The 115343-nt window shown below is 72.0% G+C and carries 109 protein-coding genes and 1 pseudogene (2 of these 110 only partly in view); 36 read left to right on the forward strand and 74 right to left on the reverse strand.

The features are described from left to right. A protein-coding gene (fmt, locus tag ACFE7W_RS12270; RefSeq protein ID WP_375425077.1) for a methionyl-tRNA formyltransferase crosses the window boundary here: on the reverse strand, positions 1-39 show its beginning. 885 nt of this gene lie to the left of the window's left edge; the window shows 39 of its 924 coding nt (coding positions 1-39); its start codon is at positions 37-39; the stop codon falls past the left edge of the window. Between the two features lie 105 nt (positions 40-144). On the opposite strand from fmt, the gene ACFE7W_RS12275 reads away from it, so the two are divergent. From ACFE7W_RS12275 to ACFE7W_RS12285, 3 genes are read left to right on the forward strand one after another with little or no spacing between them, the layout of a single operon-like run. Beyond that, positions 145-1485 (forward strand): PepSY-associated TM helix domain-containing protein, encoded by a 1341-nt coding sequence (locus ACFE7W_RS12275; RefSeq protein WP_375425078.1) that lies wholly within the window; start codon positions 145-147, stop codon positions 1483-1485. After that, positions 1482-1835 carry a hypothetical protein gene (locus ACFE7W_RS12280; protein ID WP_375425079.1) on the forward strand — a complete coding sequence of 118 codons (354 nt, stop codon included), beginning with the start codon at positions 1482-1484 and terminating at the stop codon, positions 1833-1835. Before ACFE7W_RS12275 ends, ACFE7W_RS12280 begins: the two co-directional genes overlap by 4 nt. Before the next feature lie 34 nt (positions 1836-1869). Further along, entirely contained in the window at positions 1870-2355 is a 486-nt protein-coding gene (locus tag ACFE7W_RS12285) for a hypothetical protein (protein ID WP_375425080.1), read from the forward strand. Here the strand turns inward: ACFE7W_RS12285 and ACFE7W_RS12290 are convergent. Beyond that, positions 2269-2979: a siderophore-interacting protein gene (locus ACFE7W_RS12290; RefSeq protein ID WP_375425081.1), complete on the reverse strand. Its 711-nt coding sequence runs from the start codon at positions 2977-2979 to the stop codon at positions 2269-2271. The genes ACFE7W_RS12285 and ACFE7W_RS12290 overlap by 87 nt on opposite strands. Next, positions 2976-4265 (reverse strand): MFS transporter, encoded by a 1290-nt coding sequence (locus tag ACFE7W_RS12295; protein ID WP_375425082.1) that lies wholly within the window; start codon positions 4263-4265, stop codon positions 2976-2978. Before ACFE7W_RS12295 ends, ACFE7W_RS12290 begins: the two co-directional genes overlap by 4 nt. A gap of 70 nt (positions 4266-4335) precedes the next feature. Between ACFE7W_RS12295 and ACFE7W_RS12300 the strand changes: the two genes are divergently transcribed. Continuing rightward, complete coding sequence (locus ACFE7W_RS12300; protein ID WP_375425083.1) at positions 4336-5004, forward strand: TetR/AcrR family transcriptional regulator; 669 nt, start codon at positions 4336-4338, stop codon at positions 5002-5004. Between the two features lie 13 nt (positions 5005-5017). On the opposite strand, the gene ACFE7W_RS12305 is transcribed toward ACFE7W_RS12300, so the two are convergent. Continuing rightward, on the reverse strand, positions 5018-7072 hold the full coding sequence (locus ACFE7W_RS12305) for a primosomal protein N' (RefSeq protein ID WP_375425084.1): 2055 nt from the start codon (positions 7070-7072) through the stop codon (positions 5018-5020). 44 nt (positions 7073-7116) lie between these two features. Between ACFE7W_RS12305 and ACFE7W_RS12310 the strand changes: the two genes are divergently transcribed. Next, complete coding sequence (locus tag ACFE7W_RS12310) at positions 7117-8355, forward strand: threonine/serine exporter ThrE family protein (protein ID WP_375425085.1); 1239 nt, start codon at positions 7117-7119, stop codon at positions 8353-8355. A gap of 12 nt (positions 8356-8367) precedes the next feature. On the opposite strand, the gene metK is transcribed toward ACFE7W_RS12310, so the two are convergent. The 9 genes from metK to carA form a co-directional block, all read right to left on the reverse strand. Beyond that, complete coding sequence (gene metK, locus ACFE7W_RS12315; protein WP_375425086.1) at positions 8368-9561, reverse strand: methionine adenosyltransferase; 1194 nt, start codon at positions 9559-9561, stop codon at positions 8368-8370. Positions 9562-9615: 54 nt separating this feature from the next. Beyond that, entirely contained in the window at positions 9616-10839 is a 1224-nt protein-coding gene (coaBC, locus tag ACFE7W_RS12320; protein WP_375425249.1) for a bifunctional phosphopantothenoylcysteine decarboxylase/phosphopantothenate--cysteine ligase CoaBC, read from the reverse strand. Continuing rightward, positions 10836-11153 carry a DNA-directed RNA polymerase subunit omega gene (rpoZ, locus tag ACFE7W_RS12325; protein WP_375425087.1) on the reverse strand — a complete coding sequence of 106 codons (318 nt, stop codon included), beginning with the start codon at positions 11151-11153 and terminating at the stop codon, positions 10836-10838. The genes coaBC and rpoZ overlap by 4 nt, the downstream gene beginning before the upstream one ends. A gap of 36 nt (positions 11154-11189) precedes the next feature. Then, positions 11190-11762: a guanylate kinase gene (gene gmk, locus ACFE7W_RS12330; protein ID WP_375425088.1), complete on the reverse strand. Its 573-nt coding sequence runs from the start codon at positions 11760-11762 to the stop codon at positions 11190-11192. Next, the gene (gene mihF / locus ACFE7W_RS12335; protein WP_375425089.1) at positions 11759-12100 is read right to left on the reverse strand and encodes an integration host factor, actinobacterial type; all 342 of its coding nucleotides are present in this window, start codon (positions 12098-12100) and stop codon (positions 11759-11761) included. Before mihF ends, gmk begins: the two co-directional genes overlap by 4 nt. An 82-nt stretch (positions 12101-12182) precedes the next feature. Further along, positions 12183-13019 (reverse strand): orotidine-5'-phosphate decarboxylase, encoded by an 837-nt coding sequence (pyrF, locus tag ACFE7W_RS12340; RefSeq protein ID WP_375425090.1) that lies wholly within the window; start codon positions 13017-13019, stop codon positions 12183-12185. Then, positions 13009-14109, reverse strand: coding sequence for a quinone-dependent dihydroorotate dehydrogenase (locus ACFE7W_RS12345; RefSeq protein WP_375425091.1), 1101 nt, complete (start codon positions 14107-14109; stop codon positions 13009-13011). Before ACFE7W_RS12345 ends, pyrF begins: the two co-directional genes overlap by 11 nt. Continuing rightward, positions 14091-17417 (reverse strand): carbamoyl-phosphate synthase large subunit, encoded by a 3327-nt coding sequence (gene carB / locus ACFE7W_RS12350; protein ID WP_375425092.1) that lies wholly within the window; start codon positions 17415-17417, stop codon positions 14091-14093. Before carB ends, ACFE7W_RS12345 begins: the two co-directional genes overlap by 19 nt. After that, positions 17417-18586 carry a glutamine-hydrolyzing carbamoyl-phosphate synthase small subunit gene (gene carA, locus ACFE7W_RS12355; RefSeq protein ID WP_375425093.1) on the reverse strand — a complete coding sequence of 390 codons (1170 nt, stop codon included), beginning with the start codon at positions 18584-18586 and terminating at the stop codon, positions 17417-17419. The genes carB and carA overlap by 1 nt, the downstream gene beginning before the upstream one ends. A gap of 188 nt (positions 18587-18774) precedes the next feature. Here carA and ACFE7W_RS12360 point away from each other — a divergent pair, with 188 nt between their 5' ends. Continuing rightward, positions 18775-19272, forward strand: coding sequence for a MarR family winged helix-turn-helix transcriptional regulator (locus ACFE7W_RS12360; protein WP_375425094.1), 498 nt, complete (start codon positions 18775-18777; stop codon positions 19270-19272). Beyond that, on the forward strand, positions 19269-21227 hold the full coding sequence (locus ACFE7W_RS12365) for an MFS transporter (protein ID WP_375425095.1): 1959 nt from the start codon (positions 19269-19271) through the stop codon (positions 21225-21227). Before ACFE7W_RS12360 ends, ACFE7W_RS12365 begins: the two co-directional genes overlap by 4 nt. Before the next feature lie 80 nt (positions 21228-21307). On the opposite strand, the gene nusB is transcribed toward ACFE7W_RS12365, so the two are convergent. From nusB to ACFE7W_RS12380, 3 genes are all read right to left on the reverse strand, one after another. Further along, a complete protein-coding gene (gene nusB / locus ACFE7W_RS12370) occupies positions 21308-21772 on the reverse strand; it encodes a transcription antitermination factor NusB (protein ID WP_375425096.1) in 465 nt (154 codons plus the stop codon). Between the two features lie 3 nt (positions 21773-21775). After that, positions 21776-22336, reverse strand: coding sequence for an elongation factor P (gene efp, locus ACFE7W_RS12375; protein WP_375425097.1), 561 nt, complete (start codon positions 22334-22336; stop codon positions 21776-21778). Between the two features lie 89 nt (positions 22337-22425). After that, a complete protein-coding gene (locus ACFE7W_RS12380; RefSeq protein WP_375425098.1) occupies positions 22426-23043 on the reverse strand; it encodes a maleylpyruvate isomerase family mycothiol-dependent enzyme in 618 nt (205 codons plus the stop codon). 100 nt (positions 23044-23143) lie between these two features. Between ACFE7W_RS12380 and ACFE7W_RS12385 the strand changes: the two genes are divergently transcribed. Together ACFE7W_RS12385 and ACFE7W_RS12390 are read left to right on the forward strand one after the other, a co-directional pair. Beyond that, a complete protein-coding gene (locus tag ACFE7W_RS12385) occupies positions 23144-23701 on the forward strand; it encodes a hypothetical protein (RefSeq protein ID WP_375425099.1) in 558 nt (185 codons plus the stop codon). 452 nt (positions 23702-24153) lie between these two features. Next, complete coding sequence (locus ACFE7W_RS12390) at positions 24154-24570, forward strand: hypothetical protein (RefSeq protein WP_375425100.1); 417 nt, start codon at positions 24154-24156, stop codon at positions 24568-24570. A gap of 40 nt (positions 24571-24610) precedes the next feature. On the opposite strand, the gene aroB is transcribed toward ACFE7W_RS12390, so the two are convergent. The 9 genes from aroB to ACFE7W_RS12435 are packed head-to-tail and all read right to left on the reverse strand — an operon-like array spanning position 24611 to position 33230. Further along, a complete protein-coding gene (gene aroB / locus ACFE7W_RS12395; protein WP_375425101.1) occupies positions 24611-25708 on the reverse strand; it encodes a 3-dehydroquinate synthase in 1098 nt (365 codons plus the stop codon). Beyond that, positions 25701-26207, reverse strand: coding sequence for a shikimate kinase (locus ACFE7W_RS12400; RefSeq protein WP_375425102.1), 507 nt, complete (start codon positions 26205-26207; stop codon positions 25701-25703). Before ACFE7W_RS12400 ends, aroB begins: the two co-directional genes overlap by 8 nt. Continuing rightward, complete coding sequence (gene aroC, locus ACFE7W_RS12405) at positions 26204-27415, reverse strand: chorismate synthase (RefSeq protein WP_375425103.1); 1212 nt, start codon at positions 27413-27415, stop codon at positions 26204-26206. The genes ACFE7W_RS12400 and aroC overlap by 4 nt, the downstream gene beginning before the upstream one ends. 5 nt (positions 27416-27420) lie before the next feature. Then, the gene (locus ACFE7W_RS12410) at positions 27421-28260 is read right to left on the reverse strand and encodes a shikimate dehydrogenase (protein WP_375425104.1); all 840 of its coding nucleotides are present in this window, start codon (positions 28258-28260) and stop codon (positions 27421-27423) included. Then, a complete protein-coding gene (mltG, locus tag ACFE7W_RS12415) occupies positions 28250-29362 on the reverse strand; it encodes an endolytic transglycosylase MltG (protein WP_375425250.1) in 1113 nt (370 codons plus the stop codon). The genes ACFE7W_RS12410 and mltG overlap by 11 nt, the downstream gene beginning before the upstream one ends. A gap of 5 nt (positions 29363-29367) precedes the next feature. Beyond that, positions 29368-29886, reverse strand: a complete 519-nt coding sequence (gene ruvX / locus ACFE7W_RS12420) for a Holliday junction resolvase RuvX (protein ID WP_375425105.1) — start codon at positions 29884-29886, stop codon at positions 29368-29370. After that, positions 29883-32552, reverse strand: coding sequence for an alanine--tRNA ligase (gene alaS, locus ACFE7W_RS12425; RefSeq protein WP_375425106.1), 2670 nt, complete (start codon positions 32550-32552; stop codon positions 29883-29885). The genes ruvX and alaS overlap by 4 nt, the downstream gene beginning before the upstream one ends. 19 nt (positions 32553-32571) lie before the next feature. Next, on the reverse strand, positions 32572-32817 hold the full coding sequence (locus ACFE7W_RS12430; RefSeq protein ID WP_375425107.1) for a DUF6167 family protein: 246 nt from the start codon (positions 32815-32817) through the stop codon (positions 32572-32574). Next, complete coding sequence (locus ACFE7W_RS12435; protein WP_375425108.1) at positions 32814-33230, reverse strand: DUF948 domain-containing protein; 417 nt, start codon at positions 33228-33230, stop codon at positions 32814-32816. Before ACFE7W_RS12435 ends, ACFE7W_RS12430 begins: the two co-directional genes overlap by 4 nt. 115 nt (positions 33231-33345) lie before the next feature. On the opposite strand from ACFE7W_RS12435, the gene ACFE7W_RS12440 reads away from it, so the two are divergent. Further along, a complete protein-coding gene (locus tag ACFE7W_RS12440) occupies positions 33346-33867 on the forward strand; it encodes a DUF3253 domain-containing protein (protein ID WP_375425109.1) in 522 nt (173 codons plus the stop codon). 65 nt (positions 33868-33932) lie between these two features. Here the strand turns inward: ACFE7W_RS12440 and ACFE7W_RS12445 are convergent, their stop codons facing one another. The 3 genes from ACFE7W_RS12445 to aspS form a co-directional block, all read right to left on the reverse strand. Next, complete coding sequence (locus ACFE7W_RS12445) at positions 33933-35312, reverse strand: replication-associated recombination protein A (protein ID WP_375425110.1); 1380 nt, start codon at positions 35310-35312, stop codon at positions 33933-33935. Between the two features lie 48 nt (positions 35313-35360). Continuing rightward, positions 35361-35786 carry a WhiB family transcriptional regulator gene (locus ACFE7W_RS12450; RefSeq protein WP_375425111.1) on the reverse strand — a complete coding sequence of 142 codons (426 nt, stop codon included), beginning with the start codon at positions 35784-35786 and terminating at the stop codon, positions 35361-35363. A gap of 186 nt (positions 35787-35972) precedes the next feature. Further along, on the reverse strand, positions 35973-37748 hold the full coding sequence (gene aspS / locus ACFE7W_RS12455) for an aspartate--tRNA ligase (protein ID WP_375425112.1): 1776 nt from the start codon (positions 37746-37748) through the stop codon (positions 35973-35975). A 56-nt stretch (positions 37749-37804) separates the two neighbouring features. Here aspS and ACFE7W_RS12460 point away from each other — a divergent pair, with 56 nt between their 5' ends. Beyond that, positions 37805-39688 carry a CDP-glycerol glycerophosphotransferase family protein gene (locus ACFE7W_RS12460; protein ID WP_375425113.1) on the forward strand — a complete coding sequence of 628 codons (1884 nt, stop codon included), beginning with the start codon at positions 37805-37807 and terminating at the stop codon, positions 39686-39688. Here ACFE7W_RS12460 and ACFE7W_RS12465 read toward each other — a convergent pair. From ACFE7W_RS12465 to ACFE7W_RS12475, 3 genes are read right to left on the reverse strand one after another with little or no spacing between them, the layout of a single operon-like run. After that, positions 39632-41083, reverse strand: a complete 1452-nt coding sequence (locus ACFE7W_RS12465; RefSeq protein ID WP_375425114.1) for a DUF2252 domain-containing protein — start codon at positions 41081-41083, stop codon at positions 39632-39634. The genes ACFE7W_RS12460 and ACFE7W_RS12465 overlap by 57 nt on opposite strands. Next, positions 41080-42423: a histidine--tRNA ligase gene (gene hisS, locus ACFE7W_RS12470; RefSeq protein WP_375425115.1), complete on the reverse strand. Its 1344-nt coding sequence runs from the start codon at positions 42421-42423 to the stop codon at positions 41080-41082. Before hisS ends, ACFE7W_RS12465 begins: the two co-directional genes overlap by 4 nt. After that, positions 42420-43130, reverse strand: a complete 711-nt coding sequence (locus tag ACFE7W_RS12475; protein WP_375425116.1) for an MBL fold metallo-hydrolase — start codon at positions 43128-43130, stop codon at positions 42420-42422. Before ACFE7W_RS12475 ends, hisS begins: the two co-directional genes overlap by 4 nt. On the opposite strand from ACFE7W_RS12475, the pseudogene ACFE7W_RS12480 reads away from it, so the two are divergent. After that, positions 43123-44426 (forward strand): annotated as a pseudogene (locus ACFE7W_RS12480) (DUF349 domain-containing protein). The gene ACFE7W_RS12475 and the pseudogene ACFE7W_RS12480 overlap by 8 nt on opposite strands. A 176-nt stretch (positions 44427-44602) precedes the next feature. Here the strand turns inward: ACFE7W_RS12480 and ACFE7W_RS12485 are convergent. The 20 genes from ACFE7W_RS12485 to hisD all read right to left on the reverse strand — a co-directional run bounded on the left by ACFE7W_RS12485 (position 44603) and on the right by hisD (position 66519). After that, positions 44603-46951 (reverse strand): RelA/SpoT family protein, encoded by a 2349-nt coding sequence (locus ACFE7W_RS12485; protein WP_375425117.1) that lies wholly within the window; start codon positions 46949-46951, stop codon positions 44603-44605. 35 nt (positions 46952-46986) lie between these two features. After that, positions 46987-48078 carry a potassium channel family protein gene (locus tag ACFE7W_RS12490; RefSeq protein ID WP_375425118.1) on the reverse strand — a complete coding sequence of 364 codons (1092 nt, stop codon included), beginning with the start codon at positions 48076-48078 and terminating at the stop codon, positions 46987-46989. Then, positions 48075-48623 (reverse strand): adenine phosphoribosyltransferase, encoded by a 549-nt coding sequence (locus ACFE7W_RS12495; RefSeq protein WP_375425119.1) that lies wholly within the window; start codon positions 48621-48623, stop codon positions 48075-48077. The genes ACFE7W_RS12490 and ACFE7W_RS12495 overlap by 4 nt, the downstream gene beginning before the upstream one ends. 9 nt (positions 48624-48632) lie before the next feature. Then, positions 48633-49883, reverse strand: a complete 1251-nt coding sequence (gene secF, locus ACFE7W_RS12500; RefSeq protein ID WP_375425120.1) for a protein translocase subunit SecF — start codon at positions 49881-49883, stop codon at positions 48633-48635. Then, a complete protein-coding gene (gene secD, locus ACFE7W_RS12505) occupies positions 49883-51607 on the reverse strand; it encodes a protein translocase subunit SecD (RefSeq protein WP_375425121.1) in 1725 nt (574 codons plus the stop codon). The genes secF and secD overlap by 1 nt, the downstream gene beginning before the upstream one ends. Positions 51608-51664: 57 nt before the next feature. Further along, complete coding sequence (gene yajC / locus ACFE7W_RS12510) at positions 51665-52081, reverse strand: preprotein translocase subunit YajC (RefSeq protein WP_375425122.1); 417 nt, start codon at positions 52079-52081, stop codon at positions 51665-51667. Positions 52082-52192: 111 nt separating this feature from the next. Beyond that, positions 52193-53251 carry a Holliday junction branch migration DNA helicase RuvB gene (ruvB, locus tag ACFE7W_RS12515; RefSeq protein ID WP_375425123.1) on the reverse strand — a complete coding sequence of 353 codons (1059 nt, stop codon included), beginning with the start codon at positions 53249-53251 and terminating at the stop codon, positions 52193-52195. Positions 53252-53264: 13 nt separating this feature from the next. Continuing rightward, positions 53265-53870 (reverse strand): Holliday junction branch migration protein RuvA, encoded by a 606-nt coding sequence (ruvA, locus tag ACFE7W_RS12520; protein ID WP_375425124.1) that lies wholly within the window; start codon positions 53868-53870, stop codon positions 53265-53267. Further along, positions 53867-54439, reverse strand: a complete 573-nt coding sequence (gene ruvC, locus ACFE7W_RS12525) for a crossover junction endodeoxyribonuclease RuvC (protein WP_375425125.1) — start codon at positions 54437-54439, stop codon at positions 53867-53869. The genes ruvA and ruvC overlap by 4 nt, the downstream gene beginning before the upstream one ends. A gap of 131 nt (positions 54440-54570) precedes the next feature. After that, on the reverse strand, positions 54571-55332 hold the full coding sequence (locus ACFE7W_RS12530) for a YebC/PmpR family DNA-binding transcriptional regulator (protein WP_375425126.1): 762 nt from the start codon (positions 55330-55332) through the stop codon (positions 54571-54573). Between the two features lie 23 nt (positions 55333-55355). Then, positions 55356-57665 (reverse strand): HAD-IB family hydrolase, encoded by a 2310-nt coding sequence (locus tag ACFE7W_RS12535; RefSeq protein ID WP_375425127.1) that lies wholly within the window; start codon positions 57663-57665, stop codon positions 55356-55358. Further along, on the reverse strand, positions 57662-58414 hold the full coding sequence (gene priA / locus ACFE7W_RS12540) for a bifunctional 1-(5-phosphoribosyl)-5-((5-phosphoribosylamino)methylideneamino)imidazole-4-carboxamide isomerase/phosphoribosylanthranilate isomerase PriA (RefSeq protein ID WP_375425128.1): 753 nt from the start codon (positions 58412-58414) through the stop codon (positions 57662-57664). Before priA ends, ACFE7W_RS12535 begins: the two co-directional genes overlap by 4 nt. A gap of 60 nt (positions 58415-58474) precedes the next feature. Further along, the gene (locus ACFE7W_RS12545; protein ID WP_375425129.1) at positions 58475-59533 is read right to left on the reverse strand and encodes a hypothetical protein; all 1059 of its coding nucleotides are present in this window, start codon (positions 59531-59533) and stop codon (positions 58475-58477) included. 1 nt (position 59534) lies between these two features. After that, positions 59535-60485, reverse strand: coding sequence for an N-acetylneuraminate synthase family protein (locus ACFE7W_RS12550; RefSeq protein WP_375425130.1), 951 nt, complete (start codon positions 60483-60485; stop codon positions 59535-59537). Positions 60486-60537: 52 nt separating this feature from the next. Further along, the gene (locus tag ACFE7W_RS12555; RefSeq protein WP_375425131.1) at positions 60538-61821 is read right to left on the reverse strand and encodes a DUF6716 putative glycosyltransferase; all 1284 of its coding nucleotides are present in this window, start codon (positions 61819-61821) and stop codon (positions 60538-60540) included. Between the two features lie 106 nt (positions 61822-61927). Further along, positions 61928-62956 carry an HAD-IA family hydrolase gene (locus tag ACFE7W_RS12560; RefSeq protein ID WP_375425132.1) on the reverse strand — a complete coding sequence of 343 codons (1029 nt, stop codon included), beginning with the start codon at positions 62954-62956 and terminating at the stop codon, positions 61928-61930. Next, positions 62878-63507, reverse strand: a complete 630-nt coding sequence (hisH, locus tag ACFE7W_RS12565) for an imidazole glycerol phosphate synthase subunit HisH (RefSeq protein WP_375425133.1) — start codon at positions 63505-63507, stop codon at positions 62878-62880. Before hisH ends, ACFE7W_RS12560 begins: the two co-directional genes overlap by 79 nt. Continuing rightward, complete coding sequence (gene hisB, locus ACFE7W_RS12570) at positions 63504-64115, reverse strand: imidazoleglycerol-phosphate dehydratase HisB (protein ID WP_375425134.1); 612 nt, start codon at positions 64113-64115, stop codon at positions 63504-63506. Before hisB ends, hisH begins: the two co-directional genes overlap by 4 nt. Then, on the reverse strand, positions 64112-65209 hold the full coding sequence (locus tag ACFE7W_RS12575) for a histidinol-phosphate transaminase (RefSeq protein WP_375425135.1): 1098 nt from the start codon (positions 65207-65209) through the stop codon (positions 64112-64114). The genes hisB and ACFE7W_RS12575 overlap by 4 nt, the downstream gene beginning before the upstream one ends. After that, positions 65206-66519 carry a histidinol dehydrogenase gene (hisD, locus tag ACFE7W_RS12580; RefSeq protein ID WP_375425136.1) on the reverse strand — a complete coding sequence of 438 codons (1314 nt, stop codon included), beginning with the start codon at positions 66517-66519 and terminating at the stop codon, positions 65206-65208. Before hisD ends, ACFE7W_RS12575 begins: the two co-directional genes overlap by 4 nt. A gap of 79 nt (positions 66520-66598) precedes the next feature. Between hisD and ACFE7W_RS12585 the strand changes: the two genes are divergently transcribed. The 5 genes from ACFE7W_RS12585 to ACFE7W_RS12605 are packed head-to-tail and all read left to right on the forward strand — an operon-like array spanning position 66599 to position 69203. Continuing rightward, on the forward strand, positions 66599-67354 hold the full coding sequence (locus ACFE7W_RS12585; protein ID WP_375425137.1) for a DUF554 domain-containing protein: 756 nt from the start codon (positions 66599-66601) through the stop codon (positions 67352-67354). Continuing rightward, a complete protein-coding gene (locus ACFE7W_RS12590) occupies positions 67351-68046 on the forward strand; it encodes an AzlC family ABC transporter permease (RefSeq protein WP_375425138.1) in 696 nt (231 codons plus the stop codon). The genes ACFE7W_RS12585 and ACFE7W_RS12590 overlap by 4 nt, the downstream gene beginning before the upstream one ends. Next, positions 68043-68354 (forward strand): AzlD domain-containing protein, encoded by a 312-nt coding sequence (locus tag ACFE7W_RS12595; RefSeq protein ID WP_375425139.1) that lies wholly within the window; start codon positions 68043-68045, stop codon positions 68352-68354. Before ACFE7W_RS12590 ends, ACFE7W_RS12595 begins: the two co-directional genes overlap by 4 nt. Positions 68355-68395: 41 nt before the next feature. Continuing rightward, on the forward strand, positions 68396-68815 hold the full coding sequence (locus ACFE7W_RS12600; protein WP_375425140.1) for a hypothetical protein: 420 nt from the start codon (positions 68396-68398) through the stop codon (positions 68813-68815). Positions 68816-68855: 40 nt separating this feature from the next. Further along, a complete protein-coding gene (locus ACFE7W_RS12605; RefSeq protein WP_375425141.1) occupies positions 68856-69203 on the forward strand; it encodes a transcriptional regulator in 348 nt (115 codons plus the stop codon). Here ACFE7W_RS12605 and ACFE7W_RS12610 read toward each other — a convergent pair. Together ACFE7W_RS12610 and ACFE7W_RS12615 are read right to left on the reverse strand one after the other, a co-directional pair. Next, complete coding sequence (locus tag ACFE7W_RS12610) at positions 69106-70488, reverse strand: ATP-binding protein (RefSeq protein WP_375425142.1); 1383 nt, start codon at positions 70486-70488, stop codon at positions 69106-69108. The genes ACFE7W_RS12605 and ACFE7W_RS12610 overlap by 98 nt on opposite strands. Beyond that, positions 70485-71156 (reverse strand): response regulator transcription factor, encoded by a 672-nt coding sequence (locus ACFE7W_RS12615; protein ID WP_375425143.1) that lies wholly within the window; start codon positions 71154-71156, stop codon positions 70485-70487. Before ACFE7W_RS12615 ends, ACFE7W_RS12610 begins: the two co-directional genes overlap by 4 nt. An 81-nt stretch (positions 71157-71237) precedes the next feature. On the opposite strand from ACFE7W_RS12615, the gene ybaK reads away from it, so the two are divergent. After that, positions 71238-71723 (forward strand): Cys-tRNA(Pro) deacylase, encoded by a 486-nt coding sequence (gene ybaK, locus ACFE7W_RS12620; protein WP_375425144.1) that lies wholly within the window; start codon positions 71238-71240, stop codon positions 71721-71723. Here the strand turns inward: ybaK and ACFE7W_RS12625 are convergent. Then, a complete protein-coding gene (locus tag ACFE7W_RS12625; RefSeq protein ID WP_375425145.1) occupies positions 71700-72332 on the reverse strand; it encodes a hypothetical protein in 633 nt (210 codons plus the stop codon). The genes ybaK and ACFE7W_RS12625 overlap by 24 nt on opposite strands. Positions 72333-72363: 31 nt before the next feature. Next, positions 72364-75927, reverse strand: coding sequence for a DNA polymerase III subunit alpha (gene dnaE / locus ACFE7W_RS12630; protein ID WP_375425146.1), 3564 nt, complete (start codon positions 75925-75927; stop codon positions 72364-72366). Positions 75928-76012: 85 nt separating this feature from the next. Between dnaE and ACFE7W_RS12635 the strand changes: the two genes are divergently transcribed. Genes ACFE7W_RS12635 through ACFE7W_RS12650 form a run of 4 tightly spaced genes read left to right on the forward strand, consistent with a single transcriptional unit; the run spans position 76013 to position 80431 of the window. Further along, positions 76013-76810 carry a type 1 glutamine amidotransferase gene (locus ACFE7W_RS12635; protein ID WP_375425147.1) on the forward strand — a complete coding sequence of 266 codons (798 nt, stop codon included), beginning with the start codon at positions 76013-76015 and terminating at the stop codon, positions 76808-76810. Further along, positions 76807-78180 carry an alkaline phosphatase family protein gene (locus ACFE7W_RS12640; RefSeq protein WP_375425148.1) on the forward strand — a complete coding sequence of 458 codons (1374 nt, stop codon included), beginning with the start codon at positions 76807-76809 and terminating at the stop codon, positions 78178-78180. The genes ACFE7W_RS12635 and ACFE7W_RS12640 overlap by 4 nt, the downstream gene beginning before the upstream one ends. A gap of 38 nt (positions 78181-78218) precedes the next feature. After that, entirely contained in the window at positions 78219-79469 is a 1251-nt protein-coding gene (locus ACFE7W_RS12645) for an MFS transporter (RefSeq protein ID WP_375425149.1), read from the forward strand. Beyond that, positions 79466-80431, forward strand: a complete 966-nt coding sequence (locus tag ACFE7W_RS12650; protein WP_375425150.1) for a hypothetical protein — start codon at positions 79466-79468, stop codon at positions 80429-80431. Before ACFE7W_RS12645 ends, ACFE7W_RS12650 begins: the two co-directional genes overlap by 4 nt. Positions 80432-80494: 63 nt before the next feature. Here ACFE7W_RS12650 and ACFE7W_RS12655 read toward each other — a convergent pair whose 3' ends face one another. Next, entirely contained in the window at positions 80495-81937 is a 1443-nt protein-coding gene (locus tag ACFE7W_RS12655) for a YcaO-like family protein (protein ID WP_375425151.1), read from the reverse strand. Positions 81938-81964: 27 nt separating this feature from the next. Then, complete coding sequence (locus ACFE7W_RS12660; RefSeq protein WP_375425152.1) at positions 81965-83464, reverse strand: DUF222 domain-containing protein; 1500 nt, start codon at positions 83462-83464, stop codon at positions 81965-81967. 192 nt (positions 83465-83656) lie between these two features. Here ACFE7W_RS12660 and ACFE7W_RS12665 point away from each other — a divergent pair, with 192 nt between their 5' ends. Both ACFE7W_RS12665 and ACFE7W_RS12670 read left to right on the forward strand, forming a co-directional pair. Beyond that, a complete protein-coding gene (locus ACFE7W_RS12665) occupies positions 83657-84472 on the forward strand; it encodes a hypothetical protein (RefSeq protein ID WP_375425153.1) in 816 nt (271 codons plus the stop codon). 14 nt (positions 84473-84486) lie between these two features. After that, a complete protein-coding gene (locus ACFE7W_RS12670; RefSeq protein ID WP_375425154.1) occupies positions 84487-85305 on the forward strand; it encodes a MerR family transcriptional regulator in 819 nt (272 codons plus the stop codon). A 69-nt stretch (positions 85306-85374) separates the two neighbouring features. Here the strand turns inward: ACFE7W_RS12670 and ACFE7W_RS12675 are convergent, their stop codons facing one another. The 3 genes from ACFE7W_RS12675 to ACFE7W_RS12685 form a co-directional block, all read right to left on the reverse strand. Continuing rightward, complete coding sequence (locus ACFE7W_RS12675) at positions 85375-86112, reverse strand: aspartate/glutamate racemase family protein (protein WP_375425155.1); 738 nt, start codon at positions 86110-86112, stop codon at positions 85375-85377. 2 nt (positions 86113-86114) lie between these two features. After that, positions 86115-87683, reverse strand: a complete 1569-nt coding sequence (locus tag ACFE7W_RS12680) for an NCS1 family nucleobase:cation symporter-1 (RefSeq protein WP_375425156.1) — start codon at positions 87681-87683, stop codon at positions 86115-86117. A gap of 123 nt (positions 87684-87806) precedes the next feature. Beyond that, entirely contained in the window at positions 87807-88334 is a 528-nt protein-coding gene (locus ACFE7W_RS12685) for a DUF1697 domain-containing protein (RefSeq protein ID WP_375425157.1), read from the reverse strand. A 34-nt stretch (positions 88335-88368) separates the two neighbouring features. Here ACFE7W_RS12685 and ACFE7W_RS12690 point away from each other — a divergent pair, with 34 nt between their 5' ends. After that, a complete protein-coding gene (locus ACFE7W_RS12690; protein WP_375425158.1) occupies positions 88369-88770 on the forward strand; it encodes a VOC family protein in 402 nt (133 codons plus the stop codon). A 31-nt stretch (positions 88771-88801) separates the two neighbouring features. On the opposite strand, the gene ACFE7W_RS12695 is transcribed toward ACFE7W_RS12690, so the two are convergent. Then, entirely contained in the window at positions 88802-89377 is a 576-nt protein-coding gene (locus tag ACFE7W_RS12695; RefSeq protein WP_375425159.1) for an AAA family ATPase, read from the reverse strand. Positions 89378-89507: 130 nt separating this feature from the next. On the opposite strand from ACFE7W_RS12695, the gene ACFE7W_RS12700 reads away from it, so the two are divergent. The 3 genes from ACFE7W_RS12700 to ACFE7W_RS12710 all read left to right on the forward strand — a co-directional run bounded on the left by ACFE7W_RS12700 (position 89508) and on the right by ACFE7W_RS12710 (position 92220). Continuing rightward, positions 89508-90527, forward strand: coding sequence for a hypothetical protein (locus ACFE7W_RS12700; RefSeq protein WP_375425160.1), 1020 nt, complete (start codon positions 89508-89510; stop codon positions 90525-90527). Between the two features lie 26 nt (positions 90528-90553). Beyond that, on the forward strand, positions 90554-91573 hold the full coding sequence (locus tag ACFE7W_RS12705) for a GNAT family N-acetyltransferase (protein ID WP_375425161.1): 1020 nt from the start codon (positions 90554-90556) through the stop codon (positions 91571-91573). 68 nt (positions 91574-91641) lie between these two features. Further along, a complete protein-coding gene (locus tag ACFE7W_RS12710) occupies positions 91642-92220 on the forward strand; it encodes a DUF664 domain-containing protein (protein WP_375425162.1) in 579 nt (192 codons plus the stop codon). A gap of 12 nt (positions 92221-92232) precedes the next feature. Here the strand turns inward: ACFE7W_RS12710 and ACFE7W_RS12715 are convergent, their stop codons facing one another. The 6 genes from ACFE7W_RS12715 to ACFE7W_RS12740 form a co-directional block, all read right to left on the reverse strand. Further along, positions 92233-93723, reverse strand: coding sequence for an exo-alpha-sialidase (locus tag ACFE7W_RS12715; RefSeq protein ID WP_375425163.1), 1491 nt, complete (start codon positions 93721-93723; stop codon positions 92233-92235). 41 nt (positions 93724-93764) lie between these two features. Further along, entirely contained in the window at positions 93765-95009 is a 1245-nt protein-coding gene (locus ACFE7W_RS12720) for an FAD-binding domain-containing protein (protein ID WP_375425164.1), read from the reverse strand. A gap of 429 nt (positions 95010-95438) precedes the next feature. Then, positions 95439-96815 carry a nitrate/nitrite transporter gene (locus ACFE7W_RS12725; protein WP_375425165.1) on the reverse strand — a complete coding sequence of 459 codons (1377 nt, stop codon included), beginning with the start codon at positions 96813-96815 and terminating at the stop codon, positions 95439-95441. A 29-nt stretch (positions 96816-96844) separates the two neighbouring features. Next, complete coding sequence (locus ACFE7W_RS12730) at positions 96845-97195, reverse strand: Rieske (2Fe-2S) protein (RefSeq protein WP_375425166.1); 351 nt, start codon at positions 97193-97195, stop codon at positions 96845-96847. Further along, positions 97192-99702, reverse strand: coding sequence for a nitrite reductase large subunit NirB (nirB, locus tag ACFE7W_RS12735; RefSeq protein WP_375425167.1), 2511 nt, complete (start codon positions 99700-99702; stop codon positions 97192-97194). The genes ACFE7W_RS12730 and nirB overlap by 4 nt, the downstream gene beginning before the upstream one ends. Beyond that, on the reverse strand, positions 99702-102305 hold the full coding sequence (locus ACFE7W_RS12740; RefSeq protein ID WP_375425168.1) for a molybdopterin oxidoreductase family protein: 2604 nt from the start codon (positions 102303-102305) through the stop codon (positions 99702-99704). Before ACFE7W_RS12740 ends, nirB begins: the two co-directional genes overlap by 1 nt. Positions 102306-102555: 250 nt before the next feature. Between ACFE7W_RS12740 and cobA the strand changes: the two genes are divergently transcribed. Both cobA and ACFE7W_RS12750 read left to right on the forward strand, forming a co-directional pair. Next, the gene (gene cobA / locus ACFE7W_RS12745; protein WP_375425169.1) at positions 102556-103662 is read left to right on the forward strand and encodes a uroporphyrinogen-III C-methyltransferase; all 1107 of its coding nucleotides are present in this window, start codon (positions 102556-102558) and stop codon (positions 103660-103662) included. After that, entirely contained in the window at positions 103659-104837 is a 1179-nt protein-coding gene (locus tag ACFE7W_RS12750) for a uroporphyrinogen-III synthase (RefSeq protein ID WP_375425170.1), read from the forward strand. Before cobA ends, ACFE7W_RS12750 begins: the two co-directional genes overlap by 4 nt. Here ACFE7W_RS12750 and ACFE7W_RS12755 read toward each other — a convergent pair. The 3 genes from ACFE7W_RS12755 to ACFE7W_RS12765 all read right to left on the reverse strand — a co-directional run bounded on the left by ACFE7W_RS12755 (position 104818) and on the right by ACFE7W_RS12765 (position 107626). Next, entirely contained in the window at positions 104818-105654 is an 837-nt protein-coding gene (locus ACFE7W_RS12755; RefSeq protein WP_375425171.1) for an ABC transporter substrate-binding protein, read from the reverse strand. The two genes, ACFE7W_RS12750 and ACFE7W_RS12755, sit on opposite strands and share 20 nt — an antisense overlap. Beyond that, positions 105632-106618: an ABC transporter substrate-binding protein gene (locus ACFE7W_RS12760; RefSeq protein ID WP_375425172.1), complete on the reverse strand. Its 987-nt coding sequence runs from the start codon at positions 106616-106618 to the stop codon at positions 105632-105634. The genes ACFE7W_RS12755 and ACFE7W_RS12760 overlap by 23 nt, the downstream gene beginning before the upstream one ends. A 66-nt stretch (positions 106619-106684) precedes the next feature. After that, positions 106685-107626 carry a phytanoyl-CoA dioxygenase family protein gene (locus ACFE7W_RS12765; RefSeq protein WP_375425173.1) on the reverse strand — a complete coding sequence of 314 codons (942 nt, stop codon included), beginning with the start codon at positions 107624-107626 and terminating at the stop codon, positions 106685-106687. A gap of 92 nt (positions 107627-107718) precedes the next feature. Between ACFE7W_RS12765 and ACFE7W_RS12770 the strand changes: the two genes are divergently transcribed. Continuing rightward, positions 107719-108639, forward strand: coding sequence for a helix-turn-helix transcriptional regulator (locus ACFE7W_RS12770; protein WP_375425174.1), 921 nt, complete (start codon positions 107719-107721; stop codon positions 108637-108639). Positions 108640-108663: 24 nt separating this feature from the next. Here the strand turns inward: ACFE7W_RS12770 and ACFE7W_RS12775 are convergent, their stop codons facing one another. Continuing rightward, positions 108664-109380, reverse strand: coding sequence for a TetR/AcrR family transcriptional regulator (locus tag ACFE7W_RS12775; protein ID WP_375425175.1), 717 nt, complete (start codon positions 109378-109380; stop codon positions 108664-108666). An 83-nt stretch (positions 109381-109463) separates the two neighbouring features. On the opposite strand from ACFE7W_RS12775, the gene ACFE7W_RS12780 reads away from it, so the two are divergent. The 5 genes from ACFE7W_RS12780 to ACFE7W_RS12800 are packed head-to-tail and all read left to right on the forward strand — an operon-like array spanning position 109464 to position 112967. After that, entirely contained in the window at positions 109464-109910 is a 447-nt protein-coding gene (locus ACFE7W_RS12780) for an NAD(P)H-binding protein (protein ID WP_375425176.1), read from the forward strand. 32 nt (positions 109911-109942) lie between these two features. After that, the gene (locus ACFE7W_RS12785) at positions 109943-110299 is read left to right on the forward strand and encodes a hypothetical protein (RefSeq protein ID WP_375425177.1); all 357 of its coding nucleotides are present in this window, start codon (positions 109943-109945) and stop codon (positions 110297-110299) included. Positions 110300-110339: 40 nt separating this feature from the next. After that, the gene (locus ACFE7W_RS12790; RefSeq protein WP_375425178.1) at positions 110340-111344 is read left to right on the forward strand and encodes an ATP-binding cassette domain-containing protein; all 1005 of its coding nucleotides are present in this window, start codon (positions 110340-110342) and stop codon (positions 111342-111344) included. Continuing rightward, positions 111341-112177, forward strand: coding sequence for an ABC transporter permease (locus ACFE7W_RS12795; protein ID WP_375425179.1), 837 nt, complete (start codon positions 111341-111343; stop codon positions 112175-112177). Before ACFE7W_RS12790 ends, ACFE7W_RS12795 begins: the two co-directional genes overlap by 4 nt. Before the next feature lies 1 nt (position 112178). Next, complete coding sequence (locus ACFE7W_RS12800; protein WP_375425180.1) at positions 112179-112967, forward strand: ABC transporter permease; 789 nt, start codon at positions 112179-112181, stop codon at positions 112965-112967. Positions 112968-112975: 8 nt separating this feature from the next. Here the strand turns inward: ACFE7W_RS12800 and ACFE7W_RS12805 are convergent, their stop codons facing one another. The 3 genes from ACFE7W_RS12805 to ACFE7W_RS12815 all read right to left on the reverse strand — a co-directional run. Then, complete coding sequence (locus tag ACFE7W_RS12805; RefSeq protein WP_375425181.1) at positions 112976-114727, reverse strand: bifunctional metallophosphatase/5'-nucleotidase; 1752 nt, start codon at positions 114725-114727, stop codon at positions 112976-112978. 149 nt (positions 114728-114876) lie between these two features. Next, positions 114877-115320 carry a VOC family protein gene (locus tag ACFE7W_RS12810; RefSeq protein ID WP_375425182.1) on the reverse strand — a complete coding sequence of 148 codons (444 nt, stop codon included), beginning with the start codon at positions 115318-115320 and terminating at the stop codon, positions 114877-114879. A gap of 14 nt (positions 115321-115334) precedes the next feature. Further along, positions 115335-115343 carry the final stretch of a glutamate synthase subunit beta gene (locus ACFE7W_RS12815; protein WP_375425183.1) on the reverse strand. It continues 1458 nt past the right edge of the window, so only the last 9 of its 1467 coding nucleotides appear in the window; its start codon lies beyond the right edge, outside the window; it ends in the stop codon at positions 115335-115337.

Genomic DNA, 115343 nt, shown 5'->3' on the forward strand with positions numbered 1-115343 from the left:
CAGCGCCACCTCGGGCGTGCCGGCGAAGACGATGCGCACCGGCGAAGTCTAGGGCGTCCAGCGGCGACGCAGCCCAGTTGACCCAGCCGCCTCCGCCCCCTACGTTCTCTTGCTATTAGGTAAGGCTCACCTTAGGGAGTTCGCTTGGCCACCACGACGTCGACCGTGACGCCGGAGCAGCAGGAGCGGAGGCTGCCGCGGGTTCGGCGTCGTCCGTGGTGGCGCCGGCGCCCCGTCCACCGCGCCCTGGTGGTCAGCCACCGCTGGACCTCGCTGGTCCTCGGCCTGGTGCTGATCGCCATCACCACCTCGGGGGCGGCGGTCCTCTACGAGCCCGAGTGGCAGACCTGGGCCCACCCCGCGCTCTACACCGCTACCCCGAGCGACCAGCCGATGTCGCTGGGAGCCGCGTACGAGCTGGTGCAGCGCGAGCACCCCGACTTCTCCCCGGGAACGGTGAACGCCTTCCACGGGATCTATGAGGTGCTGTCCACCGACGGCGAGGCGCATCCCGGGGCATGGCTGGTGGATCCGGGTCGGGCCGCTGTCACCGGGTTCGTCAACCCGCAGCACGGCGTGATGGGCTTCTTCGTCAACCTGCACGAGTGCGCCCTGACCTGCGGGGGCTACACCGGCTACGTGCCCTTCCTGGGTCATGAGGTGCCCGGCCTGGCCACGCTGTTGCCGGGCGCGACCTGGGGCACCCTGATCCTCGCGTTGATGGGGGTGCTGCTGGTGTTCCTCGCCATCAGCGGGCTGGTCCTGTGGTGGCCGGGCCTGAAGCGCTGGAGCCACGGCTTCCGGGTCCGGTGGCGCCAGAGCCGCTACACCCGCGACTTCGACCTGCACCAGCTCGCCGGCCTGGTGGCCGTCCCCTTCCTGCTGATGTGGGGGATCACCGGCTCCAGCTTCGAGCTGCCCCTGGACAACGCCTGGTTCGCCGTGACCGGCGCGACGCCGACGCCGGAGGACCAGTACGACTTCACCTCGAACAAGCCGCCCGAGGGCGCCACCGACATCGGGCTGGACGCCGCGATCGCCGCCGCCGCGCGTACGACGTCGGGCACTCCGGTCTACGCCAGCGTCCCCAGCGAGGACGGCACGGACGGCAGCTACGGCATCTACCTCTCGGCGGGCGTCGACCCCTACGCCTACGGCCACTACCCCGGCCAGGTGCTGGTCGACGTCGATCGCTATGACGCGAGCCACGTCAAGCAGGTGTCGGAGGCCCGCTACAGCTCGCTCTCCCACCAGATCTGGGACAACTGGCGCTCCGGCCTGCTGCACTACGGCTACGCGGTCAACGGCTGGTGGCGGCTGATCTGGTTCGCCTTCGGGCTGGCGCCGCTGATGCTCGCCTGGACCGGTGTGTCGACGTGGCTCTACAAGCGAGGGGTGGCCCGGCGCCGGGCGCAGGCCCGTCGGGCGCGCGCGGCCGACCCGACCACCACCGAGGAGGCGAACAGCCTCATCCCGACCCCGTGAACGGGATCGCCGAAGCCACCACCGGGTACGCGATCCTGGTCGGCCTGGGCTGCCTGGCCTGCTGCCTGGTCGGGCGGCCGCGGCCCCGGGTGCTGGACGGAGCGCTGGTCGTCGCGGGTCTGGGCGCGGCGGGCACGGCGGCTGCGGCGGTCGCCGGCCTGCTGAGCGGCATCCGACCGGCCGAGCTGGGAACGCACCTGGGCTACCTGGTCACCGCACCGCTGCTGCTTCCGGTGACCGCCGGGGTGGTCGGCGGTGACCGGGGGCGCTGGGGCTCGGCCGCCTTCAGCACCGGCTGCCTGGTGCTGGCGGTCGTGGTGGTGCGGCTGGTCGCGACGGCCCGTGCCTGAGGGCGGGAGGCGGCCACCGGTCGGGCCGGGGCGGGTGCTCGCCCTCGCGTACGGCTTCTTCACCCTCGCGGCGGGCGCGCGCAGCACGGTGCAGCTGGCGGCCCACCCCGACCGGGCGCTCACCGCGTACGTCCTCTCGGCGGTCTCGGCCGCCATCTACCTGTCGGGCATGGTGCTGGTCGCGCAGGCGGACCGGGGTCGGTGGCAGCGGGCCGCCGTCGTCGTCTGCCTGGCCGAGGTCCTCGGCGTCGTCGGGGTCGGCACGTTGAGCCTCACCCGACCTGACCTGTTTCCCGACGCCAGCGTCTGGTCGGGTTACGGCTCCGGGTACGGCTACGTCCCCGCCGTGCTGCCGTTGCTCGCCTTGGCCTGGCTGCACCGGCTGCCCGGGCGGGCGGGCCCCTCGGCGGAGGTCGCGTCCCGGGCGGAGGGGTCACAGTCCCTGCCGGCCGGTCGACCAGTGTGCCTTGAGGCTGACGGCCCGCCGGCTCAGGCCGAGGGCCAGCAGCCGGCCCCGTAGCCGCTGCATCGTCGGGACGTGACCGGCCAGGCAGGCGGCCACCTCGTCGGGCCGATGGGGTGGGTGCTCGCCGAGCCAGTCGAGGAGAGCGACGCCGGGTTCGGCCTGCCTGGTCAGCACCGTCAGTCCCGGAACGAGGGCCGCGGCCGCGTCCTCGTCCCCGGCTGCCACCTCGACGGCCCCGTCGTACCTGCTTGCTGCTCGGTCCCGAAGCAGCGCGGCGAAGAGGCCGAGGGTGGTCGCGTCGCCCAGCAGCAGCTGCTGGGGCCGCGGGCGACGGCGCAGGCCACCTCCCGGCCCCATCATCGCCACGTCGTCGCCGGCCGCGAGTCCCTGCACCCAGCGGGTGCCCGGACCGTCGGCGTCGAGGCTGAACACGATCTCCAGCCGGCCGGTGGCGGGGTCGACCACGGCGGGCGTGTAGTGCCGGAAGGCCCGGGCGTCGACGCGGAACTCGACCTCCTGACCGGGGCTCCAGGGCCGGTTCCGCAGGTGGTCCACGACGAGCTCGACCTGCAGCAGGCCGGCGGTGAGCGGTAGCACGTCGAGCACCCGGCCCGGGTGGCCGAACCAGCGCTCGGCCCGTTGGGCGAGCGCGACAGAAGGAAGGGTCGGCACGGTCACCCCACCGCCGGCTCGACCTCGGAGCGGCCCGCCACCGCGTCACCGGACCCGGCCTCCCCGGCCGCGGGACCGGCGCGGTCGGCGAAGGTCAGCGCCACCGCGACCAGGGCGCCGCCGAGCAGGACGGCGGCCGCCACCAGGGTCGTCGAGTACCCCACCGCACCCGCCACGTTGAGCGCGAGGGCGCCGGCGGCGAGTGAGGCGACGAACGAGACGGTGGTCAACAGGGTGAAGTCGCTCCCGGCGTTCGTCGGCCGGCAGAAGTCCATGTTGATCGTGTAGACGACGGTCGACATCGCGGCGTAGGCCGCATTCATCGCGCAGACCGCGACGGTGGCGACGAGGTCGGAGGGCCGCCCGCCGGCCAGCGGCAGCAGGGCGAGCACCGCCAGCACCTGCACGGAGCCGAGGACGAGCATCATCGGCTTGCGGCCGAAGCGTCGGACGAGCAGCCCGCTGCCGAGCGCTGCGAGCAACGCGCCGCTGCCGGCGAGGATCGTGGTCGTCAACCCGATCCGGCTCAGCGACCAGCCGGCGTCCACGAGCATCGGGGTGACCAGCGCGTACGACCCGCCGACCCCGAGCCACAGGACGGGCAGCAGCACCAGGCTCCAACGGACGACCCCCGGCTGCCGGAAGACGGTGAGCAGGTCGCGGTAACCCGGCCGACTGGTCGGCTCGTCGGTCCGGAGGGGCTCGCGGTAGCGGAGCACCAGCCAGGTCGGCAGCAGCGTCAGCACCACCAGCGTGCCGATCGCCGCGGCCCAGCCCCAGGTGTCGTACACCACCAGGACCGCGCCGCCGCCGAGGATGGTGCCGAGGTAGCCGCCGCCCACCTGGATACCGTTGCCGATCCCGCGGTCGGTCGGGGCCAGGATGCGGACGGCGAGGGCGTCCGCCGCGATGTCCTGGGTGGCCGAGAACAGCACGACCAGCGCCGCGAGGGCCATCATCGGCCCGAAGTCGCCTACCGGGTCGAGGCCGATCATGGCCAGCAGGGACACCGCGATCAGCGGCTGCAGGACGAGCAGCCAGCCGCGGTAGTGACCGCGTCTCCGGCTGCCGTACCGGTCGAGCAGCGGCGCCCAGAACACCTTGACGGCCCAGACCAGCCCGAGGGCCTGGATGGTGGAGAGCTGCTCCAGAGAGGCACCGCGGTCGCGGAGGATGGCCACCAGCGCGGTGAAGAAGAAGCCCACACCGAGGAACTGCGAGACGTAGAGCCCGGACAGCAGGGTGAAGGTGCGACGGCGGCTCAGGGCCGGAGCTGCGTACGTTGTACTCATAAGGGTAGCCTTACCTCAGCGAGCCCGGGTGTCAAGCGTCCGGACACCGTACTTCTGAGACGATGACCAGATGAGTGAACCGGCGCCGCGTCCAGTGCCCGCGGCCCGACGCAGGCTCGACCGGTCCGCCGTCCTCGCTGCGGCGACCGGTCTGGCTCGCTCCGGCGGCCTCGACGAACTGACCATGCGCCGCCTGGCGGCGGAGCTGGGCACCGCGCCGATGTCGCTCTACCGCCACGTCGCCGACCGGCAGGACCTGCTCCAGGGAATGCTCGACGCCGTGGCGCAGGGCATCGTGCTGCCGTCCGCGCACGACGACCCGCGCAGCGAGCTGACCGCCGTCCTGACCGCGGCCCACGAGGCGTTCCGCCGCGACCCGTGGGTGGTCCCGTTGATCGCGGTCGACGGACTCGCCAGTCCGGAGATCCTGCCGACGGTCGAGCGGGTGCTGGCCGCACTGAGCCGCTCGGGACTACCCGACGACGAGCTCATCGGGGCCTACGTGCTGCTCTGGCAGTACCTCTACGGGGAGAACCTGGCCTCCCGCGGCGCCGGAGCCGACAACGAGGCCCGGCGGGTGGCCCGACTCGCTTCGGAGGAGGCCTTTCCCGTCCTGCGACGGCTGGTCGCCCGGTCGGGACCGGCGGCGGCGACCGACTTCTTCGAGCTCAACCTGCAGCGGGTGCTCGACGCGATTCTCAGCTCCCCTAGCCAGCTCCCCCTAGCCAGCTCCCCCTAGCCAACAACGACCCCTAGCCAACAACGATCGGGTCGACCCGGATGCGCAGCCCCCCCTCGCTCTTCCGGGCGCTGCGGATGGCGGTGACCTCCTTGACGGCCCGGACGAGTGCGGCCGCCTCGCCGGGCGGGGCGCGCAGGGTCAACCGGTGCAGCGACGTCTCCACGCCTCGTTCGGCGGGCAGCACCACCGGACCGAGCACCTCGGCGTGCCGCGGCGGGCGCAGCAGCTCGAGGAGCTCGGCCAGCGACTCGGCTCGTCCCTCGACGGTGACCAGCTTGGCGGCCGGGGGGAAGTGGGCCTCGGTGCGCTCGAGCAGCTCGCGGGCCGCGAAGCCGGCCGGGTCGACCCGGACCAGCGCCTGCAACGCCCGGCCGGCGCTGTCCCCCACGGCCACCACCGAGCCGCCGTCGCTCCCGCCGCGGACCAACGCCACCACGTTCAACCAGCGCCGCAGTGCCTCCTCCGACGCCCGTAGGTCGGCCCGCAGCAGCAGCAGCGGCGTGTCCAGCAACACCGCCGCGGCGTACCCGCCCTCAGCCCGGGGCTCGGCTCCCGGCGTGGCGACGACGATCGCCGGGACGGCCGGCACCGTGTCGCTCACCTGCCCGGCCCCGGACTGCCGAACCGGCGTCTGGGGGAACGCGCGCCCCAGCTCCTCGGCCGTCCGCTCGGCCCCCACGACCGGTGCCCGGAAGCGGGACGAGCCGCAGATCGGGCACTCCCAGCCCTCCTGGTCGCGCCCGCACCAGCGGCAGCCGGCCAGCACCCCGCCGCGCTGGCCCCAGCCGCCGGCCACCGCCACCTTCGTGGGTCCGCCGCAGTGCCGGCAGCGGACCGGTTCGCGGCAGTCCTGGCAGACCAGCGCCACCAGGTAGCCGGCTCGCGGCACCTGCACCAGGACGGGTCCCTGGGGCAGGGCGGACCGCATGGTCTCGAACACCTCGTGCGGCAGTCGCGCGGCCCGCGCGGCCGGATCCCGTTCCAGCGACCGGTCGCTGTCGGCGGTGACGCGGACCCGGGGGGCGGTGTGCCGGGCGACCGCCCGCGGCTGGGCCAGGTCCCGCAGCCACCCGCGCTCGACCAGCGCCTGCACCTCGGTGGTGCGCTGGTAGCCGGCGAACAGCACCGCGGCCCCGGCGTCGGTGGCGCGCAGCGCCAGCACCTCGCGGGAGTGCGGGTACGGCGCCCGCGGCTCGGACAGCAGGTCGTCGCCGTCGTCCCAGAGGGCGACCAGCCCGAGGTCGCGGACCGGCGCGTACGCCGCCGCCCGGTTGCCGACCACCACCCGCACCTCCCCCCGCAGCGCCCGCAGGAAGGCCCGGTAGCGGGCGGCCGGCCCCGACTCGGCCACCAGGAGGGCGAAGCCCGCCTTGCCCATCGCGTCGCGGAGGGCCGCCTGCAGGCGCTCCCGGTCGCGCTGGTCCGGCACCACCAGCACCGCGCCCCGGCCGGACTCGGCGGTGGCGCGCGCCGCCGCGGCCAGTCCCGTGGCCCACTCCCCGCTGGGATCGCTGCTCGGCGTGACCTGCCACGCGGCCCGGGGGCTGTCCCCGCGACGCAGCGCGGCCACGAACTCCGGCCCCGTCGGGTAGCTCTCGAGCGCGTGCCCCGGAACGGGTGGCAGCTCGAGCGGGCCGGGCAGCGACGCCGCCTTCTCGGTGGCGGCGTGCCGCGGCGGGACGGCCAGCCGGACGACGTCGGAGAAGATCCCGGCGTAGTGGTCGGCCACCCGGCGGACCAGCCGGGCGACCTCGGCGGTGAGCACCGGCTCGCTCGACACGACCTTGCCCAGCCAGGTCAGCTCGCCGTCGTGCTCACTGCGCGCCCGCCGGTCCAGCAGGAAGCCGTCGCGCTGCCGGCCAGCGAAGCGCACCCGCACCCGGGCCCCGGGAACCGCGTCCTCGTGCTGGGCGGCGGAGACGGCGTAGTCGAAGGACCGGTCGAGGTGGCTGAGCCCGACGTCCAGCAGCACCCGGGCCACCGGGTTGCTCGGCGCAGGAAGCAGGGTGTCCGGCGGTCGACCACGCCCGGCGGTCAGGCCGGGTGACGCGGTCGGGTTCGGCACACCCGATGATAGGCAGAGCCCACTGACAGACCTACGGTTCTCGGGTGACGTCCACCGCCGACCCCGACCTGCAGGTGCGCCGGCTGCTGGTCCATCTGGGTGCAGCCATGGTGGCGACCGGGCAGCCGGTCTCCGACATCGAGGAGGACGTGCGGGAGGTGGCGGCCGGGCTCGGCCACCCGGACGTGCAGATCGCCGCGGGGCCGACCGGGGTGCACGTCAACCTGAGCAGTGGGGAGCCCTCGACCTTCGAGGCGGTGCAGGGCTCGCTGCGGCTCGACCAGGCCGCGGAGGTCCGCACGATCCGCCACCATCTCGTCCAGGGCTCGATCTCGCTCGACCAGGCCATCGACCAGTTGCTGGCCCTCAGCTCCCGACCGCCCCGCTACCCGGTCTGGCTGGCGAATCTCGGCTGGGTGGGGATCACCGTGGGGATCGCGCTGATCCTGCAGCCGGGACGTGCGAACGTCGGCTTCGCGGCGGTCGGTGCGGTGCTCGTGGTGGCCCTGGTCCGGCTGTCCACCCGGGTACGGCTGGTCGCCACCCTGCTGCCCACGCTGGCCGCGTTCGCGGTCGCCTGTCTCGTCTTCGCCGGCTCGCAGGCCTGCTGGCTGGACGGTCCGCTCCGGACCCTGCTGCCCCCGCTGGCGGTGCTGCTGCCCGGCGCGCTGCTGGTCACGGCGATGTCGGAGCTCGCCACCGGGCACATGGTGGCCGGTGCGTCCCGGCTGACCTTCGGCGTCGTCCAGCTGCTGCTGTTCACCCTCGGCATCGCCGTCGCTGCGCGGCTGTTCGCCGTGCCGCCGGCCGAGCTAGCCAACCTGCGCGTCGACGACCTGGGCTGGTGGGCCGCCCCGCTGGGGCTGGGGCTGATCACCGTCGGCATCGGGCTGCTCGAGAGCCCGTCGCTGACGCTGCTGCCCTGGATCGGGCTGGTGCTGGTGCTCGCCTTCGGTGCCCAGACCCTCGGCCAGGCCCTCTCGGGGCCGGTGCTCGGCAGCTTCGCCGGTGCGCTGGCGGCAAGCCTCGGTGCGTCCGCGGTCGAGGGCCTCCGTCCCGACCTGCCCCGGCTGGTGGTCTTCCTGCCGGCCTTCTGGCTGCTGGTCCCGGGCAGCCTCGGCCTGGTCTCCACCACCCAGCTGGCGGTCTCGACCGGGGTCTCGGCCAGCACGCTGACGGGCGTCCTCGGCGTGGTCAGCGGCATCGCCCTCGGCCTCCTGGTGGGTGCCGCGCTCGCCCAGTCCCTCCGTCGTGGACTCCGCCGCGCCCGCCACGCCCGCTGAGGACCGAGGGGCTCAGCCCTTGACCGCTGCGGCGAGAGCCTCGGCGCGGTCGGCGACCTCCCAGGTGACGCCGGGCAGGGTGCGACCGAAGTGCCCGTACGCCGCCGTCGGCACGTAGATGGGGCGCTTGAGGTCCAGGTCGGCGATGATCGCCGCCGGCCGCAGGTCGAACGTCGCCAGCACGGCGTCGGCGATCTGGTCGGTGGGCACCTGCTCGGTGCCGAACGTCTCCACGTAGAAGCCGACCGGGTGCGCCTTCCCGATGGCGTAGGCGACCTGGACCTCACAACGCCGGGCCAGACCGGCCGCGACGACGTTCTTGGCCACCCAGCGCATCGCGTAGGCGCCGGAGCGGTCGACCTTCGAGGGGTCCTTGCCGGAGAAGGCGCCGCCGCCGTGCCGGGCCATCCCGCCGTAGGTGTCGACGATGATCTTGCGGCCGGTGAGGCCCGCGTCGCCCATCGGGCCGCCGATCTCGAAGCGTCCGGTCGGGTTGACCAGCAGCCGGTAGTCGCTCGAGTCGATCTCGAAGCGCTCGAGCACCGGCTCCACGACGTGCTTGCGGACGTCGGGAGCCAGCAGCGCGTCCAGGTCGATGTCCGCGGCGTGCTGGCTGGACAGGACCACCGTGTCCAGCCGGACCGGGCGGTCGCCGTCGTACTCCACGGTGACCTGGGTCTTGCCGTCGGGACGCAGGTACGGCATGGTCCCGTCCTTGCGGACCAGGGAGAGCTGCTCGGCGAGCCGGTGCGCGAGGTCGATGGGCAGCGGCATGAGCGACTCGGTCTCGTCGCACGCGTAGCCGAACATCAGGCCCTGGTCGCCGGCGCCCTGGGCGTCCAGCGCGTCGACCGACGCACCGGTGCGCGACTCGACGGCGGTGTCGACCCCCTGGGCGATGTCGGGCGACTGCTGGCCGATCGCGATCGTCACGCCGCAGGACGCGCCGTCGAAGCCCTTGGTGGAGGAGTCGTAGCCGATGTCGATGATGCGCTGCCGGACGACGCCGGGGATCTCGACGTAGGAGTCGGTCGTCACCTCGCCCGCCACGACCACCAGACCGGTGGTCACCAGGCACTCGACCGCCACCCGGCTCTCCGGGTCCTGCCGCAGCAGCTCGTCGAGGACGGAGTCGCTGATCTGGTCGGCGATCTTGTCGGGGTGGCCCTCGGTGACCGACTCGGACGTGAACAGTCTTCGTGCCATGGTGCGGGTGCTCCCTTGCTTGCTCCCCGGCACGCGTCGCCGGGTCGGGCCAACCTACCGGGCCGAGCGGGCCCTCAGTGTGGCATCCCAGATGACGTGGGCGAGTCGGTCCTTCGTGCCGGCCACCGGACCCTCGGCCCCCACCGCGCTCAGCACCGTGATCTCGCTGGTCGGCTGGCCGAACACCAGGCCATGCCCGACGGCGTTCAGGACGAGCAGGTCGCAGCCCTTGCGGGCCAGCTTGGCCCGGCCCAGCTCGAGCAGGTCGACGCCGGCCGCGGGAGTCTCGGCGGCGAACCCGACCAGCACCTGCCGCGGGTCCGTCCGGGCCGCGACCAGCGCGGCCAGGACGTCCGTGGTCTGGACGAGGTCCAGCTCGAGCCCGCCGGAGCCGGACTTCTTGATCTTGGTGTCGCTGGCCGCGGCCGGGGTGAAGTCGGCCGGCGCGGCCGCCATCACGACGAGGTCGGCCGTCGCGGCCGCCTCGGTCATGGCGACGGCCAGGTCAGCCGTCGAGGTCACCGCCTGGACGGGGACGCCGGCCGGCGCAGGACGGTCGACGTTGGCGGCGACCAGCCTGACCTCGGCCCCCCGCAGCCGGGCGGCCCGGGCCAGTGCCCAGCCCGTCAGGCCCGAGGAGGAGTTACCGAGGAAGCGGACGGGGTCCAGGTGCTCCCGGGTGCCACCGGCGCTGACCACCACCGACAGTCCGGCGAGGTCCTGCGCGGCGCCGCGGACGGCCACTTCCGGCTCGGCCAGCACCGTGGACGCGATGGCCGCGAGCTCGGCGGGCTCGGGCAGCCGGCCGGGCCCCGAGTCCGGTCCGGTCAGCCGGCCGGAGTCCGGGTCGACGACCATGACACCACGTTGGCGGAGGATGGCCACGTTGGCCCGGGTGGCGGCATGTCGCCACATCTCGGTGTGCATCGCCGGGGCCAGCACCACCGGGCAGTGGGCGGTGAGCAACACGTTGGTCAGCAGGTCGTCGGCCCGCCCGGTGGCCGCCCGGGCGATCAGGTCGGCGGTGGCCGGAGCCACCAGCACGAGGTCGGCCTGCTGACCGAGGCGGACGTGCGGCACCTCGTGGGCGTCGGCCCACACCCCTGTGTGCACCGGCTGCCCGGAGAGCGCGGCCCAGGTGGCCTCACCGACGAAGGTCAGCGCCGACTCGGTCGGGACGACGCGGACCTCGTGTCCTTCGGCGAGGAGCCGCCGCAGCAGCTCGCACGCCTTGTACGCGGCGATGCCTCCGGCGACGCCGAGGACGATCCGGCTCAGGCGGACTCACCGATCGGGGTGGAGCCGCCGTCGTCGTTGGGCTCCTCCACCTCGGGGTCGATGTCGATGCAGTTCAGCTTGCCCGCGTTGACCTCGCGGAGGGCGATCGAGAGGGGCTTCTCCTGGACGCCGGTCTCGACCAGCGGACCGACGTGGTCGAGCAGACCCTCGCCGAGCTGGGAGTAGTAGGCGTTGATCTGGCGGGCCCGCTTGGCGGCGAAGAGCACCAGCTTGTACTTGGAGTCCGACCGGGTGAGCAGCTCGTCGATCGGGGGGTTGGTGATGCCTTCGGCGACCACGTGCGTTGAAGTCAAGGTGTACCTAACGTTCGCTGTGCAGATCGTCTGTTGTCACAGACGGGCCAATGCTACCAACTCCGACACGGCCTGCCCCACCTCGCCGTTCACGATGACGTGGTCGAACTCGCGGGCCGAGGCGAGCTCGGCCCGCGCCGTGGTGAGCCGGCGCTCCTGCTGGGCCGCGGACTCGGTGCCTCGGCCGACCAGCCGGCGGACCAGCTCGTCCCAGGACGGCGGGGCCAGGAAGACGAACCGGGCGTCCGGCCAGGCCTCCCGGACCTGACGGGCGCCCTGCAGGTCGATCTCGAGCAGGGCTGGCCGGCCCCCGGCCATGGCCTCGAGCACGGGGGCCCGCGGCGTCCCGTAACGGTGGACCCCGTGCACCACCGCCCACTCCAGCAGCTCGTGGGCCCAGATCATCGCGTCGAACTCCGCCTCGGAGACGAACAGGTAGTGCACGCCGTCCACCTCGCCCGGCCGCGGGGCGCGGGTGGTGGCGGAGACGGAGACGAAGATCTCCGGGTGGTTCCGGGCCAGGGCGGTCACGACCGTGCCCTTTCCCACCGCGGTCGGACCGGACAGCACGGTCAGGGCGGGACGGGCGTCGCCGTCAGGATCCCTCACGAGGAGGAGGCGGGCACGGCGCTCGTCGCGGGGAACTCCGCGATCAGAGCAGCCGTCTGGTGCTTGCCCAGCCCGCGGAGCCGCCGGTTGGCCGCGATGTCGAGCCGCTCCATCACCCGGGACGCCCGTACGGCCCCCACCCGGGGCAGCGACTTGAGGACGTCGACCACCTTGGTGTGCGCGATTACGTCGTCCCGCTCGGCCTGCTCGAGCACCTCGGCCAGCGTCCGTCGACCGTCGCGCAGCGCCTGCTTCATGTCGGCGCGGCGGCGCCGGGCCTCGGTGGCGGCATGCCGGGCCTGCTGTCGCTGCTCGTCGCTCAGGGGGGGAATCGTCACGGCACGCGTCCTTCTCTACGACCAGCAGTCACCGGACCGGGGGCCCCGCGCCCACGCGGTGGCCCGCTCGTGATCTGGAAACCTACCCCAGACTCAGGGTGGCGCGCATGGCGGCCACGGATCGTCGGGCGGCGGCGCGCAGGGCGTCGGGGTCGGGGCCGGCGGCCATCACCTCGCGGCTGGTGGTGGGCAGCACGAGACCGACCGCGGGTCCGAAGACGTCGACGAGGTCGGCGGCCGTGCCCCCTTGGGCTCCGATGCCCGGGGCCAGGATGGAGCCGTTCAAGGCGGAGAAGTCGACCCCCGTCCGGCCGATCGTCGCGCCGGCCACCACCCCCACGTGGCCGGGACCGGGGCCGGCGTTGCGCGCAGCCGCCTCGTCCACGACGAGCTGGCCGAGCAGCCGTCCGTCGGCGCTGCGGGCGTGCTGGACGCTCGGGCCCTCGGGGTTGCTGGTCAGGGCCAGGACGTAGACGCCACGACCGGTCGCGGCGGCGAGCTCGATCGCGCCGTCGAGGGAGCCGAAACCGAGGTAGGGGCTGAGGGTGACCGCGTCCGCGGCCAGGGACGAGCCGTCGGCCAGGTAGGCCGACGCGTACGCCTCCATGGTCGAGCCGATGTCCCCGCGCTTGACGTCCAGCAACGAGAGCGCCCCGGTGGCGGCGATGTCGGCCAGGACCCGCTCCAGGACGGCCGCCCCCGCCGAGCCGTGGGCCTCGTAGAACGCCGACTGGGGCTTGAACACCGCGACCTCGGCCCCCAGCGCCTCGACCATCCCGCGGGCGCAGGCCTCCAGCCCGTTCACGTCGGTCCCCAGCCCCCACGCCCGCAGCAGGGACGGGTGCGGGTCGATGCCGACGGCCAGCGGGCCGCGCTCGGCCACCACCCGCCGCAGCCGCTCGCCGTAGCTATCCCGCATGCGCGCTCCTCAGGGCGTTGAGCTCACGGACCAGGGCCGGCCCGGCGTAGATGTAGCCGGTGTAGAGCTGCAGCAGCACGGCGCCGGCGTCGAACATCGCCCGGCCGTCGCCGGCGGTCATGATCCCGCCGACCCCGATCACGGGCAGCTCCGTCCGTGCGGTGAGGAAGGCGACGACGGCCCGGGCCCGCTCGGCCAGGGGCGCGCCCGAGAGCCCGCCGGCCTCGGCGGCGTACCGGTGCCCGGCGACCGCGTCCCGGGCCAGGGTGGTGTTGGTGGCGACCAGACCGGCCACCCCGCCGGCCGTGCAGACCGCCAGCAGCTCCTCCAGGGCGTCCTCGGAGAGGTCGGGGGCGAGCTTGACGAAGACGGGCACCGGCGGGCCGTCGGCGGCGGTCCGGGTCGCCTCCGCGACCAGCGTCCGGGTCAGCTCGCCCAACGCGTCGGCGTCCTGCAGCGACCGCAGCCCGGGGGTGTTGGGGCTGGAGACGTTGACGGCGACGTAGTCCGCGTAGCCCGCCAGCAGCCGGAAGGAGGCGAGGTAGTCCTCGGTCGCCTCGGCCAGCGGCGTGGTCTTGGTCTTCCCCAGCGAGATGCCCAGCGGGACGCCGACCGCCCCGTTGCCGCGGACCACCCCGGCGGCGGCCAGCCGGGCGGCCAGGGCCGGTGCGCCGGCGTTGTTGAAGCCCATCCGGTTGAGGATCGCCTCGTGCTCGGGCAGCCGGAACAGTCGTGGCCGGTCGTTGCCCGGCTGGGCCTGGGCCGTCACCGTGCCCAGCTCCGCGAAGCCGAAGCCGAGCGCGCCCCAGGCCTGCAGGCCGAGCCCGTTCTTGTCCAGGCCCGCCGCGACGCCCACCCGGCCGGGGAAGTCGATGCCGGCCACGGTGACCGGGTCATGATCATCGGCGAGCAGGCGCGCGACCGCCCGGCGTAGCCGCGGACTCTCCCCCACCTTGCTGATCAGGGCCAGGGTGGCCTCGTGGACGAGCTCTGGATCACCGCCGCGGGCGCGGAACAGCAACGGACGCAGGGCGTTGCGGTACCCCCAGCCCATCACCGACGCTGCTGCGGTCAACGGCGCTGGGCCCACGACTGCAGCGAACGGACGCCGACGTCCCCGGCCATGATCGCCTCGATCCCCTGCACCGCGGCGGCCAGACCCTGCACGGTGGTGATGCACGGGATGTTGCGCAGCACGCCGGCCGTCCGGATCTCGTAGCCGTCGAAGCGGGGCCGGCCGTCCGGGCTGAGCCCGTGCGGGGTGTTGAAGATCAGGTCGACCTCGCCGTCGAGGATGGCCTGGACGACGGTCTTCTCCCCGTCCGGCCCGGGTCCCTGGCTGTACTTGCGCACGGTGGTCACCTGGACGGCGTGCCGGCGCAGCATGGACGCGGTCCCGGCTGTGGCGAGGATCTGGAAGCCGAGATCGGCCAGCCGCTTCACCGGGAAGACCACGTTGCGCTTGTCCCGGTTGGCCACCGAGACGAAGACGGTGCCCTTGGTGGGCAGCGGCCCGAACGCCGCCACCTGGCTCTTGGCGAACGCGGTGCCGAACCCGAGGTCGAGACCCATCACCTCACCGGTCGAGCGCATCTCGGGGCCGAGGATCGTGTCGACGGAGATGCCCTCCACGGTCCGGAAGCGGTTGAACGGCATCACCGCCTCCTTGACGGCGATGGGGGCCGAGCTGTCCTCGGCCGAGCCGTCACCGACCGCGCGCAGGATGCCCTCGGCCCGCAGCTGCCCGATCGACGTGCCGAGCATCACCCGGGCCGCCGCCTTGGCCAGCTGGGTGCCGGTGGCCTTGGCCACGAAAGGCACCGTGCGGGAGGCGCGGGGATTGGCCTCGAGCACGTACAGGGTGTCCCCGGCGAGAGCGAACTGGATGTTGATCAGTCCACGAACACCGACGCCCCGGGCGATCTTCTCCGTCGAGTCGCGGATCCGGTCCACCACCTCGGCGCCGAGGGTGATCGGCGGCAGCGCGCACGCCGAGTCGCCGGAGTGCACCCCGGCCTCCTCGATGTGCTCCATCACCCCGCCGAGGTAGAGGTCGACACCGTCGTAGAGCGCGTCCACGTCGATCTCCACCGCGTCGTCGAGGAAGCGGTCCACCAGCACCGGGTGCGCGGGCGAGACCTCGGTGGCACGGCCGATGTAGGAGGACAGTGAGCTCTCGTCGTAGACGATCTCCATCCCGCGGCCACCCAGCACGTACGACGGCCGGACCAGCACGGGGTAGCCGATCTCGTCGGCGATCAGCTTCGCCTCGGCGAAGGAGCGGGCCAGGCCGTGCTTCGGAGCCGGCAGTCCCTCGGCCTCGAGCACCTCACCGAACGCCCCGCGCTCCTCGGCCAGGTGGATGGCCTCGGGGCTGGTGCCGACGATGGGCACGCCCGCGTCCTTGAGCGCCTGCGCGAGCCGGAGCGGGGTCTGGCCGCCGAGCTGGACGATGACGCCCGCCACCGGACCCGCGAGGGTCTCGGCGTGCACGACCTCGAGCACGTCCTCGAGGGTGAGTGGCTCGAAGTACAACCGGTCGGCGGTGTCGTAGTCGGTGGAGACGGTCTCGGGGTTGCAGTTGACCATCACGGTCTCGTACCCCGCACCGTCGTTGTCGGGGGCGGCCGACAGCGCCATCGCGGCGTGCACGCAGGAGTAGTCGAACTCGATTCCCTGCCCGATCCGGTTCGGTCCGCTGCCGAGGATCAGCACCGCCGGCCTGGTCCGCGGCAGCACCTCGGACTCGGTCTCGTAGCTGCTGTAGTGGTACGGCGTCCGGGCGGCGAACTCGGCGGCGCAGGTGTCCACCGTCTTGTAGACCGGACGGACGCCGAGGGCCCAGCGGACACCGCGGACGACGTCCTCGTGCAGGTGCCGCAGCGCCGCGATCTGGGCGTCGGAGAGGCCGTGGCGCTTGGCCAGCCCGAGCACCTCGACGGTCAGCTCGGGAGCGTCCCGGACGGTGGTGGCGACCTCGAGCACGAGCACCAGCTGGTCGACGAACCAGGGGTCGATCTTCGTCGCCTCGAACACCTGCTCGGGCGTCGCCCCGGCTCGGAGGGCCGTCATCACCTCGGCGAGCCGGCCGTCGTGCGGCCGCGACGCGAGAGCCAGCAGCTCCTCGACGCTCCGCAGGATCGGGGCGGTGAAGTCGAACGGCGCCTTGGGGTCCTCCAGGCTGCGCAGCGCCTTGCCGAGGGCCTCGGTGAAGTTGCGGCCGATGGCCATCGCCTCACCGACGCTCTTCATGTGGGTGGTCAGCGTGGAGTCGGCCGCGGGGAACTTCTCGAACGCGAACCGCGGCACCTTGACCACGACGTAGTCCAGGGTGGGCTCGAAGCTCGCCGGTGTCTGCTCGGTGATGTCGTTCGGGATCTCGTCGAGGGTGTAGCCGACGGCGACCTTGGCCGCGATCTTGGCGATCGGGAAGCCGGTGGCCTTCGAGGCCAGAGCACTCGAGCGGGAGACGCGCGGGTTCATCTCGATGACGATCATCCGACCGGTCGCCGGGTCGATGGCGAACTGGATGTTGCAGCCGCCGGTGTCGACGCCGACGTCGCGGATGATGCCGATGGCCACGTCACGCATCCGCTGGTACTCGCGGTCGGTCAGCGTCATGGCCGGGGCGACGGTGATCGAGTCGCCGGTGTGCACGCCCATCGGGTCGAAGTTCTCGATCGAGCAGATGATCACGACGTTGTCCGCGCGGTCGCGCATGACCTCGAGCTCGTACTCCTTCCAGCCGAGGATCGACTCCTCGATCAGCACCTCCGTGGTCGGGCTCGCCGAGAGCCCGGCGCCGGCGATCCGCCGCAGGTCGGCCTCGTCGTGGGCGAAGCCGGAGCCGACCCCGCCCATGGTGAAGCTGGGCCGGACCACCGCCGGGTAGCCGAGCTCCCCCGCCGCGGCCAGCACCTCCGCCATCGTGTGGCAGACGAAGCTGCGCGCGACCTCGGCGATCCCGCCGGCCGCCCCGCTCAGGTTCTCCACGATCGCCTTGAACTGCTCGCGGTTCTCCCCGCGGTGGATGGCCTCGAAGGACGCGCCGATCATCTCCACGCCGTAGCGCTGGAGGACGCCAAGGTCGTGCAGGGCCACGGCCGCGTTCAGCGCGGTCTGGCCGCCGAGGGTGGCGAGCAGCGCGTCCGGCCGCTCGATCGCGATCACCTGCTCGACGAACTCCGGCGTGATCGGCTCGATGTAGGTGGCGTCGGCGAACTCGGGGTCGGTCATGATCGTCGCCGGGTTCGAGTTGACCAGGATGACCCGGAAGCCCTCGGCCTTGAGCACCCGGCAGGCCTGGGTGCCGGAGTAGTCGAACTCGCACGCCTGGCCGATGACGATGGGCCCCGACCCGATCACGAGGATCGACGTGATGTCGTCGCGACGGGGCATCAGGCCTCCGCTCCCTGGGTCTGCGCGTCCGTTCCCCGAGCGTGTCGATCCGCCAGGACGTCGACGAAGCGGTCGAAGAGGTAGTTGGCGTCGTGCGGGCCGGCGGCGGCCTCGGGGTGGTACTGGACACTGAAGCCGAGGATCCGGCCCGACTCGTCGCGCAACTCGAGACCCTCGACCACGGAGTCGTTCAGCCCGACGTGGCTGACCGTGGCCGTGCCGTACGGGGTGTTGGTCGCTCGGTCGAGCGGGGCGTCGACCGCGAAGCCGTGGTTGTGCGAGGTCACCTCCACCCGGCGGGTCCGCAGGTCCATCACCGGTTGGTTGAGCCCGCGGTGGCCGTAGTCGAGCTTGTAGGTGCCGAACCCCAGGGCCCGGCCGAAGATCTGGTTGCCGAAGCAGATGCCGAAGTACGGGATGCCGGCGCCGAGGACGTCGCGGAGCAGGTCGACCGGCCCCTCGGTGGCTCCCGGGTCGCCCGGGCCGTTGGAGAGGAAGACCCCGTCCGGCTCGAGCGCGGCGATCTCGGCGAAAGACGTGGTCGAGGGCACCACGTGCACCTCGATGCCTCGCCTGGCCAGCTGGCGCGGTGTCATCGTCTTGATCCCGAGGTCGACCGCGACCACGCGGAACCGCGCCTGACCCCCCTCGGCGGCCACCACGTACGGCTCCGCCGTGGTCACCTCGTCGGCCAGGTGCGCGCCCGCCATCCCCGGCGCCTCCAGCACGCGCTTCAGCAGCGCCTCGGGGTCGGTCTCGACGCTGGAGACGCCGACCCGCATCGCGCCGCGCTCGCGCAGGTGCCGGGTCAGTGCGCGGGTGTCCACGTCGCACATGCCGACGATGCCCTGGGCCCGGAGCTCGTCCTCCAGCCCGCGGCGCGAGCGCCAGCTCGACGGCACCCGGGCGGCGTCCCGGATCACGTAGCCGGCAACCCAGATCTGGCCCGACTCGTCGTCCTCGTCGTTCCAGCCGGTGTTGCCGATGTGCGGCGCCGTGGCCACGACGACCTGGCGGTGGTAGCTGGGGTCGGTCAGGGTCTCCTGGTAGCCCGACATCCCGGTCGCGAAGACCGCTTCGCCGAAGGTCTCACCGACGGCGCCGAACGCGCGGCCCCGGAACGTCCGACCGTCCTCCAGGACCAGCAGGGCCGACGGCGGCGGGGTCATCAGGGATGGGGAGCTCGTCGAGCCAACTGCGGTCATGCCCGTCCTTTCCTGCCTCACAGGACAGGTCTTAAAGGTTGGTTGATCGCGGGTCAGGCTATCAGCCGGGAGCCGCCCTCGACCCAGCCACGATAGTTGTGCTATGCAACGCAAGGCCCTATAGTTGCGTACGTCAAGCAAGGAGATGACGCGTGCAGACCCTAGACGACCGGCGCGAGATGACCGCCGGCCTCCTCGACAGCCTCGGTCGGTTGATCCGGACGTCGAAGGCTCTCCGCCACCAGCAGACCACCCAGTTCGGACTGACCGGCACCCCGTTCGGCATCCTGAAGACGTTGGCTCAGGGCGACGCCCGCCCTGGTGACGTCGCCGGGCAGCTGCAGATCGCGCCCTCGGTCGTCTCCCGGGCGGTCGTGCCGCTGGAGCAGGAGCAGCTGGTCGAGCGCCGGACCGAGACCGCGGACGCCCGGGCCTGGCGGCTCGGCCTGACCGAGGCTGGCCACCGCAAGCTCGCCGAGCTCCGGGCGGAGTCCGTCGACACCCTCGCTCCCCTGCTCGCGGACTGGGACAGCAACGACCTCGCCGCCCTGACCGACCTGATGAGGCGACTGGAACGCACCCTGTGTCGCCAGCTCGACCACGTCGTCCCCCACGCCACCACCCCACCCACGAACGAAGGCCACGCATGACCACGACCGCGGTCGCCACCGCAGCTCCCCGAGCCGACGAGGCCGAGCACCGCCGGATCCTGAAGGTGATGTCCGGTCTGCTGACCGCCCTCTTCACCGCCCTGCTGTCCTCGACGATCGTCTCGACCGCCCTGCCGACGATCATGTCCGACCTGCACGGCACACAACGCCAGTACACCTGGGTGATCACCTCCTCGCTGCTCGCCATGACGATCTCAACCCCGATCTGGGGCAAGCTCTCCGACCTCTTCAACAAGAAGCTGCTGGTCCAGCTGGCGATCGTGCTGTTCGTCGCCGGCTCGGTCGGCGCCGGGCTCTCCCAGAGCGTCCCGCCGATGATGGCGTTCCGTGCCCTGCAGGGCCTGGCCATGGGTGGGCTGGTCGCCCTGACGCAGTCGATCATGGGCGCGCTCATCCCGCCCCGGCAGCGCGGCCGCTACTCGGGGTACATGGGCGCGGTGATGGCGGTCAGCACCGTCTCGGGCCCGCTGCTCGGCGGGGTGATCACCGACAACGCCAATTGGCGCTGGTGCTTCTTCGTCTGCGTCCCGCTGGCCGTCGTCGCGCTGATCGTGCTGCAGCTGACCCTGCACCTGCCCTTCAGGGCCCGCAAGGTCTCCATCGACTACGTCGGTGCCGGCCTGATCGCCGTCGTCGCGGCGCTGCCGATGCTCTGGGTGACCTTCGCCGGTAGTGACTACGGCTGGATCTCCTGGCAGTCGGGGCTCTTCCTCGGCGGCTTCCTGGTGGCGGTGGCCCTGGCCGTCGTGACCGAGCTCCGGGTCGCCGAGCCAATGGTGCCGATCCGGCTGCTCAACAACCGGACCACGATCTTGATGATCGTGGCCAGCCTGGGCGTCGGTGTGGCCATGTTCGGCAGCAGCACCTTCCTCACCCAGTACTTCCAGCTCGCCGGCGGGCACACGCCGACCCGCGCCGGGCTGATGACCATTCCGCTGATCGTCTGTCAGATGCTCACCTCGACCATCGGTGGACAGATCGTCACCCGGACCGGTCGTTGGAAGCCGCTGATGGTGGTCGGCTCGTTCGCTCTGCTGGCGGGGCTGGTCGGTCTCGGCACCATCGACCACACCACCCCGTACTGGCGGGTCGCAGTCTTCATGAGCGTGATGGGGGTCGGGGTCGGCGCACTGGTGCAGAACATCGTGCTCGCGGTCCAGAACACCGTGGACGTCGCCAACATCGGCGCGACCTCGGCCACCATCTCGTTCTTCCGCTCCCTCGGTGGCGCGGTCGGCGTGGCGGTCCTCGGGGCCATCCTGGCCAGCCAGGTGACCGATCACATCGCTACGGGCCTCCGCGGCGCCGGGGTCGCAACCGGCGGCGCGTCGACGGGCGACCTCGACATCAAGGACCTGCCCGCGCCGATCCAGGCCATCGTGCACGCGGCCTACGGGGACTCGTTCGGGCTGCTGTTCGCCATCGCCGCGGGGATCTCGGTCTTGACACTGGTGGCGGTCCTTGCCGTCCGCGAGGTGCCCCTGCGCAACACCGTGTCCCTGCAGCCGACGGCCACCGCCGCGGGTGACCTCACGGCGGAGACGATGGCGGAGGAGGTGCCGGCCCTGGAGCACCGGAGCCCCGCCGAGTCGCTCACCTCAGTACCGTCGTTCAACGTCGCGGCCCTGGACGACCCCGCCGAACGGCTGTCAGTCGCGGCGCTCGACGTGCTCACCGCGGCGCGTCAGGAGGCATGGCAGCAGCTCGCGGTGTCACCGGACGCTGCGGACCACCTGCACTCCTACGAGTACGGCCTGCTGCTGAGCAGCCAGCGGACCGCGGACAAGGTCGTCCGGCTTGCCCGGCTCCAGGCCGAGCGGATCCTGACCGAGGCCGACGAGGAGCTCGCGGTGCGTCAGCGGCGCCTCGAGACCCTGCGGAAGGCCGAGGCCGAGCTCAGCGCGCGGGTCCAGCGGCTGGTCCAGCAGCGCTGAGCCCCTCTGCCGTGCCAGCGTGAACGATCCTGACGGGTAGTCGCGTCAGGATCGTTCACGCTGAGCGTGTGTTGAGTGGATCAGGTCTGCTTGGCCCGCAGGACCGCACCGAGCAGTCCGTTGAGGAAGTCCGGCGACTCGTCGGTCGACAGGTCGCCGACCAGGGCGACCGCCTCAGCCACGGCCACCTCGTCCGGGACGGTGCCATGGTCGATCTCGAACACCGCGATCCTCGCGGCGGCGCGGTCGACACGCGGCATCCGCTCCAGGCTCCAGCCCGAGGCCAGCGAGTCGACGATCCGCTGGTCAATCGCCGGCTCATGCTCGATCACTCCGCGAACGAGCTCGGCCGTGTAGTCCCGTACCGGCGGTTCGGCGAGCTCGGTCCGGACGTTCAGCGTCTGCAACGGGTCGGTCCCGCGGAGGTCGGACTCGAACAGGATGTCCAGGGCGCGCTTGCGGGCCTTGCTCCGGGTCGACAGGTGGGTCCGGACGCGGTCACGTTCGGGCTGCGCAGCGGTCCCGGACGGTTCGGCGGCGGGCACGCCTCAGCCGACGCGGCCGAGGTAGTCGCCCGTGCGGGTGTCGACCTTGACCTTCTCGCCGTTGGTGATGAACAGCGGGACCTGGATCTGCAGCCCGGTCTCCAGCGTCGCGGGCTTGGTGCCGCCCGTGCTGCGGTCGCCCTGCAGGCCCGGCTCGGTGTAGGTGATGAGCAGCTCGACCGAGGCGGGCATGTCGATGTAGAGCGGGTTGTCCTCGTGGATCGCGACGGTGGCGATCTGCTCCTCGAGCAGGTAGTTCTTGGCGTCGCCGACCGTGGCGTCGCTGATGGTCACCTGCTCGTAGGAGCTGGTGTCCATGAAGACGAAGCCGGCACCGTCGTGGTAGAGGTACTGCATGTCACGGCGGTCCACGCTGGCCGTGTCGACCTTGGTGTCGGAGTTGAACGTCCGGTCAACCACCTTGCCGGAGAGCACGTGCTTCAGCTTGGTGCGGACCACGGTGTTGCCCTTGCCCGGCTTGTGGTGCTGGAACCAGACCACAGACCAAAGCTGGCCGTCCAGGTCCAGGACCATGCCGTTCTTCAGATCATTCGTCGACGCCACGCGTACGTACCCTTCTCGTCCCTGCTTCGGTGTCCAGCCGCCCGTCCGGTCGTGGGCAGCCACTCAGTCTAGACCCTCGGTCGCGCCCCTCAGACGACCGAGAAGCCGCTCGGCAGCGGCTCCCGGCCGGTGAGGGCGAGGAGCAGCTGCGCGCCGGCGCCCTCTCGGAACGCCGCCCCGACCGCCAGGGTCACGACCTCCGCCAGCACGGCCTCGCTCAGCTCAGGCGGTGGCAGTCCGAGCGCGCGGGCGATGTCGTGGCCGTGGACCACCAGCTCGAACGTCCGGGTCGGCAGGTAGTCGGCCAGCAGCATGCCCCCACCGATGGTCTCGATCAGCGGGTTCTCCGCCGTCTCGACCCGCGCGAGTACCCGTTCGAGCAGGCCTTGGACCGTCGCGGCCGGGTCAGGGCCCAGCGCGACACCAGCCTGTCGTCCCCGTTCGGCCACGGCCTCGGGCCCGCCGACCGCCGTCGCCCCGATGACGCGGATGGCCGCGATGTAGGAGACAGGACTGTCCAGGACGACCTCGGCCGCCGGCTGGTCCAGGTAGGTGTCCACGGTGATCAGGGAACGGGCGGCGTGACCCACGAGCGAGCGCAGGTCCCAGACGCCGAGACCCGGACCGTCCCACTGCTCGGGCCGGATCTGGCCGACCAGGGCGGCGTAGGCGTGCGCTGCTTCGGTGAAGTGCTCGTCGGAACTCACAGCCCGATTGTGGCGCAGGTTGTCCGCAGATTGCCCGCCGCCGGCTGACAGGCGGTCCGCGGTCGTGACAGTCTTGCGCTTCGCGGATTCGGGGGAGGACGTGACGATGGTCGACGCGCGGAGTGCGCTCGGGGTGCTGGCGCTCGTTTGCGCCCTGGCCCTGACCGGCTGCACCCCCGACGGCCCCGCCGAGCCGACCCCCTCGCCCACCCCCGCGAGCCAGACGCCGACCGAGACTGCGCAGGAGAAGCAGGAGCGCCTCGACTACGCCGCCGCCGAGAAGTCCTACCGGATCTTCCGCGCTGAATTCAACAGAGTTATGCGTCGGGGAGGTGCGTCGACCCCGACCTCGCTGATGAACCGCACGGCGGGAGGTAGTTACCTCAAAGAGTTCGCTGACATCATCGAAGCCTACAGGGGCCTGAAATTGCATACTGTGGGGTCGGAGGCAATCGTCTTCGTTCGACCCGACGGGTACTCGCCGAGTGATATCGAGCTAGAAGTTTGTGAGGATAGTCGCTCAATCCAGGAGGTTGATTCTTCGGGAAAGAGGACGCGGGCCGGTGAAATTCGCACGGCTTCACTGCAAGTCAAGCGAACCACGACTGGTTGGAAAGTATGGTCTGGTCAAGGAAGGAAGGTCTCGGAGTGCAGTTGATGCGTGGTTTCGGGGCTCTATTATTCGCTCTAGCACTGTCACAGATCTTTGCTGCTCCTGCTCACGCAAGTGGGGGATCAGATGTGGGAACCACGACATACGGGGCTCGAGTCTCAGCTTGGCGGCATGAACAAGAGAAGGCAAGGAAGTCGGCTCACGCCGAGAAGCCGGCGCCGGGCGATAGTAGAAGGCGTTACAAGAGCAAGCTGAGCGACTACCGCACCAAACTCAACGCCGCGATGGCAGCAAACAGCGCCGCGCAGGCGGCCCAGAAACGTTGCTTGGCCGCCGACGCCACAGCGAGCTGCCACTTCCTACAACTGAGACTGCCTACCCTGCCCGACGGGGGCCGGGTCGAAGGCGGCGTTGGCACGCCGGCCCAGCCGGCCTTGTCCCCCCAGCAGGCTGCCTACGTCGCATTCGCCCGACTACACCTGACCGCGCCGACACCGATGATCGGGCCCTCGCCAGACCTCAACGAATGGAAGATCGCCGCCGTCGGCTACCCCCTCTGGCTCTGGACGGACGGCACCACCAACCCCGCGCCGGTCACCGACTCCGTCTACGACATCTCCGTCGGCCTCGACGCCCACCTGGTCAAAGTCGTCTTCGACATGGGCGACGGACACAAGGTGGCCTGCACCGACGTCAGCCGCGAGTGGACAGCCGACGTGGCAGCCGGGGCCGAATCGCCGTCCTGCGGATACCGCTACCCGAAGCCCTCACTCCCAAGAGGCTCCTACACCGTCACCGCCAACGCCGTCTGGGCCATCGACTGGAACGTCAACGGCACCACCGGAACCATCCCCTTCTACCAGTCCGCCACCACCAAGATCCCCGTCGGCGAGCTCCAGGTCCTCGTCCGCTGAGCGCAGCCAGAAACGTTCCCGCGGGAACGTTGCCACGGGCTCAGCCGGCGACGGCTCCGTAGGCCGCACGCAGCAGGGCCTGATCGGGTCCGGAGAGGATCTCGGCGGAGCCGAGGCCGTTCAGGACGACGAAGCGGAGGGTGGAGCCGCGGGTCTTCTTGTCCAGGCCCATGGTGGCAACGAGGTCCTCGAAGGCGTCGGCGTCATAGCGGACCGGCAAGCCCAGGCTGGTCAGGACGGCGGCGTGCCGGGCGGCCGTCGCCGCGTCCAGCCGTCCGGCCTGCCGGGAGAGCTCGGCGGCGAAGACCAGCCCGACACTGACCGCTTCCCCGTGGCGCCACCGGAAGGACTCACGGCGCTCGATCGCGTGGCCGAGCGTGTGGCCGTAGTTCAGCAGCTCGCGTCCGACCTGTCCGCCGACCGAGGTCGACTCACGGAGGTCGGCCGAGACCACCTCTGCCTTGACCCGCACGGAGCGTTCGACCAGCTCCCGCAGCGCCGGGCTGTCGGCCATCCTGGCCGCAGCGGGGTCCGACTCGATCAGGGTGAGGATCTCGGGGTCGGCGATGAAGCCGCACTTGGCAACCTCAGCGAGGCCTCCGACCAGGTCCGACGGCGACAGCGACGCGAGCGTGTCGAGGTCGCACAGCACCCCGACCGGCTCGTAGAAGGCCCCGACCAGGTTCTTGCCCTCGGGGGTGTTGATGCCGGTCTTGCCTCCCACCGCCGCGTCGACCATGGCCAGCACACTCGTCGGCACCTGCACCAGCCGGACGCCGCGCAGCCAGGTAGCGGCCACGAAGCCGGCGAGGTCGGTCGTCGAACCGCCGCCGACGCCGACGACCGCGTCCGAACGGGTGAAGCCGGCCTGGCCGAGGACGGACCAGCAACGGGCCGCGACCTCGGCGGTCTTGGCCGCCTCCGCATCGGGGACGTCGATCCGGACGGCCGTCAGCCCGGCTGAGGTCAGCAGGTGCACCACCGACTCGGCGAGCCCGATCAGGGTCGGCGGGTGGATCACGGCGACCCGTTGCGCCGCCGTACCGAGCAGAGCCGGCAGCTCGTCGAGCAGGCCGTTGCCGACCAGGACGTCGTACGGTCGCTCGGCCCGCACGCTGATCCGCGTGGTCTCAGGCACGGGCGGACGCCGTCCCCACGAGCACGTCGACGACCGCGGCCGGGGTCAGCACATCCGTCTCGACCCGCTCGGTCGCGACCTCGGCGTAGAGCGGCGTCCGCTCGGCCAACAGCTTGATCAGCCGGCCGCGCACGTTGCCGAGCAGCAACGGCCGGGCCTCGTTCAGCCCCACCCGCGACACGGCGGTCGAGGCGCTGACCTGGAGCCAGACCACGCGATGGCCGCGCAGCGCCTTCCGGGTCGCGGCCGACAGCACCGCTCCCCCGCCCAACGAGAGCACGCCGGGTCCCCCGAGCAGCTCGGCGGTGGTCGACTCCTCGAGGGCGCGGAAAGCCGGCTCGCCGTCGTCGGCGAAGATCTCGGCGATGCTGCGGCCGGCGCGCTCCTCGATCACCCCGTCGACGTCGACGAAGGCCACCCCGAGACGCGCCGCCAGCAACGGTCCGACCGTCGACTTGCCCGAACCGGGAGCACCGACGAGGACGATCGTCCCGGTCACCGGCCGTCGAGGTGCGGGTCGACGGACAGGCCACGCTCGGCGACCTGTTTGAGGTAGCCCTCGTAGTTCCGCTTGGTCTCCTCGACCGAGTCGCCGCCGAACTTCTCCAGTGCGGCGTCGGCCACGACCAGCGCGACCATCGCCTCGGCCACCACGCCGGCGGCCGGGACGGCGCAGACGTCGGAGCGCTGGTGGTGGGCGACGGCGTTCTCACCTGTCGCCGTGTCGATGGTCCGCAGCGCCCGCGGCACGGTCGCGATGGGCTTCATCGCCGCGCGGACGCGCAGCACCTCGCCCGTGCTCATCCCGCCCTCGGTACCGCCGGACCGGTGCGAGGCGCGGGTGATCCCGTGCTCGCCGGCCACGATCTCGTCGTGGGCCGCGCTGCCGCGGGTGCGGGCGAGCAGGAAGCCGTCCCCGACCTCGACGCCCTTGATCGCCTGGATGCCCATCAGCGCGCCCGCGAGCCGCGAGTCGAGCCGTCGGTCCCAGTGCACGTGCGAGCCGAGGCCGGGCGGCAGACCCCAGACCACGACCTCGACCACGCCGCCAAGGGTGTCGCCGTCCTTCTGCGCAGCCTCGACCTCGCTGATCATCGCCGCAGCGGCCGCCTGGTCGAAGCAGCGCACGGGGTCGGCGTCCACGGCCTCGAGGTCGGCCCAGCTGGGCACCACGCCGGCGGGCGCCGCCACGGTGCCGAGCTCGACCACGTGGCTGAGTACCCGGACGCCGAACGCCTGGTGCAGGAACGCCATGGCCACCCGGCCGAGGGCGACGCGGGCGGCGGTCTCGCGGGCGCTGGCCCGTTCGAGGACCGGCCGGGCCTCGTCGAAGTCGTACTTCTGCATGCCGGCGAGGTCGGCGTGCCCCGGTCGGGGACGGGTCAGGGCAGCGTTGCGCGCCTGGCCGGCCAGCACCTCGGCGTCGATCGGGTCGGCCGACATCACCGTCTCCCACTTCGGCCACTCGGTGTTGCCTACCTGGATCGCGACCGGCCCACCCTGGCTCTCGCCGTGCCGGACGCCGCCGAGGATCGTGACCGCGTCGGCCTCGAACTTCATCCGCGCGCCGCGACCGAACCCGAGCCGGCGGCGCGCCAGGGCGTCACCGATGTCGTCGCTGGTCACCTGGACGTGCGCGGGTAGCCCCTCGAGCACCGCCACCAGGGCCGGACCGTGAGACTCCCCTGCCGTCAGCCATCTGAGCACGAGGATCAGTCTCCCACGGCGGCAGCCGCGAGGGCGTCGTGTCCGGCGGCGTAGAGGACCTCGGCGGCCACCCCGGAGCCCGTCATCAGCTCCAGCTGCAGCAGGGCCTGACCGACCAGCAGGTCGAGCCCGTTGACCACCGCGCAGCCCGCCGTCGCGGCCGCCTGCGCCAGCCGGGTGGGCCAGGGGTCGTAGACCGCGTCGAAGACCAGCGGCGCGCTGGCCGCGGCGGCCTCGGCCAGTGAGTCGGCCGCACCGGCGACGGCCGTGCTGACCAGGACGTCTGCCGTCGGCAGCGGTTCCGACCATTCCTGCACCCGCACCTGGACCGCGAGCGAGACTCCCAGGGCGAGCAACGGCTCCGCGCGGGACGGCGTCCGCGCCACCACCGTGACGGTCTGCGCACCGAGCCGGGCGGCCGAGACCAGCGACGAGCGGGCGGTGGCCCCGGCCCCCAGGACGGTCACCCGGGAGACACGGTCGGCGCCTGCGCGACGCAGGGCCCAGACCAGGCCGCCCACGTCGGTGTTGAACAGCCGGCGCCGTCCGTCCGCCTCGAAGACCAGGGTGTTCGCCGCCCCGGCCTGCGCGGCCAACGGGTCGACCTCGCCGAGGGCCAGGGCCGCCACCTTGAGGGGCATGGTCAGGCTGAGGCCCCGCCAGGAGGCGTCGCGGCCGGCGACGAAAGCACCGAGTCCGGCCTCGTCGACCTCGTACCGGTCGTAGCTCCAGTCCAGGCCGAGCGTCCCGTAGGCCGCCCGGTGCAGGGCTGGTGAGAGCGAGTGCGCGATCGGCGAACCGAGCACGGCGCAGTGCCGGTTCGAGCGGCCGACCTCAGCTGTCACAGGTGCCCGGGTTGTCCCGGCAGTACTGCTGGAACTCGGCCTTGAGCTTGAGGAAGCCGGCCTCGTCGGTCGCGAACTTCGTCTCCCCCGTCTTGAAGTTGACGGTGACGAAGAAGAGCCAGTCACCCTTCTCGGGGTTGGCGGCGGCCTCGAGCGCCGCCTTCCCGGGCGCGGAGATCGGCCCGGGCGGCAGACCCTTGTAGCGGTAGGTGTTGTACGGCGACTTGCTGGCCTGGTCCTGCGGGGTCGTCGTGTTGGTCTTCAGGTTCTCGGCGTAAATGACCGTCGAGTCCAATCCAAGCTTCATGCCCGCGTCGAGCCGGTTGTAGAGGACCTGCGCGACCTTGGCCCGGTCCTGCTTCTGGTTGACCTCGCGCTCGATGATGCTGGCGACGATCAGCACCTCGTACGGCGACCGCTTGATCTTCTTGGCGTCGGCCACGAGCCCGATGTCCTTCGTCACGGCGTTGTACTGCGTGACCATCTGCTTCATCGTCGACGTGGCCGTCGCGTCCGCGGTCAGCTCGTAGGTGTCGGGGAACAGGAAGCCTTCGGGCCGGTTCTTCGCGTAAGCCGGCAGGCCGAGACTCTTGGGTTTGGCCAGTGCCTTGTCGTAGGCGGACTTCTTGATCTTGGTCCCCTTGACCAGCGCCTTGACCTGCGCGCTCAGCCGCAGCCCCTCCTGGATCGTGAACTGGGAGCGGATGCGCGACTCACCGGGATTGATCAAGAGGTTCAGGGCGTCGACAGCCGGGATCTGGGTCCGCATCAGGTAGCGACCCGGCTGGATGCTGGTGGCGCGCGGCTCGGCCTGGACCGCGGCGTCCCAGGCCTTGGTGGACTTGATCACGTCGGCCTTGATCAAGACCGCCCCGATGTCGTCGAGCGAGGCACCCTCGGGGATCGTCACCGTGACGGCCGACTTGCCGGAGCCGGCGTAGTCGGGCACCTCGCCGATGCCCGCCAGGAAGGTGCTCGCCCGGTCCCACACGAAGTAGCCTCCGAAGAGCAGCACGGCGAGGGCCAGGATGACGGCCAGGCAGCCCTTGCCCTTGTGGGCGATCTCGCGAGCCGGGCTCGGTTTGACCTCCGGCTCGAGCATCGATGTCACGCGTCGGTCTCCTCGGGTCTGCGCTGGTCCTCGCCGCCCTCGTCAGCGGGGCCAGTGGCCGATACTAACTCCCCGGGCGCCTCGCCCCGGGAACGCTCGATCCCCAGCGCGTGCGTCAGGATCTCCGCCGCGGCCGCCGCGTCGATCACCGAGCGCTGCTGCCTGGCCTTACGGCCGCCCTCCCGCAGCCGTCGCGAGGCGCTCACCGTCGACAGCCGCTCGTCGACCAGGCGGACCGGCACCGGGAGCAGCGCGGCCAGCGCTCCGGCGCGGGCACGGACCTTGGCCGCGGCCGGCCCCTCGGACCCGTTCATCGACCGGGGCAGGCCGACGACGACCTCGATCGGTTCGGTCTCGGTGACGATTCGGACCAGCTGGGCGAGCTCGGTACCGCCGGCGGCCACCGTGTCCACCGGGTACGCGACGAGTCCGTCCCGGTCGCACGCGGCGACACCGATCCTCGCGTCGCCCCAGTCGAGCCCGAGACGCACTCCCCGCCGGAACTCCCCCGTCACGACTGCAGGATGTGCCCGACGGCGTGCTCGACCGCGGTGAGCGCGGCGTCCACCCGGGTGCCGTCGGTGCCCCCGCCCTGGGCGATGTCGTCCTTGCCGCCGCCCTTGCCCCCCAGCGCCTCGCTGGCCGTCCGGACCAGGTTGCCGGCCTTGAGGCCGCGGTCGCGGGCACCCGCCGTCGTCATGACGACCACGCTCGGCTTGTCGGGCGTGCCGCCGACTACGCTGACCACCGCCGGCCGGTCCTGCACCCGAAGCCGCAGCTCGAGCGCGAGGGTTCGCAGGTCAGCACCTGAGACCCCCTCGGCGTGGTGGCCGACGTAGGAGACGCCCCACATGTCATGCGCCTTGGCCAGGATGGCGCCCACCTCGGACAACACGTTGCGGCTCTTGAGCTCGGCGACCTGCTTCTCCGCCGTCCGCAGCTGCTCCACCAGCCTCGACACGCGGTCGCTGAGCTGGTCGGGCTGGACCTTGAGCGCCTCGCTCAGGCCGGACACGAGCGCCCGCTCCTTCGCCAGGTAGCGGAAGGCCTCGATGCCGACGAAGGCCTCGACCCGACGCACGCCCGAGCCGACCGAGGACTCCGCGTTGATGGTCACCAGCCCGATCTGGGACGAGTGCTGGACGTGGGTGCCACCGCAGAGCTCGCGCGACCACGGGCCGCCCATCTCCACGACGCGGACCTCCTCGCCGTAGGTCTCTCCGAACAGCGCCAGCGCCCCCAGCTCCTTGGCGCGGGCCAGCGTCATGTAGCTCGCGGTCACGTTGAGGTCGAGCCGCAGCGCCGCGTTGGCCGCCTCCTCGACGTCGGACCGGAGCGCCGGGCTGAGGCCGGACGGCCAGGCGAAGTCCAGCCGCAGGTAGCCGGGCTTGTTGTAGGAGCCGCTCTGCAGCGCCGTCGGGCCGAGCACCTGACGCAGCGCCGCGTGCATCACGTGGGTGCCGGAGTGCGCCTGGCAGGCGCCGAGGCGCCACTCGCCGTCGACGGAGGCGAGCACGTCGGAGCCGCTGCGCAGCTCGCCGTCCGCCACCTGGACCCGGTGCACGACCAGTCCCTTGACCGGACGCTGGACGTCGACGACCTCGAGCCGGACGCCGTCGGCGGTGATCACGCCGGCGTCGGAGTCCTGGCCGCCGGACTCGGCGTAGAACGGGGTCTGCTCGAGCACGACCTCGACGGTCTCGCCGGTCGCGGCGACCGGCACCAGCTCGCCGTCGCGGACGATGCCGCGAACCCGGGACTCGGTGACCAGCTCCTCATAGCCCGTGAACGGCGTCAGACCGAGGGCACGGAGCTCGCGGTAGACGTCGCTGCCGACCGCACCCGCCTTCTTGGACTTCGCGTCGGCCTTGGCCCGGTCGCGCTGCTCGGTCATCAGCCGTCGGAAGCCGGCCTCGTCGACCGACAGCCCCTGCTCGGACGCCATCTCCAGGGTCAGGTCGATCGGGAAGCCGTAGGTGTCGTGCAGCTGGAAGGCCCGAGCCCCCGACAGCGCGGGCTGAGACTCTCGCTTGGCGTCGGAGACGGCCAGGTCGAAGATCTGCGTCCCTGTGGTGAGCGTGCGGCGGAACGCGTCCTCCTCGCCGTAGGCGATCGCGGAGATGCGGTCGAAGTGGGTCACGACCTCCGGGTAAGCCTCGCCCATCGCGTCCCGGCTCACCGGTAGCAGCTCCGGCAGCACCGGCTCGTGCACGCCCAGCAGCCGCATCGAGCGGACGACCCGGCGCAGCAGCCGGCGCAGCACGTAGCCGCGCGCCTCGTTGCCCGGCGTCACACCATCGCCGATCAGCATCAGGCCCGACCGGATGTGGTCGGCGACGACGCGCATCCGCACGTCGTCCTCGTGGTTGCCGGCCCCGTACCGGCGGCCCGACAGCTCGACCGCCCGCTCGATCACCGGGTACACCTGGTCGATCTCGTAGAGGTTGTCGACACCCTGCAGCAGCAGCGCGGCGCGCTCCAGGCCCATCCCGGTGTCGATGTTCTTGCGGGGCAGGTCGCCGATGGTGTCGAAGTCGTCCTTCGCCCGCACCGCTGACAGCTCTTCCTGCATGAAGACCAGGTTCCAGATCTCCAGGAAGCGGTCCTCGTCCACCACCGGGCCGCCGTCGCGCCCGTAGGCCGGACCGCGGTCGATGTAGATCTCGCTGCACGGACCGCCCGGGCCGGGGATGCCCATGTGCCAGTAGTTGTCGAGCAGGCCGCGGCGCTGGATCCGCTCGGCCGGCAGCCCCGCGATACTGGCCCAGAGCGCGGCCGCCTCGTCGTCGGAGTGCAGCACGGTGACCCAGACGGTGTCGGGGTCGAAGCCGAGGCCGCCCGCGTCCTGGCTGCCGGTGACGAGCTCCCAGGCGTAGCGGATCGCCTCGGCCTTGAAGTAGTCGCCGAAGGAGAAGTTGCCGTTCATCTGGAAGAACGTGCCGTGCCGGGTGGTCTTGCCGACCTCCTCGATGTCGAGGGTCCGGACACACTTCTGCACCGAGGTCGCGCGGTCGAACGGCGGGGTCTCCGCGCCGGTGAAGTAGGGCTTGAACGGCACCATGCCGGCGTTCACGAACAGCAGGGTGGGGTCGTTGTAGAGCAGGGGTGCCGAGGGCACCACCTCGTGGCCGCGGGACGCGAAGTAGTCGAGGAAGCGGCGCCGGATCTCGGCGGTGTTCATGGGAGTCCTAGGAAGAGGGTCAGGCAGGGTGGGGCGGCTCGTCGGTCAGGCCGACCGCGTCACGGAGCTCCGCTTCGCGCTCGGCCGACGCAGCTCGTACCCGGTCGACGAAGTCGCGGGCTGAGTCGGTGAGTCCCGCGGCCGACTCCGCGACCCGCTGGCCGACCGCCTCGGGGCTGGCCCGACGCAGGTAGCCCCGCAGCTTCGACCACGCCCAGAGCGCGAAGCCCGCACCGACGGCGAACCACAGCAGCCGCCGGATCACGACTTGCTCCGCTTGGCCAGCCGGGCGCCGCTGCGCTCGCCGCCCGCACCCCGACCGCCCAACGCCTTACGGACGCCGTAGGTCAGCGCTGCCGTCTTGACCAGCGGTCCGCCCAGGGTGGCGGAGAACAGCGTGGCGAGGTTGGCCGCGTTGCCGCTGACGACCGTGGCGTTGCGGCTGACGGTGGCGACGTCGGTGGTGACCACGCCGATCTTCTCCAGCTCGGAGTTGGTGGCGCGGACGGTGCCCTGCAGCTCGGTCAGGATCGGCACCGACTCGTGGCCGATGTCGCGGACCGCCAGCCGGACCTCCTCGAGGACGCGTCCCAGCTTGAGCAGCGGGACGGCCGCGAGCGCGACCAGGGCCACGAAGGCAATGGCGGCGATGAGGCCGGCGATTGCTCCTACGGTCATGGAACTTCCTTCAGCTGGGGAGCCGACCCTGCGTGGGCCGCTCGCGAAACACTATCGCGCTGGCACCGCCGGACGCGCGACGCAGTTTCTGGGCAGGCCCTGGCAGGCTGGCGGCGTGGCTGAGCCCGAGCGGACCCTCGACGGCCGCTACCTGGTCATCGACGGGCGGCGCTGGCGGGCGAGCGACCCGACCATCCCCGAGCCGCTGCGCGCCGAGCTGGTCAACGAGCTGATGGCAGCCCGCCGTGCTGTGGGGTCCGCCGGTCGGCAGGCCGAGGGCAGTGATGAGGCCGTGACGGCCGCTCGCGCGCGGGTGCAGGACGCGAAGGTGGCCCTCGGCGAACGGGGCGAGCCGTGGTGGGAACCACCGTCGGCCGAGGGGCTGCGCGACCGGCTGGCGGCGGCGATGCGGACGCTGTTGCGCAGCCGCAAGCCCGAGTCGACCATCTGCCCCAGCGACGCCGCCCGGGTGGCGGGCGGCGAGACCTGGCGGACGGCCATGGACGCAGCCCGCGGTGTCGCCGCCGAGCTCGCGGCCGAGGGTCTGCTGGAGGTGCGCCAGCACGGCGCGAAGGTCGACCCGTCCGCCGCGACCGGGGCGCTGCGCCTGGCCCGTGGGCCGGGCTGGAGGGGCTGAGTTCTCGGCGGATGGGCTTGGGTTCGGTCGGGTGGGCGCCACCACCTGGTGGCCCTTCGACACGCTCAGGGAGCGGAGGGCGGGTCGGTGCGGCCCAGCAGCTCCTCGATGCGGGTGAGGCGGGCGGCGATGGCGGCTTCGGCGCCGTGATCGGTAGGGGTGTAGTACCGGGCGCCGGTCAGCTCGTCCGGCAGGTACTGCTGCGCGGCGATGCCGCGGGGCTCGTCGTGGGCGTAGCGGTAGCCCTCGCCGTGGCCGAGCTTCTTCGCCCCGGGGTAGTGGCCGTCGCGCAGGTGCGGGGGCACCTGGCCGATCCGGCCGGCCTCGACGTCGGCCATCGCGGCGCCGATGGCGGCGATCACCGCGTTCGACTTGGGCGCCAGGGACAGCGCGATCACCGCCTGGGCCAGGTTGATCCGGCCCTCCGGCATCCCGATGAAGGCGACCGCGTCGGCGGCGGCCACGGCGGTGGTCAGCGCGCTGGGGTCGGCGAGCCCGATGTCCTCCGAGGCCAGGATGACGAGCCGGCGGGCGATGAAGCGCGGGTCCTCCCCGGCGGCGATCATCCGCGCCAGGTAGTGCAGGGCCGCCTGGACGTCGGAGCCGCGCACGGACTTGATGAACGCGCTGATCACGTCGTAGTGCTGGTCGCCGTCCCGGTCGTAGCGGATCGCGGCCCTGTCGACCGCGCGGGCGAGCGTGTCGTCGTCGACGGTCCGCCCGCCCACCGCGTCGGCGCCCGCCGCCGCCTCCTCCAGGTAGGTGAGCGCGCGCCGAGCGTCCCCGCCGGCCAGTCGCAGCAGCGTCTGACGGGCTGGGTCGGTGAGCGCGAACGTCTCGCCGCCGGCGGTTCTCAGGCCCCGCTCCTCGGTCAGCGCCCGGTCGAGCAGCGCGCTGACGTCGTCGTCGGTCAGCGGCCGCAGGGTCAGCAGCAGCGAGCGGGACAGGAGCGGTGAGATGACCGAGAAGCTGGGGTTCTCGGTGGTGGCGGCGACGAGGGTGACCAGCCGGTTCTCCACCGCGGGCAGCAGCACGTCCTGCTGGGTCTTGGAGAAGCGGTGCACCTCGTCGACGAAGAGCACGGTCTCCTGCCCTGTCCGCAGGTCGCGGCGAGCCTGGTCGAGAACGGCCCGGACCTCCTTGACGCCCGCCGTGACCGCGCTGATCTCGACGAACCGGCGCCGCGTGCTACGGGAGACGACGGCGGCGATGGTGGTCTTGCCGACCCCGGGCGGCCCCCAGAGGAACACCGACATCGCCTCACCGGCCGCCAGCCGGCGCAACGGCGAGCCCGGCGCGAGCAGGTGCTGCTGGCCTACGATCTCCTCCACCGTCCGCGGCCGCATCCGGACCGCCAGCGGGAGGTGCGACCCGGCCGCGTCCCCCAGGCTGCCGGTCGGCCCGCCCGGGGCCGGGATCGAGTCGCCGAAGAGGTCCTCGGTCATGCCCACCTCGTCACGGGCAGCACCCTAGCGCCCGGACCCCGACGGGCCTCAGTTCAGGTCGGAGCCCTCGGACGAGCCGGCGCACGGCGGGATGACCGCGGTGATGAGCCGGGCGTTCGGGTTGCTGCGCTGCCGCAGCTCCCGCCGCTCGGCATCGGTGTACCCGCCGAAGATGCCGAACTCCGGTCCCACCTTCAGCGCCCAGGTCAGGCACGCGCGCTGGACCGGGCACTCGCGGCAGACGGCCTTGGCCTCCTCGATCTGGGCCTGCGCGGCCGCCCCCACGGTGCTGATCGGGAAGAAGAGATTCAGGTCCAGGCCGACACAGGCCGAGGAGTCCCGCCAGTCCGGCTCGGGGTCAGACCCGATCGGGGTCCGGCGCCGTACGACGGGACGGGCAAGAGTGACCTGTTCCTGGGCGGCCCAGGCGGCCGAGGCGGAGAGATCGGTGGCGGAAAACTCGACTGTGGACATGGGTGGCCGTTCTCTCAAGGAATAAGGAGACGGCTCGCTGCTCGACCGATGGCTCGACTCAACCAGGTCCGCAGCGGGCTGCGCAAGTGCCGCGACGGTGAATTCCTGGACGAAAGCCCGGCTCGGTCAACGGATGCACAAGATATGGGCCAATTCCGGTCGAGCAACGGGGTCGGGCGGCTCCTCTCAGACCTTCCCGGCGACCGTGTCGACGCCGGCCTCCCGGCGCTGCTGAGCCGTGATCGGTGCCGGCGCGTCGGTCAGCGGGTCGACACCGCCGCCGGACTTCGGGAACGCGATGACGTCGCGGATCGAGTCCATTCCCGAGAGCAGCGCGCAGATGCGGTCCCAGCCGAACGCGATCCCGCCGTGCGGCGGCGCCCCGTAGGCGAAGGCGTCCAGCAGGAAACCGAACTTCTCCTGCGCCTCCTCAGCGCTCAACCCCATCACGGCGAACACCCGCTCCTGGATGTCGCGGCGGTGGATACGGATCGACCCGCCACCGATCTCGTTCCCGTTGCAGACCACGTCGTAGGCGTAGGCCAGCGCCGAGCCGGGGTCGGTGTCGAAGGTGTCCACCGACTCGGGCTTGGGCGAGGTGAACGCGTGGTGGACCGCGGTCCAGGCCCCGCCCCCGACGGCGACGTCACCAGCGGCCACGGCCTGGCTGGCCGGTTCGAAGAGCGGCGCGTCGACCACCCAGAGGAAGGCCCACGCGGACTCATCGATCAGGCCGACCCGCCGACCCACCTCGAGGCGGGTGGCGCCGAGCAGCGACTGGGCCTGGCTGCGAGCCCCCGCGGCGAAGAAGACGCAGTCACCCGGGCCCGCGCCGACCTCGCTGGCCAGCCCGTCCCGCTCGGTCTCGGACAGGTTCTTGGCCACGGGGCCGCCCAGCTGACCGTCCTCGCCGATGAGCACGTACGCCAGCCCGCGGTGCCCCCGCTGACGCGCGAACTCCTGCCAGCCGTCGAGCACCTTGCGCGGCTGCGAGGCGCCTCCCGGCATCACGACCGCGCCGACGTACTCGGCCTGGAAGACCCGGAACAACGTCTCGGCGAAGTAGCCGGTGACCTCGGTGATCTCGTGGCCGAAACGCAGGTCGGGCTTGTCCGAGCCGTAGCGGGCCATGGCCTCGGCGTAGGTGATCCGCGGGAAGGGCGTGGTCAGCTCGACCCCGATCAGGGCCCACAGCCGGGTGAGAATCTCCTCGCTCAGCGCGATGATGTCGTCCTGGTCGACGAAGCTCATCTCGACGTCGAGCTGGGTGAACTCGGGCTGCCGGTCCGCGCGGAAGTCCTCGTCGCGGTAGCAGCGGGCGATCTGGTAGTACCGCTCCATCCCCGCCACCATCAGCAGCTGCTTGAACAGCTGAGGGCTCTGCGGCAACGCGTACCAGGAGCCGGGCTTGAGCCGGGCCGGGACCAGGAAGTCCCGAGCGCCCTCCGGCGTCGACCTCGTCAGCGTCGGGGTCTCGATCTCCAGGAAGTCGCGCTCGGCCAGCACGGCCCGGGCCGCCTGGTTGACGGCACTGCGGAGCCGGATGGCCGCTCCCTGGGCCGGCCGGCGGAGGTCGAGGTAGCGGTACTTGAGCCGGGCCTCCTCCCCCACCGTGATCCGCTCGTCGATCTGGAAGGGCAGGGGCGCGGCACTGCTGAGCACCTCCATCTCGGTGCTCACCACCTCGACCGCACCGGTGGGCAGGTCGGGATTGGCGTTGCCCTCGGGCCGCAGCGCGACGTCGCCGGTGACCCGGACGCAGTACTCGTTGCGCAGGTCGTGAGCGCCCGAGGCGGCCAGCAGCTCGTCCCGCACGACCACCTGGACGACCCCGCTGGAGTCACGCAGGTCGAGGAAGGCGACGCCGCCGTGGTCTCGACGGCGGGCGACCCAGCCGGCGAGGGTGACGGATGTGCCAGCGTGCTCGGCCCCGAGGGTGCCGGCGCCGTGGGTGCGGATCACAGAGCTGCTTCCTTCCGAATGCGGGCACGGATCGGTGCCCAGGACCGTCCACCGACGTGGACGACATCGACCGATCCTACGGGGCGGGGCCGGGCCGCCACGACGCCTTTCCCGGCGGCCCGGGCCTGCTCGAGGTCCTCCGTTCCGGCTCAGCGCGCCTGCCCCCGGCCTGCCTGGGCGTTGATAGGTTCGCCGCCATGAACGCCGGTCGCCGTGGGCTGCGGCTCCTCCGTTCCAGCCGCTGGGCGCTGCTGGTCCTGCTCGGCGCCGGCGCGGGCGCCATCGGTCACCACCACGGCTGGGCCCGCGCGGTCGCGGGGCTCGGCGTCGCGGCCGGTCTCGTCCAGCAGCTCGCCCTCCTCGCGCTGGCGCGGTACCGGCGGCGGCCCGAGGAGTTCCGGGTCGAGCTGCCGATGGCCGTCGCGCTGACCCTGGCCGTCGGGGTCTGGTGCGCCATCCAGCGCCCGACCCAGCTGCCGGGCGCGGTCGCCCTGACTCTCGTCTCCCTCGCCGTCGTCGGGGTGAACCGCTCCGCCCACGAGTCGTCCCTGCCGGTGCTCCTGGCCGCCCACCTGGCCGGCGTGGACGCAGAGCCGCCGCCACCGCCGCACCGCTGGCATCCGGGCCGGCTGGCGGCCGGCACGCTCAGCCTTCTGGTCCTGGTCGTCGTCCTGGCGACCCTCGGCGCGCGGCTGGTCCACCTCGCGCTGGTGGTGCTGGTTCTGGTGGTCGCGCTCGGCGTGCTGGGCAGCTCCCAGCGTCGGGTCCGCGCCCACCAGCTCGCCGTGCGTCGAGCCCTGCGCGACCTGGCCCCGGTGTGGGCCATGCCCTACAACGGCATCGCCGCCTTCCACCTGGGCATGTGGGCGCCCTACCTGCAGCGCACCGGCCGGCCGGTGATCGTGGTCACCACCATGCAGGAGACCTTCCGCCGGGTCGGCGCCGCCTACCACCTGCCGCTGATCTGTGCCCCGGACCTCGGTCCGGCTTCGCCGTCGAGCCTGTTCCCGCCGTCGGTCAAGGCGGCCTTCTACGTGTTCAACGGCTCGAACCGCCGCTTCCTCGAGGTGCGCCGGGTCCGGCACGTCTTCCTTCAGCACGGTGACAGCGACAAGGCGGGTTCGGCCAACCCCTTCTCACTCCGCTACGACCACATCGTGGTGTCCGGACAGGCCGGGATCGACCGGTTTGCCGCCTCCGGCCTGGCGGTGCCGGCGCACCAGTTCGTGCTGCTGGGCCGGCCGCAGACCGCCGACATCGAGCTCAGCACCCGCCCGGTCAGCTCGGCCCGTCCTCCGGTCGTACTCTACGCCCCCACCTGGAAGGGCCGGGCCGAACGCACCAGCTACTCCTCGCTGCTGCTCGGCCCGCGGATCGTCCGGACGCTGCTGGGCCTCGGAGCCGTCGTGGTGTTCCGGCCGCACCCGGCCGGGCGGAACTTCGCGCCCCACGTCCGGGCGATCAAGCGGATCCGGGCGATCCTCAGGGCGGACGAGGCGGTCACCGGCCGGCCGCACCGCTGGGGTCCGGCCGCGGAGGGCGTCAGTGTCGCCGAGGTCGTGAACTCCTCGGACGCGATGGTCTCCGACGTGTCCGGGATCGTGACCGACTACCTCGCCTCGGGCAAGCCGTTCGCGATGGTCTCGACCCGGCACCCCGCGGAGGAGTTCCGCCGGCTCTTTCCCACCAGCCAGGCGGCGTACGTGATCGAGTCCGACCTGGCGGGCCTGCGGGAGACCCTGCAGCAGATGCTCGGTCCCGACCCGCTGGCCGAGCGGCGGGCCGAACGACGTTCCTACTACCTCAGCGAGCGAGACGGACGGGAGGCCGCCGACGCCTTCGCCACCTGGGTCGAGAGCCTGGCCGCCGAGCCGGCGCGCGACTCAGCCGGGACGGAACGCCGATCCGACACGGTCCAGCGCGCCCTCCTCCACCGGTAGCCGGCCGCGCCGGACGGCGGCCACCAACCCGGCGTGGTCGACCTCGGTCTGGTCGGCGTAGGCGCGGGCGAACCCGGCCAGGGCACGGTCCAGCTTGTCCGAGGGGCCGGCGTATCCCGCGATCATCGACGCCCCGCTCGTCCGGGCGTGCCCCTTGGCCAGCAGGTGCCCGACGATCCCGGCGTAGTCGCTGAGTGCTGCGGCATCGATCGCGTCCAGCGGAATGGTGCCCTTCATGTTGCGGAACTGCCGCACGTAGTACTGGTTGTCCGCCACGGTGGTCCAGCCGAGCAGCGGGTCGCTGACCGTCTGCAGCGCCTGCTGGTACTCCACCACCCGCTGCCCCTGGTGGGCGTGCCAGGCCGAGTCGCCGTGCACGTACGGGGCCAGGACGGAGCGTCGGGCCTGCTTGAGCTGCAGGAAGACCACGTCATCGGGACTGCTGCCCTCCAGCAGGGCGACGTAGGCGCGAAGCCCGACGCTGCCGACCCCGACGACCTTGTGGGCCAGGTCCACCAACGTGTAGCCGCCCAGCGCCCGACGCCAGTGCGGAGCCAGGGTGGCGAGGTAGCTGTCGAGGGCGACGGCGACGGCCTCCGCCTCCTCGGCTCCGACCCGGGTGATCAGCGGCGGCTCCTCGACGATGTGCCGGACGCCGTCGTGCTCGGCGGTGAACCGCGGCAGCGCGCGGTCGCTGGTCCGGGAGCGGGCCCGCTTGGCCGAGCGGCGGATCTCCTCCCGCAGGGACTTCTCAGTCACCGTCTCGTGCAGCCGGCCGACGTCGAGCCGGTTGTAGCTGCGCATCAGCAGGGGTTGCTCGGCCAGGAACCGGACCTCGTCCCGGTAGGCCGCGACGCAGGCCAGGACGGCGTCGCGGCACTGGCTCTCGCTGGAACCGTTCTCGCGGCCGGCGACCCAGATGCTGGCGACCAGCCGGCGCAGGTCCCACTCCCAGCCGCCGGGGTGGGCCTCGTCGAAGTCGTTGAGGTCGATCACCAGCTCGCCCTCCGGCGAGGCGTAGAAGCCGAAGTTGCCGAGGTGGGCGTCGCCGCAGATCACCGGGGTGATGCCGGTGGCCGGCAGCGCGGCGACGTCGGCGGCCATCACCACCGCCGTGCCCCGCAGGAACCCGTACGGCGAGGTGACCATCCGGGCCACCCGGACCGGGACCAGCCAGTCGAGCCGGCCGCGGTGGGACTCCTCGAGCAACGCCACCGGGTCGGCACGGTCGGGCGGGGCCTCCCAGCGGCCGAGTGAGGAGCGCGGCACCTGGTGCCGCAGCTCCTTGCCCATGGCGTACCGGTCCTCGCGCGAGCTCGGCCGGCGGCGGAGCGAGGAGAAGACGTCACTGTCGGCCGACGCCAGCACCTGGTGACCCCGCGACGGCTCGTTCACCCGGCGGACCCCGTTCCGGCCGGACGGACCCGGGGGCGCAGGTCGTCGGCGGGAGGGCTCCAGCGCCCGGCGTCGGCCGGCAGCTGCTCGCCGGTCCGGATGTCCTTGACCTCGCCGGCGCCGGGAAACCAGACGAACGGGATGCCGCGGCGGTCGGCGTAGCGAATCTGTCTCCCGAACCTGTCCGCGCGCGGCGCCACCTCGCAGGCGATCCCGCGGGCCCGCAGGCTCTCCGCGACCGCGACCGCGTCGTCCCGGGTCCCCTCCGACTGCACCGAGACCAGGACGGCGCTGGGTACGGCGCGGGTCGGGACCAGCAGGCCGCGCCCCAGCAACGGCGCCAGCAGCCGGGTGACGCCGAGGGACAGCCCGACACCCGGGTAGGTCGTGCGGCCGTCGCTGGCCAGGGAGTCGTAGCGGCCGCCGGAGGAGATGGAGCCCCACGACTCGTAGCCGACCAGCTCGGTCTCGTAGACGGTCCCGGTGTAGTAGTCGAGGCCGCGCGCGATCTTCAGGTCGGCCACCAACCGACCGGGGACGTGCTGCCGAGCCGTACGGACGACGTCGGCCAGCAGCTCCAGACCCTCGTCGAGCTCGTCGGAGCGGACACCGAGCCGCTGCACCTGCTCGACGAAAGACTCGTCCGCGCTGGAGATGGAGGCCAGCTCAACCACCGACCGAGCCTGCGCCAGGCTCAGGCCGGCGTCGCCGACGAGCAGGTCGGTGACCCGTTCGGCTCCGATCTTGTCGATCTTGTCGACCTGGCGCAGCACCGCAGGCGGGTCCGGAACGTCGAGGCCGCGGTAGAAGCCTTCGGAGAGCCGGCGGTTGTTGACCCGCATCAGGGCGGGCGGCAGCCCGAGGTCGACGTGCAGCCGCTCGAGTGCGCCGAGGGTGACCAGCGGCAGCTCGACGTCGTGGTGGGCGGCCAGCGTCCCGGCGTCGACGATGTCGATGTCGGCCTGGGTGAACTCGCGGTAGCGACCCTCCTGTGGTCGCTCCCCGCGCCAGACCTTCTGGATCTGGTAGCGCCGAAACGGGAAGGCCAGCTGGTGCGCGTGCTCCAGGACGTAGCGGGCGAACGGCACCGTGAGGTCGAAGTGCAGACCGAGCTCGGCCGGCGTCCCCGGCTCGGCGGCCACCCGCTGCACGGCGTAGACCTCCTTGTCGATCTCGCCCTGCTTGGCCAGGGTGTCCAGCGGCTCGACGGCCCGGGTCTCGACCGAGCCGAACCCGTGCAGCTCGAAGGTGTCCCTGAGCACGTCCAGCACGTGCTGCTCGACGATCCGGCCCTCCGGCGTCAGCTCGGGAAAGCCGGACAGGGGCTTGGGGCGACTCACGACGTGCTCCTCGGGCGGGTGCTCTGACCCTGCAGGTCCTGCAGGTACGGGTTGTGCGCGCGCTCGGCCGTCATGGTGGTCTGGGGGCCGTGGCCGGGCAGGACCGCCGCCGCGTCGGGCAGCGTCAGCACCTTGGTGCGCAGGCTCTCCAGCATGTCGGCGGGGTTGCCGCCGGGCAAGTCGGTCCGGCCGACCGAACCGGCGAAGAGCACGTCACCGGAGAAGACCAGCGACTCGAAGCCGTCGAGCGCCACGTCGAGGGCGAACATCGTCGACCCTCGCGTGTGCCCGGGGGCGTGGATGGCCCGCAGCTCGAGCCCGGCGACCGCCACGGTGCCTCCGTCGGCAAGCTCGTGCACGGTGTCCGGCTCGACGAAGGTGCTGCCCGGCGCCAGCCGCTCGACCAGGGCGGAGGCGTCGGGACCCATGCCGAGATACGGGTCGGCGAGCAGCGTCCGGTCCTCACCGTGGACCCAGCAGGCCGCGTCGCTGCTGCGGCACAGCGGGGTGACCGAGAAGGTGTGGTCGAGATGCCCGTGGGTGAGGACCACCGCGACCGGCTTCAGCCGGTGCTCCCGGACAATCTCCCGCACCGGGTCGACGGCGCCCATCCCGGGGTCGAGGACCACGCACTCCGTCCCCGTTCCGGTGGCGAGGACGTAGCAGTTGGTCTGCCAGACCCCGGCTGGGAACGACGCGATGAACACAAACCTGAGACTATCGGGCAGGATTGGGCCATGACTGAAGCCGCTGGCCCACCGGCCCCCGGTGCCGGGGCGCCTGCCTCGTTCGGACGGGTCGACCCGGACGGGACGGTCTTCGTCACCACAGCCGCCGGCGAGCGCAGCGTCGGTCAGGTTCCCGACGTGCCGGTCGAGGAGGCGATGGCCTTCTTCACCCGCCGGTACGAGGCGCTCGAGCTCGAGGTGTCGCTGCTGGAACGCCGGGTCGCCTCGGGTGCCCTGTCCCCAGACGACGCGGCCGGATCGGTCAAGACGGTACGGACCGCGGTGGACGGGGCGAACGCGGTCGGGGACCTCGACCGGCTGCTCGCCCGGCTGGACGCCCTGGCCCCCCGGCTCGCCGAGGCGCGAGCCGCGAAGCGGGCCGAACGCGCCAGGGCGACCGAGGTCGCGCGGGCGGCCAAGGAGTCGTTCGTCGTCGAGGCTGAGCTGCTCGCTGCCGGCAACGACTGGCGCGGCGGGGTGAACCGCTTCCGCGCGCTGCTGGACCAGTGGAAGACCCTCCCGCGGCTCGACCGCGCCACCGACGACGAGCTGTGGCACCGGTTCTCCAGTGCCCGGACGACCTACACCCGCCGTCGCAAGGCCCAGTTCGCCCAGCAGGGTGAGCAGCGGGAGACCGCACGGGCGGCGAAGGAGAAGCTGGTGATCGAGGCGGAGGCCCTCGCCGGCTCCAGCGACTGGGGCCCGACCACGGGCACCTACCGCGACCTGATGACCCGCTGGAAGCAGGCCGGATCAGCTCCACGCGGGGTTGATGAGACGCTGTGGCGGCGCTTCCGAGCGGCCCAGGACGCGTTCTTCGCGGCCAAGACCGCAGCGATGAGCGAGCAGGACGCCGAGTTCGCCGCGAACGCGGAGGCCAAGGAGTCGCTGCTCGCCGAGGCCGAGGCGAAGCTGCCCGTCACCGACCCCGCGGCCGGACGGGCGATGTACCGCGACCTGCTCGAGCGTTGGTCCGCCCTCGGTAAGGTCCCGCGGGACTCGATCCGGCCGCTGGAGAACCGCCTGCGCGCCATCGAGGAGGCGGTGGACCACGCCGAGGAGGACCGCTGGCGCCGGACCAACCCCGAGGCACGCGCTCGCGCGGAGGAGACCGCCGCCAAGCTCGAGGCGCAGATCGCCCAGCTGGACGACCAGGCCGCCGCCGCCGACGCCCGCGGGGACTCCCGTCGCGCCGCCGACGCCCGCAGCTCGGCCGGCACCTACCGCGAGTGGCTGGAACAGGCCCAGAAGGCGGTCGCCGACTACTCCGGCTGACCACCGCCGTCGGGTCGGCTCGCACGTCGTGGCACCGCCAGCACGGTCACTTCACACCCCGTGGCGCACAAAATGCCCGTTCTCAGGGGTGTCAAGCGGGCCGTAGGGCTGTGAAGTGACCGTCTCACCTGGTTTGGGGGGCTCGGAGCGGCCGCGCGACCGACTCAGGGACGGGGTTACTGGGAGATGCGGTAGACGTCGAAGACTTCGGGGACGTTGCGGACGGCGCGGAGGACGTGGTCGAGGTGGGTGGGGTCGGCCGTCTCGAAGGTGAACTTGGCCCGGCAGATCCGGTCCTTGGTCGTGTTCAGCGCGGCGGACAGGATGTTCACGTGCTGGTCGGACAGGGTCCGGGTGATGTCGGAGAGCAGCCGGGCCCGGTCCAGGGCCTCCACCTGGATGGCCACCAGGAACGAGCTCTTCGCGGTCGGAGCCCATTCGACGTCGATCAACCGCTCGGGCTCGGAACGCAGGCTGCTCGCGTTCACGCAGTCGGTCCGGTGCACCGAGACGCCCGCGCCGCGGGTGACGAAGCCCATGATGTCGTCGCCCGGGACCGGGGTGCAGCACTTGGCCAGCTTGACCCACAGGTCGGTGGCCCCGACCACCCGGATGCCGCTCTCGCTGCCGCTGCTGCCGGCGGTCCGCCGACGGCGGCCGGTGACCACGCGGTCCTCGCTCGTCTCGTCCGCGGCGGCGTCCTCACCGCCCTCGACGCTGATCAGCCGGTTGACCACGGCCTGGGCGCCGACGGTGTTCTCCCCCACCGCCGCGTACAGCGCGGTGACGTCGGGCAGCTTGAAGTACCCGGCTACGGCGGTCAGGTGCTCGAGGGTGAGCAGCCGTTGCAGCGGCAGGCCGGCCTTGCGCATCTGGCGGGCCAGCGCCTCCTTGCCCGACTCCACCGACTCCTCGCGGCGCTCGCGGGTGAAGTGGTGGCGGATCTTGTTCCGTGCCCGCGGGCTGGCGACGAAGCCCAGCCAGTCCCGGCTCGGGCCGGCGTTCTCGGCCTTCGAGGTGAAGATCTCGACCACGTCGCCGTTGGCCAGCACGGACTCCAGCGGCACCAGCCGGTTGTTCACCCGGGCACCGATCGTGCGGTTGCCCACCTCGGTGTGGATCGCGTACGCGAAGTCGACGGGGGTGGAGCCCTGCGGCAGGGTCATCACGTCGCCCTTGGGGGTGAACGCGTAGACCTCGGTGGAGTTGATCTCGAACCGCAGCGCGTCCAGGAACTCACCGGGGTCGGCGGACTCACGCTGCCAGTCCATCAGCTGGCGCACCCAGACCAGCTCGCCGGCGTCGCCCGGGTTGGCCGTCGGCGCGGCGCCCTCCTTGTACTTCCAGTGAGCCGCGACCCCGAACTCGGCCCGGCGGTGCATCTCCTCGGTACGGATCTGCAGCTCGACCGGCTTGCCCTCGGGCCCGAGCACCGTGGTGTGCAGGGACTGGTACATGTTGAACTTGGGCATCGCGATGTAGTCCTTGAACCGCCCCGGCAGGGGGTTCCAGCGGACGTGCAGGATGCCGAGCGCGGCGTAGCAGTCGCGGTTCTCCTCCACCAGCACCCGCAACCCCACCAGGTCGAAGATGTCGGAGAAGTCGCGGCCGCGGACCACCATCTTCTGGTAGATCGAGTAGTAGTGCTTGGGTCGACCGGTCACCAGGGCCTTGATCTTGGCGGCCTTGAGGTCGGCGGTCACCTGCGCGACGACCCCGGTGAGGAACTCGTCGCGGCTCGGGGCCGCCTCGGCGACCAGGCGCACGATCTCGTCGTAGATCTTGGGGTGCAGGGTGCTGAAGGCGAGGTCCTCCAGCTCCCACTTGATGGCGTTCATGCCCAGCCGGTGGGCCAGCGGGGCGAAGATCTCCAGGGTCTCCGAGGCGATCCGGGACTGCTTGTCGGGTCGGAGGTAGTGCAGCGTCCGCATGTTGTGCAGCCGGTCCGCGAGCTTGATCACCAGCACCCGGATGTCACGGCTCATGGCCACGACCATCTTGCGGATGGTGTCGGACTTGGCCGACTCGCCGTACTTGATCTTGTCCACCTTCGTACAGCCGTCGACGAGCAGCGCCACCTCCTCGCCGAAGTCGCGGGTCAGCTGGGCGAGCGTGTACTCGGTGTCCTCGACGGTGTCGTGCAGCAGCGCGGCGCAGAGGGTGGTCTCGGTCATCCCCAGCTCGGCGAGGATGGTGGTGACGGCGAGCGGATGGGTGATGTAGGCGTCGCCGCTCTTGCGCAGCTGACCGCGGTGGTGCTGCTCGGCGATGCGGTAGGCCCGCTCGACCACGCCCAGGTCGGCTTTGGCGTGGTTGGCCCGGATCACCCGGAAGAGGGGCTCGAGCACGGGGGTCTGCTGCTTGGCGCTGCCCAGCCGGGCCAGCCGGTGCCGCATCCCGTAGCGGGGCTGCTCGCCGGGGACGCCGACGGACTGTCCGACCCGGGCGCTGTCGAGGGCGACCGGCGTCGCGCCCTCGTCGGCGTCCTCGGTCGAACCGCGGACGGCCGTGCCCTGATCACTCACCGATGGTGCCCCTCACCTCACGCCAGGCAGCCAGTCTAGGACCGGTCACCGGTGTCGATCGCGTGCCGCACCACGACGACCTGGTCGCCGGTCTCGAGCCGGGCGACCGTGGGGTCGTAGAAGCGGCGGAGCGTCCGGTTGCGGACCACGGCGATCACCGCCTCGTCCTCGACCTGGCCGGGCGACAGCCCGACCTCGGCCGGGGTGACCTGACGCTCCCCCACCTCCATCCCCTCGCGCGAGGAGAGCAGGTCCTCGATCACCGTGCCCAGGTTGGGGCTGGTCGCGGACAGGCCCAGCAGCCGGCCGACCGCCTCCGAGGAGGTGATGACGGCGTTGGCGCCGGACTGGCGTAGGAGCGAGGCGTTGTCCTCCTCGCGGACCGCCACCACGACGTGCGCGCTCGGGTTCAGCTGGCGCACCGTCAGGGTGACCAGGATCGCCGAGTCGTCCCGGTCGAGGGTGATGATCACCTCGCGGGCCTTGATGATCTCCGCCCGCCGCAGCACGTCACGCCGGGTGGCGTCGCCCTCGATTGCGGCGTAGCCGCGCAGGTTGGCGTCGGCGACGGCTCCCGCCCGGCCGTCGATGACCACGATCTGGGCGGCGTTGCAGCCGTTGGCGACGACGGTGTCGACGGCGCTGCGGCCCTTCGTTCCGTAGCCGACCACCACGACGTGGTTACGCATGTGCTTCCTCCAACGTCGGTCCAAGAAGATCCGCCGGCCCTCGTTGGCCAGCACCTGCAGCGTCGTGCCCACCAACAGCACCAGGAAGAGGATCCGCAGCGGCGCCACGATCACCGCGTTCAGGATCCGCGCGTGCGGGGTGATCGGGGTGATGTCGCCGTAGCCGGTGGTGGTGATGGTGACGGTGGCGTAGTAGAGCGCGTCGACCAGGTTGACCGTGCCGTCGTGGTTGTCGGTGTAGGAGCCCCGGTCGAACCAGACCAGCACCACGATGGCCAACAGCAGCAGCAGGGCCAGCAACGCACGCCGGGCCAGCTCGACCAGCGGCGAGGTCACCCGCGCCGGCAGGTTGACCAGGGCGTCGCTCGTCCACGGCCGACCGGTGCGTCGCGAGCCGACGATGGCCCGGCTACCGGCACCCGGGGGTGAGGTGCTCACGCAGGCGCCGAGGAGTCGTCGGGGGTGACGATCAGCGCGTGGACCTGGTCCAGGCCGTGCTCGGCCAGCAGGGCGCGTCCGTGCAGGAAGCCCAGCTCCATCACCACCGCGACCTGGCTCACCTCACCACCGAGGCGGCGGACGAGCTCGGCGGTCGCCACCACCGTGCCGCCCGTGGCCAGGACGTCGTCGACGACCAGGACCCGCGCCCCGGGGACGAGCGCGTCCTCGTGCATGGCCAGGGTCTCGGTGCCGTACTCGAGGTCGTAGGTGACCGAGACACACGCCCGCGGCAGCTTGCCGGGCTTGCGCACCGGGGCGAACCCGACACCCAGGGCCAGGGCCACCGGCGCACTGAAGATGAAGCCGCGGGCCTCCATGCCCACCACGACGTCGACGTCGCGCGGGGCACCTCGGACCAGGCCCTCGACGGCCTCCCGCAGCCCGGAGGCCGAGCTGAGCAGCGGCGTGATGTCCTTGAACGTGACCCCCGGCTTCGGGAAGTCCCGGACGTCGACGACCAGGGACGCCAGGTCGAGCGGCATGTCAGGCCGCTATTTCCGTCGCTGGCTGCGCGGCTTGTTCTGCGGCTGCGGCCGCTTCGCGGCACCCTCGCTGACCGGGCGCACCGGCACCGTTCCGGCAGCCGCCCGGGTGACGGTCAGCGCCGTCGCCCCCTCCCGGACCCGGCCCCGGTGGCCGCCGCGATCACTCTCGGGGTCGTCGTCGGGGTGACTGTCGAGCACGTCCTCCACGCCGTCGGTCGCGCCGCCGGTGGCACCGTTGACCGCGGTCACGTCACCGCGGCCCCGGGCACTCTCCTTGGCTCGCCGGTTCGCCACCCGCGTGGCCAGCTTGCGCATCTCCGGGTCGCGTTCCTTGAGCTGGGCCAGCAGCGGCGTGGCCAGGAAGATCGAGGAGTACGCGCCGGAGACCATGCCGACGAACAGCGCCAGGGCCAGGTCCTTCAGCGGCCCCTCGCCGAGGATGAACGCCCCGGCGAAGAGCAGCGCGGCCACCGGCAGCACGCCGATCACGGTGGTGTTGATGGAACGCACCAGCACCTGGTTGAGCGCGAGGTTCGCCGCCTCGCTGTAGGTCCGGCTGGTGCTCGAGCGCAGGTCCCGGGTGTTCTCGCGCACCTTGTCGAACACGACGACCGTGTCGTACAGCGAGTAGCCCAGGATCGTCAGGACGCCGATGAGGGTGGACGGGGTGACGGTGAAGCCGACCAGGGCGTAGATGCCGATGGTGAGGATGAGGTCGTGCCCCAGGGCCACCAGACCGGCACCGGCCATCGTGCCGTTGCGGAAGTAGGCCCAGATCACCAGCCCGACGAGGACGAGGAAGACCAGCAGCGCGATCAGCGCCCGCTCGGTGATCTGGCTGCCCCACGAAGCCCCGATCAGGCTGTAGGTCACCTGGTCACTCGACACCTTGGCTTCGGCGCCGATCGCGGCACGCACCTTCGGCACCTCCGACGTCGGGTCCAGCGTCCGGGTCTGGACCCGGACCTGAGTGCCGCCGATCGTGTTGATCGTGCTGTCGTCCAGGTTCGGCACGCCCGAGCGGTCGAGGGCGTTCTGCATGTTGTCCACGGTCTGGGAGTTGACCGTCGTGGTGGCGCGGAAGTCGGCCCCACCCTTGAACTCGATGCCGAACTGCAGCCCACGGATGCCGAGCGCGCCGAGGGAGATCACGATGAGGATCGCCGAGATCGCGTACCAACGACGACGGCGGGAGATGAAGTCGTAGGAGACCTCACCGGTGTAGAGGCGGTGCCCCAGCTGACCGAAGCGCGACATCAGGCCTTCCCTCCGCTGGTCACGACGCCGGGCCGGCCGCGACGGGTGCCGGGCAGCGAGGTCACCCCGAGGTGTTCCGGGTCGAGCCCGGACAGCTTGTGGCCGCCGCCGAAGAACGTCGTCCGGGCGAGCAGGGTCATCATCGGCTTGGTGAAGACGAAGACCACGAGCACGTCGATCACCGTCGTCAGTCCGAGGGTGAAGGCGAAGCCGCGGACCGAGCCCACGGCCAGGATGAACAGGATCAGCGCCGAGAGCATCGAGACCGCGTCGGCGATCAGGATGGTCTGCCGGGCGCGTCGCCAGCCCGTCTCGACGGCCGTCCGCAGGCTGCGGCCGTCGCGGACCTCATCACGGATGCGTTCGAAGAAGATGACGAAGCTGTCCGCCGTCACACCGATGGCCACGATGGCGCCGGCGATGCCGGGCAGGTTGAGCGCGAAACCCACGGAGCTGCCCAGCAGCACCATGCACGAGTAGGTGAGGACGGCCGCCACGGCCAGCGAGGCCACCACCACGATGCCGAGACCGCGGTAGTAGAGGAAGCAGAAGATCACCACGAGGCCGAGGCCGATGAGGCCGGCGATGATCCCGGCGCTCAGCTGCTCGCCCCCGAGGGTGGCGGAGACGTTGTTGACCTCGTCGACGGTGAAGGCCAGCGGCAGCGCGCCGTACTTGAGCACGTTCGCGAGCTCGGTGGCCGAGGTCTGGTTGAAGTTGCCCGTGATCTGCGCCTGGCCGCCCGGGATGGCCGCGCTGACCGACGGCGCCGAGATGGTCTTGCCGTCGAGCACGATCGCGAACTGGTTCTCGGGGCTGGTGCGGGTGGCGAGCTCGCGGGTGGTGTTCTCGAAGGCGGTACCGCCGGCGCTGTTGAATTGCAGGTTCACCACCCACTCGATGCCCTGCTGCGGGATACCCGCGTTCGCTCCGGTCAGGTCGTTGCCCTGGATCAACGTCGGGCCGAGGAGGTACTTGATCGTGCCGTCGGACTCACACGAGAACAGTGGCTGGTCGGAGACGTCGACCTGAGCCCCCGCCTGGTCGCAGGTGAAGGCGGCGAAGTCGCTGGTGTCGGTCGCGCTCGGCTGCCAGCTGATCGCCTTGTCCGGTGGGGTGCCCTTGCCCTCGACGCTCGGCTTCGGGGTGGTCGGCGCCGGCGGGGCCGTGGGCAGGGCCGGCATCGGCCGCTTGTTCCCGCTCGGGCTGGCGGAAGCTGAGGGGTCGGACGAGGCCGGTGCCTGGGCCGAGGTGCCGCTGCTCGGCGCGGTGCTACTGGACGCCGTACTGCTGGGGGCGGTGCTGCCCGTGGCGCTCGGCTCGGGGCTGGCGGTGGCCGGCGGGGTGACCTGCTCGGCGGCGTACACGGCCCGGAACCGCAGCACGGCGGTCTGCCCGACCAAGGCGACCAGCCGGTCCTGCTGGATGTTGGGCACGCTGACGTTGATCTGCTTGCCACCGGAGGTGGTGACCTCGGACTCACCGACTCCGAGGCTGTCCACCCGGTTCTGGATGATCTGCCGCGCCTGCTCGAGGCTGGCCGGGTCCACCGAACCGGACCCCGTCGTGTTCTTCGCCGTCAGCGTGATGGTGGTGCCGCCGCGGAGATCGAGGCCGAGCTTGGGCGTCCAGGTCTTGCTGAGCGCCATCAGTCCGACGAGGACGACGATCAGGGCGAGGAGGACGGTGAGGGTACGGCCGGGATGGCCACTGCGTACTGCCACTGCGGATGGGTTTCCTTGGTCTGGGGCCGGGCGGGCCGGCGCGGGCTGGTGAGGAACTCAGCCGAGGCGCGAGGTGTCGGCCCCCGCCGACCGGGGCTGCTCGGGCGCGACGGCCGGGGGCACCAGCACGTCGGGATCGGACACGCCCTCCGGCTCGGCGACCACGTCGGTCTCGAGCTCGTCGTCCAGGCCCTCGTACTCGGCGTCCTCGTCGGCCGGGGTCACCTTGCGGGCGATCGCCTGCTTGAGGACCGTGAGCTCGACGCCCGGAGCGGTCTCGAGCACGGTCTGCTTGTCCCCGATCGAGACGATCGTGGCGAAGATGCCACCGCCGGTCAGCACCCGGTCACCGGGGGCGAGCGCGTTGAGCGTCTGCTGGATGGCCTGCTGGCGCCGCTTCTGGGGGCGCAGGATCAAGAAGTAGAAGGCGACCACCATCAAGGCGATCATGATCAACGTCGTGTAGTTTCCCATGGCTCCAGCGTTCGTTCGGGGGCGGACTGAGGTTGCCCCCAGAGTCTGCGGTGACCGGCCCGGACCGGCGCCGACCGACGTACTCTACCCAGTCTGAGCCCGATCGCGACGTCAGCCAAACAGGTCCGGGGGGGTGTCGGAGGTCCCCGCGCCGCTCGGTGGGGTCAGTCCGAGGTGCTCCCAGGCGGCCGGCGTGGCCACCCGACCACGGGGGGTCCGCATCAGGAAACCCTGCCGGACCAGGAACGGCTCGGCCACCTCCTCGACGGTCTCCCGCTCCTCGCCGACGGAGATCGCCAGCGTCGACAGCCCGACCGGGCCACCGGCGAACCGTCGACACATCGCCGTCAGCACGCCGCGGTCCAGCCGGTCCAGACCGAGCTCATCGACCTCGTACAGCTCCAGTGCCGCCTGCGCGACGGCCCGGGTCACCCGTCCGTCGGCGCGGACCTGGGCGTAGTCACGCACCCGGCGCAGCAACCGGTTCGCGATCCGCGGTGTGCCCCGGCTGCGGCGGGCGATCTCGACCGCGGCGTCGTCGTCGACCCGGGCACCGATCAGCTGGGCGGAGCGGTGCACGATGTGCTCCAGGTCGGCGGCGTCGTAGAAGTCGAGCTGTGCGGTGAAACCGAACCGGTCCCGCAGCGGGCCCGGTAGCAGGCCGGCCCGCGTCGTGGCCCCGACCAGGGTGAAGCGCGGGATCTCCAGCGGGATCGCGGTCGCGCCGGGGCCCTTGCCGACCACCACGTCGACCCGGAAGTCCTCCATGGCGAGGTAGAGCATCTCCTCCGCCGGACGCGACATCCGGTGGATCTCGTCGAGGAAGAACACCTCCCCCTCCACCAGACCCGAGAGGATGGCGGCCAGGTCGCCGGCGTGGGTGATGGCGGGGCCGCTGGAGATCCGCAGCGGCGCCGCCATCTCGGCGGCGATGATCATGGCCAGCGTGGTCTTGCCCAGCCCGGGCGGTCCGGAGAGCAGCACGTGGTCGGCCACCGTCCCGCGGTGCCGGGCGGCCTCGAGTACCAGGCCCAGCTGGTCGCTCACCCGCGGCTGCCCCTCGAACTCGGCCAGCGTGGACGGCCGGAGCGCCGACTCCGCAGCCCGTTCGTCCGGGTCGGAGTCCGGCCGGACCAACGAGCCGACGTCGGCCGCGTCGACGTCTCTCATGGTCGGGCCTCGCTCATCGGCGGGCCAGGGTCTGCAGGGCCGCCCGCATCAGCACGGCGACACTGGTCGACGGGTCGTCGCGCATCAGCGGCTCCACCTCGGTGCAAGCTGCGTCGGCGTCCTTGGCCGGCCAGCCGAGACCGATGAGACCCTGGGTGACCTGGTCCCGCCAGGCCGGACCGGTGCCGACCGGCGCGTGCGGCTCGGAGCTGAGTCCGACGGTGTTGATCTTGTCCTTGAGCTCGATCACCATCCGCTGGGCGCCCTTGCGGCCGACCCCGGGCACCCGCATCAGCGCGACGAGGTTCTCCGAGGCGATCGCGGTGCGCAGCTCGTCGGGGGGCAGCACGGCCAGCGCAGCCTGGGCCAGCTTCGGCCCGACGCCGGTCGCGGTCAGCAGCAGCTCGAAGAACTCACGCTCGTCGGCCGTGGCGAAGCCGTACAGGGTGAGCGAGTCCTCCCGAACCACGAGTGAGGTGGCCAGCGTCGCGCGGTGTCCGACCCGTAGGCCGGCCACGGTGTTCGGGCTGCAGAGGGCCAGCACTCCGAGGCCGCCGACCTCGACCACCGCCGACGTCGGTCCGACCTGCATCACCGTGCCGCTGAGCGAGGCGATCATGGCGCTGTTCCCTTCAGACGGGCTCGGCTGAACGCCCGGCGCTGTCGGGCCGCGGACGCGCCCGCCGCGGCCACGGCGGCGTCCATCCGGGCGGTGGTTCCGCCCCGCCAGACGTGGCAGATGGCCAGGGCGAGGGCGTCGGCGGCGTCGGCGGGCCGGGGCGGCTCGACCAGACGCAGGATGCGGGTGACCATGGCGCCGACCTGGTCCTTGCCGGCGCGGCCGGAGCCGGTGATCGAGGCCTTCACCTCGCTCGGGGTGTGCAGGGTGACCGGGATCCCGCGTCGGGCGGCCACCAGCATCGCGATCCCCGCCGCCTGGGCCGTCCCCATCACCGTCTGCACGTTGTGCTGGGCGAAGACCCGCTCCACCGCCACGGCGTCCGGCCGGTGCTCGACCACCCACTCCTCGATCGCCGCCTCGAGCCGGACCAGCCGGAGCGCGGTGTCGAGGTCCGGAGGTGTTCGGACGACGTCGACGTCCACCAGCCGGGGCGGCTGGCCGGGGCGACCGTCCACGACGCCGAGCCCGCAGCGGGTCAGGCCGGGATCGATCCCGAGCACGCGCATCGGTGCCCCTTCCTTGGGCTATCGAACAAGCGTTCGCAGCCTAAGGCGCGATGATGCGCGGGCTCGGCATGACACGCGTTCCGCCGCCGAGTAGTAGCAGCTCCAGGCGGGAGGGAGTGAGGGCCGGACGCTCAGCCGATGCTGGCGAGGACCTCGTCCGAGGCGTCGAAGTTGGCGTAGACGTTCTGCACGTCGTCGGAGTCCTCGAGCGCGTCGATGATCTTCATGACCTTCTCGACGGTGAGCGCGTCCACCTCGGTCGTGAACTCCGGCACGAACGAGACCTCGGCGGAGTCGTAGTCCAGACCGGCCTCCTGGACGGCGGTGCGGACGCGGACGGTGTCGGCCGGGTCGGAGATCACCTCGAAAGCCTCCCCGAGGTCGTTGACCTCTTCCGGGTCGGCGTCGAGGGTGGCCTCGAGGACGTCGTCCTCACCGAGCTCGCGGTTGCCCTGCTGCTTCGGCACGACCACGACGCCCTTGCGGCTGAACACCCGGGCGGTCGAGCCGACGTCGGCCATCGTGCCGCCGTTGCGGGTGACGGCGATCCGCACCTCCGACGCCGAGCGGTTCCGGTTGTCGGTCAGGCACTCGATCAGCATGGCGATGCCGGCCGGTCCGTACGCCTCGTACATCAGCGTCTCGTAGTTGGCCCCGCCCGACTCCGCGCCGGAGCCGCGCTTCACCGCACGATCGATGTTGTCCTTCGGGACCGAGGTCTTCTTGGCCTTCTGGATGGCGTCGTAGAGGGTCGGGTTGCCGTCGACGTCACCGCCGCCGAGCCGCGCCGCGACCTCGATGTTCTTGATCAGCTTGGCGAACGACTTGGCCCGGCGCGCGTCGACGACGGCCTTCTGGTGCTTGGTGGTTGCCCACTTGGAGTGTCCCGACATGCCGTAGACCTTATCCCCGACACTTATCGCGGGATGCGCCAGCGTGGCGTGGCCGGCTTGGTCTTCCACTCCACGGTCGACCACTGGCTGCGGGCGGCGGCCCGCATCAGCGGGATGTCGGGGCTGACGGCGACCGGGTGTCCGACGCTGGTCAGCATCGGCAGGTCGGAGTGGGAGTCGGCGTAGGCGTAGCTGCGGGCGAGGTCGACCCCGTGCAGTGAGGCGTAGTGCTTCAGCCACGCCGCACGGGACTCCCCCACCAGCGGCGGCCGGGCGAGGTAGCCGGTGCAGCGGCCGTCGGCGTCGGTGGCGAGCTCGGCAGCGACGATGACGTCGAAGTAGGGCCGCAGTGGCCGGGTCAGGGTCTCGACCGCGCCGGTGATGAGGATCGTGGTGTGCCCGGCAGCTCGGTGCTCGGAGATCCGGGCCAGCGCGTCCGGGGAGAGCCGGTCCATGATCGAGGGCGCCATGGTGGTGTCGACCCGCCGTTCGAGGGCGGCGAGGTCGAGGCCGCGGTAGCGGCGGTAGACCGCCCGCAGGAAGCTGCCGCGGTCCTGCTGCTCGGCCAGCAGGTAGCCGGGCAGCCGCCGGGCCACCTGGCCGACCTCCGCGAGCTGGCCGAGCGGGCTCAGGTCCGGCAGCCGCGACCACAGGTACTGCTCGACGACGTTGGTCGACATGATCGTGCCGTCGAGGTCGAAGATGGCGACGGCCGCGCCGCCGGCGGTGTCGCGGCTGAGGTCCTTCATGGTGGTGGGGCGCAACCCCCGCTTGCGCCGCAGCGCGTCCATCCGGCGCACCGAGGAGGTGATCGAGGGGCAGTGCACCTCCTCGATGTAGGTCCGCCAGTCATACATCGCGGTGTCGAAGTCGAAGTCGGCGACGTCGGCCGGGTCCAGCGATCGGCTCAGCGCCAGGGTGTGGTCGTCGACGAAGTGCAGCTCGGACTGCAGGTACTCGTTGTAGAGGCTGTTGTACCGCTTCAGACCGTCCAGCCGGCCACGGAAACGGTCGAGGTCGCGGGCGGCCTGGCGGACGCGTTCGGACCTCGGCACCTTGGTGATGACCCGCTCGGCCAGCTCGACCGCGCGCTCTGAGGTGTGGAGCAGCCGGCCCACCGAGGCGGAGCCGGGGAAGTCCCACTCGGGCAGCGGGGAGCCCGGCTTGGCCGTCTTCTCCAGCGGGTGGGCGAGGAAGTAGGCGCGGATGTGGCGGTACATGTCGGCGATCGTCAGCGGGTTCCGTGCTCCGGAGCTGACGTGGTAGAAGGCGCACTCACCCGGTCGGGGACGGGTGGCGCAGACGGCCACGATCGCGTTCACCACCAGGTCGCAGGGCACGACGTCCAGCACCGAGTCCGGCGAGCCGGGGAACTCGGGCAGCTCGTGCCGGCCGTACGCCAGGATCAGCGGCTCGGCCATCTTGAAGCCTTCGATCCAGCCGGGGAACGGGTGCAGCCAGGACGACTCGACGATGGCCGGCCGGACGATCGAGACATGCACCTGCGCGCCCAGGTCGGTGACGACCCGCTCGCCCAGGGCCTTGGTGAAGGTGTAGACGTCGGTCCAGCCCAGCGAGCGGGCCCGCTCGGTGCCCGCGGTCACGAGCTCGGCCTGCACCCACTCCTTGCGCCGCCGCTCGGTGTCGGCCGCGGTGGTCAGGTAGCCGGCGCGCCGGTGCTGCCGCTCGGCCTGCTTGCGCAGCACCGTCAGCCGCTCCGGCATCCGCGACTCGGCCTCGACCCGCTCGCGCATGGCGAGCCCGGCCAGGGTCTCGGCCTCGTAGTCGATCGTGTGCTCCTGCGGGGCCTCCGGGATCGCGCCCCGGCGCCGGCCCGCGGTGTACGCGGTGGAGATGTGCACGTAGTGCGGTACGCGGTCCGCCGCACCGTCCTCGCCCCGGCACGCCTCGAGCATCCGCTCCATCAGCGTCTTCGTGCCGACCACGTTGGTGGTGAACGCCTGGTCGATCGGGGGGTCGAAGGAGACGTCGCCGGCGCAGTGCACCACCACGTCGAGGTCCCGCGGCAACGCGGGCACGTTCGGCAGGTCGCCCTCGAGCACCTCGATCCGCGCGTCGACCAGGGCCTCGGCGCCACCGGCCGCGTCCCGGACGTCGGTGAAGATCTTGTGCTTGACCAGGGAGACCACCCGGTCGCGCGCGCTGGCCGAGCCTTTGCGGCGGACCAGCACCGAGGGGCGGGTCTCGGGCAGCTCGGTCAGGATCTTCCAGAGCAGCTGCTCGCCGATGAAGCCCGTGACCCCGGTCATCACGATCTTCTGACCGGCCAGCAGGTCGCGCAGCCGACCGTCCAGCACGGGGGTGGCGCTCACGAGCGCTCCAGCGGCGAGGATGCGGCCACGAGAGCCTCCTCGATGGTGAAGCTGCCGACGTAGAGCGCGGTCCCGACGATGGCCCCTTCGACCCCGTCCGGTACGAGCGCGCGCAGGGCGAGAAGGTCCTCCAGCGTCGAGATGCCGCCGCTGGCCACCACGGGCGCGTCGGTCCGGGCGCAGACGTGGGCGAGCAGCTCCAGGTTCGGGCCGCTCAGCATGCCGTCGGAGTCGACGTCGGTGACCACGTAACGGGCGCAGCCGGCGGCCTCCAGCCGGTCGATCGTCTGGTCGAGGTCGCCGCCCTCCGCGGTCCAGCCGCGGGCCGCGAGCCGACGGCCGCGGACATCGAGGCCGATGGCGATCCGGTCGCCGTACTGGCCGATCACCTCGTCGCACCACTGCGGCTGCTCGAGCGCGGCGGTGCCGATGTTGACCCGGCGGCAGCCGGTGGCCAACGCCTGTTCGAGAGAGGCGTCGTCACGGATGCCCCCCGAGAGCTCGACCTCGATCCGCAGGTGGTCGACGATCTCGGCGATGATCTCGGCGTTGGTGCCCCGACCGAAGGCGGCGTCCAGGTCCACCAGGTGGATCCACTGCGCGCCGGCGTCCTGCCAGCGCTCGGCGGCGGCGCGAGGATCACCGAAGACCTTCTCCGAGCCGAGCCGGCCCTGGACGAGCTGGACGGCCTGTCCTGCGGAGACGTCGACGGCCGGCAGCAGCACCAGCGGGTCCTGCGGCGAATTCACCCGATGACCCTACCGGAGCAATGCGCCCCCTTCGACAGGCTCGGGGAGCGGTGGTGGGGGTCAGCAGGCGACGGCGGAGAGCCCGAACCGGTGCCGGGCCGAGGAGCTGACGGCGCCGAGGAAGCTCTCCGAGCGAGCCGACGCCGAGGCGGTGTACCAGCTGTCGTCGATATCGCAGACCAGCAGCTCGGCCGGGGTGTCGGCCAGCACCAAAGGCAGGGTGTGCACCACCGTGGAAGGGAAGCTGATCAGCCGCCGAGCCAGCACGCCCCGCCGGGCGGCGATCTCCAGCGGCAGGTCGGGGCGGACCACGGCGACGCCGAGCTGCTCGATCGCGGCGAGCTTGCCGACGTCCTCCTTGCGGTGGGCGAAGTAGCGGTCGACGGCGTACTGGTCGACCAGGCTGGCCACCCCCTGGAGGTAGTGCCCCACGTCGACCACGCCGGTCTCCACCAGCGAGGTGCCGATCAGGTCCGAGCCGAGCTTGACCTCAGGGGTCGGGAACCGGTTGCGGACCCAGCCGAAGGTGTTCTTGACCACCGGCACCCGCGGCAGCTCGACGTCCAGGCTCGAGAACAGGCTGAGCCGGCAGCCCGAGCCCGGGCCGATCCGCCGACGGACGGAGTCCGAGACCTGGTCGCGGGCGAAGGCACTGATCTGGCGGCGCCGGTCGGGCGTGGCCACGCTGTGCCAGCGGGACAGGTGCTCACCGGCCACCCACTGCCGGGCGAACTCCAGCGTGGCGGTGCCGTCGTCCACGATCACCACCTCGGGCGCCCGGCTGATGCTCATCACCACCTGGAGGACACCGGAGAACGGGTCACCCACCACGAGCCGCTGGACGCCGGACAGCTCCGCGGCCAGGGAGCGGACGGTGCGGGCCGTCGCCGCGCCGCCCAGCCGGGGCTCGTGCCAGGAGACGCGTCGGCCCTCCTCCCGGGCCAGAGCGGACATCGCCCGCAGCTGACGCCGGGAGACGTCGTTGACCGGCGCCAGCACCGTGATGGCCAGGTCGTCGGCCGCCTCACCGGCCTGGTCGGCCCACTCGACCACGTTCAGCAGCTGGGCCGGGCTCTCCACCAGGGCCAGGGTCTGAGGCGCTGACGAGCGGGCGGCCATCTCAGCTGCTCGAGCCGACGAGCTGGGCCTCGGGAGCACCCTGGACGCGACGGAGCTTCTTCATGGCGGCGAGCTCGCCGTCGTAGACCTTCTTGACGCCGTCGCCGAGCGACTCCGAGATCGTCCGGATGTCGCGGACCAGCCGCTGCAGCCCGGGCGGCTCCACCGAGGCCGCCTGGTCCGAGCCCCACATGGCCCGGTCCAGGGTGATGTGCCGCTCGACGAACACGGCACCGAGCGCGACGGCGGCGAGGGTGGTCTGCAGGCCGGTCTCGTGGCCGGAGTAGCCGATCGGCACGTTGGGGAACTCCGACTGCAGCGTGTGGATCATCCGCAGGTTGAGCTCGGTCGGCTTGGCCGGGTAGGTGCTGGTGGCGTGCAGCAGCACGATGTTGTCGCTGCCCAGCACCTCCACGGCGTGCCGGATCTGCTTGGGCGTGCTCATCCCGGTGGACAGGATGATCGTCCGGCCGGTGGCCCGCAGCCGGCGCAGCAGCTCGTCGTCGGTCAGCGACGCGGACGCGACCTTGTGGGCCGGCACGTCGAACTGCTCCAGGAAGTCCACGGCCTCGACGTCCCAGGGGGAGGCGAACCAGGCGATGCCGCGGGCGTGGGCGTGGGCGTCGATCTGGCGGTAGTCGTCCTCGCCGAACTCGACCCGGTGCCGGTAGTCGATGTAGGTCATCCGGCCCCACGGGGTATCGCGCTCGATGTCCCACTGGTCGCGCGGGGTGCAGATCTCCGGCGTCCGCTTCTGGAACTTGACCGCGTCGCAGCCCGCCGCAGCGGCCTGGTCGATCAGGGCGAAGGCACAGGCCAGGTCGCCGTTGTGGTTGATCCCGATCTCGCCGGTGACGTACACCGGGTGTCCCGGCCCGACCTCGCGGTCACCCAGTCGCCGGGTGGGGGCTGCGAACAGTGCAGACCCGGGCAGTGCAGGAGAGGTTGTCATGACCGGAACGGTAGGGAGCCGAGGTGGCGGGACGGATCTCTCCGGGCGAACGTCAGGAAAACAACGAGCGATAAGAGGGTTCGCTCCCCGAGCGCCGCAGCCGCAGCCGGGTGGCCACCGAACGCAGCTCACGGAGGCCGCTGCGGACGGGACGGTGCAGGACCGGCGGCACGAAGTCGCGGGGGCGCAACCGCCTCCCCCGCCCGGCCGGGCGCAGCTCACGCGGTGGTCGGCTGCGGTCCAGGGCCATCGCGCTGCGGAAGTAGGCCGAGGCCCAGACACCGGCCGAGGGCCGCTCGCCGGAGGCCAGCAGCTCCTCCACCCGGTCGGCGATGGCCTCGGTCGAGGTCTGGGTCCGGGGGAAGAAGTAGCTGGCCAGCCAGTCCGGCTCGGGCGTGCCGAGGTCGTCGGCGCTGATCTGGTCCCAGGTCCGCAGCAGTCCGCTCTCGAGGAAGACGTGGTTGCCGTAGCGCTCGTGCACCCCGAGGTCCAGCACCAGGGCCACCCGGCAGCCGTGGTCGAGCGCCTCCAGGCAGGCCGTCGACGAGACGGTCACCAGCAGGTCGACGCTGGGCAGCATGGTGGCGATCGGGGTGTAGTCCACGCGGAAGTTGGGCGGCAGCTCCGCACCCCCGAGCAGCACCTCCGGGTGGAAGCGCATCTTGTGGAAGGTGTCCTCATCGGGCCGGTGCCGCGGCTTGAGCAGCACCTCGCGGTCCGGGTGCGCCCGGGCGTAGGCGATCGCGCCGGCGTAGAGGTACTCCCGCTCCTCGGCGCGGTCCGGCACGGTGGGCTGGTCGGCGAAGAGCAGCCGCTTGACCTCGGTCCCGCTCGCGGGCGAGGGCGAGGCGCTGAGGAAGGGCAGGCCGGCCAGCAGCAGGTTGGCGTCCGGGATCTGCAGGTGGTGCGCGGCGTGGCGGAAGTGGTCGGCGTCGGAGACCGAGTTGACCGCGACGACGTCGGAGCCGCAACGGGCGAGGTAGCCGGCGGTGATCTTCTCGATGATGATGCCGACCCAGCCCGTGACCACGACGGGCCCGGTCTGGTCCCCGTCCCCCAACCGTTCCGCCAGAGCGAAGAGGAGCGCCTGGGTGGCCGGTCCCTGCAGGCTGCAGACCACCGCGTCGGCGGCGACCATCCGGTCGAGCAGCTCCTCGCGGGACAGCACGGGCACCTCGACGAAGCCGGCGTCGGCGATCTGCTGCTCGGACAGCGCGGACCGGCTGTCGGGCCGCACCACCTCGGTGCTGAAGCCGCGGAGCTGCAGCTCGTCGCGGATGCGGGCGCACCACTTCAGCTGGGAGTCGAAGGCTGCCACGTAGAGGGCGCGTCGCATCAGGGTCCGTTCTGGCTGGTCTACGGCGGGGGGTGCGGGTGCCGCAGGCTAGCCAGGCCGGGTGAACAGCGGCCCAACTCCCCGTGACGTGTCGGCCTCGGCAGCCTCAGGACGCGTACGGGCGGGCCGCCACCACCTCGGCCACCGGCAGCGGTCCGTAGAGGTGCGGGTAGGGGCCGGCGCCCAGATCCTCCACGACCACCGGGACCGACAGCTGGTCGGGATCCAGCTCGAGGACGACCAGCTCGTCGTCGGGCAGGTCGCCGTAGTAACGCTGCCGGGTGCCCGTGGTCTGCTCGGCGAAGCTGGCGTGCACGAAGCCCTCCGCCTCGTACGTGGCACGGCGGCTGGACCACGGGTAGTGGCCCTCGGCCTGGGCCTGCTGCCACCAGGTCCGCTCGGTCAGGTGCAGGACGGGCCGGCCGACCGGTTGCCGCGGCTCGAGCAGGCCCAGGTCGACCAGGTCGGCGCGCAGCCGGTCGGCGCCCGTGAAGGCGAGGCCGGTCAGGCCGAGCGTGCGGGCCGCCTCGATGTTGGGCAACGAGTCGTCGACGAAGACCGTCCGTTCCGGAGTCAGCCCGAAGCGCTGCAGGGCGAGGCTGAAGATCGCCGGGTCGGGCTTGGCCAGCAGCTCCGCGCCGGAGACCAGGATCCCGCCGAAGCGGCCCAGCAGCCCGAAGCGGTCCCGGGCCACGGGAAAGGTCTCGGCGGACCAGTTGGTCAGCGCGTTCAGCCCGACCCCGGCCTGCTGCAGCTCGGCCATCACCGCGCCCGTGCCGGGCACCGTGCCCAGCGTGTGGGAGAAGTGCCGGCGGTAGGCCAGGATCACCTCGGCGTGCTCGGGATGCCGGGCCACCAGCTCGGCCTCGCTCTCGACGTAGCGCCGGCCGGAGTCGTGGGCCCGGTTCCAGTCCTCGAACCCGATGGTGGCCATGAAGTGGCCGACCTGCTCGGCCGGGAGCACCTGCTCGTACGCCCGGGCCGGCTCCCAGGTGAGCACTACCCCGCCCAGGTCGAACAGGACCGTCCAGGCCTCTGGGCCAACCCCGGGGGCCCTCACAGCGTGTCGACCCAGTTGCGGATCAGCCGGGTGCCGGCCTGGCCGGACTTCTCCGGGTGGAACTGGGTGGACCACAGCGTCCCCTCCTCCACCGCGGCCACGAAGCGCTCGTCCTCGTGCTCGGCCCAGGTGATCCGGCGGCTCGGTACCTCGGGCAGCTCACGGACGCCGTAGCTGTGCACGAAGTAGAAGCGCTCGTCCTCGATGCCGGCGAACAGCGCGCTGCCGTCGGCCGCCTCGACGGTGTTCCAGCCCATGTGCGGCAGCCGGCGGGACTGCAGCCGCTCAACCACACCCGGCCAGATCCCGACGCCCAGCGCCTCCACGCCGTGCTCGACGCCTCCGGAGAAGAGGATCTGGTGGCCGACGCAGATGGCCAGGGTCGGCCGGCCCCCGGCGACCCGCTCCGCGATCAGCTCTGCCCCGTGTACGGCATCCAAGCCGGCCATGCAGGCCGCGAACGCGCCCACGCCGGGGACGACCAGGCCGTCGGCCGCCCGCGCCTGCTCGAGGTCGGTGGTCACGACCACGTCGACCCCGGTGCTGGCCACCGCGCGTTCGGCGGAGCGCAGGTTGCCGGAACCGTAGTCCAGGACGACCACCGACGGCGTCCCGGGCCCACTCACGAGAGCGCGCCCTTGGTGCTGGGGACACCGGTGACCCTCGGGTCGGGCTCGATCGCCGACCGCAGGGCCCGGGCCACCGCCTTGAACTGGCACTCCACGATGTGGTGCGGGTCGCGGCCAGCCAGCAGGGTGAGGTGCAGGCACACGTGGGCGTGGAAGGCCAGCGTCTCCATCACGTGCCTGGTCAGCGAGCCGGTGTAGGGCACCTCCCCGATCCGGACGTACGCCTGGCCCTCGGGCTCGCCGCGGTGCACGCAGTACGGGCGGCCGGAGACGTCGACCACCGCCGAGGCCAGGGCCTCGTCCAGCGGGACCATCGCGTCACCGAACCGGCGGATGCCGCGCTTGTCGCCCAACGCGGTCCGCAGCGCCTGACCCAGGACGATGGTGGTGTCCTCGACGGTGTGGTGGGCGTCGAGGTGGGTGTCCCCGCTGCTCTCGACCTGGAGGTCGATCAGCGAGTGCCGCGAGAGCGCCGTCAGCATGTGGTCGAAGAAGCCGACACCGGTCGAGATGCTCGACTCCCCCGTCCCGTCCAGGTCCAGGGACAGCCGGACGCTCGACTCGCTGGTGGACCGCTCGAGGCTCGCGGTGCGGTTGGCGGTCATCGCTGCTCCTGCAGGGTGTCGTCGAGCGCCGCGGTAAACGCCGCCATCTCGGCGGGGGTGCCGGCGGAGACCCGTAGCCAACCCTCCGGGCCCACCTCCCGGATCAGCACGCCCCGGTCGAGCAGGCCCTGCCAGACGGCGTGCCGGTCGGCGAACCGGCCGAAGAGGAGGAAGTTGGCGTCGGAGTCGGCCACCTGCAGCCCCCGCGCGACCAGGGCCCGGGCCAGCTCGTCCCGCGCGGTGCGCAGCGAGTCCACCGCGGCCAGCATCTCGGGCGCGTGCGCCAGCGCCACCCGCGCGACGGCCTGGGTGACCGCGGACAGGTGGTACGGCAGCCGGACCACCCGCAGCGCGTTCACGAAGGACGGCGACGCGGCCAGGTAGCCCAGCCGGCCGCCGGCGAAGGCGAACGCCTTGGACATCGTCCGGCTGACCGCCAGCCGCGGGTAGCCCGGCAGCAGCTCGAGCGCGCTCGGGGTGCCCGTCCGGGCGAACTCGTGGTAGGCCTCGTCGACCACCACCACGCCCGGGGCGGCGTCGCAGACGGCGGCGACGGTGTCGAGGCCGACGGCCGTCCCGGTCGGGTTGTTCGGGCTGGTCAGGATGACCACGTCGGGCTGCTCGCGCTCGACGGCCGTCACCGCGTCGGCGGTCCGGACGGTGAAGTCGTCCCCGCGCGGAGCGGTCAGCCAGCGGGTGTGGGTGTTGCGGGCGTACTCGGGGTACATCGAGTAGGTCGGGGTGAATGACAGCACACTGCGGCCAGGCCCGCCGAAGGCCTGCAGGACGTGGGTCATCACCTCGTTGCTGCCGTTGGCCGCCCACACCTGGTCGGCGGCCAGCCCGTGCCCGAGGTAGGCGGCCAGGTCCGCGCGGAGCGCGAGCGCGTCACGTTCGGGGTAGCGGTTCAGCGTGCGGGCCGCGCCGGCGACCGCGGCGGCAATGTCACTGACCACGGCCTCGCTGGGCGGGTAGGGGTTCTCGTTGACGTTGAGACAGACCGGGACGTCGAGCTGCGGAGCGCCGTAGGGCACCTCCCCGACCAGCTCGGGCCGGACCGGCAGAGCCGCCGGCACGGTCACCGTCGACGTCACCGCGCGAACCTCCGGCTGACGGCGGCCCCGTGGGCGGGCAGGTCCTCGGCGTCGGCGAAGACCTCGACGTGCCGGGCGACCTCAGCCAGGGCGTCGTGGGAGTAGGTGACCACGTGCACGGCCTTGAGGAAGCTCTTCACGTTGAGCCCGGAGGAGTGGCAGGCGCAGCCGGCGGTCGGCAGCACGTGGGTGCTGCCGGCGGAGTAGTCCCCGAGCGAGACCGGCGACCAGGGTCCGACGAAGATCGCGCCGGCGTTGGTGACCCGGGCCGCCCGCTGCTCGGCGTCGGCGGTCTGGATCTCCAGGTGCTCGGCCGCGTAGCCGTTGACCACGGCGAGCCCCTGGTCGAGGTCGTCGACGAGCACCACGGCGGACTGCGCACCGCCGAGCGCGGTCCGGATCCGCTCGCTGTGCTTGGTCGCGGAGACCTGCTCGGGCAGCTCGGCCTGGACCGCGTCGGCCAGCTCGGGTGAGTCGGTGACCAGCACAGCCGCGGCGACCGGGTCGTGCTCGGCCTGGGAGACGAGGTCGGCGGCCACGTGCGCCGGGTTGGCGGTGGCGTCGGCGAGCACGGCGATCTCGGTCGGGCCGGCCTCGGAGTCGATGTTGACCCGGCCCTTGAGCAGTCGCTTGGCCGCGACGACGTAGATGTTGCCCGGCCCGGTGACCAGGTCGACCCGCTCGCAGAGCAGGGGGACGCCGTGGGCGAACATGGCGATGGCCTGGGCGCCGCCGACGGCGTAGACCTCCTCCACGCCGAGGATCGAGCAGAGTGCCAGGATGCTGGGGTGCGGCAGGCCGCCGAACTCCCGCTGCGGCGGCGAGGCCACCGCGATCGACGGGACGCCGGCCACCTGGGCCGGGACGACGTTCATGATCACGCTGGACGACAGCGGCGCCAGGCCGCCGGGCACGTACAGCCCGACGCGACGGACCGGGATCATCCGCTGGGCGACGCGGGCGCCGGGCGCGAGCGTGACCTCGACCTCGCGCTCCCCCAGCTCGGCGGCGCTGACCGTCCGGCGGCGGCGGATCGACTCCTCGAACGCGGCCCGGATGTCGGGATCGAGCGCCGCCTCGGCTTCGCGCAGCGCCTCGGGCGGTACCCGGAAGCTCGGGGGCACGACCTGGTCGAAGGCCTGGGAGAACTCGGCCAGGGCGTCGGCACCGCGGGCAGCCACGCCGTCGCAGATCGGGCGCACGGCTTCCACCGCCGCCGCCACGTCGAAGGCGGCGCGCGGCACCACCGTGGCGTAGTCCAGCCGCTCACCGGACGCGGCCCGCCCGCGTAGGTCGATCATCCGAAGCACGGGAGCCATCGTAGGTGAGACGGCTGACAGGTTTTCGGACGCGGACGCGGCTGGACCCGGCCCGGTAGGGTCGGCGCCCGTGACCTTTCCCGGACTCGGCACGGCCGTCAACGTCGCGACGGTGCTGCTCGGGTCCGGCCTCGGGCTGCTGCTGGGCCACCGGCTGCCCGAGCGCACCCGGAACACGGTCACCGACGGGCTCGGCCTGGTCACGCTGCTGATCGGCGCCCTGTCCGCGGTCGAGGTGCAGTCCGGCGACCTCTCGGCTGAGGTCGGCGCGTCCGCCCCGGTGCTCATCGTCCTGGGAGCGGTCCTGATCGGCGGCATCCTCGGGTCGCTGGTCGACGTCGAGCGTCGGCTCGAAGGCGTCGGCGGATGGTTGCGGGCGCGGCTCAGCCGAGGCGCGGGACCAGCCGATGTCGGTCGGGAACGGTTCCTCGAGGGCTTCGTCTCCGCGTCGCTGCTCTTCTGCGTCGGCCCGCTCACCATCCTCGGCGCCCTGTCCGACGGGCTCGGCCGGGGTGCGGACCAGCTGTTCCTCAAGGCCGTGCTCGACGGCTTCGCCTCGATCGCCTTCGCCGCGTCCCTGGGGGCCGGGGTGATGGTCTCCGCGCTGACCGTGGCCGTCGTCCAGGGACTGATCACCCTGGTCGGCTACCTCGTCGGTGACATCCTGCCCGCCGCTCACCTGGCCGCCATCACCGCGACGGGCGGCCTGCTGCTGGTCGGTGTGGGCCTGCGGCTGCTGCGGATCCGTCAGGTGCCCGTGGGCAACCTGCTGCCGGCCCTGCTGGTCGCCCCACTCCTGGTGGCGCTCGTGGGAGTCCTGCGGTGAACGGGCCGGACGCCCCGGACCGGGACGGTCGGCGCCCGGTGCTGCGCGCGGCGGTCGGTATCGGCCTCTACGCCGCGGCCTTCGGCGCCTCGTTCGGGGCCGTGTCGGTCAGCTCGGGGCTCAGCCTGCTGCAGACGATGGTGCTCAGCCTGGTGATGTTCTCGGGAGCCTCGCAGTACGCCTTCGCCGGCGTGGTGGCGGCGGGCGGCTCCCCGTTCGCCGCGGCGGCCGCGGCCCTGCTGCTGGGCGTCCGGAACGGCTTCTACGGCGTTGGCCTCGCGGGGATCCTCAGGCCTCGCGGCTGGCGCCGGCTGGGCACCGCTCACTTCGTCATCGACGAGACGACGGCGATGGCGCTCGGCCAGGACTCCCGCTCGCTCCAGCGCTACGCGTTCTGGGCGACGGGACTGATCCTCTGCTCGCTCTGGCAGCTCGGCACCCTGGTCGGTGCGCTGGCGGGTGCGGCCGTCGACCCGTCGACGTTCGGGCTGGACGCCGCGGCGCCGGCGGTCTTTCTGGCCCTGCTCTGGCCCCGACTGGGCTCGGCTGCCAACCGCTGGGTCGCCGTGGCCGGCGCCGCGGTCGCGCTGCTGCTGGTGCCGCTGGTCCCCCAAGGGGTCCCCGTGATCGCGGCAGCCGGGGTCGCGGGACTGGCCGGGCTGGTACCCGTCCGGCAGGCCGTGCGCCCATGACCGGTCTCTGGGTCGGCCTCCTCGTGGCGGCCTTCGGCGGCTACCTGCTGAAGCTCGCCGGCCTCTCGCTGCCGGAGTCGGTGCTGAACCGGCCGCGGGTGCAGCGGATCGCCGCCTTCCTGCCGGTGGCCATGCTGTCGGCCCTGGTCGCCGTCCAGCTGTTCGACGGCGGGGGCCGCTACACCCTCGACTGGCGGACCCTGGCCGGGGTGGCGGCCGGAGTGGCCGCCCTGCTGCTGCGCCGCGGCTTCCTGGTGGTGTTCCTGGTGGCTATCGCCGTGACCGCGCTCCTCCGACTCCTCACCTAGGGAGGTTGCGGACTGGAAACCAGTTTCGTCGTGTTGACCTCATGGATCCCCGCACCGCTGCCGACCACCTCACTCGAGCCGAGCGCGCCCGGTCTGCCGCCGAGTCGCCGCGACTGCCGTCCGGGACGCCGGCCCTGGCTGGGGTCGCGGTCGCGCTCGGCTTTCTCGCCTTGGCGCTGCTGCCCTTCAGCACCGCCGGATGGCTGACGGGCGTCGTCGTGGCGCTGGCGCTCTGGGCCGCCGCAGGCTGGCTGGTCCTCCGGCTGCGCGCGGCCGGAGAGGTCCGCGGTCTACGCGGGCGGGGACGCACCACCGCGGTCGTGCTGGCCGTCTGCGCCCTCTCCCTGGTCCCGGCACCGCTGTCGACCACTCGGGCGACGCGGGGCACCTACCTGGTGCTGGCGGTGGCGGGTGGGTTGGCCATGGCGGTCGCGACCCGGCGGCGCGTCGACCGTGGCTGAATGCCTGGACGAGGCTCTCCACAGTTCCGCCCGGCTCCAGGTGGCCGCGTTTCTGTCGGGCTGCGACGAGGCGGTCTTCGCCACCGTGCTCGAGGGCTGCGGGTTGACCAAGTCGACGCTCTCGAAGAGCGTCTACGCGCTCGAGGAGGTCGGCTACCTGACCGTCCGCAAGGGCCGGCACGAGCGGCTGCCCCGCACCTGGCTCTCGCTGATCACTGAGGGCCGGACCTCCCTGGCCCGGCACCTCGACGCGCTGCGGCAGATCGCGGACCAGGCTGCGAGCCGGGCCGTCACGGCAGCGCTCTGTGCTCGGCCGGGACCGGTAGCGAAGGCAGCCGGAGCAGGAAGGCCGCCCCGGGGACGCCCGGCGGCGGCCCGACACAGGTGAGGGTGCCGCTGTGGGCCTGGGCCCAGCCGCGGGCGATGGCCAGCCCGAGACCGGAGCCGCCGGAGTCGCGGCCGCGGTCACGGTCCAGCCGGACGAGGCGCTCGAAGATCCGCTCCCGCTCCTCGACCGGGACGCCGGGCCCCGAGTCCAGCACCAACACCTCCGCACCCGCACCCGACGCCGCGGCCAGCCGGATCTCGACCCGACCCTCCGGGCCCGCGGCGCGGACGGCGTTGTCCACCAGGTTGCGCAGCACGCTGGTGACCTTCTCCGGGTCCAGCGCCAGCTGCGGCGCCTGACCGGAGACCTGGACGGTCACTCCCGGAGCGGTCAGTGCCAGCCGGTCGCGCTCGTCCTCGGCCAGGTCCAGGAGGTCGACGGGGACGCGTCGCAGCTCTGCGCCGGCGTCGAGCCGGGCGGCGGTGAGCAGGTCGCTGATCAGGGTGCCGGCGCGCCGGGCCTCCCGGACCAGCAGCACCTCCAGCTGCTCGCGGTCCGCGTCGGTGAGCTCGGGATGGTGCAGCAGCGTCTCCGCCGCGGCGGAGATGCCGGTCACCGGCGTCCGCAGCTCGTGGGCGGCGTCGGCCAGGAACGCCCGGGTGGCGGCCTCGGACCGGACGGCTCGGGCCTCGGCCCCCTCCAGCTCGTCCAACATGTCGTCGAACGCCGACGCCGTCCGGCCCAGCTCGGTGTCGGGTCGGGTCGGCGCCAGCCGGGAGCCGCGCCGGCCGTCGGCGATCCGTCGGGCCAGGCCGGCCATGGTGGCCAGCGGCGCCAGCGCGTACCGGGTGGCCAGCGCGACCAGCAGCGCCGACAGCAGCACCGCGCCCAGCCCGGCGAGGAGGAGGATCCGGCGGAGGGTCGCGGCGGCGGTCCGGGTGAGGTCGGTGTCCGCCGTCAGCACCAACGTGGCCCCGCGGACCCGTCCCGTCCCGCCCAGCCGGGTCGACACCGTCCGGGGCGACGCCGGAGTCGGCAGCGGGTCGCCGTAGACCGTGCCGTTGCGCAGCGTCAGCGTGGCGTCCACGCCGCTCACCCCGACGCGGTTGACGATCTGCTGCGGACCCACCCCGTTCCGCGCGAGCTGACGGCCGAGCTGGGCCCGCCCGTCCAGCAGCGTGCCCAGGCTGCGGTCGGTCTGCAGGGCGAACGTCTGGTCGACGGTGATCCCGAGCAGCAGCACCACCAGGGCCACCACCCCCGTGACGACCGCGGTGACGCGTCGTCGCAGCGACACCGTCCGCAGCGGTCCGCGCTGCTCGGACCTGGCGCGAGCCGGCGTCACGGCTGGTCGGCCAACCGGTAGCCCCGGCCGCGCACCGTGTGCACCAGTCGGGGGCCGGCCGCCTCGAGCTTGCGTCGCAGCGACGAGACGTGCACCTCGACGACGTTCTCGCCGAACCCCTCGTAGCCCCAGACCCCGGTGAGCAGCTGGAGCTTGCTGACCACGTGGCCCCGGTGCGCCGCCAGGTAGACCAGGACGCGGCGTTCGGTCTCGGTCAGCTCGACGAGGCGGCCGGCTCGTCGGACCTGGGCGCCGTCGTCGGCGATGGTCAGGTCGCCCACGGCGATCTCGGCCCCGCCCGGCACCACCCGACGCAGTACGGCCTGGACCCGGGCCACCAGCTCGGCCATCGCGAACGGCTTGACCAGGTAGTCATCCGCGCCGCCGCTCAACCCCCGGACGCGGTCGCCGGTGGTGTCGCGGGCGGTCAGCATCAGCACCCCCGCCCGGCTCGACCGGCGCACCACCGCGAGCAGCTCGAAGCCGTCCCGGCCCGGGAGCATCACGTCGAGCAGCACCAGGTCCGGTCCGAACGCGGTCAGCTCGTCCTCCAGGGCGACGCCGGACGCGAGCCCGCGGACGGCGAACCCGGCCCCGCGGAGCGCCGCCAGCACCGGTACGAGGATCGCCTCGGCGTCCTCGACGACGAGGATGCGCGAGCCGGCCATGCGAGACATGATCGCCCATCTCCTTGTCATGATCGGCCAGCGGCTTGTCATGATCGGCCAGCGCCTTGTCATGATCAGGACGTGGCGAAGGCATCGAGTGGCGGCACCCCGGCGACGCAGGCCCTGTCCCGGGCCGGCGTGGCGTTCACGCTGCACCCCTACGCCCACGACCAGGGCGAACGGCACTTCGGGGACGAGGCGGCGGCCGCGCTCGGCCTGGACCGGGCGCGGGTGTTCAAGACGCTGCTGGCCGACCTCGGCGGCGAGCTGGTGGTCGCGGTGGTGCCGGTGGCGGCCCAGCTGGACCTCAAGGCGCTGGCGGGCGCCCTGGGGGCGAAGAGGGCGGTGATGGCCGACCCCGGCGCGGCCACCCGGAGCACCGGATACGTCCTGGGCGGCATCTCCCCGTTCGGCCAGCGGACCCGGCTGCGGACGGTCGTGGACGCGTCCGCCGCGGACTTCACCACCGTGCACGTCTCGGCCGGGAAGCGCGGCCTCCAGGTGGAGCTCGCGCCCGCGGACCTGGTGGCGGTGACCGGGGCGCTAACCGCCGCCGTCGCCCGTTGAGCCGGGCGCCGAGCCGGCCGGAGGGCCTGCCGCCGGACGCGGGTCCTCCTCGTCGCGGCCGAGGGAGGAGCCGAGCAGCACCGGGATGACGGCGAAGAACGGCCAGACCAGCAGCGACGCCCGGGCCTGCAGCGTGAGCTCGATCGGGACCCGGTCCCCCGGCTTGGCCGCCGCCAGCCGCGCGGTGAACTCACCAGGTCCCAGCTCACGGCCGACCGCCCAGCAGAGCAGGGCGGCGAGCGCGGCGGTCCCGGTCGCCAGCAGCACCACCGGCCAGCCCACCCGGCCCAGCCGGCGCCAGGCGACCAGCCCGAGCGCGAGCCCGACCACCGCCCCGATCACCGCGAACCAGGCGTCGCCGCCCAGCACCTCGGCAAGCCCCCGCTCGGTGGTGTTCGCCCCGCCGTTGCTGCCCACGACGTAGCTCGGCAGGTCCGTCAAAGCCCACCAGAGCACGCCGCCCAGGACGCCCAGGCCCAGCCCGAGCGCCACCAGCAGGCCGCCCGCCACGCTCGCGCGCCGCCAGGAGGGCCGCGACGACCCCGCCGACGTCGACGGCCCCTCGGCCGGCCCCGACGCAGCCGGGCCGGGCGTCAGGACCTCGGCCACGGCGTCACGGCGCTGGTGGGGGGGCCGAGGTTCACGAGGCCAGGCACGACGGCCCCAGCAGGGCCTTGAGGTCGGCCATCAGGGGCTGGGAGGGCGTCACCCGCAGCTGCGCGTCGAGCTTCATCACCGTCGTCCGCCCGGAGGACTGCAGCTTCAGCCGCACCTCGGTCATCCCGGGGTGGGCGGCCAGCACCGAACGCAGCTGCTGGACGACCGGCTGGGTGCAGCGGACGGCCGGGAGCGAGATGACCACCGGACCGGACGGGGCGTCGCTGATGTCGGGCAGCGTCAGCTCCTGGGCGCTGATGGAGACGGCGTCGTCGTCCCGCTTCACCCGGCCCTTGACCTTGACCACCACGTCGGTGGCCAGCACGGTCGAGACCAGGTCGTAGGCCTTCGGAAAGAGCAGCACCTCGACCGACGCCTCGAGGTCCTCGACGGTGATCACCGCCCAGATGTCGCCCCGCTTGGTGGTCTTGCGGGTGACGTTGGTGATCATGCCGGCGATCGTGACCATGCCCTCCTTCGGCCCGTCGTCGGCGAGCAGGTCGGCGATGGCCAGGTCCCGCTCGGCGAGCAGGATGTGCTCCAGCCCCTGCAGCGGGTGGTCGCTGACGTAGAGGCCGAGCATCTCGCGCTCGAAGGCGAGCTTGGTGCGCTTGTCCCAGTCCGCCAGGTCCGGCACGACGCCGGTGAAGATGACGGCTGAGTCCTCATCCTCACCGAACCCGAAGTCGAAGCCGTCCTGGCCGTGGGCCTCGTTCCGCTTGAGGTCCAGCACCCCGTCGACGGCGGATTCGTAGACGCTCATCAGCGCCCGCCGGGTGTGCCCCATCGACTCGAACGCGCCGGCCTTGATCAACGACTCGATCACCCGCTTGTTGCACACCACCAGCGGCACGGCATCGAGAAAGCCGTGGAAGCTGCCCGCCTTGCCGTGCTGGTCTCGCGCCGAGACGATGCCCTCGACCACGTTCGCCCCGACGTTGCGGATGGCGGTCAGGCCGAAGCGGATGTCGGTGCCGACGGGGGTGAAGTTGGCGGCCGACTCGTTGACGTCCGGCGCCAGCACCGAGATGCCCATCCGCCGGCACTCGCTGAGGTAGATGGCCATCTTGTCCTTGTCGTCGCCCACCGAGGTGAGCAGCGCGGCCATGAACTCGGCCGGGAAGTTGGCCTTGAGGTAGGCCGTCCAGTACGAGACCAGCCCGTACGCAGCGGTGTGCGCCTTGTTGAACGCGTAGTCCGAGAACGGCACCAGGATGTCCCAGAGCGCCGTGATCGCGGCGTCCCCGTAGCCCGCGGAGCGCATCCCGTTCGAGAACGGCACGAACTCGGCGTCGAGGATCGACTTCTTCTTCTTGCCCATCGCCCGCCGCAGCAGGTCGGCCTGGCCGAGGGTGTAGCCGGCGACCTTCTGCGCGATCGCCATCACCTGCTCCTGGTAGACGATCAGGCCGTGCGTCGTGCCCAGGATCTCCGCGAGCGGCTCCTCCAGCTCGGGGTGGATCGGGGTGATCTCCTGGCGCTTGTTCTTGCGCAGCGCGTAGTTGGTGTGGCTGTCGGCCCCCATCGGCCCTGGCCGGTAGAGCGCCAGGACCGCGGAGATGTCCTCGAAGTTGTCCGGGCGCATCAGCCGCAGCAGCGAGCGCATCGGCCCGCCGTCGAGCTGGAAGACCCCCAGGGTGTCGCCCCGCCCGAGCAGCGCGTAGGTCGGTGCGTCGTCCAGCTCGAGGTCTTCCAGCACCAGCTCGAAGTCACGGTTCAACGCGATGTTGGCGACGGCGTCGTCGAGGACCGTGAGGTTCCGGAGTCCCAGGAAGTCCATCTTGATCAAGCCCAACGCCTCGCACGTCGGGTAGTCCAGCTGGGTGATGATCGCGCCGTCCTGCTCGCGACGCATGATCGGGATGATGTCGATCAACGGCTCGCTCGACATGATCACACCGGCCGCGTGCACGCCCCACTGGCGCTTCAGGCCCTCCAGGTCTCGCGCGGTGTCGACGACCTTCGCCACCTCGGCGTCGTTGTCGTACAGCGCGCGGAACTCACCCCCCTCGCCGTAGCGGGGGTGCTCGCGGTCGAAGAGGCCGGCCAGCGGCACGTCCTTGCCCATCACCGGCGGCGGCATCGCCTTGGTGATCCGCTCCCCCACCCCGAACGGGTAGCCGAGCACCCGCGAGGCGTCCTTGACCGCCTGCTTGGCCTTGATGGTGCCGTAGGTGACGATCTGGCTGACCCGGTCGTCGCCGTACTTCTCGGTGACGTAGCGGATCACCTCACCGCGCCGGCGCTCGTCGAAGTCGATGTCGAAGTCGGGCATCGAGACGCGGTCGGGGTTGAGGAAGCGCTCGAAGATCAGCCCGTGCTGGAGCGGGTCGAGGTCGGTGATCCGCATCGCGTACGCGGCCATCGACCCGGCACCCGAGCCGCGTCCCGGACCCACCCGGATGCCGTTCTCCTTGGCCCAGTTGATGAAGTCCGCGACGACGAGGAAGTAGCCGGCGAAGCCCATCGAGAGGATGACCCCGGTCTCGAACTCGGCCTGCTTGCGGCTGGCCTCGGGCACGCCCCGCGGGTAGCGGCGCCGCAGACCCGACTCCACCTCTTTGATGAACCAGGACGACTCGTCCTCCCCGGGCGGGCAGGGGTAGCGCGGCATGTAGGTGCCGCTGCCCTCGGTGAAGGCGATGTCGCAGCGCTCGGCGATGGCCAGGGTGTTGTCGCAGGCCTCGGGCAGCTCGGCGAACAGCGCGCGCATCTCCGCCGGGGACTTCAGGTAGTAGCTGTCGCCGTCGAACTTGAAGCGGTTGGTGTCGGCCATGGTGGCCCCGGTCTGCACGCAGAGCAGCACCTCGTGGGCCGCGGCGTCGGCCTGGTGGGCGTAGTGCAGGTCGTTGGTGGCCACCAGCGGCAGGTGCAGGTCACGCGCGATCTTCAGCAGGTCGGCGCGGACCCGGCTCTCGATGCTGAGCCCGTGGTCCATCAGCTCGACGAAGTAGTTCTCCGCCCCGAACAGGTCCTTGAACTCCGCGGCGCTGGCCACCGCGTCGTCGTAGCGGCCGAGCCGCAGGTAGGTCTGGACCTCACCCGAGGGGCAGCCGGTGGTGGCGATCAACCCCTTGGCGTAGGTCTGCAGCAGCTCGCGGTCGGCGCGCGGCTTGTAGAAGTAGCCCTCGAGCGAGCTGCGCGAGCCCAGCCGGAACAGGTTGTGCATCCCCTCGGTCGTCTCCGACCACAGCGTCATGTGGGTGAACGCGCCGCCGCCGGAGACGTCGTCACCGCTGTTGGCGTCCTTACCGGCACCGCCTGCACCCTCACCCCAGCGCACCCGCTTGCGTTCGCTGCGGTGGGTCTTGGGGGTGACGTAGGCCTCGAGGCCGATGATCGGCTTGACGCCGGTCTTGGCGGCCTTGGAGTAGAAGTCGTAGGCGCCGAACAGGTTGCCGTGGTCGGTCATCGCCACCGCCGGCATGCCCATCGCGGCCGCGCCCGCGAAGAGGTCGGCCACCCGGGCCGCCCCGTCGAGCATGGAGTACTCCGAGTGCACGTGGAGGTGGGCGAAACCACCGCCGTGAGGGGAGCTGTCCGCCATCAACCGATCCCTTCGTCTGCCGCCCGCCTACAGTAGCCGGACCGTCGGGCAAACGCCGACGGCGCGCGGACCGGGGAGGTCGACCGTGGGTCAGCTGGTCGGGGAGGGCCTCGCTCCCTGCGTCGCCGTGATCCAGCATGCCGCCGACTGTCCGCCCGGACGGGTCGGGCAGTGGCTGGTCGAAGCGGGCTGTGAGCTGGACGTCTTCGCCTGCCATGAGGGCGAGGAGCCGCCGTTCTCCCTCGACCCGTACGCCGGGCTGCTGGTCCTCGGCGGGGCGATGGGTGCCGACGACGACGCGGCGTTTCCCTGGCTCACCCCGACCAAGCAGCTGCTGGCCCGCGCGGTGGCCGACGAGCTGCCGACCCTCGGCATCTGCCTGGGGCTGCAGCTGCTGGCCGTGGCCTGCGGTGGGCGGGTCGCGCGCTCGGGCACCGGGCCCCAGCTGGGCGTCCGGCCTATCGACCGGACGGCCGCATCGGTGGCCGACACGCTGCTGACCGGGCTGGAGCTGAGTGAGGCCGTGCACTGGAACCACGACCTGGTCACCGAGCTGCCGCCCGGAGCGGTGGTGCTGACGACGTCGACGGGCGCCGTCCAGTCGTTGCGGCTGGGCCGTCGGGCCTGGGGCGTCCAGTTCCATCCCGAGGTCGACCCGGCGACGCTGCGCCGCTGGGCCGACACCGACGTGGCGGCAGGCGAGCTCGAAGCCGCGGTCGCCGACGCCCGGCTGGCCGAGGTCGAACGCCTCGACGCCGCCCTGGTGCCCGCCTGGCGTGGCCTGAGCGAGCAGTTCGCCGGGGTTTTGACCGCCCCGGCCGGACGCGTAGGCTCAGCCACTCACGTTCCAGGCGGGGGCCCGACCGGAGAGCAGCACCCATGATCTTCGCGAACTCGGCCCGGCCGCTGCCGACACGACGTCTCGTCCTGCGCCGTCTCGGTGTGGGTCTGGGTCTGCTCGCCCTCGTCAGCGGCGCGGTGGGCACCGCGACAGCCGGAGCGGGCGCGGCGGGACCGGTGGCCGCGGCCACCACGGTCGCCGTCAGCGGTGTTCCCCGACCGGCGCACACGGTGGTGGTGATGCTGGAGAACAAGAACCGGCACAGCGTGATCGGCAGCTCGAAGGCGCCCTACCTGAACGCGCTGGCCAAGCGCGGCGCGAACATGAGCCAGTCCTACGGGGTCACCCACCCCAGCCAGGGCAACTACGTGGCCCTCTTCTCGGGCAGCCAGCACGGTGTCGTCGACGACAGCTGCCCCGCCCGGCTGGGCGCCACCGACAACCTGGCCAGCCAGCTGAGCGCCGCCGGCCTCACCTTCACCGGGTACTCCGAGTCGTTGCCGAAGGCGGGCTACACCGGCTGCAAGAGCGGGAACTACCGCCGCAAGCACAGCCCGTGGGTGAACTTCTCCACCACGACCGCCAAGCAGAGCAAGCCGATGTCGGCCTTCCCGAGCGACTACGACAAGCTCCCCGCCGTCAGCATCGTCACCCCCAACATGTGCCACGACATGCACGACTGCTCGGTGGCCACCGGGGACGCGTGGGTGAAGAAGAACCTGGACGGCTACGCCCGCTGGGCGAAGAAGCACAACAGCCTGCTCGTCGTCACCTTCGACGAGAACGCCGGCGGCACGGTCAACCAGATCCCCACCCTGCTGGTGGGCCAGCAGGTCCGCCCCGGCACGTACGCGGAGTGGATGAACCACTACACGCTGCTGCGCACGATCGAGGACGCGTACGGCCTGGCCCCGCTCGGCCACGCGACCAGCGCCACCCCGCTGCGCACCATCTGGACGACCTCGCCCCGGGCGACGACCGGGGTCAGCAACGGCAGCTTCGAGCCCGGGCTGACCCGCTGGGCGGTCTCGGGGAAGACCTCGACCTCGCGCCGCCTGCACCACCACGGCAAGCGCTCCGCGGTCGCCGGCTCGACCGCGGCCACCACCGGTGACTCGATCATCAGCCAGACGGTGACCGTGCCGAGCGGCCGACACACGCTGAGCCTGTGGTGGGCCGGCCGGTGCACCGACACGAAGGCGAAGGCCTGGGCGACGGTGGTGGTCCGGCGCAACAGCTCGGGCAAGACCTCCACCCCCTTGCCGCGCACGTGTGCCAAGCGGGGGTCGTGGAAGAAGGTCACGATGAAGGTGACGCCCGGCCACTCCTACACGATCTCGATGGTCACCCACGACGACGGCGTCGCCGCCACCCCGAACCGGACGTACTTCGACTACGTGCGGCTGACCTGACCTGACCCCCACGAACACGGCTCGGGACCCGGCAGACGATGTACCTCGCTGAGGGCGTCAAGAACGCCCGCCTGAGTGGCGGCACGCTGCGTCGGATCGCCACCGGCAACGTGCTCGCCCTGGGTCTGACCAGCCTGTTCACCGATGTCTCCTCGGAGATGGTCAGTGCCGTGCTGCCGGCCTACCTGGTGCTCGGCCTGCACCTGAGCATCTCGCAGTACGGCGTTCTCGACGGCCTGTACACCGGTTCGACCGCGTTCACCCGGCTGCTCGGCGGCTACCTGGCCGACCGCTTCCGACGGCGGAAGGTGGTCGCCCTGGTGGGCTACGGACTGTCCGCCGTGGCCAAGATCGGCCTGCTCGGCACCGCCGACGTGCCGTCGGCGGTGGGTGCGGTGATCGTCGCCGACCGGACCGGCAAGGGGGTCCGGACCGCTCCCCGGGACGCGCTGATCGCCTCCTCGGTGGACGGGCGCGACCTCGGCCAGGCGTTCGGCGTGCACCGGGCGATGGACAGCGTCGGCGCCTTCCTGGGCCCGCTCGCCGCCCTCGGCCTGCTGCTGCTGGCCAGCTCGGAGGGCTACCGCGCCGTTTTCGTCGGCAGCCTGTGCGCCGCGGTGGTCGGCCTGGTGGTGCTGGCGCTGTTCGTCCGCGAGGGCCAGCCCGACCGCTCCCTGCATCCCGCGCCCGACCCTGACCCCGACCCGGAGCGCGGGCTGCGGGTGCGTCGGCTGCTGGCCGCCGGCACGTTCCGGCGGCTCTGTGTGGTGGCGGCCCTGCTCGGCCTGGCCACGGTGGGCGACGGCTTCGTCTACCTGGTGCTGCAGGACCGCGACGACCTGCCGGTCCGCGCCTTCCCGCTGCTGGCCGTGGGCACGAGCCTGGCCTTCCTCGTCCTCGCGGTCCCCCTCGGCCGGCTCGCCGACCGGCTGGGCCGCTGGCCGGTCGTGGTGACCGGCTACGGCTGCCTGCTGGCGGTGTACCTGCTGCTGAGCTCGGGCGCCGGGCCGATCTGGCTGGTGCTCGCCCTGTACGGGGCCTTCTACGCCGCCACCGACGGCGTCCTGGTGGCGCTGGCCGTCCCGCTGGTGCCCGAGCACCTGCGGACCACCGGGCTGGCGCTGCTTCAGACCGGGCAGGCGCTCGCCTACGTCGTCTCGTCGGTCGTCTTCGGGCTGCTCTGGCAGCACGTCGGCGTCCAGACGGCCTGCCTCACCGCGGCCGGCGTCGCCGCCCTGCTCCTGCCGTTCTGCGCGTTGCTGCTCCGGGGGACGAGGCGGGTGGCGTGACCACCCGGACGAAGATGCTGCTGACCGTCCTGGTCACGCTGGTGATGGCCACCACGGCCGTCGCCTGGGCGCTGACCAGGCCTGCACCTCAGGTCGAGGTCGATCCTGCGGTGGACCTGCGGACGCCGGGGATGGTCGTCCGGGACACCGCGACGGGCCGGCTGGCGGTGGTGCGCTCGGACGGGTCCCGGGCGCAGACCCGGGTCAGCTGCGCGCGGGTGTTCACCGCGGCGGGCCGAGCCGTCTGCCTCCGCGCGGACGACAGCGCACCCGGCACGTTCGCCCTCGATGTCGTGAACCCGGACCTGTCGGTGTTGCGGACGCTGCCGATCAACGGCGTGCCGACCCGGGCCCGGTTGTCGGCGGACGGCCGGATGGTGGCCTGGACGGTCTTCGTGGCCGGCGACTCCTACACCAGCTCCGGCTTCTCCACCCGCTCGGGCATCCTCGACACCGAGACCGGCGTGCTGAACACCAGCCTGGAGGACTTCCGGCTCGTCGACGCCGAGGGCAAGGGCGGGTCGCCCCCCAAGGACGCCAACTTCTGGGGCGTCAGCTTCGCCGCCGACGACAACACCTTCTACGCCACCATGGCCACCGGCAAGCACTTCTACCTGGTCCAGGGCGACGCCACCGCCGAGACCGTGAGCGTGCTCGCGGACGGCGTCGAGTGCCCCTCGCTCTCCCCCGACGGAACACGGGTCGTCTACAAGCGTCGGCTGCCGGACCTCACCTGGCGGCTGGAGGTCTACGACCTGGGCAGCGGCCACCGGACGCCCCTCGCCGAGCCGGGCAACGTCGACGACCAGGGCACCTGGCTGAACGACCACACCATCGGCTACGGGAAGCTCGACCCCGCAAGCGGTCGGATCGACGTCTGGTCCGTGCCGGCCGACGGGTCCGACCAGCCGAGCGAGCTCGCCGCCGACGCCGAGTCGCCCTCACCGCCGACGGTCTCCTGAACCTGCCGCCCCACCCTCCCAGAGCCTGCTGCCCACCGTTCCGTGAGCCTCTCGAAGGGCGCGTCAGGCGTCCACGACGGTGACCGTGTGCCGACCGGGCTCGCGGTACAGCGGGTAGAGCGGACCGACGAGGTGGGCCGCGGCGGCGTAGGAGTACCAGACCGGACCGCCCAGCCGCTCCTCGGCCTCGGTGGTGAGCACGATGCGGTCCGGGTGGGTCACGCTCGGGCCGTCCTGGCGGCGTACGAGGTCGAGGTCGGTGCCGAGCAGGTCGCGGGCGTTCGCCTCGCCGATCCGGCCGTAGGAGAGGGTCTCCACCTCCAGCCCGGAGACGACGACCTTGGCCACGTTCACCTCGCCGACCGTGATGGTGGCCGCGAGCACGTCGTGACCGGCGCTGGAACCGCGGCCCGCCAGACTCTCGAGCACGTGGTCGAGCAGCGGCTGGCCGGCCTGGGGCTCAGCTCCGCCGGTCAGGATCGAGTCGTAGTCGACGTGGTGGCGGCGGTCGGGTCCGGTCAACCGGCTCAGGTCCTCGGTGGAGAGGTCTCGCCAGACGCGCATGGCCTCGGTCGCGCGCACCTCCCCCGCCCCACCCAACGCAGCCCAGTAGCGGTCCGGGGCCAACGGACGCGAGCGCTCGGCCGGTCCGAAAGCGAAGGTCTTGCGGACCCGGGAGTTGGCGTACTCGAGCACGGCCTTGGTCAGGCTGACCTCCGCCGAGGGGTGAGCGGCCTCACCGCACGCCGTGACCTGGATCTTGGACCCCGGCGTGGGGTCGACGCCCATCACGTAGGTCGAGCAGACCCCCAGCTCGCTCGCGGCGTGCTTGAGCACCAGCTCGACGCCGGACTGCTCGACCCGGGCGACCAGCGCCGCCACCGAGGCAGGCAACCCGGCCCGGTCGATCTCGGGCGAGCGGGAGTCCAGTGCCCGGAAGCGGAGCCCGTTGGTGTGCCGCTGCAGGATCTCCAGCAGACCGTGGGTCAGCGGGCGGACCGGGTCCAGGCCGGCGCCCAGCCCGTTGGTGATGGGCGTCAGCAGTGGCTCGTACCCCGACGCCAGGTCACCCGGCTCGCTGGCCACGAGCTCGACCGGCACCCACACCTCCCCACCGGTCCGGACGCGGGTCATCGGCAGCCAGGTGCGCGGCATCGTCTCGACGTAGGCGCTGCCGGCGGGCAGGCACAACGTCCGCGGGTCGGCGACCCCCTCGGTGCCGAGCTGGGCGACCAGCTCGGCGTAGCAGGCCTGACGGGCCCGGGGCCGCAGCCGTTCCACCGCTGCCGCGGCCAGGACGCCCTCGGCCAGCTCACCGAGCCCGCTCAGGCGGGCGGCATCAAGGTCGGCACCATAGCCATTGCCGTGCGCCACGAACTCGCCGCCCGACAGCAGCGAGCAGCTGGTCACCGGCACGCCGATCCGGTCGAGGGACGAGATGTCGAGGTCGAGAACCTCCCCGAAGCCCGCGAGCACGTCGGCGAAAGCGGTCAGCGAGTCAGCCACCTCGTGACTGTATGCCCCCTCCCCCGCTCAGGCCGCCACGCCGGCCTCCTCACCCTCCTCGCCCCCGGGAGCCTCACCACCCTCGTCAGCCCCAGGGAGCCGGAGCCCGAACAGGACCTCGACGCAGGCGTGGAGGTCGAACCGTTCTCCGGCCCAGCCGGGCCGGATGGTCCGGGCGTCCGGATGGTCCATCCCGGTCACCTCGGCCAGCGCGGCGCTCGCCCGTTCGCGCTGCCTCGCCAGCTCGTCCTTGAGCTGGTCGTTGAGGTGGTGGGGCAGCCGTTCGGCGCTGTACCAGGATCGGTGCAGGGTGCCGTCGGGCATCAGGAACTCCCATCGAGCCACCGCACCGGCCGCCGCCGAGGAAGGGCGGATGGTCATGGCGCCCTCGTGCACGCAGGTGTGGTGGAACCGGCAGAGCAGGACGAGGTTGTCCAGGTCCGTCGCTCCACCGGCGGCCCACGCCACCCGGTGGTGGGCCTGCAGGTGCCGGACCTGAGAGCAGCCAGGGAACTGGCACATCCGGTCACGCACCATCAGGGCCCGCCGCTGTCCCCGGGACACGAGCCGCCGCGCCCGGCCCAGCGCCAGCACCTCGCCACCCTGCACGATCGCGCCGAGCACCTGGCCGTCGCAGGCCAGCCGCCGAGCCGTCTCGGGCTCGACGGGACCGACACCCGTCACCTCGCAGAGCGGGCCAGGCGCGCCCGTCGCCGGCGTTCCCGCGGGAACGCTCGGCTCCAGCTGATCAGCGTCGACGTGGACCACGACGAGCGTCCGGTCCTCCCCGGACCGGTCTTCCGGAGTGCCGGCGAGGAACCCGCGCGCCACGTCCAGCAGCGCGTCGGCGGAGGAGTAGACCGGGTCGGCCGGCACCTCCGGCTTCGAGGGGTCCGGTGTGGCCGGCGGGGCGCCGAGCTGGCCCTTCGCGGCGGTGATGGCGGCCACCAGGACGGCACCCTCCTCCGCGGGCAGCCGGACCGACACCGTCAGCGTGCCGTCCTCTCGGTAGCGCCACGACACCGAGCGTCTGACCTGCTGGGCCATCCGGGACCCGTCCGCGGCCCGGAACCCGGCGATCGTCCGAGCCAGCTGGGACGCCGTCGCCGTCAGCGCCAGCTCGCACAGCCGGGACTCCTCGACCACGTCGACCACCCGGGTCGCTTCCCGCACCTTCGAGTAGGAGAGCCGCCCGGCCGCGAACGCCTCCCGCACCGTGGGCATCCGACGAAGGGCTCGCGCCACCCGCACCCGCTCCCGCGCCGCTCCTGGTGACATCGAGCAGGTCCAGCTCAGCCAGTGGGCCAGGGACTTCACCCCGGACCACCACCGCACGGCACCGGTCGCGTCGAACTCACCGACCAGGTCCAACAGCTGGCACTCCGATCGTGCCGCCGTCGCCGCCGCCGCGCAGATCCGGCCCGCCAGAGCCTCCGCAGCGGCCCGCTCCCGCGAGGAGGCGACCTGCTGCGCTGTCGGCTCGCTCTGGACCGCCAAGGCCATCCCGGCGTAGCGACCTGCCACCACTCCGTGTCCCTCATGCACCGCCACGACTCCCCCTTCGAACACGTGTTCTGATACTCAGAACGCTACGGGAGGGTGCCGACAGTTCTGTCGAGCCTCGTCAGCGGCTGTGGCCAGACTCGATGGGTCCGGCGCCAACGTTCCCGCGGGAACGTTCCCGCGCGGGGCACCGACCCGTCGTGGTGGACTGGCCGGGTGAACGATGCCGACCCCGAGGACCCCGACGAGATCGGTGGCACGACGGCGGGGCTGTCTCAGGTCGTCCTCACCGACGAGCAGCGCCACATCGGCGTCCCGATGTTGCTGCACACCGCGGGGACGCTGCCGACGCCGGATGATCAGCCCGCCTTCAGCACCGCTGGGTACCTGCGGCAGGCCGCGCTCGGCCGACGACTGCTCGAGACCGGCGCGACAGGCGGCGCCGCCGGGAACGGGGGCCCGACGACGGCCCGCCTGCTGACGCTGAACTTCCATGCCGTTCCGGCCGAGTACCGCCGCGCCTCCGCCGAGCGCGTCCGGCGCGTCCTGGACCTCGGGGAGCCGTACGACCCGGACGCTGCCGACGACGGACTGCGGGTGATGGTGGCGTGGTACGACGGCGAGCGCGAGACCGCGCTCTGGGCGGCCGACCTCTGCGCCGGGCTCGGGGTGCGGGCCTTCTACTTTCCCGTCGAGCACACGATGCTGGAATCCGGGCCGCGGGTGAGCGATGAGGACCTGCGGTCGATCGCCGGGCAGCACGAGCTCTGCTTCCACACGTCGACGCACCGCTCGGCGGCGGAGGTCACGACGGCCAACCGGGATTCCGAGGTCGTCGAGCCCTTGGCCAGGCTCACCCGGGCTGCTGGACGCGTGCCGCGGCTGGCGGCCTGGCGTGGCGGTGCCCGCTTCGACCCCGAGACCCTCGGGGACCGGCTGATCCAGGGGGCCGGCGTGCGACACGTCGTCTCCAACTGGTCGGTCGAGCCGGTCCCAGCCGCCTTGGGGCTTGACCCTGACACGGTGTCATAGCGCAGAACATGCTCATGTTGTCCATCGGAGACTTCGCACGACTCGGCCAGGTGTCGGTCCGGATGCTGCGGCACTACGACCACATCGGCCTGCTCACCCCGGCGCAGACGGATCCCTCGTCCGGGTACCGCTACTACGCCCCTTCCCAGCTCGCCCGGCTCAACCGGGTGATGGCGATGAAGCAGCTCGGCTTCGGGCTGGACGAGGTGCGTCGACTGCTCGACGACGCCTTGGCGCCGGACGAGCTGCGGGGCATGCTCCGGCTTCGGCAAGCCGAGGTCGCGAGCGAGCACGACCTGGCGCTGATGCGGCTGGCCGGGGTCGAGCACCGTCTCCGTCTCATCGAGAAGGAGGATCAGTTGTCCGAGATCGAGTACGTGGTGAAGAGCCTGCCCCCACGGACGCTCGCCGCGCGACGAGCCTCGGTGGCCACGCCGGCCGACATCGGCACCGTGGTGGAGCCGCTGTTCGGCGAGCTGGCGGCGGCTGTGCAAGCGGCTGGTGGGTGCCCCGAGACCGGGGTGGCCGTCTACGACCTCGACCCCGACCGGGACGACGACGCGCTGCGGATGGTGGTCGGCTACGACTACTCCGGCGCCCCGGCTCCCGGCTTCGAGGTCGTGGCGCTGCCCGCCGTCGAGCAGTGCGTCTGTGCGGTGCACCTCGGGTCGATGAACACCATCGGTGACTCCTGGCAGCAGCTCATCCTCACGCTGGAGCCCCACGGCTGGGCCCCGGCCGGACCAGGCCGCGAGGTCTACCTCCGCGCCTGGCCCCAGGACGACCAGTCCGACTGGGTGACCGAGCTGCAGCAACCGGTCCGCCACCGCTGAGGTCCGGACGGGGTGAGGTCTACCGGGCCGGACGCCGCTGCTGCTCGCGGCGTTCGGGGTGGCCCGCTCTCAGAGGTAGGTCTTGGGCAGCGGTGCGGCGTACTCGGAGCGGGTGCTGGTCCGCAGACCCAGCTTGACCATCGACTCCACGAGCAGGACGCCAGCGGTCACGCCGTCGATCACCGGCACCCCGACCTGCTCAGACACGTCGGCGCAGAAGTCGGCCATCCCGGCGCAGCCGAGGACGATGCTGTCCGCTTCGTCGTACTCCACGGCCCGGCGGCAGTGGTCGACCACCAGCTTGCGCGCCTCCGAGCCCGGCTCGTCCAGCTCCAGCACCGGCACCTCGCAGGCGTAGATGCTGCGGCACTTGCCCGCGTAGCCGTAGCGCTGGACGAGGTGCTCGGCCTGGCCCATGGTGCGGGCCAGGGTGGTGACGATACTGAACGAGCGGCCGAGCATCGTGGCCAGGTGCATTCCCGCCTCGGCGATGCCCACCACCGGACCGGACGCGAGCTCGCGGCAGGCGTCGAGTCCCGGGTCGCCGAAGCAGGCGACGACGTAGCCCGAGACGCCGGCTGCCTCGCCCGCGCCGATCTCGCGCAGCAGGCCGGGGACGGCCAGCGCCTCGTCCAGGTGGCTCTCGATCGAGGCGGGGCCGGAGGCGTTGGTGACCCCGACCAGCTCGGTGCCGGGGTCCACCAGCGGCCGGGCGCAGGCCAGCATCTTGTCTGTCATGGCCACGGTGGTGTTGGGGTTCACCACCGCGATCCGCCGTACCGGCCGGGTCCCCGCCCCGACGCTCACGGTTACTTGCCCACGCCGTCGGTGGCGAGCTCGCAGTCGGTGTCGAGGCCGGTGATCCGCGGGCTGCGGCGCTCCAGCAGCCAGAAGGCCGCGAAGCCGAGCCCACAGCCGAGGAACCAGCTGAAGTCACCGGCGTGGGACAGGATCGCGCTGGAGGACTTCGCCCACACCACGCCGCCGATCAGCACCATGGTGATCGCCGGGATGCCGCCGATCAGCACCGCGGCCACGGCGTTCGGGTTGTAGCCGTTGCGGAACCAGTAGCGCCCCGTGGTGCTCATCGTGTACATCTCGTCGACCCAGACCCGCTGCTTGCTGACCAGGTAGTAGCCGGCGATGAGGATGCCGAACAACGGGCCGATCAGCGCACCGAGAATCCCGAGGGTGAAGAGGATGCCCTGGTCGCTGTTGTACCAGTTCCACGGGGTCAGCAGGACCGACCCGACCGCGGCGATCATGCCGCCCATCCGCCAGCTGATCTTCTTGGGGTTGACGTTGGAGAAGTCGAACGCGGGTGAGATGAAGTTGGCCACGATGTTGATGCCCACGGTGGCGATGACGAAGGTCAGCCCGCCGAGCAGGATCGCGAAGGCGGAGTCGATGCGCTCCACGGTCTTGATGGGGTCAGTGATCATCTCCCCGAACACCGGGACGGTCGCGGAGGCGGTGACGACGGTGAGGATGGAGAAGAAGAGGAAGTTGATCGGCAGCCCCAGCGTGTTACCCCGGCGGACGGCCTTGAAGGAGCGCGCGTACCGGGAGAAGTCGCCGAAGTTCAGCATCGGGCCGGAGAAGTAGGAGACCACCGAGGCGATCGCGGCGATCATCACGGGGATGGAGGCGGCGAAGCTCAGGTGCTTGGTGCTCAGGTTCAGGCTGATGTTGCCGATCCCGGCCTTGGCGACGAGGTAGACGCAGAGCGCGATCATGACCACGTAGACGGCCGGGCCCGCGAAGTCGATGAACTTGCGGATCGCCTCCATCCCCCGCCAGAAGACGGCGGCCTGGGCCACCCAGAGGATCGCGTAGCAGAGGTAGCCGAGCGGCGAGAGACCCAGGAACGTCGTGGAATCCAAGCCTGCGGAGAATCCCGGGAAGAACTTGAGGAAGATGATCATGAGCGAGGTGGCGGCCAGGTAGGTCTGGACGCCGTACCAGGCGATGGCGATGCAGCCGCGGATGATGGCCGGGATGTTGGCCCCGCGGACGCCGAAGATCGCCCGGTTGATCACCGGGTACGGGACCCCGCTGACCTGGCTGGGCTTGGCCACCAGGTTGCAGAAGAACATGACGATCAAGATGCCGATGACCAGCGAGACGAGCACCTGCCAGCTGGCGATGCCGAGGGAGAACAGTGCGCCGGCGGTGACGTAGCCGCCGACGCTGTGCACGTCGGACATCCAGAAGGCGAAGATGTTGTAGCTCGACCACGTCTGCTTGCGCAGCGGCGCGAGGTCGGTGTTGGCCAGCCGGTCGTCGTACTCCGGCTTGACCAGGCCGTCCCCACCGGGGTGCCCGGGGGTCTCGGTGACGTCGTGGTGGGTGTCCAGCGAGTTCGCGGTGTCCGTCATGGGAATCCTCCTTCGAGGGCGCGCTCGAGGGGGCGCGCAGCACCGCTCACGCTAGGGACTGCGGTCAGTCCGGAGGTTGCGCCGATGTAACCGAACGGTGACGTTCTCCCCGTGGACCCGCCGTCAGCGACTGACGAGCTCGACCAACGTGGTCGCGGTCCGCAGGTTCCGCACGGTGGCGGTCACGCCCAGCAGGGCCGCGAACTTCACCGCGAGCTTGCTGTTCGCCTGGCCGTGGCCGTACTCGACCCACACCTCGAGACCCGAGAACCGGTACGGCTCGTCGGTCGCGGCCAGGGCGGCGACCCGCTCCTGCGCCCCGTCGGTCGCCGGGCCGGCGAGGAAGGCCACGGTCACCCGGCTGGGGTCGCCGCCAGGGAACGGGTTCGCCGCCACGACTGCGGACAGCTGCTCCGCGGTCCGGACGACCACGTCCGCGTGCAGCCCGAACGTGTCCTCGATGCCCTGCTCGAGGCGGCTCCGCACCGTCTCCGCATCCTCGTCAGCCACCAGCAGCAGGTTGCCGGAGTTGAGGTGGGTGGACACCTGCTCGTACCCGCGCTCGCTCGCCATCGTCCGCAGGGCCGGCATCGCGACCCGCTTGGCCGTCCCCACGTTGATGCCGCGCAGCAGGGCGACGTAGCGGGTCATGATGAGATTCTGGCACCCGATGAAAGAGGAATGCATGGGACTTCGCTGGTACAGCGTGGTGGTCGACTGCCGTGACGTCGCCGCCCAGGCCGCCTGGTGGGCCTCGGCCCTGGGCTGGCGGACGGAGTACGAAGCCGAGGACGAGGTGGTGCTGGTGCCTCAGCACGCGACCCCGGAGCTGCTGGACTCGCTGCCCTGGGAACAGGTGCCGCCCGGGCTGGTGTTCGTGCCGGTCCGAGAGGGCAAGACGGTGAAGAACCGCCTGCACCTCGACCTGGCCCCGCACACCAGCGACGACCGGGACGCCGAGATCGCCCGGCTGATCGCCTCCGGCGCCACTCGCGTGGACGTCGGTCAGGACGACTCGGCGACCTGGGTGGTGCTCGCCGACCCCGAGGGCAACGAGTTCTGCGTGCTGTCCTCACGAGACCGCTGACCCGGGCGGCCCGGGGGTCGGTGACGCGTCCTCAGGGACGGGCTGCCAGCGCGGCGAGGGGGCCGGCGACCCAGCGCCGGACGGCGGCCCGGTGCGACAACCGGACCACGACCAGCTCGGGCCGCTGCTCCACCAGCGCCAGCACCCGCGTCCGGGTGCTGGCGTGGGTGGACCACGCCCACCGGACGATGTGCTCCGGATCGGTGAAGATCGTCCACAACGAGGCCTCGACGTTCCCGTTCCACAGGACCTCTCGGCGCAGCCTCCGACGAAGGGTGCGCCGGACCACCTGGTGCATCACCCGCGGCCGGCTCAGGTCGAGCCAGACCAGCAGCTGCGCGCGCCCGGCGACCAGATCCCGCACCGGCCCGTACTGCCACTCCGTGACCCAGGCCGGACCGGCGACGAAGCGGTGGACGTCGTCCTCGAAGGTCGGCCTGGGCACCCAGCCGGGCCCGTGGAACAAGGCGTCGATCTCCACGTGCGGGAGGCCAAGCCGTTCACCGACCGCTCGGGCCAGCGTCGTCTTGCCCGATCCCGAGGTGCCCGCGACCACGATGCGCCGGGGGCGGCCGGGCAGCGGGTCGTCTGCGGTGAGGAGCGGCACCCGCCCAGCGTAGGAAGGCCCCGACGTGAGCGAACGGGAGGACCGGCAGCAGCAGGGCGGGGCTCTGGCCTAGGATCCCGGACGAGGTCGGTCGGCCGTCGGGCCGGTCCGCAGGACGGAGAGCGGGCAGATGGCCGGTGGGCACGAGGTCGCGTCCCCGGAGGCGGTGAGCGAGACGGAGCGGGCGGTGCTCGGACCGGTGACGGCCCCGGCTCTCCACGCGTTCCTGGACGGCTACGCCCGACGGCACCTCGGCAGCGGCATCGGGCGGGTCCGCTTCCGTGCTGGACGGATCGATGTGGTCTGGGGGGTCGAGCTCGACGACGGCCGCGCGGTCGTGCTCAAGGCCCATCGACCTCCCGTGGACCTGCACGCCCGGCGAGCCGCCAACGACGCTCAGCTGGTCCTCAGCCGAGCCGGCTTCCCCTGCCCGACGCCACTCTCCGGTCCCGACGAGACGGGCGGCCACGTCCTCACGGCGGAGAGCCTGCAGGAGGGCGCGACACCGGATGGTCGCGATCCGGCCCACCGACGACTGCTCGCGGCGGGACTGGCCCGGCACATCGCCGTGCTGCGCGAGGCTCCGGACCTCCTCAGTCGAGCCGGTCCAGGGCCGTCGTGGTGCCACTACCAGGCGGGCCCGTGGCCCGTGCCCCACGACAGCGTCGTCGACTTCAGTACGACCCCGCCGGATGAGGCGTGGCTCGACGACTTCGGACGCCGGGCCGCCGACCAGATCCTGGCTCACCGGGACCGGTACGCGGTGGTGGTCGGGCACGCCGACTGGTACGGCGGCAACACCGTGGTCGCCGACGGCGAGCTGGTGGGCACGTTCGACTGGGAGCTGGTCGCCGACCGCGAGGCCGTCATCGCCGGCTTCGCCGCCGCCTGCTACGCGGCCAGCTCGACCGGTGGCGGCGGTCTGTCGACGCCGGAGGAGGCCGCCTGGTTCCTGCAGGACTTCGACACCGCGCGGGGCACGCCACTGTCCGACGGGGAGCAGCATCTGGCGGCCGGAGCAGCCGCGTGGATCGTCGCCTTCAACGCGCGCTGGCAGGTGGCCCTGCGCGGCCAGGGCCGGAGCAACGACCCCGACCTGGTCGAGCTGGTCCGTCGCCGGCAGCAGGACTACCTTTCTCTGACCTGGTAGGGGCGGGAGTCGGGCAGAGTGGCGCCATGACCCCACGGCTGGTCGACCTCGCCGAGCACCCCGAGCTGGTCGGTGCCGTCGCGGAGCTGCGATGGCGCGCGTGGGGAGACGCCGTGCAGGACCTCTCCCACTGGGTGGCGGTGACGGCCCGCGAGGCCGGGCACGACCTGCCCCTCACGCTGGCGGCGGTCGGCCCGGACGGTGACGTCTGGGGCGGGGCGGCGCTGGACCGGACGGACGACGGGCTGAGCGACGCGGAGCGGGCCGGCCGCACGCCATGGCTGCTGGGTCTGGTGGTCGCCCCTGGCCACCGGCGGCAGGAGGTCGGCCGCCTGCTGGTGTCCGCGGTCCACGCCGAGGCCGCCCGACGGGCGCACCTCCGCTTGTGGGTGGCGACCGGTGGGCCGGCCGTGGCCTTCTACCGGCGGTGCGGGTTCGTCGACGCCGAGACGTTCGTCCTCCGGTCCACCGGCGAGCCGACCACGGTCCTCGGCCGGCTGCTCGACGACTCGACGCTGGTGTGGCCGGAGGTGGCGCCGACGTGGGGGCGGGTGCGGCTGCGGGCGTTCGTCGGAACCGACGTGGCCATGGTGCGGGAGCTGGCGAGCGACCCGTACCTGCCGCTGATCGGCTCGCTGCCCGCTGACGCCGACGAGGCCGGCGCCGAGGCGTGGATCGGGCGCCAGCAGGGCCGGCTGGATGAGGGGGTCGGCTTCAGCTTCTGCGTGGCCGACCGGTACGACGAGCCGCTCGGGAGTGCCGGGCTGTGGACCCGTGGCCTCGTCGGCGGACGAGCCACGGCCGGCTACGCGATCCGTCCGTCGGCCCGCGGTCGTGGTCTGGCCGTCGACGCGCTGCGGTCGCTGACCGACTTCGGCTGGACCCTGCCCGGCCTGCACCGGATCGAGCTGTACGTCGAACCGGACAACGTCGCCTCCCGACGGACCGCCGAGCGAGCCGGCTACCGCTGGGAGGGGCGGCTCCGCCGGCACCAGGAGATCGGCGGCCGCCGGCGCGACATGGACCTGTACGCAGCCCTGCGCTGACCCGGCTGACCCCGGGCCGCCCGGTAAGCCGCTCGACAGGGACCGAGGATCGGTGCGACAGTCCGGCCATGCCCGATCACCCCACACCCGTTGAACCCGTACCCGACCGACCAAGCTCCGCCGTCGTCGCCGAGCGCGAGGACACCCGCACCGACGGCCCCATGACCGGGAACGAACGGGCTGTCCTCGACCACTGGCTCGAGCTCTACCGCGAGACCGTGCTGCTCAAGATCGCCGGCCTGGACGCCGACCAGCTCGCCGCCCGGTCCTCGCCCCCGTCGTCGTTGAGCCTGGTCGGGGTCGTACGGCACCTGACCGAGGTCGAGGCCTACTGGTGGCGGGTCGTCCTGCTCGACGATCAGGACGTCACCGACTACTACTGCACCCCCGAGAGTCCCGACGGGGACTTCGACGACGCCACCCCCGCGACCGCCGCAGCCGACGTCGCCGCCTACACCTCGGAGCTGGTCACCGTTCGGGCCGTCGCCGCCTCCTGGAGTGACCTCGACCTCCTGGCCCGAAGCACCCGGCGCGGCAAGGCCGTCAACCTCCGCTGGATCCAGACCCACCTGATCGAGGAGTACGCCCGCCACCTCGGCCACATGGACCTGCTCCGCGAAGCCGTCGACGGCCGCACCGGCTACTGAGATGGGCCGCCGTCAGTCCGCCGTGATGGTCACGGTCCGGGTGACGCCGGTGATCCGCGCCGTGCCGCTGTAGCGGACCTGCAGTCGGTACCGCCCCTTGGCCAGCCGGCCGAGCGTCACGACCCTCGTGCCGCTGCTCCCGGGCATCAGCGCGAGGGTCTGCGTCCGGTTCACGCCGGGCCCGCTCAGCCGGACGCGCAGGTCGCCCGCGGGTGAGGTCGCCCCGGCCACCCGTACGAGCAGGGTCGGTCGCGGGGCACGACCCGCGCGGACCCGGCGGGGCACGGTCACGGTCAGGCGGGCGGCGGTCCGCGTCGGGGCGAGGACGTCGGCGACGTCGAGGCTGCGGAAGACGATCCGCTCGTGCCAGGACGTCCGGCCGGTCTCGTAGAGCACGCCGACGCTGCCGTCATCGAGCTGCACCAGGTCGGAGTAGGACGCGGGCCGGCTGTCCAGCTGGACGTCGTACGGCGCTGCCCACCCCCGTCCGGCCGTGGCCCCACGGCTGGCGAACAGCGCCATCTGGTGCCGCCGACGCGGGTCCTGACCGGCCGGTGAGGAGTAGAGGAGGACTCCCGCATGGGTGCCGGTGAGGGCCAGCGCGCTGCCCTGGACCGACACCACCGGCAGCCCGGCCCGCCGGAAGGGCCCGGTGAGAGTCCGACCGCCGTCGAGGGAGTAGGCGCCGACGCGGCCGCGGCCGACCGCCGCAGGACCCCGGGAGTGGTAGCTGACCCAGAGCCGGCCGTCGGCCAGCTCGGCGACGGTGCCCTCGATCCGCGCGTCAACGGTCAGCGCGTGGTAGCCGACGGACCAGTGCACGCCGTGGTCGTCACTGACCAGGCCGTAGGTGCCGTAGCGGTCCCCTGACTTGTAGCCCAGCGGCACGACGATCCGGCCGCGGTGCGGGCTGGCCGGGTTGTGCAGCTGGATCGCGTGGCCCGGGCCGGTCAGCCCGCCCTTCCAGCCGGGCGTGTGCGCCAGGTCCAGCCGGGCGTCGGCGTAGGAGGTGAAGGTCAACCCGTCGTCGGTGCTGCGCTGCAGGTGGAGGCCGCGACCGCCGGGCCCGGCGCTGGGCCGGCCCACCCGGGGTCGGTCGACGGTGAGCAGCAGGACCGTGCCGGTCGTGGTGTCGACGACCGGTGCCGGGTTGCCCACGGTGTCGGTGCCGGAGTCGGCCACCACCCGCGGAGCGGTCCAGTGGCAGCCGCGGTCGACCGAGCGCGCCACCACCACCTCGGTGTCGGAGAGGTCGCTCGCCACCGCCGTGCTGCGCCGTCGTTCGGCGAACGCGACCAGCGTGCCCCGCGGCGTGGCCACGAGAGCCGGGATGCGGTAGACCATCCGCTTCGGCACCGAGGTGAGGAAGGGCGTCGCGGTGCACCGCGCGGGGAGCGACGACGTGGGGGTGGGCCCGGCCTGGGCCGAGCTCGACGTGGGCTGCAGGCCCAGGACCAAACTGAGGACTGCGAGGACAGATCCGGTCAGGGGGTGGCTGGTCATCGGGTCGGGCCTCCGTGTCGGCCCCGAGCCTGCCGCTGAGTCTAGGTGCGGGACCTGCCGGCCGCAGGCCGTCCGCCGACCCGACCGCCGGAGACCCAGGCGCTGTAGGAGCGCAGGGAGGCGTTCCCGGGCCGGCGGAGCCAGGGCCAGGGGTGCAGCTCGGTGACCTGCAGCTGTGCGGCCCGACGCGCCCAGCCGGGGACGGGGGCGTAGGTCGTGGCGAGCCGACGCCCCGCGAGCTCGGCGACCGGATCGCCCCGCCGCACCTCGAGCGGTCGGGTGCTCGCCAGCTCGCCGAGGGTCTCGGCCAGGAAGACCAGTCGCTTGCCCGAGAGACGCAGCCGGCGCAGCAACGGCTCGTCGAAGACGAAGACGGCGGGTCGGCCGACGTCGGCCGCGAGCGCGGGGTCGTCGACGCCCAGGGACTCCGCAGTCAGCCAGGTCACCTCGCCGTCCTGGCCCTCCATCGTCTCGGGGCCCGCGGGCGTCGGCCCGGTCCCGAGGTCGGGTCCCTCCACCGCCGGTCCGAGGTCGGCGTCGGGCCACCCCTGGACCGGGCAGGTTTGGCGTAACGGGCAGTGCCGGCACAGCTGCGGCGCGCGCTTCTCGACCTGCCAGCGGCTGAAGCCGTACGCCTTGCCGCTGCCGGTCCCGGTCGTCCACTGCCAGCCGAGCCGGTTCGCGGCGCGGGACCCGTCCAGCAGGTGCGCGAACATCTGCTGCTCACCCTCGCGCCACTCGGCGCCGGCCCGGACGCTCCACTGGGAGGCGAGCCACATCCGGGTCTGGTTGACCAGCCAGCCGTCGCGGTGCAGCTCACCCACCACGAAGTCCATGCACGCCATCTCCGCGGGCCACGGCTCCCCCGCCCAGACGGTCGACCGGGGCTGCTCGCGACGTAGCGGTCGCCCCAGCGCCGGGCCGGTCCGGGCGTAGAGGTGTCGGGCGTACTCAGCCCAGAGCAGCTCGTCGCGGTAGCGCTTCCGGTCCCCGGCCGGGGCACCGGCGACCGCCGCCCACACCTGCGGCAGCGGCAGCAACCCGTACCGGATGTAGGGGGACAGCTGGCTCGCCCCCCGCCGCGACTCGGGCAGGACGGTGCTGCGGTTGCGGGCGTACCCGGTGATGTCGAGCTGGGCGAGCGCGGCATCCGCCGCGGCCTGTCCGCCACGGAAACCACCAGCGGCCACGCCCTCGGGCCCCTCGAGGGTCAGGTCGCCCAGGTGAGCGGCGACCCAGTCCAAGACGTCCTCGGGATCGGCGGGCGGGGTGGGGAGCAACGGCACGTGCTCACTTCCACCGGGGCACCGGCCCCGGATGCGACCGGTCTGCGAAGGCTGGGCATGGCGGGACGGGCCAGCTGGAGCGATTGTCCCGCATACACCCGTCACTATCGCGCCAGGTGAGCAGGCCGACAGGGGCCCGGGCCGGTGAGAACTGCTCAGGCGGTCTTGACCCAGCGTCCCCAGTCGTTCTGGCGGCAGTAGCCAGCCGCGAGCCACAGCCGGTGCCCGAGCTCGTTGTCGTCGAGGACCATGGCGTCGAAGCGTCGGGTAGAGGGATCTCGAGTGAGGGCACACCTCATCGTCGTCGACGCTCACCCTCGCCCGCCCGCTGGTACGGCCTGGGCGCAGCAGTGGGCGCCGGGAGGTCCCGACGCCCGCTGCCCTGCAGGGCCCAGCTCGGACGCCCTGCCGCTCGAGGAGCCTGCGGGCTCAGACCCCCTGCAGCTTGCCGGCGCGCGGGCGGATGAAGATCGCCCAGGTGACGGCGAAGCAGATGGCGTAGAAGACGAGGAAGGCGACGTAGGCGCCGTCGCCGTTCTTCAGGGTCAGGAAGGACTGGCGGAAGGCCAGGTTGACCAGCACGCCGCCGAAGGCGCCGATCGCCCCGGCCAGGCCGATCAGTGCGCCGGACCGCTTGGTGGCGAGCCGGGCGGCCTCGACCTCGTCGGCTCCGGCACCGGTGGACAGCTGGGCCTTGGCGCTGAAGATCGCCGGGATCATCTTGTAGACGGCACCGTTGCCCAGACCCGAGAACACGAACAGGATCACGAAGCCGACCAGGAACAGCGGCAGCGAGTTCGCCCGGGAGGCGAGCAGCACCACCACCGCACCCAGCGCCATCGCCACGAAGTTCCAGAAGGTGACCAGCGAACCCTTGTACCGGTCAGCGAGCGCACCCCCCACCGGACGGATCAACGAGCCGAGCAGCGGCCCGAGCCAGGTCAGCGCGGCGGCCTTGAGCGGAACCGGGAACTGGCCGGGGAACTGGACGAGCAGCACCTGGCCGAAGGCGAAGCCGAAGCCGATGAACGAGCCGAAGGTGCCGATGTAGAGCAGGGAGATGACCCAGGTCTGGTAGTGCCCGGTCACCTCACGGATGGCGCCCTTGGCGTTGGAGTTCTGGCTGAGGTTGTCCATGGTCAGGGCCGCCCCGAGCGCCGCCAGCAGGATCAGCGGGATGTAGATCGCGACCATGGCGCGGGGGTGCGTGGCGCCGACGGTGGCCAGCACGAGCAGGCCGACAAGCTGGACCACCGGGACGCCGAGGTTGCCGCCGCCGGCGTTGATGCCGAGCGCCCAGCCCTTGAGGCGGGAGGGGTAGTAGGCGTTGATGTTGGTCATCGACGACGCGAAGTTACCGCCGCCCACCCCGGCGAGCAGCGAGACCAGGAGCAGCGTGGTGAACGAGACGCCCGGCTTGAGCACGAGGGCGATGGCGATGGTCGGCAGCAGGAGCAGCAGCGCGGCCACGATGGTCCAGTTGCGGCCGCCGAACTTGCCGACCGCGAAGGTGTAGGGGATCCGCAGGACCGACCCGACCAGGGTCGGCAGCGCGGTGAGCAGGAACTTCTGGGCCGGGTCGAAGCCGTAGTCCTTACCCAGGAACAGCACCAGCACCGACCACAGGCTCCACACCGAGAAGCCGATGTGCTCGCTGAGGACGGAGAAGATCAGGTTGCGTCGGGCGATCGACTTGCCTTGGGTGTTCCAGAAGTCCAGGTCCTCGGGACGCCAGTCGTCGATCCAGCGCCCGCCTCGCCGTTGTTGAGGCGCCGCGGTCGCGGTGGGGGTGTTGACAGTGGTCATGGTGTCTTCCTCGCAGGTTGGGCCAGTTCTCAGCGGGTGAGGACGATCTCGTCGCCGTCGACGCGAACCTCGTAGCGGCGCAGAGGCTCGGCCCCGGTGGTGGAGCACCCGGTGGCGAGCTCGAACGCGTTCAGGTGAAGCGGGCAGATCACGTGCGTGCTGTCGGTCTGGCCGTCAGCGATCGGACCGCCGCGGTGGGGGCAGACCGCCGAGAGCGCGTGCACCTCGCCGTTGCGCAGCCGGAAGACGGCCACCTGTTCGCCCTCGACGTCGAAGGCCCGGCCCTCCCCGTACGGGATCTGCTGAACGGTGCCGAGCCGGTGCTCTCTCCCCTCAGGGGGGCGACCCCCTGAAACCCCCGCGCTGGCCAGCACGCTCACCAGGACCCCCCGAGCAGCTCGGCGGCCCGACCGGCGGGGACGTGCGGCAGGACCTCCAGGGGCAGGGCGGTGCGGAACTGGCCGGGGGTCATCGGCTCCCGCCCCTGGGTCCACGGGTCGACGTGGGTGTCGGCGTGGAGCTGGACCTCGGCGTCCAGCCGCGCGGCGATCCCATCTCGGTCCTCGACCACCACCGCCCGGATCTCTTCGATCCCGACCCGCGGCACCCAGGCGTACGTCCGCTCGAGCCAGTTGGCACTCTCGCGGTAGTACTGCAGGAAGCGCCCGGTCAGCAGCTTCGCCTCATCGGCGGAGTCGACGGTGCCGAGCAGGTCGCCCTTGCGGATGTGGGCGCCGGCCGCGCCGCCGACGTAGAGCTCCCAGCGACCGCCCTCGATGGCCACGATCCCCACGTCCTTGCAGAGCGACTCCGCGCAGTTGCGCGGGCATCCGGACACGGCCAGCTTCATCTTGGCCGGGCTCTCCATCCCGGCCATCCGGGTCTCGATCTCGACCCCGAGCTTGGTGGAGTCGCCGGTCCCGAAACGGCAGAACTCCTGCCCGACGCAGGTCTTGACCGTGCGGAAGGACTTCCCGTACGCGTAGCCGGACGGCATGTCGAGGTCGGCCCAGACGCCCGGCAGGTCCTCCTTCTTGATCCCCAGCAGGTCGATCCGCTGGCCGCCGGTCAGCTTGACCAGGGGGACGGCGTACTTGTCGGCCACGTCGGCGATCCGGCGCAGCTGCTCGGGGGTGGTCACCCCGCCGCGCATCTGCGGCACGACGGAGAAGGTCCCGTCCTTCTGGATGTTGGCGTTGACCCGGTCGTTGATGAACCGGGAGTCCTTCTCCTCGGCATATCCTTCGCCGTACATCATCTTGAGCAGCGAGGCGAGGCCCATCTTTGACTTGGCGTCCTCGGCACCGTCCGGGGCGAGTGCGGCGAACACCGCCGACGGCGTGGTCAGGCCCTGCTCGCGGATGATCTCCATCAGTGGTGCCTTGGCCATCGGGATACCGGGCACGTAGTACCCGGCCGACGGGTCCTCCTCAACCGCGCCACCGGCCGCGTGCTCCACCAGCTGGGCGACCAGACCCTTGCAGGTGCCGCAGCCCTTACCCGCCCTCGTCTTGTCCATCACGCCGGTCACCGTCTTGCACCCGGCCCCGACGCAGTCGACGATCGCCTTCTTGGACACCCCGTTGCAGTTGCAGACCTGGGCGTCGTCGGCGAGCTCGGCGACCCCCACCTCCTCGGTGGGACCGCCGAGGTCGAACATCAGCTCCACCCGCGCCTCGGGCAACGGCAGCCCGCGGTCGAACGCCTGCTGCAGGAACGCCACCTTCGTGCTGTCGCCCAGGAGGGTGGCGCCGATGATCTTGTCGTCCCGGATGACGATCGACTTGAACGTGCCCCGCCGCGGCTCGGAGAAGACGATGTGCTCGTCGCTCTCCTTCTCCGGTCCGAGGACGCCCATCGAGGCCACGTCGACCCCGGCGACCTTGAGCTTGGTCGCGGTGCGGGAGCCCAGGTAGGCATTCGTCGGGTCGGCACCGGTGATCTGGTCGGCCAGCACCACCGCCTGCTCCCAGAGCGGGGCGACCAAGCCGTAGACCTCGCCGCGGTGCTGCACGCACTCCCCCACCGCGTACACGTGGTCGTCGTCGGCGGTCCGCATGAAGTCGTCGACGACGATGGCCCGCTCGACCGCGAACCCGCTAGTCAGCGCCACCTCGGTGTTGGGCCGGATGCCGGCGGCGACCACGATCAGGTCGCACTCCAGCTCGGTGCCGTCCTTCAGTCGGACGCCGCGGACCCGGTCCGGACCCCAGACCGCGGTCGTGCGGGTGCCGGTGAGGATCGTGATTCCCAGGGCCTCCATCGAGAGCCGCAGGATCTCACCGCCCGCCGGACCGAGCTGGGCGTTCATCAGGTGCGAGGGCGAGTGCACGACGGTGACGTCGAGGCCGTGGCTCTGCAGGCCGCGGGCCGCCTCCAGGCCGAGCAGGCCGCCACCGATCACCAGCGCCCTGCGGTGGTCGTCGTGGGTGGCGTGCTCGATCATGCCTCGGGTGTCGTCGATGGTGCGGAACGCGAAGACCCCGGGCAGCAGGCTCCCGTCGGGGGTGTACAGGCCGTCCATCGGCGGCATGAACGAACGGCTGCCGGTGGCGATCACCAGGTCGTCGTAGGGCGTGACCTGGCCGTCGTCGCTGAGCACCACCTGGGCGTGCCGGTCGATCCTGGTGACCCGGACGCCGGCGTGCAGCGCGATGTCGTTCTCCTCGTACCACGGCAGCGAGTTGAGGAAGATGTCGTCGTGGGACTCCTCGCCCGAGAGGACGTGGCTGAGCATGATGCGGTTGTAGTTGCCGTACGGCTCGTCGCCGAACATCGTGATGGCGAACATCTCGGCGCCGCCACGGGCCAGGATCTCCTCCACGGCACGGGCGCCGGCCATCCCGTTGCCGACGACCACCAGCTGGCGCTTGGCTGGCGCGAGCATCAGTGCTCCACCAGACCCAGGTCGACCACGACGGTGCCGCTGAGGCCGACGGGCGCGGCCAGCTGCAGCTCGACCGCCGAGCCGCCGTCGATGTCCTCGACCACCCGCAGCGGGACGTGCACGCTCTCCTTGGCCCCGATCGGGAAGTAGCGCATCGGGACGCCGTCGCGCATCAGGACGACCACGACCAGCTCGCCGCTGGAGTTGCCACCGCGGAAGTACAGCGCCTGCGCGACGATCCCCTCGGGGACCACGTGGGTCAGCTCGGCGCTGACCGGCGAGGGCTTGTCCAGGCCGGCCCCCTCGAACGGGTAGATGCCCTGCAGGAAGCGGTTCTGGCTGATCATCGGGATGTCCTTACGTCGGTGGGGCTGGAGGCGCCGGTTCACGAGCTTGTTCGCGGGGTCAGGGGGGTCGTCCCCCCTGCGAGTCAGGGTCTGTCGGGGCGAGGTGCTGAGGAGGTGCTCGTCGTCGGGCGATCCGACCCTGGCCACCGCGACGGCGCAGACCTTGAAGGCGGGCATCCGCGAGTGGGGGTCCAGAGCGGGGTTGGTCAGGGCGTTCGCCGCCGAGGCGCCACCCCAGTGGAAGGGCACGAAGACGACGTCGGGGCGGATGTCGGTGTTGATGCTGGCGCGGAAGTTGGCCGCACCCCGCCGGGTCCTGAGCTGGACGATGTCGGCGACCTCGATCTTCAGGCTGCGGGCCAGGTCGGGGTGCAGCTGGACCTCGGGCTGGACCGCGGACTGCGCCGTCGCCAGGTGCCGCCGGGTCTGGGTGCCGCTCTGGTACTGGGCCATCAGCCGTCCGGTGGTCAGCACGTAGGGGAACCGTGCGTCGGGGCTCTCCTCCGGCGCCCGGTACTCGACCCGGAAGAAGCGGGCCCGGCCGTCGGCGGTCGGGAACGAGTCGCCGAAGAGCCGCGGTGTGCCCGGATGCGGCGGCTCGTCGGGCGCGGCCTGCGGGCAGGGCCAGAAGACGCCCTGCTCGGCCTCGATCCGCTCGTAGCTGATGCCGGAGTAGTCGGCGATCCCGCCGGCGCTGGCCCGTCGCAGCTCGTCGAAGACCTCACGCGGGTCGGTGGAGAAGTACCGGCCCCGGCCGAGCCGCTGGGCGAGCCCGTGCATCAGGTACAGGTCGTCGTGGACGCCGACGGGTGGTCGCAGCGCCTGTCTGCGGCGGATCACCCGGCCCTCGAGGTTGGTCATCGTGCCCTCCTCCTCCGCCCACTGGGCGGTCGGGAAGACGACGTCGGCCAGCTCGGCGGTCTCGGAGAGGAAGATGTCGGAGACCACGAGCAGGTCGAGAGCGGCCAGCCGCTCGCGGACCCGGTTGACGTCAGGGGCCGAGACCACCACGTTGGAGGCCAGCACCAGCAGTCCGCGGACCCCGCCCGGCGTGCCGAGCCGGTCGAGCATCTCGAACGCCGACAGGCCGGGCTGGGGCAGCTCCTCGGGGTCGATCCCCCAGACCGCGGCCACGTGCGCCCGGTCGGCCGGGTCGGTGAGCTTGCGGTAGCCGGGCAGCTGGTCGGCCTTCTGCCCGTGCTCGCGGCCGCCCTGGCCGTTGCCCTGACCGGTGATGGTGCCGTAGCCGGAGTACGGCTTCCCGGGCAGCCCGAGCGCCAGGGCCAGGTTGAGGAACGCCTGCGCGGTGTCGGTGCCGCTGCTGTGCTGCTCGGCTCCGCGGGCGGTCAGGACCATCGCGCTCGGTGCTGCCGCGAGGGCGCGGACCGTCTGCTCGAGCGCGGCGACCGGGACCCCGGTGATGCGTTCCACCCGGTCGGGCCAGTACGCGCTGACGCTGGCTCGGACCGCGCCGAAGCCGGTGGTCCGGTTCGCGATGTAGGTCTCGTCGACCAGGTCCTCCCGGATGGCGAGGTGCAGCAGGCCGTTGGCCAGGGCCAGGTCGGTGCCCGGGGAGGGAGCCAGGTGCAGCGACGCCCCCTTGGCCGTCGCGGTGCGGCGCGGGTCGACCACGATGTGGGTCGCCCCGGCGGCCCGGCCCTCGTCGAAGAACTGCATCGCGGGCGGCATGGTGGCCGCCGGGTTGGAGCCGACCAGCAGGATCGCCCGCGCCTGCGCGAGGTCGGCGAGCGGGAACGGCAGCCCGCGGTCGATGCCCAGGGCCTTGTTGCAGGCCGTGGCCGCCGACGACATGCAGAACCGGCCGTTGTAGTCGATCATGGCGCTGCGCAGCGCGACCCGGGCGAACTTGCCGAAGGCGTAGGCCTTCTCGTTCGTCAGCCCGCCGCCGCCGAAACAGCCGACGGCGTCGCGACCGGACTCCTCCTGCAGCGAGATGATCGTGCTCGCCACACGATCGAGAGCCTCGTCCCACGTCGCGGGCCGGAGCTCGCTGCCCCGGTCTCCGGGCACGCTGCGGACCAGCGGCGACAGGAGCCGAGACGGGTGGTCGAGCAGGCTGGTCGCGTTCCAGCCCTTCGAGCAGAGCCCGCCCCGGTTGGTCGGGAAGTCCGGCAGCGGCTCGAGCGTCGCCGGCCGGTCGCCGGCCACCACCGAGACTCCGCACTGCAGCGAGCAGTACGGGCAGTGCGTCGGGGTGGGGGTCCGCGTGGGGGTCACGGATGGGCCAGGGCTCACGCGCTCATCGTGGGTAACCGCTGTTACGGGCACCGGGACGATCCGTTACGACGATGGTGCCGTTCCCTCACACGCCCGACCGCGGACGGTGAGGCGCTGGTGCCCGGCAGTTACCGAGCAGAAATACCGGGGTAACGCCCGCTGCATAGATTGCCTCCGGGTGGTCGAGTCGCCGGGAGACCCCCCTCCTCCCGGGACGGCCACCGCCGTCGCGAGATCGACCGCGCGAAGAACGAGGACTGGTGCAGCCATGCAGATCGACGTCGACGTCAGCGGGCGCAAGGTCGTGGTGTTCGGCTCCCCCGTGCCCGCCCGTCGGGTGGTGACCCGCTACGTGCGGGCCGGGGCGCGGGTCACGTTGGCGCTGCCCGGGCCGGTGCCGCCGGTGGAAGAGCGGATGGACAGCGTCCACTACACCTCCCAGCCGGGCAGCGCCGACACCTCCGGCCTGCTTCGGCTGCTCGGGCCGGCCTGGTCGGCGGTGGTCGTCGACGCCGAACCGGTCGTCCGGGACCGGGTGATCGAGCTCTGCGGCCACCTCCGGGTCCTGGTCCAGCGGGAGGTCCCGGCCGCGACGCAGGGTCAGGTGGTGCTGGTGGGCGGCGGCCCGGGCGACCCGCGGCTGCTGACCGTCGAGGCCTGCCAAGCCCTGCGGGACGCCGACGTCGTCTTCTACGACCGGCTCGCGCCGACCGAGGCGCTGCCCGAGCTCGCGCCCGGGGCCGAGCTGGTCGACGTGGGCAAGTCGCCGTACCACCACCCCGTCACCCAGCGCTCGATCGAGGAGCTGATGGTCGCGCGGGCCCGGGCCGGGCAGTCGGTCGTCCGGCTCAAGGGCGGCGACCCGTTCGTGTTCGGCCGGGGCGGGGAGGAGATGCTCGCCTGCCTGGGTGCGGGCGTCAGCGTCCGGATCGTGCCCGGGGTGTCCAGCTCGTTGGCCATCCCGGCCGCCAGCGGCATCCCCGTCACGCACCGGGGGCTGAGCCACGCCTTCACCGTGATCTCCGGCCACGTGCCGCCCAGCGCCGACGAGCTGGCGGCCCTGGTCCGGCTGGGCGGGACGATCGTGGTGCTGATGGGGATCGCCAGCCTCGAGCAGATCGTCGGCGGGCTGTGCGGCGCCGGCATGGACGGCGACGTCCCGGCCGCGGTGGTCGAGCGGGGCTTCTCCGCCTCCCAGCGCAGCACCTTCACCACCGTCGGCCGGCTGCCCGCCGAGGTGCGACGACTGGACCTGCGCTCCCCCGCCGTGGTGGTGATCGGCGAGGTCGTCTCGGTGGCCACCTCGGCCCAGGGCGCGGCCGAGCTGTGGGCGTCCGACCCCTTCCTCGACGTCGAGGAAGTGCGTCGAGGGTGACGAGCGGCTCGGGGGCGGGCGGGACCGGAGGGGCGAGGACCGCGGCCGGTCGGGCGGAGGAGCTGCAGGGCTTCCGGATCGGGCTGACCTCGGACCGCCGCTCGACCGACCTCATCTCCGCGCTCGAACGCCGCGGGGCGCAGGTGCTGCACGCGCCCGCGCTCAGGATCGCGCCCCTGGACGCCGACGGCACCCTGGTCCGTCAGACGCAGGAGCTGATCGCCACCCGGCCCGAGGTCGTGCTCGTGACCACCGGCTACGGGATGCGTCGCTGGTTCGAGGTGGCTGACGCCGCAGGGCTGGGCGCGGAGCTGACGGCCGTGCTGGAGCAGGCCTCGATCCTGGCCCGCGGACCCAAGGCGGTGGGCGCCGTCCGGGCCGCCGGTCTGGAGGAGACGGCGGGAGCCGAGCTGGACACGACCGCCTCGCTGGTGGACGCGGTCACCGGCCGAGGCCTCACGGGGCGACGGGTGGCCATCCAGCTGCACGGCTTCACCGACGAGGTGCAGCTGGCCCGGCTGAACGAGGTCAGCGCCAGCGTGCTCACGGTGACGCCGTACCGCTGGGTGGCGCCGACCTCGGGCGAGCGGCTGCTCCGGCTGGTCGAGGCGGCCACCCGGCAGCAGCTCGACGCGGTCGTCTTCACCAGCGCGCCGGGAGCCGTGGCCACGCTGGAGGCCGCGGCGGCCTCCGGGCTCGGGCCGGCCTTCGTCAGCGCCCTGACCAGCGGCGTGACGGCCGCGGCGGTCGGCCCGGTGACCGCCGAGCCCTTGCGGGCGGCGGGCATCGAGGTGGTGGTGCCCGAGCGGCACCGGCTCGGGGCCCTCATCCGGGTGGTCTGCGAGCAGTTGAGCACCCACCACGTCCAACGCTTTGACAGCGGCGGGCTGCGGCTGGAGCTGCGCGGCCGCAACGTCTGCGTGGACGGCCGCAGCATCACCCTCGGCCCGAACGCCCTGGCCATCCTGCGCACCCTGGCCGCCACCCCCTCGGTGGTCTCGCGCCTCGAGCTGAGCGAGGCCCTGCCCGAGCCCCTGGACGACCACGCCCTCGAGGTGGCCATCAGCCGGCTCCGCCGCAGCATCGGTATCCCCGACCTGATCACCACCGTCGTCCGCCGCGGCTACCGGTTGAACGCCGAGCGCCCGGCGGGAGCTAGCTGCCCAGCTTCGTGATCTTGAACAGCCAGCTGATACCGGCGCCCTGCCACATGGGCGGCGCGTACGGGTTGTCCGACGTGGGGAATCCCGTCCAGTTGGCGGTCGAGAACTCATAGAACTCCAGCGGGCGGTACATCAGGGGCACGACGGGGATCTGCTGGCGGTAGATCTTGTCCAGGGCCGTGTACGCGGCCTTGGCGGCGGTGTCGTCCTTGGCCGACGCCGCGGTGTCCAGCAGCCCCGGCACCTCGGGGTGGGAGAACCGGTTGTAGTTGAAGAACGCCGTCTTGCCGGCCTCGGGCACCCCACGGTTGTCCATGGCGTCGCGGAACCGGATCCACGGGCTCGCCGGGCTGACCCCGGAGTAGGAGTACATGCAGAGATCGAAGTCCTGGTTCTGCATCGCCTTGATCATGGTCGGGGCCTGCGGGAACTTGGTCTCGATCCCGATGCCGATCGCCTTGGCCGACTTGGCCACGATCTCGCAGGCGGTGTTCCAGTCCGTCCAGCCGGTCGGGGTGATCAGCTCCCAGCCGCCCAGCTTGGTGCCGTCGGGCAGCACATAGATGCCGTCGGAGCCCTTCTTGGCCTTGAGGTCGCCCTCGAGGATCTGCACGGCCTTGTCGGCGTCGAACGTCCAGCCGTCGGCCTTCACCCCGGCCGCGTCGTAGAACTTGCTCTCATAGCCCGTGGGCAGGATCAGGCTGGCGTTGGCCGGGTCGGAGTAGCTCGACATGGCGGTGGCGGCCACGTTCGGGTAGTCGATGCAGCAGGCGATCGCCTCGCGCACCAACACGTTGTCCAGACCCTTACGGTTCAGGTTGAAGATCAACAGCGGGATGCTGCCCGGCAGGTAGTAAGGGCTTGTCCTTGAGCCAGGTGGCGACCGGCCGCTGCTTGTCCTCCCACATCTTCCAGATCTGCGGCGTGAACTGCTGGCTGGCGTCGATCTCACCGCTCTGCAGCTTGATGTCGCCGTCGTTGCCGGTCTTGAAGATGGGGTGCACGATCGCCAGCGGCGCCGGCGTGCCGTAGACGGTCTTGCCCCAGTAGGTGTCGGCCCGGGTGAGCGAGACCTGGGTCTGGTCGGCCTTGTCCAACGTGTACGGGCCGCTGCCGACCGGTTTGAGGTTCGTCTCGGCGGTGATCTTGGCCGAGTCGATCGTGCTCCAGACGGCCTTGGGTACGATCAACAGCTTGCTCAGCGAGTCCTTGACCGAGCCGGGGTTGTACGGCTTGTCCTTGAGGGTGAAGACCACGGTCCGCGCGTCCTTGGCGGTGACGGAGTCGAGGTAGGTCCAGACCGAGGAGTAGCTGGTGCTCACCTGCTTGGACAGCTCGTAGCTGAAGACCACGTCATCGGCGGTGAGCTCGCTGCCGTCGGACCAGGCCGTGCCCTCCTGCAGGGGCACCGTCAGCGTCTTGGCGTCGGTCTGCTGGAGCTCTCGGCCCAGACCCGGTTGCAGCGAGCCGTCGATGAGGTTGAAGCGCAGCAGCGTCTCATAGACCAGCTGGCTCTGGCCCTGCCCCGCGGGCCACGCCGGCGAGGCACCGAGGGGGTTGAAGCTGGTGGGCGGTCCCCACTGGAAGCCGGACACGAAAAGCGTGTCCCCCGAGGCGCCCGGCCGGCCCTTCGCGCTGCTGCCGCCGGTGCTGCTGCCGGTCTGGGCGGTGCCGCAGCCGGTCGCTCCCAGCCCGAGGACGCCACCACCCAGGGCCAGGCCGGCCAAGGACAGGAAGCGTCGTCGGGTCGGGGTGTAGCGCCCTTCGGCGGGCTCGGGGAAAGGGTCAGGCATGTGTTCCTCCTTGAACGCGTGCGGTGGGTCGTGCAGTCGTGCAGTCGTGCGGTCGTGCGGTCGTGCCTAGCGGTCGCAGCCGCCGTCCTTGTCCGGACGCGAGAACGGCTTGGCGAGGTCGACGGTGCCCTTGTAGCCGTACGGGTCCTCACCGGCAACGAGGACGACGTCGCGGTAGTCGGCGATGGCCATCCACTCGTCCTTGGCGGGGGGACGCCAGGGCAGCAGCGACTCCGCACTCATGTAGTGGTTGGCCAGCGCACGCCGGTAGCCATGCCGGCCGGAGTTCTCCAGCGAGCGGTGCAGCAGGTAGCCGTTGAAGACCAGACCGGTTCCGGCCGGGATCTCGACCGGGACGGCGTCGTCGTCGGTGTAGGGGAAGTCGTAGGCCTCGGTCGAGCAGTCGAAGCGGGGGTCGTCCTGGTCCTTGGCCGGGTAGATCACGCCGCGCCGGTGCGAGCCCGGCAGCACCCACAGGCAGCCGTTCTCGACCGTCGCGTCGTCCAGGGCGATCCAGACCGCGGTCAGCGACCGGTCGCGGGTGGGGATGAAGAACTCGTCCTGGTGCCAGGCCTGGCCGGGCTTGCCCTCGCTCTTGATGAACAGCATCGACTGCATGGCCTTGACGTTCGGGCCGACGACGGCGGTCAGGGCGTCCACGACCCGTGGCGCCTCCAGGGCCGCCCGGGCGGGTGGGGACACCTTGTGCGGGTAGTGGACGCAGAGGTAGCGGCGAAGCACGTCTTCGTCGCTCAGGTCGGCCGGGGCGTCCGTCACGGCCTCGGACTGGTCGGTCGGCCAGCCGTAGCTGAGGTCGCCGTAGTCCCCGCGGCACAGCCGGAGGGCGTCCGCGTTGACGGCGTCGACCTCGTCCGGGGTGAGGGCGCCGGCCAGCAGGGCGAAGCCGTGCTCGGCGTAGTGGGCGACGAACTCCTCGTCGACCACGTCGAAGAGCCGGAGGCCGGCGGGGGTGGTCGAGGTCGTCCGGGGGGTGAGCAGGTCGGTCACGGTGCAGCCTTCGGATCGGGATCAGTACGCTTCACTGTGGCAGCCGGCGCCGCGCGGCGAAATGTCCCGGACACGCGACTTACTATCTGATCGTGACATCGCCGGTAGCTCACCTCCTCCCGACCGTGGCGGTGGAGGGCGCGGGCGTCGTCCGGATCGCCGACTACCAGCCGGGCTCGTCCTACGGTCCCCGGGAGCTGATCGACTTCGAGTTCCTGTGGCTGCTGCGAGGTTCGGCGATCTGGACGGTGCACGCGCCCGGCCCGATCATCGGACCCCGCATCGTTGCACCGGTGTCACTGTTGCCCGGCACCCTGCTGCTGGCTCCGACCGGGGCTGTCGATTCCTTCACCTGGGACAGGGCGACCCCGTCACGGCACGCGTGGGCCCATTTCCGGGTGACCGACCCCGCCGACCTGCCGGAACCCGGCACCTGGCCGCTCACCCGCGACCTGACGTCGGCCCCGTTCCTCGCCGCACTCTGCCGCTACCTGGAGGTGCTCGGCGGCCAGCAGTCGAGCGACGCGCGGCGGCGCAGCGACCAGCTGCTCGGCCTGCTGCTCGACCTGTTCGTCCGGGGCCCGCTGGACGAGCCCGCCGCCGCCCTGCCCGCGCTGGTCGCGGCCGCCACCACCGTGACCGCGCGGATCTGGGCGGTCGAGGGCGTCCGGCTGGTCGAGGTGCACGAGCTGGCCACGGCGACCAGCGTCTCCGTCGGGCACCTCTACCGGGTGTTCCGCGAGCACTACGGCCTGGGACCGGCGCGGGTGCTGGAGCTGGTCCGGCTGTCCCGGGCCGCCGTCATGCTGCAGCGCAGCAACGCCTCGCTGACCGAGGTGGCCGCCGCGTGCGGCTTCGCCAACGCCTACCATTTGTCCCGCCGCTTCCGGACGGCCTACGACGGGCCGCCCGGCGCCTACCGCCGCGTCGCGGCCCGGTCCGACCCGATGGCGCCGGTGCGCGCGGCCGGGCTGCTGCCGGTCGCGCACGTGCTCACTGCCGAGGACGACTGAGTTCCCACGCCCGAGGACGGCCCGTCAGGTGGCGTCGACCACCCGGTCGAGCCACTCCCCCAGCAGCTCACGCTCAGCCCCGGTCAGGCCCTCGAGGCGCGGGCCGACGGCCCGGAGTGCCACGGCGGTCGCCAGGCTGCTGTCCACCGGATGAGCCGGTGGGTCGAGGAGGATCTGGCCGAGCACGGCGTCGACCATGCCGTCGGCGAGGCCGGGGTCGCGCATCTCGAGCGGGGTGGCGAGCGTCGTCTGCACGACGCCGACGGCCGCGGCGTGGATGAGGTCGCCCGCGCGCTTCTCGCTGACCCGGAGCCGGCCGGTCTCAGCGATCCGGTGCACCCGAGCCTGCAGGAGCCGGCGGCCCTCGAGGGCCGCGGCAGAGTGCCGCACCCGGTCGGGGTCGCTGAGAAGGCGGAAGAGCCCCGGGTTGTCCAGACCGAACTCGACCTGGGTGCGCCATGCCGCCCGCAGGTCCGCCACCGGGTCGACGGCAGCCTCGGACGCGGCCGCGGCGAGCTTGGACTTGGCCGCCACGTAGCCGGCCATCACGTGCTCGGCGACGGCTTCCAGCAGGCCGTCCTTGTCGTCGAAGAGACGGTAGATGGTCGGGGCCTGAACCCCGGCACGCTCCGCGACCCTCCGGGTCGTGACCTCGGACGGCCCCTCCTGGTGCAGGAGCTGCGCGGCCACGGCAACGATGCGAGCCCGCGCCTCGGCGCGACGATCACCCGCAGCACTCATGGACCAACGGTAACGTAGCGCTGCTACCGAGAGTGTTACCGTTGGAATCTCTTCAGCGATATCAACGATTCGAGGATGTCCACATGATCGTCGTGACCGGAGCGACCGGAGCACTCAACGGCGCCACCATCGACCACCTCCTGGAGCGCACGCCGCCGAGCGAGCTCGTCGTCGCGGTCCGCGACCCGGCCCGAGCGCGACGGTTCGCCGACCGGGGCGTGGTCGTCCGGCGGGCCGACTACGGCGACCCCGGCTCGCTGCGCAGCGCCTTCGTCGGCGGCGACCAGCTGCTGCTCGTGTCCCAGAACGACCTGCACGCCGATGGGGTAGCTCTGCACCGCAACGCCGTCGAGGCTGCGGTCGAGGCCGGCGTCGGCCGGATCGTCTACACCAGCCACCAGGCCGCCGCCCCCGACAACCCCTTCGGCCCTGGACGCGAGCACTTCGCCACCGAAAGCTCCTCGCCGCGTCCGGCACCGCGTGGACGTCACTGCGGAACGGCTTCTACGCCCACAGCATCGGCTGGCTGACCGGCCCGTGGCGTGAGACCGGCAGGATCGAGGTGCCTGCCGACGGCCCGGTGTCCTGGACCGCCCGGGAGGACGCCGCCGAGGCGGCCGCGGTGATCCTGGGGTCCGAGGGTGGCTACGACGGCCCGGTCACCCTCACCGCCGGCGCCGCGCCCACCTTCTCCGACCTCGCCCGGACAGCCTCGGAGCTGACCGGCCGGCCCGTCACCTGCGCGGTCGTGGACCCCCAGGAGTGGAGTGCCGCACAGACCGCGGCCGGCCGGCCGGCGTTCCTCGCCTTCTACGAGGCCGCCCAGCAGGGATTCTTCGCCGAGGTCGACCCGCTCCTGGAGACGTTGCTCGGACACGCCCCGCGCACGGCCCGCGAGGCGCTGGCCGCGGGGGGCTGAGCACCACCCCCTGTCAGTGGCGTAGGGCAGGATCTCCTCCGTGGCGGCAATCACGGTCGAGGGGCTCGGCAAGACCTACGTCGTGCCCGAGCGGGATGGCGGCGTCCGGGCCGCGCTGGCCTCGCTCGCGCACCGGCGGACGCGAGAGGTGCACGCGGTGGCCGGCGTCGACTTCCGGGTCGAGGCGGGTGAGGTGGTGGGCTTCCTCGGCCCCAACGGCGCGGGCAAGACCACGACGCTGAAGATGCTCGCCGGGCTGCTGCACCCGAGTGCCGGCACCGCGGAGGTCCTGGGCTTCACCCCGTGGCGGCGCGACCGGGACTACCTCGGCCGGATGGCCCTGGTGATGGGCAACCGCAACCAGCTGCAGTGGGACATCCCCGTGCTCGACACCTACCGGCTGTACCAGGCGATCTTCCGGATCGGGCCGGTCGACTTCAGCCGCCGGCTGGCCGAGCTGACCGACCTGCTCGAGCTCGGCGACCTGCTCCGGGTACCCGTGCGCAACCTGAGCCTCGGGGAGCGGATGAAGTGCGAGATCGCCGGCTCGCTGCTGCACTACCCGCAGGTGCTCTTCCTCGACGAGCCGACCATCGGGCTGGACGTGGCGATGCAGCGAAGGATCCGCGCATTCGTCGCCGACTACAACGCCCGCACCGGCGCCTGCGTGATGCTGACCAGCCACTACATGGCCGACGTCGAGGCGCTCTGTCGTCGGGTCGTGGTGATCCACCGGGGCCGGCTGCTGTTCGACGGCGACCTCTCGGCTCTGGTCGCGCGGTTCGCGGCGGACAAGCTGCTGAGCGTCGAGGTCGCCGAGGGGCACGACCTGGAGGGTGTCGACCTGGCCGGACTGGCGGGAGGTGAGGTGGTCGAGCGGTCCGCGACCAGCGCGACCGTACGGGTGCCGAAGGTCGGTGCGCCGGCCGCCGCCGCACGGCTGCTGGACCGGCTGGCCGTCATCGACCTGACCATCACCGACCCACCGATCGAGCGGGTGATCGAGGACGTGTTCGCCTCGCCCGCGGGGCCGGAGAGCGCGTGAGCGACCTCCCCGGGGAGCTCGAGCGCTTCTCGGCGTCCGCGCTGGCCGCCTACTACCGACGCCAGCTCGCGTCCACGCTGGCGGCGAACCTGGCCTACCGCGGCGCAGCGGCGATCTGGGTGCTGACCAGCATCATCTCCCCGCTGGTCTTCATCGTGGTCTGGCGCAGTGTTGCTGCGGGTGGCAGCACCGGCGGCTACGACGCCGCGCAGTTCGTGGCGTACTTCCTGGTGATGATGGTCGTGGACCACCTGACCTTCATCTGGCACATGTGGGAGTTCGAGTACCGGATCCGCAACGGCACCTTCTCGCCCCTGCTGCTGCGGCCCGTGCACCCGATCCACAACGACGTCTGCGAGAACCTCACCTACAAGCTCGTGGGGCTGGTCGGCATCCTGCCGGCCGCGGTCCTCCTCGGACTGGTGTTCGGCGCCGACCTGTCCGCCACCACGCCCCGGACCGTGCTGGCCTTCCTGCCCGCCCTCCTGCTGGCGATGGTGCTGCGCTTCGTCCTCGAGTGGTGCGTCGCCCTGGCCGCCTTCTGGCTGACCAAGGTGTCGGCCCTGAACACCGTGTTCTTCTCCCTGTTCACCTTCCTGGGTGGCCAGTTCGCGCCGCTGTCGGTGCTCCCGGCGTGGGCGCAGACCCTCGCCGCGTGGACGCCGTTCCCCTGGACACTCGCGTTCCCCGTGGAGGTGCTGCTCGGCCGCCGGAGCGGGGCTGACCTGCTGCTCGGCTACTGCGTCCAGCTGGTCTGGGTCGTGGTCGCCCTGGTCGCGCTGCGGCTGCTGTGGGCGCGGGCGACGCGCCGGTACAGCGCGGTCGGAGCCTGACGTGCACTCCCTCCGCGTGCTGCGGGCCTTCCTGTCGATCGGGGTGGCCAACCTCCTCCAGTACCGCTCGGACTTCGCCATCGCGGTGGTCAACGCGGGCGTCGGTCTGGTCACGGCCGTGCTGGCGCTCTCGGTGGTGTTCGGCAACACCGCGGACCTGCGCGGCTGGACCGCCGACCAGCTGCTGGTGCTGGTCGGCGTCCACTTCTTCATCAGCGGGCTGGTCGGGGTGGTGATCCGGCCGTCGATGGAGGCGATGATGGAGGGCATCCGGCTGGGCACTTTCGACTTCGTGCTCACCAAGCCGGCCGACGCCCAGCTGCTGGCCAGCGCCCGGGTGATGTCCCCGCAGGCGCTCACCGACGTGGTGGTCGGGCTGGGCGTCGTGGGCTTCGGGCTCAGCAGGATCGGGGCGACGCTGCACCCCGCCGCCGTGGTGCTCTTCGCGGTGACGCTGCTGGCCGGTTTCGCGACGGTCTACAGCTTCCTGCTGCTGCTGTCGACCTGCGCGTTCTGGTTCGTCAAGCTCGACAACATCCTGGTCATCTTCCAGGCACTGTTCGGCAACGCCGGCCGCTGGCCGGTGCCGATCTTCCCCGGCTGGATGCGGCCCGTGCTCACCTTCGTGGTGCCGATCGCGTTCGCCGTGACGGTCCCGGCCCAGGCCCTGACCGGGCAGCTCTCCGTGGGCGGAGCTGCCGGGTCGGTGGGTGTCGCGGTGCTGTTCCTGGTCGCGTCCCGAGCCTTCTGGCTGGTGGCGCTACGCCGCTACACCGGTGCCTCGGCTTAGGACGTGGCTTAGCCGACGACGTTGATGCGGTTCGCCGCCGGAGCCGACAGGTTCGGGTGGTCGCCCAGGTAGTCCACGAGCGCGTCCAGGTCGATCGGGCCGCCCGTCAGGTCGGTCCCGGCCTCGAAGACGGTGAACCCGTCGCCGCCGGCGGCCAGGAAGTTGTTCACCGAGACCCGGTAGGAGGCCGTCGGGTTGACCGGCAGCCCGGCCACGGTGATGGCCGAGACCTTCGAGCCGAGCGCCGCCGAGGTCGTCCACGTGTAGTGCAGGGTCGAGGAGACCTGCAGCCAGGTCGGATCGGCGCCCGCCGTCTGTTGCTGCTGCTCGAGCACCGCCTTGAGCTGCGCGCCGGTCAGGGTGATGGTCTGCATGATGTTCGCGAACGGCTGGACGGTGAAGGCCTCGCCGTAGGTGACCGGTCCGGCGTCGAGGTCACCGCGGATGCCCCCCGGGTTGGTGATCGCGATCTGGGCGCCGTTACCGGTGGTCGCGGCGAGCTGGGCGTCCGCGATCACGTCACCGAGCGGCTTCTCCGGGGCGTCACTGCCCCGGCCCAGCAGCACCTGCGTGGTGCTGCCGATCTGCCGGTTCGCCAGCGGGGCCGACTTCGTGACCGCCCGGTCGACGATCGCCTTCACCGTCGCGTCGGGGGTCACGGTGCGGGTGACGACGACGTTCCTGGCCGTGGTGCGGCTGCGGACGACGTCGTGGGTCCTCCGGCTGACCCGCACGTCCACCACGGAGAGCAGACGGCCGAAGGAGAGACCCTGGATGAGCGGCCTGGGCCGACCCAACGGGTCGCGCACCGTGCACCGCTCGGCCTGGTGGGTGTGCCCGGCGAAGAACGCATCGACGCGGGCAGTCGCCTTGGTGGCGATCTGGTGCGCGAGCTGCTCGCTGCCCAATTGACAGGCGTTCGGTCCGCCGAGGCCGGTCGTCTCGTCGCCCTGGTGCATCAGCACGACCTGGGCCTTGACGCCCATCTTCTGCAGCAGCTTCGAGCTGCGGTTGATCGCGGCGACCTCGTCGGTGAACTCCAGGCCGGAGACGGCCGTCGGGGTGACGACCTCCGGCAGACCCTTCAGGGTGACGCCGATGACGCCGACCTTGACCCCGCCGACCTTCTGGATGCTGAACGGTGAGAAGGCCTGCTTGCCGGTGTCGAAGCGGACGTTGGCCCCGAGGTAGGGGAAGTCGGCGCCGGCGTAGGAGGTGCGGAACTGGCAGCCGTCGGGGACCTGGCAGCCCCCGAGCTGGATCCGCCGCAGCTCGGCGAGCCCCTCGTCGAACTCGTGGTTGCCGACCACGGACGCGCGCACGCCCATCGCGTTCAGCACGTCGATGGTCGGCTCGTCGTGGAACAGGGCCGACGCCAGCGGGGAGGCCCCGATGTTGTCGCCGGCACTGAGCAGCAGGGAGTTGTGGCCGTACTGCAGCTGCTTCACCCGGGTGGCCAGGTACGCGGCTCCTCCGGCGTCGACCTTGGTGCCGTCAGCCAGCGTCACCTGGCCCGAGGAGCCGCCCGGCGCCTCGAGGTTCCCGTGCAGGTCGTTGAAGGAGATCAGCCGGACCGGGACGGTCCCGGTCTTCTTCGCCTTGACCGCCCCGGCCGGCGTCGCCACCGACGGAGCGGCGTCTGGACGGTGAGCTGAGGACGTCGGGGCGGCCTGGGCCGCCGGGCTGAGCAGCAGGACGGAGAGCGCGGTGACGGCGAGCATGGCGCTCAGCCGGCGGCCGGCGGGGTGGACGTGGGGCATGGCGAAACCCTTCACAGGCGACGGGACGGTCGGGCCACAGTGTGCCGTTTCCGTTGAACTCCGTCGCGGCGGGGTGCTACCCGTCATCCGTCGACTGTGCGGGAATGGCGGCTGACCGGCCGGGAGAACCGCGATCCGCGCACTCCCGGTCAGGCGACGAAGATGCAGAACGGGTGGCCGGCCGGGTCGGCGAAGACGTACAGCGGCTCGTCCGGGTCGTCGAAGCGGTCCCACAGCACGCGGGCACCCAGGGTGGTCGCCCGGTCACGCTGCCGGACCAGAGCGTCGGCGTCGCCGACCGTCAGGTCGAGGTGGAGCATCTGCGGGTGCTCCCCCTCGGGCCAGGTGACCCGCGGCAGCTGCTCGACCTGCTGGAACGCGATGCTCGTCGCGTCCCCGCCGTCCGGCCCGGCACCCGCGCCGCGCAGCACCAGCCAGTCGCGACCGCGCTCGTCGTCCTCGCCCGCGGACGGCGGTTCGTCGCCCGGCCGGTAGGCCAGGCCGAGCAGCTCGCGGTAGAACTCCGCCAGGGCACGGGCGTCGGTCGTGTCCAGCACCACCTGGCGCAGCTGCGGCACGTCGTCAGTCGTCACGGGATGAGGGCCCCTCAGACCAT

The sequence above is a fragment of the uncultured Friedmanniella sp. genome (genome assembly GCF_964244285.1).
Classification (GTDB): Bacteria; Actinomycetota; Actinomycetes; order Propionibacteriales; family Propionibacteriaceae; genus Microlunatus.

Coding starts and splice junctions, on each gene's coding strand:
- ACFE7W_RS12295 (WP_375425082.1), bottom strand. CDS start 4,265: ATGAGTACAACGTACGCAGCTCCGGCCCTGAGCCGCCGTCGCACCTTC.
- ACFE7W_RS12300 (WP_375425083.1), top strand. CDS start 4,336: ATGAGTGAACCGGCGCCGCGTCCAGTGCCCGCGGCCCGACGCAGGCTC.
- metK (WP_375425086.1), bottom strand. CDS start 9,561: ATGGCACGAAGACTGTTCACGTCCGAGTCGGTCACCGAGGGCCACCCC.
- pyrF (WP_375425090.1), bottom strand. CDS start 13,019: ATGCGGGATAGCTACGGCGAGCGGCTGCGGCGGGTGGTGGCCGAGCGC.
- carB (WP_375425092.1), bottom strand. CDS start 17,417: ATGCCCCGTCGCGACGACATCACGTCGATCCTCGTGATCGGGTCGGGG.
- carA (WP_375425093.1), bottom strand. CDS start 18,586: ATGACCCCGCCGCCGTCGGCCCTGCTGGTCCTGGAGGACGGTCGGACG.
- ACFE7W_RS12365 (WP_375425095.1), top strand. CDS start 19,269: ATGACCACGACCGCGGTCGCCACCGCAGCTCCCCGAGCCGACGAGGCC.
- ACFE7W_RS12390 (WP_375425100.1), top strand. CDS start 24,154: ATGATCGGGCCCTCGCCAGACCTCAACGAATGGAAGATCGCCGCCGTC.
- mltG (WP_375425250.1), bottom strand. CDS start 29,362: ATGCTCGAGCCGGAGGTCAAACCGAGCCCGGCTCGCGAGATCGCCCAC.
- alaS (WP_375425106.1), bottom strand. CDS start 32,552: ATGAACACCGCCGAGATCCGGCGCCGCTTCCTCGACTACTTCGCGTCC.
- ACFE7W_RS12435 (WP_375425108.1), bottom strand. CDS start 33,230: ATGACCGTAGGAGCAATCGCCGGCCTCATCGCCGCCATTGCCTTCGTG.
- ACFE7W_RS12445 (WP_375425110.1), bottom strand. CDS start 35,312: ATGACCGAGGACCTCTTCGGCGACTCGATCCCGGCCCCGGGCGGGCCG.
- ACFE7W_RS12450 (WP_375425111.1), bottom strand. CDS start 35,786: ATGTCCACAGTCGAGTTTTCCGCCACCGATCTCTCCGCCTCGGCCGCC.
- ACFE7W_RS12495 (WP_375425119.1), bottom strand. CDS start 48,623: ATGCCGCTCGACCTGGCGTCCCTGGTCGTCGACGTCCGGGACTTCCCG.
- secF (WP_375425120.1), bottom strand. CDS start 49,883: ATGTCGCGCTTCGGTCAGCTGGGGCACCGCCTCTACACCGGTGAGGTC.
- yajC (WP_375425122.1), bottom strand. CDS start 52,081: ATGGGAAACTACACGACGTTGATCATGATCGCCTTGATGGTGGTCGCC.
- ruvB (WP_375425123.1), bottom strand. CDS start 53,251: ATGAGAGACGTCGACGCGGCCGACGTCGGCTCGTTGGTCCGGCCGGAC.
- ruvA (WP_375425124.1), bottom strand. CDS start 53,870: ATGATCGCCTCGCTCAGCGGCACGGTGATGCAGGTCGGACCGACGTCG.
- ruvC (WP_375425125.1), bottom strand. CDS start 54,439: ATGCGCGTGCTCGGGATCGATCCCGGCCTGACCCGCTGCGGGCTCGGC.
- ACFE7W_RS12530 (WP_375425126.1), bottom strand. CDS start 55,332: ATGTCGGGACACTCCAAGTGGGCAACCACCAAGCACCAGAAGGCCGTC.
- ACFE7W_RS12545 (WP_375425129.1), bottom strand. CDS start 59,533: ATGGCCGCCCGCTCGTCAGCGCCTCAGACCCTGGCCCTGGTGGAGAGC.
- ACFE7W_RS12550 (WP_375425130.1), bottom strand. CDS start 60,485: ATGACAACCTCTCCTGCACTGCCCGGGTCTGCACTGTTCGCAGCCCCC.
- ACFE7W_RS12555 (WP_375425131.1), bottom strand. CDS start 61,821: ATGCGACGCGCCCTCTACGTGGCAGCCTTCGACTCCCAGCTGAAGTGG.
- hisB (WP_375425134.1), bottom strand. CDS start 64,115: ATGACCGCCAACCGCACCGCGAGCCTCGAGCGGTCCACCAGCGAGTCG.
- ACFE7W_RS12595 (WP_375425139.1), top strand. CDS start 68,043: ATGACCGGTCTCTGGGTCGGCCTCCTCGTGGCGGCCTTCGGCGGCTAC.
- ACFE7W_RS12600 (WP_375425140.1), top strand. CDS start 68,396: ATGGATCCCCGCACCGCTGCCGACCACCTCACTCGAGCCGAGCGCGCC.
- ACFE7W_RS12615 (WP_375425143.1), bottom strand. CDS start 71,156: ATGGCCGGCTCGCGCATCCTCGTCGTCGAGGACGCCGAGGCGATCCTC.
- dnaE (WP_375425146.1), bottom strand. CDS start 75,927: ATGGCGGACAGCTCCCCTCACGGCGGTGGTTTCGCCCACCTCCACGTG.
- ACFE7W_RS12640 (WP_375425148.1), top strand. CDS start 76,807: ATGATCTTCGCGAACTCGGCCCGGCCGCTGCCGACACGACGTCTCGTC.
- ACFE7W_RS12645 (WP_375425149.1), top strand. CDS start 78,219: ATGTACCTCGCTGAGGGCGTCAAGAACGCCCGCCTGAGTGGCGGCACG.
- ACFE7W_RS12670 (WP_375425154.1), top strand. CDS start 84,487: ATGTTGTCCATCGGAGACTTCGCACGACTCGGCCAGGTGTCGGTCCGG.
- ACFE7W_RS12680 (WP_375425156.1), bottom strand. CDS start 87,683: ATGACGGACACCGCGAACTCGCTGGACACCCACCACGACGTCACCGAG.
- ACFE7W_RS12685 (WP_375425157.1), bottom strand. CDS start 88,334: ATGACCCGCTACGTCGCCCTGCTGCGCGGCATCAACGTGGGGACGGCC.
- ACFE7W_RS12690 (WP_375425158.1), top strand. CDS start 88,369: ATGGGACTTCGCTGGTACAGCGTGGTGGTCGACTGCCGTGACGTCGCC.
- ACFE7W_RS12700 (WP_375425160.1), top strand. CDS start 89,508: ATGGCCGGTGGGCACGAGGTCGCGTCCCCGGAGGCGGTGAGCGAGACG.
- ACFE7W_RS12705 (WP_375425161.1), top strand. CDS start 90,554: ATGACCCCACGGCTGGTCGACCTCGCCGAGCACCCCGAGCTGGTCGGT.
- ACFE7W_RS12710 (WP_375425162.1), top strand. CDS start 91,642: ATGCCCGATCACCCCACACCCGTTGAACCCGTACCCGACCGACCAAGC.
- ACFE7W_RS12715 (WP_375425163.1), bottom strand. CDS start 93,723: ATGACCAGCCACCCCCTGACCGGATCTGTCCTCGCAGTCCTCAGTTTG.
- ACFE7W_RS12725 (WP_375425165.1), bottom strand. CDS start 96,815: ATGACCACTGTCAACACCCCCACCGCGACCGCGGCGCCTCAACAACGG.
- nirB (WP_375425167.1), bottom strand. CDS start 99,702: ATGCTCGCGCCAGCCAAGCGCCAGCTGGTGGTCGTCGGCAACGGGATG.
- cobA (WP_375425169.1), top strand. CDS start 102,556: ATGCAGATCGACGTCGACGTCAGCGGGCGCAAGGTCGTGGTGTTCGGC.
- ACFE7W_RS12760 (WP_375425172.1), bottom strand. CDS start 106,618: ATGCCTGACCCTTTCCCCGAGCCCGCCGAAGGGCGCTACACCCCGACC.
- ACFE7W_RS12775 (WP_375425175.1), bottom strand. CDS start 109,380: ATGAGTGCTGCGGGTGATCGTCGCGCCGAGGCGCGGGCTCGCATCGTT.
- ACFE7W_RS12780 (WP_375425176.1), top strand. CDS start 109,464: ATGATCGTCGTGACCGGAGCGACCGGAGCACTCAACGGCGCCACCATC.
- ACFE7W_RS12805 (WP_375425181.1), bottom strand. CDS start 114,727: ATGCCCCACGTCCACCCCGCCGGCCGCCGGCTGAGCGCCATGCTCGCC.